We start from the raw sequence: 115,343 nt of genomic DNA on the forward strand, positions 1-115,343 counted from the left end.
GACCATGACCAGCTCCGCACTCACCTGGCGGACTTCATGGCGGCCTAAAATTTCGCGCGCCGGCTCAAGATCCTCGCCAGCCATGGTCCTCGGACCGATGGCGGACCATGGCTGGCCCTCACGCCTTCCGAATACATCTGCAGGATCTGGACATCCGAGCCAGACAGATTCATCCTGAACCCGATCCACCAGATGCCGGGACTGAACAGTTAGACACGGTCAAGGGTTTTCAAGTGATCACTATGGAAATGAGAGCAAGGAAAACCGGTCGCCCGCGTGGCTTTGATCGCGACATGGCGGTGAAGACGGCCCTGCAGCTTTTTAGGCGGTATGGTTATGAGGGGGTGTCGCTGACGATGCTGACCAATGCGATCGGGATTGCTGCTCCAAGCCTCTATTCCGCCTATGGCAGCAAGGCCGGCTTGTACCGCGAGGCGCTCGATCGTTACTCGATTGAGGCCTCGCTGACGCTGATGGAGGATCACGCATCAGACCTGACGCTCAGCGAGGCGCTGGACCGCTTGTTCGAACGCGCAATCACGCTTGTGGTTGGGCAGGGCTGCATGATCTCGACAGGACTTCTTTCCAGTCATCCAGATCACCACGAGCTGACGGGCGAACTTGCCGCGAGACCTGGCGCGATGACTGATCGCCTCGGGCAAGAACTCGAACATTGGCTCCCGCGGACCCATGCCAACACGGTCGCGCAGTTCCTCTGCACCACCCTTCAGGGAATGGCCGTCCAGGCCCGGGATGGGACCGGTGTGGGCGCTCTCTCCAGTATCGCCGCGATTGCACGCTTGGGCGTGCTATGCAGCGTAGAGCGGCTGAACGCACCGTGATGGTTTGGAAGACGACTGTGGTTCTTTTCGCTTAACCTGAACTCATTCGGGGCACTTTCTCAGGGCTTCCCTGACCGTCCACTCCGTCCCACATAGCGATCCGTCGCGCGCTTCTGCGATCCGTCTGCCATGCGGGACTCGGCAGTCGTGCATTTATCTATCGATACGGTGCGGCCGTCGAGACTTCGGTTGAACGCCGCTCTACTGAACTCTTCCGATCACTGCGCGGATGTCACAGGTTCGCCCTTGGTCCCGGACGCAGATCGCTCCGCGATCTCAGCCAGTTCGGCCGCGTGATGTGTTCCCCATTCACAAAGCTGGGTGAGCGCTTGGGAAAGGCTGCTCCCGAAGGGCGTCAGCGAATATTCGACATGGGGCGGGATCTGCCGGAAGTCACGGCGCGCCACGATCCCGTCCGCGACCAGCTCCTTCAGTTGCTGCGCGAGAACCTTGTCGCTGACCTTGCCGACCGAGCGCCGCAGCTCGCCGTAGCGAAGGGTTCGGTGGGCAAGATGGTAGACGATGAGCGGCTTCCATTTGCTGCCCATGACGAACAGGACCGCATCGAGACCGCAGGTAAAGGGGTGTGTCATCCGTCGACCGCTCACTTTCGGGGCACTTACCAAAAGGTACATACTGGAACATCGGAAGCCAAGTCGCCAGTTTCCCTGGACCAATGCAAATGAGGGACATCATGGGTAGACTTGAAGGCAAGATCGCCATCATCACGGGCGCCAACAGCGGCATCGGACTGGCCGCAGCCAAGCGCTTCGCGGCCGAAGGCGCCCATGTGTACATCACCGGCAGGCGGCAGGAGGAACTGGAAAAAGCCGCAGCGGAAATGGGTCGCGACGTGACCGCAATTCAGGGGGACGTGACGAGAGCCGCTGATCTGGACCGTCTGTTCGAAACGGTCCGCACGCGGCATGGCCGGATCGACATCCTTTTCGCCAATGCCGGGACGGGCTCCCTCGAACCGCTCGGCCAGATCACCGAGGCCGGTTTCGACCAGACCTTCGGGCTCAACGTCAGGGGCACCGTCTTCACGGTCCAGAAGGCCTTGCCGCTGATGAGGGAGGGTGGCTCGATCATCCTCACCGGTTCCACCACCGGCGTGATGGGAACGCCGGCCTTCAGCATCTACAGCGCCACCAAGGCGGCGGTGCGCAACCTGGCGCGAAGCTGGGCCTTGGACCTGAAGGGGACCGGCATCCGCGTGAACGTCCTGTCTCCGGGCGCCACGAGAACACCCGGATTGCAAAGCGTCGCAGACGCCGCTGGCGCCAGCATGATGTATGAAGCGTTGCTTGCCCAGACCCCGGCAGGACGGATCGCCGAACCGGATGATGTCGCTGCCGTCGCCCTCTTCCTCGCGTCGGACGACAGCCGCGTCATGACCGGCAGCGAGATCTTTGCCGATGGCGGTATGGCCCAGGTCTGAACTTCACAGGGCGGCGTTTCGGCAGGCTCACGCCTGTGCGCGGCGGCCTCCCCGGGCTGGTATCGATCTCGCTCAGCCGCGCCGGGACGCTCACGGCGCAGGACCTACCGGTCGTTCGGCGCATCTGGACAGTCAGCTGCGTTGGTGGCGGTGCCCGCGTTCAGGCGGGCGCCGGCACCGCAGCGGATGTCAGCCCAAACACATCCGCAGATAGGTTTCGACATCTGCGGTCTCGAGCCCAGCCCGAGCGTTGTAGCTGCTCGATTTGTCCCACCACATGCCGTCGCCCAGGGCGAACGCAGCACGGTAGCGGGCCATCAGATCCTCAGGTGCCGCTGAGTTCGATCGGTCGGAGTTTTGGTCGCGCGTCCTCCTTGATCTTTCCTCATCTGACACGCACGGGCGGGATCAGGCCTTCATCACGAGTCAGATCCCGGATTGCTCTGACGTCGAGAGAGCGGGAGGAGATCTCTTGCGGGCTTGCGGCTGATCTGTCCTTGCGTGCGATTGCGCGTGATCTGGTTCGGGCACCGTCCACCATCAGCCGGGAAGTGGACCGGAACGGCCGGCGGAAGACCTATCGCGCAGCGTGTTGCGATCAGCGGGCGTGGGACTGCGCGCAAGCTGCGCCTGAAATGGTCTCTTCAGCAGATCGCCGGTTGGCTGAGGCGCCAGCAGCCTGATGAAGAGGTGCGCCGCGTGTCGCATGAGACGATCTGCTGAAGACTCTATGTTCAGGCCCGCGGGGTTCTAAAGAAGCAGCTGCAGGATTGCCTGCGCAGCTCCCGTACCATGCGGCGCTCAAGGCATGCGACACAGGGAGGTCTTAACTGCGCAAGATCGAGGACGCCGCCCCGATCAGCGTGCGCCCGCCCGAGATCGAAGATCGCGCCATGCCGGGGCATTGGGAGGGCGACCTCATCGTCGGTGCCGACGGCAGCCACATCGCCGCATTGGGTGAACGGCAGCGGCAGACCACTGAAACCGCCAACCGGCTTCTGCGCCAGGACGTCCCACGGGGCATCGATATGTCGCCCCGCAGCCAGCCTCCGCGCCATCGCACGACAGCCGAACGAGCGATCGAGCACGACCTTGCAGGATCAGACCCCCGCAAAAACGTTCGGACAGCCTGCTACGGTCACGCGCCCTGACATTTCTTTCTGACAGCTCGGGAAGGAAACCGTCATCGGCGGCGTCTATACCTGCAAGATGACCCGAACACGCGACCCGATCCTCGATCTTCTGACGCCCCTGCGGCGCTATGCCTTCGCCCTGACCCGCAACCGGGCCGAGGCGGATGATCTGGTGCAGGACGCGTTGCTGCGGGGGCACGAACAGCGCCGCCAGCTGGCGCCGGGAAAGGCACCGGGGCCGTGGTTGCGGGCGATCCTGCGCCACCGCTTTCTGGACCGTCGCCGCCATGATCAGGCGCAGTCCCGGCGCGAGGCGCAATTCGCCGAGCTGATCCCGCAGGTCGTCGAGGCGCCGCAGGACAATGCCCTGCGCCTGTCGCAGCTTCGGCAGGCCTTTCTGGACCTGCCTGATGACCAGCGCGAAGCCCTCTCGCTGGTCGCGGTCGAGGGGCTGTCCTATGCCGAGGCGGGGACCATTCTGGGCGTGCCGCCGGGCACGGTGATGTCACGCGTGTCGCGGGCCCGCGCCAGGCTGCGCGATTTCGAGGACGGGGTGGTCGCCCCGCGCCCGCCGCTGAAACTGATCGGAGGACGCGATGCTGAAGGATGATCCGCAGATCACCGATCCGGACCTTGACGCCTATGTCGACGACCAGCTGTCCGACGCGCAGCGATCCGAGGTCGAGGCCCATCTGGCCCGCCATCCCGACGCGGCCGCCCGCGTGATGCGCGATCTGGCGCTGCGGCGCGACCTGCGCCGGGCGCTGGCCCCCCCGGCCACGCCCCGCCCGCTGCTGGGCGCGGCGCGAAAGCTGGCCGTGGCGCGCAGGCGGGATGTCCAGATGCGCCGCATGTTGCGGATCGTGCCCGCCGCGATGCTGGTGGGACTGGGCTGGCTGGCCCATGCGGGTCTGGGCCCGCTGTCGGTCAGCCAGGGTACGGCGTCGGAACCCGCACCGCCCTCGATTGCGGCGGCCGTCTCGGCGCATCAGGTCAGCCTGCTGCGCCTTGCCATGACCTCGCAGCCCGAGGTCAGCCATCTGGACCCGGTCGAGCTGCGCGCGGCCACCGGGATCGGGCTGCCAGGTTTTCCGGGCGACTGGACGGTGCGCGATGTGCAGGTCTTTCCCTCGTCTCAGGGACCGGGGATCGAGATCCTGTTCGACACCCCCGATCTGGGCCGGGTCAGCCATTTCGCGGTGCGCGCGGGCAGTTTCGACGTGACCCTGCCGCGCCTGCACGAGACGCCCGACCACGGCATCGCCTGGTTCCAGATCGGCGAGACGGCCCATGTGCTGGTGGCCGAAGACGACCATGCCGACCCGCTGCTGGACGCCTCGGTCCGGCTGTCGGGCACGCTGTACTGACCTTTCAATCCTATGGAGACCTCCATGCAACCCATCCGCCAGACCGGCCGCCCTGCCGGATTTGCCCCCGCCGCCATCCTCGACGACGGCCTGCGCGCGCATATGCTGCGCATCTACAATTATATGGGCCTTGGCCTTCTGGTCACCGGGCTGGTCGCGGTGCTGGTGGCCTCGGTCCCGGCGATCTATGTGCCGATCTTTTCCACGCCGCTCAGATGGGTGGTGATGCTGGCGCCGCTGGCCTTCGTGATGTTCCTGTCCTTCCGGATCGAGACCGTGTCGGGCGCCACCGCGCAGACCCTGTTCTGGGCCTTCTGCGCGGTCATGGGCCTGTCGCTGGCCTCGATCTTTCTGGTCTTCACCGGCGCCTCGATCGCGCGGGCCTTCTTCGGCGCGGCGGCCATGTTCGCGGGCATGAGCCTTTACGGCTATACCACCAAGCGCGACCTGTCGAAATTCGGCAGCTTCCTGATCATGGGCCTGATCGGGGTGATCATCGCCAGCATCATCAACATCTTCCTCGGCTCCAGCGCGCTGCAATTCGCGGTCTCGATCATCGGCATCCTGGTCTTCGTCGGCCTGACCGCATGGGACACCCAATCCATCAAGCTGTCCTACAGCGAACATCACGATGCCGAGACGCATCAGAAACTGGCCGTCATGGGCGCGTTGTCGCTGTATCTGAACTTCATCAACATCTTTCAGCTGCTGCTGAGCCTGACCGGCCAGCGCGAAGAGTAAAAGACCCAAGGAGACCACGACCATGGATCAGAACGATCGCCAGACCATCGAGGGCCTGTTCGGCAAGCTGGGCCAGGCCGCCCAGGCCCAGCCCCATCGCGACCCCGAGGCCGAGGCGCTGATCGCCGACCTGATGGCCCGCAATCCGGGCGCGGCCTATTACCTGTCGCAGACCGTGATCATGCAGGAACAGGCACTGAACGCCGCCGAGGCGCAGATGCAGCAGGCGCAGCGCGCGCCCGAACCCCAGGGCGGCCTGTTCGGGCGCCTGTTCGGCGGCAGCCAGCCGCAGCCTCAGCCGCGCGCGGTGGCCCCGCGCCAGATGCAGCCGCAGGCCCATGGCCAGCAGGCCCCGCAGGGGTCCGGCCCGTGGAACAGTGGACGCCCCTCGGGCGGTGGCGGCTTCATGGCCGGGGCCGCGCAGACCGCGATGGGCGTCGCGGGCGGCGTGCTGCTCGGAAATGCCATCGGCGGCATGTTCGCAGGCCCCGCCGAGGCGGGCGAGATGGAGCAGGAGCCCGCGATGGAGGACGAGGCCGGCTATGACGACGGCGGCTTCGACGATGGCGGCTTCGAGGAATAAACGTCACGCGGCGCCCCCTTTGCCGGGGCGCCGCGCGCTTTCACTCATATCTGCACGGGTCCCTTGGGACCGAAGGGCCTGAATGATTTCCGACCATATCGACCCACCCGTCCGGCGCCCGACGCTGAGCGAGGTTCTGAGCGCGCTGGCCGCAAGCTGGGACCAGCCGCGCATCTCGGTGGCGCAGCTGATGACCGCCCTGGGCGACCGCGGGCTGATCGGCCTGCTGCTGATCCTGGCCTTCGCCAATGTCATCCCCAACCCGCCGGGCACCTCGGCGGTGCTGGGCCTGCCGATGCTGTATCTGTCATGGCAGCTGATGCGCGGCGGCATGCCCTGGCTGCCCAGGTTTCTGGCCGACCGGTCCTTCGACATCGGCCATTTCCGGACGGTGATCGCCCGCGCCATGCCCTATCTGAACCGGGTCGAGCGGCTGCTGCGGCCCCGCCTGCCCAGTCTCAGCGGGCCGGGCGCGAAAAAGCTGCTGGGCGGGATCTGCCTGATCCTGTCCATCGTGCTGGTGCTGCCGATCCCCTTCGGCAACCTTCTGCCCGCCGCCGCCATCGCGATCATCGCCTTGGGCGCGCTGGAGCGGGACGGCCTCTGGATCGCGGGGGGCGTGATCTTCGGTGTGGTCTCGACCGCCTTCATGGCCAGTGCCATCGTGGTCATCACCGCCGCGCTGCTGCGGCTGCTCGGCCTTTGACCCTTCACGCTTCTGGAAAGCACCCCTCATGGAACGACTGATCGAACGCGGCCTGTTTGCCAGCCGCTGGATGATGGCCCCGATGTATCTGGGCCTGGCCCTGGCACTGGTGATCCTGGTCTGGATCTTCATGATGGAGCTGGTGCGCTTCGTCATGATCATCCCGGTCATGACGGTGAACGACGCCATTCTGGGCGTGCTGGCACTGATCGACCTCAGCCTGGCCGCGAACCTGCTGCTGATCGTGATTTTTTCCGGCTACGAGAACTTTGTCAGCCGCATGGATCTGTCCGATCATGTCGACCGCCCCGACTGGCAGGGAGAGGTCGATTTTTCGGCCCTCAAGCTGAAGCTGGTGGCGTCCATCGTGGCGATCTCGGGCATCCATCTGCTGAAGGTGTTCATGGATGTCGGCCAATATGACCCCCTGCAGATCCGCTGGATGGTCATCATCCATCTGGTCTTCGTGATCTCGGGCGTGCTGCTGGCGACGATGGACTGGATCGCCAACCACGCCAAGTCGCTGAAATACCGCAAACCGGCCTGACCGCCATCATCGGCCTCTCTCACCCAAATAAAGGCATCGCACGACCGTGGACCACAGCCCTGACCTCCTCTGCCCCCGCCCCCTGCCGGAGGCTGTCCGATGATCGAGGCACTTCTGCTGTTTCTGGTCGGCACGCTGGTGATTCTGGCGATCATCGCTGCCAATGGCTATTTCGTGGCGCAGGAATTCGCCTACATGTCCGTGGACCGGACGCGTCTGGCCGCCAGCGCGGCCAAGGGTGATGTGTCGGCGAAACGCGCGCTGGCGGTGACGCGGCGCACCAGCTTCATGCTCTCGGGTGCACAGCTGGGCATCACCGTGACCGGCCTGCTGGTGGGCTTCGTCGCCGAGCCGCTGGTCGGGCAGTCGCTTGGCGTGCTGCTGGGCGGTGTCGGCATCCCGACCGAAGTGGGCGTCGCCACCGGCACCATGCTGGCATTGGTCGCGGCGACCCTGATCCAGATGATCTTCGGCGAGCTCTATCCCAAGAACCTGGCCATCGCGAACCCCGAGCCTCTGGCCCGCGGGCTGGCGCGCTCCACCCTGATCTACCTGACCGTCTTCGGCTGGCTGATCGGCCTCTTCGACAAATCCGCCAACCTGCTGCTGCGCGCGCTGCGGATCGAGCCGGTGCATGATCTGGATGTCACCGCCTCGGCCACCGACCTGCCGCATATCATCGCGGACAGCCGCGACAGCGGCGATCTGCCCGTCGAGCTGTCGCTGATGATGGACCGCATCCTGGATTTCCCGCAACGCGATGTGGAACATGCGATGGTCCCCCATGCTCAGGTGGATTGGGTCCGCCCCGAGACGACCCTGCCCGAGCTGCGTGCCCTGATGGCCCGCGCCCATACCCGCTATCCGGTTCTCGATGACGAGGACACGCCCGTGGGCGTGGTCCATCTGGCCGATGTGCTGGCCCATGACGACCAAGGTGCGACGGTGGCCCAGGTCATGCGGCCCGTGACGGTCATGCCCACCCTGATGCTGCTGCCCGATGCCTTGGCCCTGCTGGCCGCGTCCGAGAACCAGCTGGCCTGCGTCATCGACGAATATGGCGGCTTCGCGGGCGTCCTGACGCTGGAGGATCTGGCGATGGAGATCGTGGGCGAGATCACCGACGAACATGACGCCACCCCCGGCGACGGCGTGACGCCGGACGGCGACGAGACCTGGCTGATCGACGGCGACGTCCATCTGGACGAATTGCGCCGCACCATCGGTCGCGACCTGCCGCAGCCCGATGTGGAAACCGTGGCCGGCCTGCTGATCGCCCAACTGGGCGCCCTGCCTGCCGAAGGCGACCGGGTGATGATCCCCCTGCCCATCGATCCCGCCGAGCTGGTGGACCGCGACCCGACCCGCTGGCTGCTGCAGGTGGACGTGCTGCGCGTCGACCGCCATGTGCCCACCCGGCTGCGCGTACAGCTGACCGAGACCGTAATTTCCGAGGATGACGCATCGTGACCTCCCTGACCGTCACCCTTGTGACCGTGGCCCTGATCGCGCTCAGCGCGCTGTTCGTGATCATCGAGTTCGCGCTGCTGGGCGCCCGCCGTCACCGGCTGGAGGAACTGGCGCCCACGAAACGATCCGCCCGCGCCGCGCTGCGCGGGATGAACGACCTGACCCTGATGCTGGCGGGCGCGCAGCTGGGCATCACGGTCTGCACCTTCGCCCTGGGCGCCGTGACCAAGCCCGCGCTGGACGCCTGGATGGGCCCGGTCCTGGCCGATGTCGGCCTGCCTTTGTGGCTGGCCGGGGGCATGGCCTTCGCGCTGTCGATGTTCGTGGTGACCTTCCTGCATCTGGTCGTCGGCGAGATGGCCCCGAAGTCATGGGCCATCGCCCATCCCGAAAGATCGGCGCTGGCCGTGGGTGTGATCTCGCGCGCCTATATCTGGCCGCTGCGCCCGCTGCTGTCCTGGGTCAACAACCTCGCCAACCGGCTGGTCCGCGCGAGCGGCGTGGAACCCGTCGAGAAGGCCGCCGTGGGGGGCCGCGACGCCGCCACCATTCGCCAGCTGGTCGAGCATTCCGGCAAGGCCGGCACGCTGGAACCGGGGATGCAGCGCCAGCTCTCCGGACTGATCGATCTGGGTACCATCCCCGTGGCCTCGCTGATCACCGCCGGCGCGGTGCCGACATGTGTCGGCCCTGCGGCGACCGTCGCCGAGGTCCGCGCCGCAGGTCGCGCCTCGGGCCATATGCGCATCCTGATGACGGGTGGAACCGCCGCCCCGGCCATCGTTCACATGCGCGATACGCTGATGATGTCGGATACAAGTTCGGTGAGGGAGATCGCACGACTCGCGCATGTCCTGACCCCCACGATGCCGGTCTATGAGGCGCTTGGCCGGATGCGCGCCGCCAGCGTGCAGCTGGCCGTGGTCATGGAGGAAGACCGGATGCTGGGGGTCGTCTCGCTGTCGGATATCGTCACGCGCGTGCTGCCGGCACGCGGCCCGCACATGGACCCGGCAGGGTGATCGGGCAGCGCCTGCCTTCCTTGATCTTGCCGGTCAGGTCCGGACCATGCTGATCTTACCGGCCTGTCTGACGGCGATCGCACCCCGGGAGGCGAGGGATGGGCGATCCTCGCGCCGGGGCCATCCATGAGAAGGCTGCGCAGCCTGTGGCGGGGCGATCTGCCGCTTGCCGATGCGTTCTGGACTTGGACGGTCACCATCGGCTTGTTCGTGAACGTCTCCACCACCATCCTGTTCCTGATGCTGCTGACCCTTGACCGGCCCTGGATGGCGCTGATCGCCGGCTATGCCGTCTCGGTGCCCTACAACATCGTCGCGGTTGTCGGGGTCTGGCGCTCGGCCGACCGCGATCGGGCGCCCGGCATGAACCGGGATCTGGCCCGCGTTGCCAGCGTTATTCTGATGGGCGTGTTGAGCGCATTGTAGGAGGGCAGGGGGTGGGCAGCGGCGATCCTCGACGCTGCCGCAGCAAGTCCGGACGGCTGGTTCGAGGACATTGCCCTGCGGCGCCGCGCGGCAGCTCCAGGCCGGCTCTTGTTTCGGTGTCTACGTTCGCGAAAGCCGGCGATGGCCTCCTTGCGTTGATGCGAGGTGATGTCGCCAAATGACGGATCCACGGTCGGATCGAGGCGATATCCATGAAGGCGCGGAGTGCCCGTTCGCTCCGGGCGCATGCAAAAGGGGCCGGCGCTTGCGCGACCGGCCCCGATTGGTCTGTGGGTCAGACTAGAACTTGAAGTTCGCGCCCAGCTTGATGCTGCTGTGGGCGGTGCTGGTCGCGGTTTCCAGCGTGTCGGCGCCGTCTTCGAAGCTGATCTGCTCGTTGCCCAGATCGCGATACTGATATTCGGCGAAGACCGACATGCGATCGTTCATGGCGCGCTCGACGCCCAGGCCGGCAGCCACGCCCGTGGCGGTGATGCTGTCGGTCTGCGACCCGGCCAGCGTGCTGGCGGTGTAGTCGAAATTGCCGCGCGCCACACCGAAGGTGCCATAGACCAGGGTTTGCGGATCGACCGAATAGCCGGTCTTCATGACCAGGGTCACGATGTTCTGCATCTCGGCATCCAGCGAGAAGTCGGTGCCCTCGTAGGTGCTGGACACATCCGCATCGACCGAACCGACCTCGACGCCCAGTTCGGGACCGAAGACCCAACGGTCGCGCTGCCAGCGATAGCCGACATGCACGCCGGCGGTGGCGCCGGACACGTCCAGGTCGCCCAGGTTGAAGGCGCGGCGGCCCTCGATCGGCTCGCCACCGGACAGGGGAACGAGGCCCACGACGTCATCCGCGCCGAAGATATAGCCAAGCGATCCGCCGGCATAGGCACCTTGCCAGGCGCCGGCGACGGACACCGGGGCGACCTCGATCGGGGCGACCTCGACCACGGGGGCGATGACGCCGCCGGCCGTGGCAGAGCCCGCGCCGAGCGCGAGAACAGCAGTGAAGAGGGTGAGGGAGGTCTTGATGGACATGGGGATGCTCCTGGCACGGGGGCGGAGGAGCCCCCTTCATTGAATATCAATGAAACTGTACCCCTCACGCAGACTATTCGTACATAAGAAAGGAAACGAGGGCCAAGATTTCGCGACACCTTGGGCTATTGTGCAACAATTTGTCCTCTTGCATTTGGCAAAGGCGCGTTTTTCTGACGCATCCCCGAGGGACGCGGCAGCCCCTGTGCCGGAGGCCCGCCTCGTTGCGATTTCCCCAGCCGGCGCCGTCCGCATCCGGCGGCGGTCGCTAGCGGGATCCGGACAGGTGCAGCACCTCGGCATGGGGGCGGTCCAGCCGCCCGGCCAGACCGTCGCGCATCGCCAGATCCAAAAGGCTGCGGAACAGCGCCGCATCAGAGCCGTAATCGCCCGCCTTGCGCCGCCACTTGCGCGCCAGCACCGGCACCAGCGGCCAGAACCACGGGCCCGCCGCCACGCGATAGGCCATCAGCGCGTTGCGATACATGTAGAAGACCTTCCACATCGGCCGCAGCACCACGCCCGACTGGCCCTGCTGCGCCATCGTGTCGTGGTCAAACCGCACCTGCGGCGCAAAGCCGATGCGCAGGCCCTGACGGCGCATCTGCAGGGTATAGAGCTGGTCGTCGCCATAGATGAACAGCCGGGGATCGGGCACGCCCGCCCGCAGCAGGGCGGATCGCGACAGGAACAGCCCGACAAAGCTGGTCATGTCGACCGGGCGCACCGGCGCCTCGGGCCGGTAATCGACGTCGCCCAGGTGAAAGCCCGCCCGGCCGCGCCCCAGGGGCATGCGCGCCAGCGTGCGCAGGAAGGCGCCGGGATGCCAGAAGGGATTGCGATAGGGGCGGTTCATCTCGCAGATGCGCCCGTCGGGATGAAAGACCGCCGCGCCCACGGCATCCCAGTGCGCCGGATCCATCGCCCGGAAGGCGGCCATGGCGCCGGGCTGCGGGCGTCCGTCATCGTCCATCAGCACGATCCAGTCGGCCTGGGTGCGGTCGCGCGCCAGCTCCATCGCGATCGAGAATCCGCCCGCTCCGCCCAGGTTGCGGTCGCTGCGATGCAGGATCAGCCGGGGATCGCCTTGCGCCGCCAGCCACGCGGCGGTGCCATCGGTCGAGGCATTGTCGACGACCACGACATGGTCCACCGGCTCGGCCAGCAGGCGGTCGATGGTGACGGACAGCTTGTCCAGCCGGTCATGGGTCACCACGATGGCGGCCAGGGTCGGGGCGGTCGGGGTCGAGGTGGTCGTGGCCATGGGCAGGGGCCTTGCGGTTGCGGCCGGACCAGATGCCCGGCGGATCCGTCTGCCGCTATCATGCCCCCCCGGGTGCGGGCAACCGTGCCGCCGGACCGGACATGCCCACCGCGGCATCACCTGTGGCGCAACGGACCCGGCCCCCCCCTTTTTTGCCCAAGGGCCGCGCCGCACAACCGACGATAGATGCTGACAAGTTGCGCCATTCGCCCTAGACAGCAGGCGACACATGGCATTGAGGTCCTGATGCAGATCGAACCTACCCCGCTGTCCGGCGTTTTCATCCTGACGCCTGCGCGTCATGGCGATGCGCGGGGCTTTTTCTCGGAAAGCTGGAACCGGCGCACGCTGAGCCAGGCAGGCGTGGATTTGCCGGACTTCGTGCAGGACAACCATTCCATGTCCATGCAGGTGGGCACGCTGCGCGGGCTGCATTATCAGGCGCCGCCGCATGCGCAGGGCAAGCTGGTGCGCTGCGGGCGGGGATCGCTGTTCGACGTGGCGGTCGATGCGCGTCTTGGCAGCCCGACCTATGGCCAGTGGTTCGGGGCCGAGCTGAGCTTCGAGAACGGCCGCCAGCTGTGGATTCCGGCAGGCTTCCTGCACGGCTTCGTCACCCGCGAACCGGACACCGAGATCGTCTACAAATGCACCGACCATTACGACAAGGCCTCGGACGGGGCGGTGGCCTGGGACAGCCTGGCCATCGACTGGGGCGTGAGTGATCCGCTGCTGTCGGACAAGGACCGCGCCGCGCCGGCCTTCGCCGACTGGACATCCCCCTTCACCCATGAGGCCCAAGCATGAAGATCCTGATCACCGGCGGCGCGGGCTTCATCGGCTCGGCCGTGGTCCGTCTGGCCGTCGCGCGCGGGCATGAGGTCGTGAACATCGACGCGCTGACCTATGCCGCGAACCTTGCGAACGTGGCCGAGGCGGCGCAGTCCGACCTCTATGCCTTCGAAGAGGCCGATATCCGCGACCGTGCGGCGCTGGACCGCATTTTTGCGACCCACCGCCCCGATGCGGTGATGCATCTGGCCGCCGAGAGCCATGTCGACCGCTCCATCGACGGGCCCGCCGCCTTCGTGGAAACCAACGTCATCGGCACCTTCAATATGCTGGAGGCCGCGCGGGCCTACTGGAGCGCCCAAGGCAAGTTCGAGACGTTCCGCTTTCACCATATCTCGACCGACGAGGTCTTCGGCTCCCTGGGCGAGACGGGGCAGTTCACGGAAACCACCCCCTATGACCCGCGCAGCCCCTATTCGGCCAGCAAGGCGGGGTCCGACCATTTGGTGCGGGCCTGGGCCGAGACCTATGGCCTGCCGGTGGTGCTGACCAACTGCTCGAACAATTACGGCCCCTATCACTTCCCTGAAAAGCTGGTGCCGGTGGTGATCCTCAAGGCCTTGGCGGGCCAGCCGATCCCGGTCTATGGCGACGGCGGCAACATCCGCGACTGGCTCTATGTCGAGGATCATGCCGACGCGCTGCTGCTGGTGCTCGAAAAGGGCCAGCTGAACCGCAGCTACAATATCGGCGGCGAGAACGAGGCCACGAACATCGATCTGGTCCGCACCATCTGCGCGCATATGGACGATCTGCACCCCGAGGGGGCGCCGCATGCCGATCTGATCACCTTCGTCACCGACCGTCCCGGCCATGACCGCCGCTATGCGATCGACCCCACGCGGATCCGCACCGAGCTGGGCTGGCGCCCTTCGGTCACGGTCGAGGAAGGGCTGAAGCGCACCGTCGCCTGGTATCTGGAGAACCGCGACTGGTGGGAACCGCTCTTGTCGCGCGAGGGCGTGGGCAAGCGCTTGGGGGCCGCGTGATGCGCGATCTTCTGGTCTTCGGCCGCACGGGCCAGGTCGCGCAGGATCTGGCCCTGCTGGCCCTCGAGGCGACCTATCTGGGTCGCGACCGCGCCGACCTGACCGACCCCGAGGCCTGCGCGGCGGCGATCCTGGCGGCCCGTCCGCAGGCGGTGATCAACGCCGCCGCCTATACGGCGGTGGACAAGGCCGAGGCCGACGCGGACACCGCGCGGCTGGTCAATGCTGACGCCCCCGCCGCCATGGCGCGGGCCTGTGCGGAACTGGGCATCCCCTTCCTGCACATCTCGACCGATTACGTCTTCGACGGCACGGGCGACCAGCCCCGCGCCGAAGACGCGCCGACCGGCCCCCTGGGCACCTATGGCGCGACCAAGCTGGCGGGCGAGGCGGCGGTGGCCGCAGCGGGCGGGCACTGGGCGGTGATGCGGACCTCGTGGGTCTTCTCGGCCCATGGCGCGAACTTCGTCAAGACCATGCTGCGGCTTGGGGCCGAGCGCGACCGGCTGACGGTGGTGGCCGACCAGATCGGCGGGCCGACGCCTGCCGCCGACATCGCAGGCGCCGCCCTGAGCATGATCGCCGCGATGCGGGACGACCCGGCCAAAGGCGGGCTCTATCACTTCGCGGGCGCCCCCGACACATCCTGGGCGGGCTTCGCGCGCGAGATCATGGCGCAGGCGGGCCTTGGCGCCGAGATCGCGGACATCCCGTCCAGCGACTATCCGACCCCCGCCGCCCGGCCGCTGAACTCGCGGCTGGACTGCACCCGCATCGCGCAGGATTTCGGGATCGCGCGCCCCGACTGGCGGGCCGGGCTGGCCCGCGTACTGGATCAACTGAGGGACAAGGCATGACACAGCGCAAGGGTATCATTCTGGCCGGCGGCTCGGGCACGCGGCTCTATCCGATCACCATGGGTGTGTCCAAGCAGCTGCTGCCGCTCTATGACAAGCCGATGATCTACTATCCGATCACCGTGCTGATGCTGGCCGGCATCCGCGAGATCGCCATCATCACCACCCCCGAGGATCAGGCCCAGTTCCAGCGCCTGCTGGGCGATGGCAGCCAGTGGGGGATCGAGTTCACCTGGATCATCCAGCCCTCGCCCGACGGGCTGGCGCAGGCCTATATCCTGGCCGAGGATTTTCTGGCAGGCAGCCCCTCGGCCATGGTGCTGGGCGACAACATCTTCTTCGGCCACGGGCTGCCGGAACTGCTGGCATCCGCCGACGGGCGCGACAGCGGCGGAACGGTCTTCGGCTATCGCGTCTCGGACCCCGAGCGCTATGGCGTGGTGGATTTCGACGATGAGATGCGCGCCCGCGCGATCATCGAGAAGCCCAAGGTGCCGCCCTCGGACTATGCCGTGACGGGCCTCTATTTCCTCGACGGCACCGCGCCGGAACGCGCCCGCGCCGTCCAGCCCTCGGACCGGGGCGAGCTGGAGATCACCACCCTGCTGGAAAGCTACCTGCATGACGGCAGCCTGACGGTCGAGCGCATGGGTCGCGGCTTTGCCTGGCTGGACACCGGCACCCATGCCAGCCTGCTGGATGCCGGCAACTTCGTGCGCACGCTGGAGAACCGCCAGGGCCTGCAGACCGGCTGCCCCGAGGAGATCGCCTTCGAGGCCGGATGGATCACATCCGACCAGCTGCGCGTTCAGGCCAAGCGCTATGCAAAGAACGATTACGGCGCCTATCTGCTGCGCCTGATTTCCTGACAGACGGATCCCTGCTTGATGTCCCGACCTGCCTCGTCGAAACCTGCCGACCCTGCCATGGCCGCGCATGTCCTTGCCTGCGTCGACGAGGCGCGGGGCATCTACGAACTGCTGTTCCCGACGCAGCGGCTGCAGTTCGTGCTGTCCCTGGGGTCCGATCCGCTCTGGGCGCGGCCCGAGGTGATCGAGGGCGCCTATGTCCCGCGCCCCCAGGACCTGGGGGCCGATTACCTGGGCACCGTCATCCGTCCGGGCAGCCGCCCCGACGCGCCCGAGGTGACCGTGCGGCTGGCCATCCCCCGGCCGCCTCTGCCGTCGGAGCTGAAGCAGTCCGACGCCCCCTGGCGGCCAATCCGGCGTCTTGGAGCGCTGTTCGGCGCCAGCCCGCTGGCCTATGAGGGCCTGCGCCATCAGGCCGAGATGCTGCGCAAGCGCCGCGAGGAGCGCCGCCAGACCAAGGTGGCGCTGCCCCTGGGCGACGGCTCGGACCTGATCGACCGGCCCGCGGCCCCCGCGACCCAGCATCGTCCCGCCATCCTGATCGGGATGCATTGGCTGGAGATGGGCGGGGCCGAGAAGCTGGGCTTCGACACGGTCACCTGGGCCCTGGCGGCGGGGCTGCGGGTCTTCGTCGTCGCCTCGGTGCCCGCGATCCAGCGGCTGGCGGACCGGCTGCCCGATCACCCCGACGTGGCCTTCATCCGTCTGGACCGCTACCTGCCCCACAAGCTGTGGCCGCGCTATGTCGCGCAGCTGGCGCTGACCGAGAATATCCGGGCGGTGCATATCCATCATTGCACGCCGCTGTACGAAAGCCTGCCGATGCTGCGGATGCACCTGCCCTGGCTGCAGGCGATCGACAGCACGCATATCGTCGAATACGCCAATGGCGGCTATCCGCGGATCTCGGGTGTGTGGTCCAATTTCCTTGACCTGCAGCATGTGATCAGCCGCGATCTGGTCGATTACCTGCAGGGCGGATTTCACACGCCCCCGGGCCAGGTGGTGCTGGGCCGGATGCGCGACCGGGACGCGGGCGTCGCCAGCCTGCCGCCGCTGCGGTTCCAGCCCGGCCAGACGACCCTGCATGTCAGCTTCGTCGGACGGCTCTATTACCAGAAGCGTCCGGTGGTGGTGGTCGAGATCCTGCGCGCGCTGGCGGGTTGGGCGCAGAAGAACGGCGTCGCCTTCACCGCCACGATGGTGGGCGACGGACCCTTCGACGGCACCATCACACGCCTGTTGCGTCGCTACGGGCTGACCGACACGGTCGCGCAGATGCCCGGACAGGCCGACATTCCCGCGCTTCTGGGCCGGTCTGACATCCTGCTGCTGCCCTCCAACAACGAGGGGCTGGCGCTGGTCTGCTACGAGGCCGTGGCGCAGGGCTGCATCCCCATCTCGACCCGCGTCGGATCGCAGGGCGAGTTGCTGCCCGAGGACCTGCTGGTGCCGCTGGCCCCCCGGGCTTCCGTGAAGGCGACCGTCGCCGCCGTGGATCGCATGTGGCGCGACGCCGATGTCCTTGCCCGCCACAAGGCCGGCCTGCAGGAGGCCTGGACGCGCCTCTCCGCCGATCCGACCGCGGAGGAGATCCTGATGCCGGTCTATCGCCGGATCGCCCAAGGGGATGCGGCATGAGCGTGCTCAACCGCACGGCGGCGGTGATCGTCACCTTCAACCGCTCGGCCAAGCTGATGAAGGTGCTGGACGCGCTGCAGGCGCAGACCCTGCGGCCCGACATCATCCTGGTCGTGGACAATGCCTCGACCGATGACACGGCGGCCCTGGTCGCGGCGCGGGGGACCGAGGATCCCTCGATCCGCCATTTGCGCCTGCCGAAGAACTTGGGCGGGGCCGGGGGCTTTCACGCCGGGATGAAGGCCGCCTATCAGATGGGCGCGCAGTATTTCTGGATCTCGGATGATGATGCCTATCCCGAACCGGGTGCCATCGCGGCGCTGCATGACGCGCTGACCGGGTTCCAGACGCAGCATGGCTGGCGGCCCAGCTTCGCCTGCTCGCGTGTGGACTGGATCGACGGCACCCTGTGCGAGATGAACTGTCCGCGCCCGGTCTGGGACTGGGCCCGCTTCGTGCGGGCGGACGCGCCCTGGGTGCTGGTGGACAGCTGTTCCTTCGTGTCGGTGATGATCCCGCGATGGGCCATCACCGAGCATGGCCTGCCCATCGCCGAGTATTTCATCTGGTTCGACGATGCCGAATACACCCGCCGCATCGCGCGCAGCTATCCCGGGCTGTTCGTCCCCGAAAGCGTGGTCATCCATGACACGCCCGACAATCGCGGCGTGAACTTCGGCCTGATCGACGCGAAGAGCCTGTGGAAATTCCGCTATGGCGCCCGCAACGAGGCCTCGTGGCGCCGCCGCCAGGGCGGGCTGCTGAGCGTGCTGGCCTATGCCTATGGCGTGCGCGGACAGATGAAGCGCGCGGGGATCCCCGGCAGGTTCCGACGGGACATTTACCTCGCGCTGATAAAGGGTTATGGGTTCCGACCTGAAATCGAGCGGGTGACGTCAGAATGATCAGGAAATTCGGCGCGCGGAGGCTTCTGGGACAAGGTGCCCGGGGCATCCGCAGCCTTCGGGCGACATGGTCTGACAGGGGTGGCAATGACCTTGCGTCACGGCTGGCTTTGGAGTTCGGGGCTTCGGTGCCAGTCATGGCAGCCTTCATCGACCGCTTTGCCCCGGACAGGGTGGCCCGAGGCCGGTTCCGGGACAGTGCGGACACCGTCCTCTTCGTGCATATTCCCAAGACGGCCGGCGTCTCGGTCGGCAAGGCTCTTCAGAAGGCGTTCGACCGGTTTCACGGGGTGGAATGGAACAACGTCCCGACCGCGTTTCGCAAGGCGACGCGGCAGGCGGTCTATGATCAGTCCAAGGGCAATGTCCGGCAGGTCATCATGGGTCATTTCGGCTGGCCCGAACTGCAGGTCTGGCGGCAGCACGATCTGCAGGTGAAGGCGGCGACCATCCTGCGCGATCCCGTCGACCGGGTGATCTCGAACTTCAACTACAACAGTTCGGACGCCCATCCGGCCCGGGAGGATTTCGTCAAGCGCTTCCCGACGATCGAAAGCTTCGTGAGGTCGACCGGGTACGACGTGCAACTGACACAGGCCATCGGCTTCGTGGCCTCGTTCGACGACGTTCTGGCCAAACTGACCGCCCATTACAGCTTCCTGGGCGTGACCGAGCGGTTGGGTCCGTCCCTGGCGCTTCTGTCCCGGACCCACGGGCTTCCGCCCATCACTGAATATCGCGCCAATGTCGGGACCAAGCCCGCCGATGATCTTGATCCGGCGGTGAGAACCCTGATCCTGGATCGCAATCACAACGACGTAAAGATCCACGCCCTCCTGCTGCGGCTTTACGATCTTGCGAAGGGGAACTGAAATGGACCCACGGGCTGCATCTGCCGCAAGCACCAAGCCTTTGCGCATCTTCTTTCATGCGCCCGGAATTGCCGCGCACCGGCCCGTGGCGTTGCTGCCCCGCCTCACGGGGGCGCAATCGACCACCAGCGACGTGATCTCGGGTTTGCACCCGAACCACCTGCTGACCGGCAATCGCGGCAACATCATCCATGCCGAGGCTCCGGCCAAGATCTTCGTCAAGTCCCCGAACGGGTCCGCTTACGGCAATCTGGCGGAGATCCAGACCACGATCGGCCAGGATTACGCGGCCCGCATGGAGGAATGCTTCGACCTGATCATCATCTCGATGGCCAATTTTATCCGGCCCGATCACGACGGAAGCCGGCTGCTGGGCAGCCTGAAGGCGCTGGAGGATCGCGTGCCGGTCGTCGTGCTGGGCTGCGGCCTGCAGGGCAATCACAAGTTGTCGGACATGATGCCGAGCAATGCCGGACTGATCGACTGGTTCAACCAGAATGCGGTCGTCTTCGGGGTGCGGGGCGCGAAGACCGCCACCTGGCTCGAGGATAACGGTTTCCAGAACGCCGATGTGCTGGGGTGTCCCAGCCTGTATGCCTATCCCCACAGCGTCATGGCGCAGGACGGCACGGCCGCCCGCGCCAAGGGGGCCGAGGTCGAGGTGATGACGGCAGGCTACGTTAAGATCAACAAGGGGGTGTTTGCGCAGCGCGGGATCGACCTGGCCCGCGCCTTTGCCAAGACCCGCGCCTCCTATGTCTTTCAGGACGAGCCCTGGACGTTTGCGGGCCTGTCCGACACGCCCGGCATCTACAACGAAGGCAACAACGAATTCCGCGCCGACCTTCTTGATCCTTGGTTGACCCGACAGGCGGGAAGCCCGGTCCATTTCCAGCGTTACTACTATTTCCACGAGGCCGGAGCCTGGCGGCAGGCGGCGCTCCGCCACGATGTCTATATCGGCGACCGTTTCCACGGGGGCGTGGCGGCGCTGCAAGCCGGGGTTCCGGCGATCTTCCTCTCGCATGACAACCGGGTGGCCGAACTGACCGAGCATTTCGGCCTGCCGCATCTGACGACCCGGGCCTTTGCCCGCAAGGGTCTGGCGGCGGTGCTGGACGAATATCTGGCGCCCGAGGCGATCCACCGGATGAAGACTCTGTATGCCCAACGCAGCCGCGAATTCTTTGCCGTGATGGCGCGGGCGGGCCTGTCGCCGGCCATCAGCGCGGTGCCTGTTCCCGACCCTCTGCCATCCGCGCCTCCGGCGCCCGCGCTGTCGCCGCTGCGCCGCCTGGCGCGCCGCTTGGTCAGGTAGCGCGCTTGCCGGGCTTACAACGGCTCCTGCACGAAAGCCGCCATTCGGTCGCCCGCCCGGGCGGCGGCGGCAAAATGGTCGGCCGTCTCCAGCGCCTCGCGGATGGTGACGTCCATGTCCAGATAGCGATAGGTGCCCAAGCGGCCGACGAAGGTCACGCCGGGCGTGCTGCGTGCCAGATCGACATATTGCGCCAAGAGCGCCTTCTCCTCGACCAGTCGGATCGGGTAATAGGGCGTGTCGCCGGGTTCGGCCTGCCGGGCGAACTCGCGATAGCAGACGCTGCCCTCGTGGGTCTCCCAGGGGCTGAAATGCTTGTGCTCGGTGATGCGGGTCTGGGGCACCTCGCGGTCGCCATAGTTCATCACCGCGCAGCCCTGATAGTCGCCTTGATGGGTGAAGCGCTCGAAATCCAGCGTGCGATAGCCAAGCCGGCCAAGGCGATAGTCGAAATACCCGTCCAGTGGCCCCGACCAGAAGACGTGATCGACCGCCTCGGCCATCTCGGGGGCATAGTCGGTGCCCAGATCGACGGTGATGCGGGGATGATCCAGGATCGCCGCGATCATCGGGGTGTAGCCGTCCCGGGGCATCCCCTGGAAGCGGTGGAAGAAATAGTTGTCGTCATAGGTGAAGCGCACCGGCAGGCGCTTGAGGATCGAGGCGGGCAGTTCGGTCGGCGAGCAGCCCCATTGCTTTTCGGTATAGCCCCGGAAGAACGCCTCGTAGAGTTCGGGGCCCACGAAGCGCAGGGCCTGCTCCTCGAAGGTCCGGGGCTCGGTGATGCTGGTATCGGCGCGGGACTCGATGAAGGCGCGGGCCTCGTCGGGGCGGAGCGTGGTGCCGAAGAACTGGTTGATCGTCAGCAGGTTGATGGGCAGGGAATAGACGCGACCCTGCGCGGTGGTCTTGACGCGGTTCTGGAAGGGCATGAACTGCGCAAAACGGTTCACGTAATCCCAGACACCCTCATCGTCGGTATGGAAGATGTGCGGCCCATAGACATGCATCATCACGCCCGTCTCGGCGTCGCGCTCGGTATGGCAGTTCCCGGCGATATGGGGCCGCGCGTCGATGATGCGGCAGTCATGCCCGGCCTCGGCCAGCTCGCGCCCGATCACCGCGCCGGACAATCCCGCGCCCACCAGAAGAATCTTCATCGTCCCGTCCTTACCTGCGGCGTCACGCCAGCCTGCCTGCGGCGGTGATATACGTCCGGGCTGCCAAGTCCAACCGCGCGCGCGACGCTCGGGCCGAATGTCGCGCGCCCCCGGGGGGGTGCACGCAGGGGCTCAGTCGGTGAAGCCGAAGGCGATGTAATCGCGCAGATAGGCCTGCCGGGCCGCCTGCAGCAGCGAGGCCTCGCGCAGGAACTCGGGCATCGGGGCGATCTTGAGATGCGCGAGGCCCGGATCGTCCAGCCCTGCATTCTCGGCCAGCAGGGGCAGGTCGCGGACCAGCCGGTCCTCGCGGATCAGCATGTCGGGCGAGGCCACGCGGGCAAAGCCTGCGATCACCTCGGACTGGCTGGCCCATCCGGCATGGGTGGGCAGGGTGGTCTGGCCGTTCAGGTTGCGCCGCAGGAAGCACAGGAACTGGGCGAACAGCTCCAGCTGATCCGCGTGCGACATCCCGGGCAGGTCGGCATCGGCGGGCAGGGCCACGCGATGAACGCCGCGCATCAGCTGACGCAGCTCCGCCGAGCCATTGTTCAGCAGCTGCTGGAAGGCCGTCCAGGCGCGGTGCAGCGGATGGCGCAGAACCGTGAAGCTGCGATGGCCGGGATGCTGGCGCTTCCACTGGCGCAGGCTGGTCTGGGTCAGATCGCCGGTGACCGGCCCCAACCCCGTCATCCAGTCGCGGATGGCGGGCCCGGGGCCGCAGCGCACCGGCATGTAGATCAGGCCGTGCCCCGCCGCACAGGCCGAGAAGCTGGGCACCGAGGGGCCCCGGCGCGGTTCGAAATTGGGAACGCGGCGCATCATGAACGGATCGATCTGCTGCAGGTCGGCCTGCATCTGGTCGAAGTTGCGGACCTTCTCGGCCAGCTCGCGCGGGTTCTGGGGCACCTGGTCGCTGGCGGGGTCCACGCGGGCGATATCGGTGCGGCCCAGCCAGTGGACCAGCCCGGTCATCACCTCGGCATCGCGCAGATCCTCGTAGCCCAGCCAGAAGCCGGTCTGGCCGGTCACCTGCAGCCGGTGCATCACGCGCAGCTGGAAGCGCTCCACCGCCCCGACCATGTCGCGAAACTCGGGTCCGTCATAGGCGATGGCGGCGGGGATCGGGGTCTCGGTCTCGTTCAGCTTCCACTGGTTGGTCTCCCAGGCCAGCTTGGTCGAGACATAGCTGTCCAGCGGGTTGCGGGTCAGGATGATCTTGGCACATTCGGCATCGTTGAGAATCGCGTCGAAGACGCGGGGATCGTGGTCGTGGAAATAGCGGAAGCCCGGCAGGTGGCCGGGGCGGTCGAACAGCTTGGTCAGCAGGCGCAGCGGATCCGCCTCGCGCTCGTCGCGGGTGATGCCTGCCAGTTCGTCCTTGTCGGGCCAGCCCATCATGTAGGGGTTGAAGGCCTCGCCGAAGCAGGTCACGCCCTTCAGCGCGTTCAGCGTCGCCTCCAGCAGGTTGGACCCGGTGCGCATCTCGGCGAAGATGACGAAGCGACGGAACGGAGAGGTCATTCGGCAGCAGTCCTTTCGGTCATGGGCGGCTCGGGCAGCGGCAGGGCATCGCCCGACAGGCGCGGGCGCAGACCCGAATTGCGCAACCGGCGCAGCAGGTCCGACAGGCCGTGCAGGTCGCGCATCTGCGGGACATCGGCCGGTGCGCCGGGGCGCAGCGGCAGATGCTGCAACGACTGGTACAGCATCGCCTGCGGGCGCGCCAGAAAATCGGTCAGCTCGTGGACATGGACCCGCGCCTTGACCCAGACCGAGTTCAGCACGTCCAGATGCGTCAGTTCGGCCCGCTGCAGCAGGGCGGTGACGCGGCGGATGTCGTCGAAGGGCATGCCCGATTCCAGCAAGGGCAGCATCCAGGCGCCGGCGACGACATGGATATGGGCGTTGGGATCGGTGGCGATGAACCAGTTCAGCGCCTGATTGTCGCGCGGGCTGGTCTGGAAGACCTGCATCCGGGGCGAGATCCGGATCAGTGCGGTCAGGAACCCGTGCGGATCGCGATCGCGGATCACCGTCGAGGACGAGATGGCGCCGGGCCCGATCTCGGGGCGGCCGGCGAACTCGACCATCTCGGGGCCCAGCAGGTGGCCGTGGACATCGGCATCGACATTCTCGGCAAGCCAGGTCTCGAATTCGGGGAAGATGTCGGAAAAGCCCTGGAAGATCGCATAGGGGGCCGAGGTCTTGCCGTTCTCGGAATCCTTGCGGGGAAAGCGGCTCTGCATGTAGAGGCCCGGCCGGCCCAGCAGGCGGCGGCGCACGGTGCGGTTGATCAGCCGCTCGATCCGCTGCGGCTGAGGGGGGCTGATATCGGGCTGGGGGCCGGGGGGCACGGGGAAATGCGTCATCAGGCGGCGGGCCTGAGGCCAGACCTTGCGCGCCACGAAGCAGCGCGATTCCTCCAGCATCAGGGTATGGTCGTCATAGAGCTGATAGGGCCGGCCATCATGGTCGAACTTGGCCAGCGTCAGGGAATGGCTTTCGATGCGGACCGCATGGCGCCGTGCCAGGGTCTGGAAATAGCTTTCGTCCGGGATCCAGGCGAGGCGGAAGAAGCGGTCGAACTCGTCCCGGCGCGGATCGTCCAGGATCGCCCGCAGCGTGGCCGCGGTCAGGCACCACCATTGCGAGCCCAGATGCGGGGTCAGCCCCTTGGGCAGGCGCCGGCGGACGCGCAGCTTGCGCTGCCAGGTGGTCAGCCAGTCGAACATCCGCCGATGCTGGCGCCAGTCCAGCGGGAAATACAGGGTGAAGCGTTCCTCGTTCAGCCCGCCGACGGTCCAGCCGACATCCAGCGCGCTGACGCTTTCGATATGGTCGCAATGGGGATCGCGCGCCAGATAGGCCGCCAGATCGCGCACCGGGCGCAGCGGCAGGCAGGAGCCCGAGGCCAGATAGACATGGGTCACCGCCGGGAAGGCGTCCAGCAGCGCCTGCGCCGCGTCCTGCGTGGCGCGGACCAGGTTGAACCGGCCCCAGTCGCAGCGATGGCGGCGCGAATAGACGATGCCGGGCAGGTCGGCCAGCTGGTCCTTCATCCGCGCGACCGAGCGGGCCGAGGCCTTGGCATCGACATGGATGGCCACGCGGGCGCCGCCCTCGACCCAGATGCGGGCCATCTGGGCGGCCACGTCCAGCCGCGCGTGGCACAGCAGGACGACCCCGATCTGGACATCTCGTCTCACGCCCAGTTCCCCCGAGAGATCAGCCCCAGATCCTCGATCTGGCGCCAGTCGTCATATTCGCGCGACTCGCTGCACCACAGGGTCGTGCCCCGCCGCAGGCCCGCATGATAGGCGCGATATTCCTTGCTGTTGGCATAATGCTGGCGGCGATCCAGCTCTTCGGCGGATTTCTCGGTAAAATTCGACAGGAACTTGGCATGGAGCAGGCAGCCCGAGGCCTGTTCGCCGCCATTCTCGTCATAGACATGGTTCAGAGATCGCGGCAGCAGCATGTGGGTCGAACTAACATAGGCATAGCGCCAGTGCCACTTGACCAGAGGCGTCTTGTTCAGCGCCGGTCCCGACAGCGGATCGGCGGTGAAATAGCGCCGGGTCCGGGGGCCGCCCTGGATCCACAGATTGCCGTAATAGGCGTTCTTGGTGATCGTGTAATTGGCCGGATCGAACCAGCGGGCGATCCGGAAGGGGTCGGTGCCCTCTTCATAGATCTCGTCCTCGATATTGCCGCGCGGATACATGTCCAGCAGCATCGCCGGAAAGCTGCGCCGCCCCGATGCGTCCAGCCAGTCGGTCAGGGCGGGCAGGGGGCGGGTGTCGCAATGCGGATAGATCAGGAATTCGTCGGGATCGACGGTCAGGCACCAGTGGCCCGAGCCGTATTTCATCAGCAGCCGGTTGATCCAGTCCATGCCGAAGCGCGACCGCTTGTAGCTGGCATTGGTCCACCACAGCGACACGTCGGGCTGTTCGGACAGCCAGTTGCCGCTGCCATCGTCGCTGTCATTGTTCACGAACAGGAAGTGATTCACCCCCAGGTCGCGATAATATTCCAGGAAATAGGGCAGCCGCAGCCGCTCGTTGCGCATGGTGATAAAGGCCAGGATGTCGCCCTTGCGGATCTTGCCGGTGCGGTCGACCGTCGATTTCAGCGCCCGGCGCCGGTTGAACGCCCGCGCCACGAGGTACTGACGCTCGGTCCGGCGACGCAACCGATTGGGCAGGGGAAGATCGCTCAGACGCATGATATCGACCGTACGGAGGCTACAAGGGAAAGGCGCGGCGTCATGCCCTAGCAATGTGCAGGAGGCCCGGGTTTTGGCAAGGGCTTTTGCAAGAACTGGTTATTCCGACCATGTGCCCGTGCCCATCAGATTCAGGGCCACCATCTGCTGCCAGCCGCCGTAGCGCAGCGAGTCCGGCCCCCGCAGGACCGGCCCCGCCGCGACCGCCCGGTGATAGCCGTCATAGGCGGCGGGATCGTTGAAATGCTGGCGCCGCAGCAGTTCCTCGTGCGATTTGGCGAGGATGTCGGGCAGGAACTTGCCATGCAGCAGCACGCCCGACAGGCGCGCATCGCCCGGCCCGTCATAGAGATCGTTCAGCTGCGGCGGCAGCATCGAATGGGTCGAGTTGACATAGACGTGACGCCAGGACCAGCGCATCAGCGGCAGCTTGTTCACGGTCGGGGCGCGGTCCGGATCACCGGAAAAGAACACCCGATCGCGCACGCCGCCCTGCAGCCAGAGGTTGCGTTTCGGCAACACCCGCCGTTTTCTCCATGGACCGGCATCGAACCAGGGCAACCGTTCGGTCAGCGCCGCCCCCTCGGGCGCGTCCGCCGTGCCGAGCGGTCCCGAGGGGTAGAGATCCAGCATCACTGCCCCCATCCCGCGCTGCCCGATGCGGTCCAGATGGGCCACCAGGTCGGGCAGGGGGCGGGTGTCGTGATGGGGATAGACCAGCAGTTCGTCGGCATCGACGGTCAGGCACCAGTGCCCGTGGCCATGCCGCATCAGCAGCGCGCCCGCCCAGTCCAGTCCGAAGCGCGCCTCGCGATAGCTGGCCGTGCAGCGCCACAGCGAGACATCGGGCTGATCCGCCAGATAGCGGTCCGAACCGTCGTCGCTGCCATTGTCGACGATCAGGAACTGCGCGACGCCAAGGCGGCGGTAATGGTCCAGAAAGCCCTGCAGATGGGCGATCTCGTTGCGCAGGGTGGCGACTGCCAGCACATCGCCGGGGCGGATCGCGGCGGTGCGGTCGGCCACCACCGTCAGCGCGCGGCGGGCGCGGATCGCCCGCCAGATCAGCTCACGGCGTTTCCAGCGCAGGCGATAGGCCTGCCACGCGCCGCCCAGAGTCACGTCCGGTAATCGCCCGTCTGGTGCCAGCGCCAGGCATCCGCGATCATCTGCTTCATGGTGGAGCGGTCCGGGGTCCAGCCCAGATCCGTCTTGGCGCGCCTGCTGCCGCAGACCAGCTTGACCGCATCGCCGCCGCGCCGGGGCCCGTCGACCATCGGTACCTGCCGGTTGGTGACATGGCGCGTGGCATCCACGACCTCGCGGACCGAAAACCCGTCGCCGGTGCCCAGGCAGAAGACCCGGCTGCCCTTGCCCGCCTGCAGCCATTCCAGCCCCTTCACATGGGCATCGACCAGATCCATCACATGGACATAGTCGCGGATGCAGGTGCCGTCCTCGGTCGGATAGTCGGTGCCGTGGATGGTCAGCGCCGAACGCTTGCCGTCCACCGCGTCCAGGATCAGCGGGATCAGATGCGTCTCGGGACGGTGGAACTCGCCCACCTCGCCGTCAGGATCGGCGCCCGCCACGTTGAAATAGCGGAAGATGACGTGGCGCAGCCCGTGGGCGGCCTCGAAATCGATCAGGATATCCTCGATCGCGCGCTTGGAGGCGCCATAGGCGTTCAGCGGCGCCTGCGGGGTGTCCTCGTCCAGAACCTCGCCGTCGCGGTCGCCATAGGTGGCGCAGGTCGAGCTGAAGACGAAGTCCAGACAACCCGCCGCCACCGCCGCCTCGATCAGGTTCAGCGAACCCGCGACGTTGTTGCGCCAGTATTTCCCCGGCTCGGCCATCGCCTCGCCCACCTGGCTCAGCGCCGCGAAATGCAGCACCGCCACCGGGGCGTGTTCGGCGAAGGCCGCGTCCAGCGCCGCGCGGTCCATCAGATCCGCCTCGACGACCGGGCCGAACTTGACCGCGTCGCGCCAGCCGGTCGAGAAATTGTCCAGCGTGACGGGGGTGAACCCCGCCTGCGCCAATGCCTTGCAGGCGTGCGAGCCGATATAGCCCGCACCGCCCGTCACCAATACCTTGCCCGACATGGTTTATTCGGCCGCCCGACGCATCGCCATGACCTGATGCAGGTAGTCGGCGAACTCGTCCTTCAACTCGTCCCGCTCCAGACCGAAGGCGACGGTGGCCTGCAGGAAGCCCGCCTTGGATCCGCAATCGAAGCGCTGGCCGCGGAAGCGCAGGCCGAAGACGTCGCGCCCCGCCTGGATTTCCTCGGCGATGGCATCGGTCAGCTGGATCTCTCCGCCGGCGCCCTGCTTCAGCTTGTTGAGGTTCTTCATGACCGTCGGCGCCAGGATATAGCGCCCGATCACGGCCAGGTTCGACGGCTGCGTGCCGGCCTTCGGCTTTTCGACCATGCCCTTGGCGCGGACGATGGCGCCCATGTCCTCGGCCACGTCCAGCACGCCATAGGACGAGGCCTTGTCCGCCGCGACCTCCATCGTGGCGACCATGCTGCCGCCGGTCTCGCCATAGGCCTCGATCATCTGCTGCAGGCAGGGCGGCTCGCCTTGGATGACGTCATCGGTCAGCACGACGGCGAAGGGCTCGTCATCCGACAGCAGGCGGCGCGCGCACCAGACCGCATGGCCCAGGCCAAGGGCCTTGTGCTGGCGGATATAGGCGATGGCGCCCGATTCCATATTGGTGGCCCGCAGGATTTCCAGCAATTCTTCCTTGCCGGCCTTCTTGAGGCTTGATTCAAGCTCGTGGGCATGGTCGAAATAATCCTCGAGCGATCCCTTGCCGCGCGAGGTAACGAAGATGAATTCCTTGATGCCGGCGGCGCGGGCCTCGTCGATGGCATATTGGATCAACGGTTTGTCGACCAGGGACAGCATTTCTTTCGGAATGCTCTTGGTGGTGGGAAGAAAACGTGTCCCCAAGCCAGCAACTGGAAAAATGGCTTTTGTGACCTTGCGACCCATGTCGGATACCTCTGATGGTTCAGCGGGGATTTTTCCGCCAGCAATGGTACCGATACTCGCGCATCGGCAATGATTTCAGCGCCAGATTATGCCTTAGGCTGTATGACGCCAAGAGTTTCTGATCATTTATACAAATATTTCATGATGGGACAGATGTGGTGACCTTTTCGGATCAATCCATTCCCATTTCCGCCATCATGCTTTCCAGCCGGGCGACATCCTCGGGATTGTTCAATTCCCAGAACTGCCGCCCGCGGGCCTCGACCTCGACGCAGAGCACATGGCGACCGCGCTCCAGAAAGCGCAATTGCTCCAACCCCTCCAGCCGCTCCAGCACGCCCTCGGGCCAAGTCGCGTATTCGGCCAGCGCCCCGGGGCGATAGGCATAGACGCCGACATGGTGAAAGACCGGGCTGGGCGCATCGTCCGCGACCGGGCCGGGCACGAAGGGCACCACCTCCTTGGAGAAATAGAGCGCCCGCCCGTCATGGCCGAAGACCGCCGTCGTGCCGCCGACCCGCCCCGCATGCCGATCGGCAATCAGATCGGCACGCATCCGCCCCGTGCAGCGCAGGACCGGCGTGGCCACCTGCGCATCGGGCGCGGCGCGCAGACCGGCGACCAGATCCGCGACGAACCAGGCGGGGGTCAGCGGCGCATCGCCCTGCAGGTTGACGACGATCTCGGGCGGGGTAGTCAGGGCGGCCACGGCCTCGGCGCAACGCTCGGTGCCGTTGCGGCAGTCGGGGCTGGTCATGGCGACCTCGGCGCCGAAGCCTGCCGCATGATCGCCGATGCGGGCGTCATCGGTGGCGACGATCACCCGGTCGATGCCCGGCACCGACATGGCCGCGTCCCAGCTGCGCCGAATCAGGCTGCGGGCCTGCCCGCCTGTGCCGCGCAGCTCGACCAGCGGCTTGCCGGGATAGCGGGTCGAGGCATGGCGGGCGGGGATCACGATGACGACCGACACGGGCTCAGCCTTTCTTCAGCAGGACGCCGGGCGCATAGGCGATGAAGAACGGGTTCTCGAAGCCGGGCTTGCCATAGGTCAGCGGGCTGTGGTCGTCAAAGCGCACGACCTCTCCGCCGGCGCCGCGCAGGACCGCATCGCCTGCCGCCGTGTCCCATTCCATCGTGCGGCCCAAGCGGGGATACAGATCCGCCTCGCCGGTCGCCACCAGGCAGAATTTCAGCGAGCTGCCGGCGCTGGTCATGTCGCGCACGCCGTAGCGGTCGATATAGGCGTCCGTCGCCGCGTCGCGATGCGATTTCGAGGCCACCACCATCAGCCCGCGATTGTCGGGCGTGGCATTGACGCCGATGGGCGCCGTCTCGCCGGGCTCGTCGCCGAAGGGGCCCTGCTCCTCGACCGAGCGGCCGTCGGCGGTGGTGTAGAACAGCCGGTTCTTGGCAGGGGCATAGACGACGCCGCGTAGTGGGATGCCATCCTCGACATAGGCGATGTTCACGGTGAAATCGCCCCGCCGCTGCACGAATTCCTTGGTGCCGTCCAGCGGGTCCACGATCAGGAAGGTGCGCAGGGTCTGGGTGTGGGTGTCGGCCTGCTCCTCGGTCACCAGCGGGATATCGGGAAATGCCGCGCGCAGCCCGGCCGAGATCAGCGCATCGGCGGCCTCGTCGGCGGCGGTGACCGGCGAATCATCGGATTTCAGGCGGGTTTCGAAATCCTCGGCGTCATAGATCTGCATGATCCTGTCGCCCGCCTGCAGGGCCAGGCGCCGCATTTCGGGGATCATTCGGTCAAATTGCATCGGTTTTCCTTTCCCGGCCGGCGGGCTGCGGCCTGCTGGCGGATTGTGCGAAGGTTCGACACCCCTTATGATAGGACGACAAGGCTTGGGCAAGCGCCGGGCGACCACCTGCCCCGATCCCGGGCAGCAATCTGTCACCTGAAGCGGAGCGTCGGGAATTTGTTCAAGCAGCGCCATAACCGGAACCTGTTTCAGGCCGCCTTCACCACCTTTGCTCTGATCTATCATCAGACCGTCTACAATCTGCGGACCGAACATCGGAACGCAGTCGTCGGACTGATCATCACTGTCGTGCAAAGCCTGCTGATGGTCATTGTCTTCCTTGCCGTCTTTCAGTTGATAGGCATGAGATCCTCTCCGATCCGGGGGGATTTCATGCTGTACATCATGTCGGGCATCTTCCTGTTCATCACCCATGTCCAAGCAGTAGGCGCCGTGGCCGGCAGCAGTTCGGTCTCGACCGGCATCCTCAAGCACGAGCCGTTGAATGCGGCAATCCTGATTTCCGGGGCAGCGCTAGCGGTTCTCTACCGGCAATGCATCGCCTGCCTTGCCATTCTCGCCGTCTACTATCTTGCCTTTCAGCCCTTCACCATTTTTGACCCCCTTGGGGCAGGATTGCTGTTTTTGCTGGTTTGGTTCCTCGGGTGCTGCATCGGGTTGGTTTTTCTTGGAATCCGCCCTTGGTCGCCCCAGGTCAGCGGGGTTTTGACGGCCCTGTACCAGCGGGTGAACATGATTTTTTCGGGAAAGATGTTCGTTGCCAATGCAATGCCCAGTTTCATTCTGCCCTGGTTCTCATGGAACCCATTGTTCCATCTGATCGACCAGGAACGCGGCTATCTGTTCATCAACTATTCGCCGCACCGCACCTCGCTGCTCTATCCGATGTATTACGCCATCGCGCTTCTGATGATCGGTCTTCTGATCAACTTCACCACCCGGAAATACGAATCCCTCAGCTGGAGCGCCGCGCAATAGCGGCGGTGCGCGATCAGGGGCTTTTCAGGGCGCAGATCGGCTGATTTTGCACATCGGCAGTGCTTGCGGGGCCGAATTGCATCCCTATATACACCCCCGAAGCGGTCCGAAGCCCTCGGACCGGTTTCCACCCAGGGATCGGGCTGCGGGGGCCGCAACGGACCCGACGCCTCAAATATCGCCGCAAGAAAGGTTATACTCACATGTCCAAAGTCATCGGCATCGACCTCGGCACCACCAACAGCTGCGTCGCGATCATGGACGGCAGCCAGCCGAAGGTCATCGAGAACAGCGAAGGCGCACGCACCACCCCGTCCATCGTGGGCTTCAAGGATGGCGAGCGTCTGGTCGGCCAGCCCGCCAAGCGTCAGGCCGTGACCAACCCGACCAATACCGTCTTTGCCGTCAAGCGCCTGATCGGGCGCCGCATGGGCGATGATGCCGTCGAGAAGGACCGCAAGATGGTCCCCTTCACCATAGCGGATGGCGGCAACGGCGATGCCTGGGTCGAGGTCCAGGGCGAGAAATATTCCCCCGCGCAGGTCAGCGCGATGATCCTTCAGAAGATGAAGGAGACCGCCGAATCCTATCTGGGCGAGACCGTGACCCAGGCCGTGATCACCGTTCCGGCCTATTTCAACGACGCTCAGCGCCAGGCCACCAAGGATGCGGGCAAGATCGCCGGCCTCGAGGTCCTGCGCATCATCAACGAGCCGACCGCGGCCGCGCTGGCCTATGGTCTGGACAAGAAGGAAACCAAAACGATTGCGGTCTATGACCTCGGCGGCGGGACCTTCGACATCACCATTCTGGAAATCGACGACGGGTTGTTCGAGGTGAAGTCCACGAATGGCGACACCTTCCTGGGTGGCGAAGATTTCGACATGCGGATCGTGAACTATCTGGCCGACGAGTTCAAAAAGGAACACGGCGTCGATCTGTCCAAGGACAAGATGGCCCTGCAGCGCCTGAAAGAGGCCGCCGAAAAGGCCAAGATCGAGCTGTCCTCCTCGAGCCAGACCGAGATCAACCAGCCCTTCATCAGCATGGACAAGAACAGCGGCACGCCGCTGCACCTGGTCGTCAAGCTGACCCGCTCCAAGCTGGAAAGCCTGGTGGCCGACCTGATCAAGCGCACCATGAAGCCCGTCCAGGAAGCGCTGAAGGATGCCGGCTGCTCCAAGGGCGACATCGACGAAGTCGTTCTGGTCGGCGGCATGACCCGCATGCCCAAGGTCGTGGCCGAGGTGACCGAGTTCTTCGGCAAGGAACCCCACAAGGGCGTGAACCCCGACGAGGTCGTGGCACTTGGTGCCGCGATCCAGGCCGGCGTGCTGCAGGGTGACGTCAAGGACGTGGTGCTGCTGGACGTGACGCCCCTGTCCTTGGGGATCGAGACCTTGGGCGGCGTCTTCACCCGCCTGATCGACCGCAACACCACCATCCCGACCAAAAAGAGCCAGATCTTCTCGACCGCCGAGGACAATCAGGGCGCGGTGACCATCCGCGTCTTCCAGGGCGAACGCGAGATGGCGGCCGACAACAAGATGCTGGGCCAGTTCAACCTCGAGGACATCCCGCCGGCGCCGCGTGGTCTGCCGCAGATCGAGGTGACCTTCGACATCGATGCCAACGGCATCGTGTCCGTCAGCGCCAAGGACAAGGGCACCGGCAAGGAGCAGAACATCACCATCCAGGCCTCGGGCGGTCTGACCGACGAGGATATCGACCGGATGGTGAAGGATGCCGAGGCGAACGCCGAGTCCGACAAGGGCCGTCGCGAACTGGTCGAGGCCCGGAACCAGGCCGAAAGCCTGATCCACTCGACCAAGAAGTCCTTGGCCGATCATGGCGACAAGGTCGACAGCTCTACCGTCGAGGTGATCGAACTGGCCGTCGGCGCGCTGGAGGAGGCGGTGAAGTCCGAGGATTCGGGCAAGATCCGCTCTGGCATCCAGAACGTCATGGACGCCTCGATGCGTCTGGGCGAGGCGATCTACAAGGCGCAGGCCTCGGGTGAAGAGACCGGCCGTGACGAGGGCGACGCCCCGCGCGATGTCGACGACGACATCGTGGACGCCGATTTCGAGGATCTGGGCGACGACAAGAAGCGCGGCTGATCGGGGCCGCTTTCCGGAAAGGGGCCGGTCCGTCACGGGCCGGCCTGTTTCGTGGGACAGCTGAACAGGACGACACATGAGCAAGCGGTGCTATTACGAAGTGCTCGGGGTCACGCGCGGCGCCGGAGCGGACGAGATCAAGAAGGCCTATCGGGTCAAGGCCAAGGAGCTTCACCCCGATCGCAACCAGGATGACGCGACCGCCGAGTCGCGCTTCAAGGAAGTGAACGAGGCCTATGACTGCCTCAAGGACGACCAGAAGAAATCGGCCTATGACCGCTTCGGCCACGCGGCCTTCGAGGGCGGCATGGGCGGCGGCGGCGGTGCGCGCGGGGGCCATCCCGGCGATTTCGGCGCGGCCTTCGCGGATGTCTTCGAGGATCTGTTCGGCGACATGATGGGCCGCCGCGGCGCGGCCGGGGGTGGCGGACGGGCCCGCGCGCAGCGCGGGCAGGACCTGCGCTACAACCTGCAGGTCTCGCTGGAAGAGGCCTATGCGGGCGTGCAGAAGCCGATCACCGTGCGCGGCTCGGTCGCCTGCGACTCCTGCAGCGGCACCGGCGCCGAGGGCGCGACCCAGCAGCCCGCCGCCTGTCCGACCTGCGCCGGCATGGGCAAGGTGCGCGCGCAGCAGGGCTTCTTCACCGTCGAGCGGACCTGTCCGACCTGCGGCGGCGCCGGCCAGATCGTCAAGAACCCCTGCAAGGTCTGCCATGGTGCAGGCCGCACCGAGCATGACCGCGCGCTGTCCGTGAACATCCCCGCCGGGGTCGAGACCGGCACCCGCATCCGTCTGGCCGGCGAGGGCGAGGCGGGCCTGCGCGGCGGCCCGACCGGCGATCTCTACATCTTCGTCGAGGTCCGCGAGCACGCCATCTTCCTGCGCGACGGCAAGATGCTGGCCTGTCAGGTGCCGGTCAGCATGGCCACCGCGGCCCTTGGCGGCGAGGTCGAGGTGCCGACGATCGATGGCGGGCGGGCGCGGGTCAAGGTGCCGGTCGGCAGCCAGACCGGCCGGCAGATGCGCCTGCGCAACAAGGGCATGCCGCCCCTGCGCCACGGCCCCGGCGCGGGCGGCGATTTTGGCGACATGCTGATCGAGCTGACGGTTGAGACGCCGGTCAACCTCACCCCCCGCCAGCGCGAGCTGCTGCGCGAATTCGAAGCGGTCAAGGCCGACAACAGCCCGCAATCGGACAGCTTCTTCGACAAGGTGAAAAACTTCTGGGACGGGATGACCCGCTAGGCGGTTAAGACTTTCTTCAGGGATTCGGGATCATGCTGCGGGCATGGACCCGAATCGTTCCTTTGGCGAAATGCCCCTGCCCCTGTTCGCCCCGGCCTCCGATGACGTGGCCATGGCGCCTCCCGCCCCGGCGGGCAAGGCCGCGCCCTCCTATCTGGCCGATCACCGGGCCCGCCTGCGGGACCGGTTCCTGCAGGGCGGCCCGGAGGCCATGCCCGATTACGAGGTGCTGGAACTGCTGTTGTTCCGCGCCATCCCGCGCCAGGACGTCAAGCCTCTGGCCCGCCGCCTGATCGAGATCTTCGGCGATTTCAACCGCGTGGTCACCGCCCCGCCCGTCCGTTTGCAGGCGGTGGACGGCGTCGGGCAAGCCGTCATCACCGAACTGAAGATCGTCGAGGCGGCGGCCCGGCGGCTGGCCCGCGCCCGGATCATGCACCGGCCCATCCTGTCCAGCTAGCAGTCGCTGCTGGATTACTGCCACACCGAGATGGCCCATCGCGAGATCGAGCAGTTCCGCGTGCTGTATCTGGACCGCAAGAACGTCCTGATCGCGGATGAGGAACTGGGCCGCGGCACGGTCGATCATGTGCCGGTCTATCCACGCGAGATCATCCGCCGCGCGCTGGAGGTGAACGCCTCGGCGCTGATCCTGGTCCACAACCACCCCTCGGGCGATCCCACGCCCTCGGACAGCGACATCTCGATGACCGCGCGCATCGCCCAGGCCGCCGACAGCATGGGAATCACCATCCACGACCACCTGATCATCGGCAAATCCCGCGAACTCAGCTTCCGCGCAGAGGGTCTGCTGTGATCCCTGCCCGTTCCCGCCCGGGGGGACGCGGCGCCATGCAGCCCTTGCATGGCGGGGCGGGGGGCCCTGCGTTGCCGGAATCAGACAGATGGGGCAAGACGCACCGGCCTGCGGCAGCTTATCATCTGGACTGACGGGGAATTGAGGGCTAGAACCGCCTCCGCGAAGGCTGCGTTCGGACGTGGCCCGGAATGTCGTATCGGCCTGCAGTTTTCGGCCCGAATTGGAGTATGACCCGTGTCCCACGCAGATGACCACGTAGGCACCCGGAGGGATTTCCTCTATTATGCCGCGGCGGGCGCAGGCACGGTGGCCGCAGGGGCCGCCGCCTGGACGCTTGTGAACCAGATGAACCCCTCGGCCGACGTCCAGGCCCTGGCCTCGATCCAGGTCGACGTCAGCGGCGTGGGCCCGGGATCGCAGATCACCGTGCTGTTCCTGGGCAAGCCCGTGTTCATCCGCCGCCGCACGCCTGAGGAAATCGAGGCCGGCCGCGCGGTCGAGCTGAACGAATTGCCCGACCAGAACGCCCAGAACCCCAACCTGCCCGATGTCGCGGCGCCCGCCACCGATGCGAACCGCGCGCTGGACGAGACCGGCGAATGGCTGGTCCAGATCGGCGTCTGCACCCATCTGGGCTGCGTGCCCATCGGAGACGGCGCCGGCGACTTCGGCGGCTGGTTCTGCCCCTGCCACGGCAGCCATTACGACACCGCAGGCCGGATCCGCCGGGGCCCCGCGCCCCAGAACATGCACATTCCGCTGGCGTCGTTCATCAACGACACCACCATCCAGCTGGGTTAAGGAGGGTTATCATGGCCGGAATTCCGCACGACCATTACGAGCCCAAGTCCGGGTTCGAGCGCTGGCTGCACCGCCGCCTGCCCGTGGCTGGGATCATGTACGACACGCTGATGATCCCCACGCCCAAGAACCTGAACTGGATGTGGATCTGGGGCATCGTCCTGGTCTTCTGCCTGGCGCTGCAGATCATCACCGGCATCGTCCTGGTGATGCATTACACGCCGCATGTGGACATGGCCTTCGCCAGCGTCGAACATATCATGCGCAACGTCAACGGCGGCTACATGCTGCGCTACATCCACATGAACGGCGCCTCGCTGTTCTTCGTGGCCGTCTATCTGCACATCTTCCGCAGCCTCTATTACGGCAGCTACAAGGCGCCGCGCGAGGTCACGTGGATCATCGGCATGCTGATCTACATCCTGATGATGGCCACCGCCTTCATGGGCTACGTGCTGCCCTGGGGCCAGATGTCCTTCTGGGGCGCGACCGTGATCACCGGCCTCTTCGGCGCGGTGCCGGGCGTGGGTGAGACGCTGCAGGCCTGGCTCTTGGGCGGACCGGCGGTCGGCAATGCGACGCTGAACCGCTTCTTCTCGCTGCACTACCTGCTGCCCTTCATCATCGCGGGCCTGGTGATCGTCCATATCTGGGCCTTCCACTCGACCGGCAACAACAACCCGACCGGCATCGAGGTGCGTCGCACCTCGAAGGAAGAGGCCGCCAAGGACACGCTGCCCTTCTGGCCCTATTTCGTCATGAAGGACCTGTTCGCACTGGCGCTGATCCTGGCGGTGTTCTTCGCCGTCGTCGGCTTCATGCCGAACTATCTCGGCCACCCCGACAACTATATCGAGGCGAACGCCCTGGCGACGCCCGCGCATATCGTGCCGGAATGGTACTTCCTGCCCTTCTACGCGATCCTGCGGGCCTTCGACGCCGAGGTGTGGCTGGTGCAGCTGGTCGACTTCGTGACCTTCGGCATCGTCGACGCCAAGTTCTTCGGCGTGCTGGCGATGTTCGGCGCGATCGTCGTGATGGCGCTGGCCCCTTGGCTGGACACCAGCCGCGTGCGCTCGGGTCGCTATCGCCCGCAGTTCAAGTGGTGGTTCTGGCTGCTGGCCGCCGATTTCGTGATCCTGACCTGGGTGGGCGCCATGCCGACCGAAGGCCCGTATCCCTATATCGCGCTGGCGGCCTCGGCCTACTGGTTCGGTTACTTCCTGATCATCCTGCCGCTGCTGGGTGTCATCGAGAAGCCGGATCCGATGCCCGCGACCATCGAGGAGGATTACAACGCACATTACTCGCCGAATACTGGTGGTACCAGTCTGACGCAGCCGGCCGAATGAGAGGACCCAAGATCATGCTGAAAGCTTTTGCGATCGCTGCCGTCACGGCACTTGGCCTGTCGGGTGCCGCGATGGCCGCAGGCGAGGGAGGCCATATCGAGGATGTGGACTTCTCGTTCGAGGGACCGTTCGGATCGTTCGACCAGTTCCAGCTGCAGCGCGGGCTGCAGGTCTATACCGAGGTCTGCTCGGCCTGCCACGGTCTGCGCTATGTGCCGATCCGCACGCTGAGCGATGACGGCGGCCCCGGCCTGCCCGAGGATCAGGTCCGCGCCTATGCCACCAGCCTGCTGCCCGTCTTCGACGAGAGCATCGGCGAGGAACGCGACCGCGAACTGACCGACCATTTCCCGACCGTGTCGGGCATGGGCATGGGTCCCGACCTGTCGCTGATGGCCAAGGCACGCGCCGGCTTCCATGGCCCCTACGGCCTGGGCATCAACCAGCTCGTGCGCGGCATGGGCGGCCCGGAATACATCCATGCCCTGCTGACCGGCTATACCGGCGTAGATCAGGAACAGGCGGGCACGCTGCTGCACGAGAACACCGCCTTCCCGGGCGGCTGGATCAGCATGGCGGCGCCCCTGTCGGACGATCAGGTCACCTTCGAGGACGGCACGCCCGCCACCGTGGACCAGATGTCGATGGACGTGGCCGCCTTCCTGATGTGGACGGCCGAACCCAAGCTGATGGACCGCAAGTCCGTGGGTCTGGTCGCCGTGCTGTTCCTGCTTGTGCTGACCGTGCTTCTGTATCTGGTCAACAAGCGCCTCTGGGCACCGCACAAGGGCAAGCCCCTGCACCGCTGATCGCCTCCGCGATCACATCTCACGCCTGACAGGACGCGCCCCGCACCGGGCGCGTCCTTTCGCATCTGGACAAGCCCGCCCGCCCCCGGTCACATGGCGCCCGGCATTGTGGAGGCGGATATGGCGATCTGGAACCTGGGCTCGATCAACATCGACCACGTCTATCACCTGGACAGCCTGCCCCGGCCCGGAGAGACGCTGGCCGCCCGCGCCTATGCGCAGGGTCTGGGCGGCAAGGGCGCGAACCAGTCGATTGCCGCCGCGCAAGCGGGGGCGGTGACGCATCACCTGGGGGCAGTGGGGATGGGTGACCCTTGGGTCACCGACCGGCTGGTGGCGGCGGGCGTCGATGTCTCGGGCATCGCGCGCCTGCCGGACGCGGCCACCGGCCATGCCGTGATCCTGCTGGACCGCGACGCCGAGAATGCCATCGTCATCCATCCCGGCGCGAATCGCGCCTTGGACGAGGGCACGCTGGTCCGCAGCCTGTCCGCGATGGCGCCTTCGGACACGCTGCTGATCCAGAACGAGACGAACGGTCAGGTCGTCGCCGCGCAGGCCGCGCAGGCGCGCGGCGCGCGGGTCGTCTATTCCGCCGCGCCCTTCGATCTGCCGGCAGTGCGCGCGGTGCTGCCGCATGTCACCATCCTGGCGATGAATGCGGGCGAGGCCGAACAGCTGTTCGCCGGCGTGCCGGGCGATCTGCCGGTGCAGGGCCTGCTGATCACGCGCGGCTCAGCGGGTGCCGAGTATCGCGACCTCGCGACGGGTCAGGTCCATCATCAGCCTGCGTTCCGGGTCGTCCCGGTCGATACCACCGCGGCGGGGGACACCTTTGCGGGCTATTTCGCGGCCGGGCTGGATGGTGGTGCCGACATTCCGGCGGCGCTGCGCCTGGCCTCGGCCGCCGCCGCGCTGAAGGTCACGCGGGCCGGCGCGGGCGATGCGATCCCGACCCGGGCCGAGGTCGAAGCCTTCCTGGCCGCTCAGCCCGCCTGATCCGGCCCGATCCGGCCCCGCACGCCGCCGGTCTGGGCGCGGTCCATCAGCAGGTGGTCCAGGATCACGCAGGCCGCCATCGCCTCGGCCACCGGCACGGCGCGGATGCCCACGCAGGGGTCGTGGCGGCCCTTGGTGATGACCTCGATCTCGTCGCCGCGCGTGGTGATCGACCGGCGCGGGGTGGTGATCGAGCTGGTGGGCTTGATCGAGAACCGCACCACGATGTCCTGCCCGGTCGAGATCCCGCCCAGGATGCCGCCCGCATGGTTCGACAGGAACTCGGGCCCGTCGGGCCCCATGCGGATCTCGTCGGCATTGGCCACGCCGGTCAGGGCGGCGGCCCCCATACCCTCGCCGATCTCGACACCCTTGACGGCGTTGATCGACATCATCGCGGCGGCCAGATCGGTGTCCAGCTTGGCATAGACCGGCGCGCCGAGGCCCGGCGGGCAGCCCTGCACCAGCACCTCGATCGCGGCGCCGACGCTGTTCTGATCCTTGCGGACGCCGTCCAGATAGTCCGACCAGGCCTGAACCGCGCCCGCATCGGGCAGGAAGAACGGGTTGCCGTCGATGGCCGACAGGTCGGTTCGCGCCCGGTCCAGATGCAGCGCGCCCATCTGCACCATGTAGCCGGTGATCGCCAGATCGGGGACCAGAGCGCCCAGCACCGCCTGCGCCACCGCGCCCGCCGCGACCCGCGCCGCCGTCTCGCGCGCGCTTGACCGGCCCCCGCCGCGCGGATCGCGCAGCCCGTATTTCAGGTGATAGGTGATGTCGGCATGGCCGGGGCGGAAGCTGGCGGCGATGTCGCCGTAATCCTTGGACCGCTGGTCGGTATTCTCGATCATCAGCTGGATGGGGGTGCCGGTGGTCATCCCCTCGTAGGTGCCGGACAGGATGCGGACCCGGTCCTCCTCGCGCCGCTGCGTCGTGTGCTTGGAGGTGCCGGGGCGGCGGCGGTCCATGAAGCGCTGGATGAACTCCTCGGACAGGGGCACGCCGGGGGGCACGCCGTCGACGGTCGCGCCAAGCGCGGGTCCGTGGCTTTCGCCCCAGGTGGTGAAGCGGAACGTGCGACCGAAGGTGTTGTGGCTCATCGGGAGGTCTCCTCGGTCAGGGATTTCAGCTCGTAGATCAGGTCCAGCGCCTCGCGGGGCGTCAGGGCATCGGGATGCACCGCTTTCATCCGCGCGTCCAGCGCCGAGGCTTTCGGCGCGGGTGGCGGCGGGGCGGTGCGAAACAGCGGCAGGTCGTCGATCAGCGCGGCGGGGCGGCTGGCGCCCTGCCGCTCGCCCTTTTCCAGCGCGTCCAGTACGGTGCGGGCGCGATCCACCACGCTGGCGGGCAGACCCGCCAGCCGTGCGACCTGCACGCCATAGCTGCGATCGGCGGCACCCTTGATGACCTCGTGCAGAAAGATCACCTCGCCCTCCCATTCGCGGACGGCGACGGTGGCGTTCTCGACCCCGTCCAGCTTGGCCGTCAGGGCGGTCATCTCGTGGTAATGGGTGGCGAAGAGGGCGCGGCAGCGGTTGGCCGCATGCAGATGCTCCATCACCGCCCAGGCAATCGACAGCCCGTCCCAGGTCGAGGTGCCGCGCCCGATCTCGTCCAGGATCACCAGCGCCCGGTCGTCGGCCTGATTGAGGATCGCGGCGGTTTCCACCATCTCGACCATGAAGGTCGACCGGCCCCGCGCCAGATCGTCTGCCGCGCCGACGCGGGAAAACAACTGGCTGACCAGACCGACATGGGCCGCGCGGGCGGGCACGAAGGCCCCGGCCTGCGCCAGCACCGCGATCAGCGCGTTCTGGCGCAGGAAGGTCGATTTGCCCGCCATGTTGGGACCGGTCAGCAGCCAGATCGCGGGCGTCGTGCCCGTCGTCAGGTCGCAGTCATTGGCCACGAAGCTGTCCGCCTTGCGCTTGAGCGCGCGTTCCACGACCGGATGCCGCCCGCCGGTGATCATGAACGCCCGGCTGTCATCGAGGCGCGGCCGCACCCAGCCCTCGCCCGAGGCCAGATCGGCGAAAGCGGCGGCCAGATCGATTTCGGCCAGCGCGCGGGCGGCCTGCCCGATGGGACCGGCGCCCTCCAGTACGGCGGCGCGCAGGCGGTCGAAGACGGCGCGCTCGATCTCCAGCACGCGGTCGCGGGCGTTCAGGATGCGGGTCTCCAGTTCGGACAGCTCGACCGTGGTGAAGCGGATCTGGTTCGCGGTGGTCTGGCGGTGGATGAAGGTCCGGCTCAACGGCTCGGTCCGCATGCGCTCGGCATGGGTGGCGGTCGTCTCGATGAAATAGCCCAGCACGTTGTTGTGCTTGATCTTGAGGCTGGGCACCCCGGCCAGCGCCGCATATTCGGCCTGCATCCCGGCGATGACGCCGCGCCCCTCGTCGCGCAGCCGCCGGGTCTGGTCGAGATCCTCGTCATGGCCCTCGGCCACGAAGCCGCCATCGCGGGCCAGCAAGGGCGGTTCGGCCACCAGCGCGGCGTCCAGCAGGTCGATCAGGTCCTCGTGGCCGGTCAGATCGGCGGCGGCCGCGCGCAGGATGTCAGGCGCGTCGTCGGGAAGGCGGGCGGCGATGGTCGCGCCTTGGGTCAGCCCGGCGCGGATCGCGGCCAGATCGCGCGGCCCGCCCCGGTCCAGGGCCAGCCGCGACAGGGCGCGGTCCATGTCGGGCACGCGGGCCAGGGCTGCGCGCAGGTCGGCCATCAGGCGCGGATCCCCGGCCAGCCCCGCCACCGCATCATGGCGCGCCTGGATCAGCGCCAGATCGCGGCTTGGCGCGCTGATGCGGCGTTCCAGCAGCCGCGCGCCCGGCGCGGTCACGGTGCGGTCGATGGCGGCCAGCAGCGACCCCTCGCGCCCGCCCGACAGCGCCTGCGTCAGTTCCAGATTGCGCCGGGTGGCCGCGTCGATCTGCATCGTGCCCCCGGCCTTTTCGCGGACCGGAGGGCGCAGCAGCGGCAGCTTGCCCTTTTGCGTCATGTCCAGATAATCGACGATGGCGCCCATGGCCGCCAGCTCGGGGCGGGAGAACTGGCCGAACCCGTCCAGCGTCTCGACGCCGTAGAGGGCGCAGAGCCGCCGCGTGCCCGCGCCGCTGTCGAAGGCGCCGGCATGCAGGTCGGTCAACGCGGCGCCCGCGTCAGTCACCAGCTCGTCCAGGCCCCTGTCGCAGGCCAGAACCTCGCGCGGGGCCAGACGCGCCAGTTCGGGCGCCAGCCGGGGCAGGGGGCAGTCCATGACCTGAAACGCCCCGGTCGAGATGTCGACCCAGGCCAAGGCGCCCTCGTCGCGGACCTGCGCGAAGGCGGCCAGATAGTTGTGGCGCCGCGCTTCCAGCAGGGATTCCTCGGTCAGGGTGCCGGGCGTCACAAGCCGCACCACATCGCGGGCGACCACGGACTTGGACCCGCGCTTGCGGGCCTCGGCGGGGTCCTCCATCTGCTCGGCGATGGCCACGCGGAACCCCTTGCGGATCAGCGTCAGCAGATAGCCCTCGGACGCATGGACCGGCACGCCGCACATGGGGATGGGCTGGCCCTCATGCGTGCCGCGCTTGGTCAGGGCGATGTCCAGTGCGCTGGCTGCGGCGACCGCGTCGTCGAAGAACATCTCGTAGAAATCGCCCATGCGATAGAACAGCAACGCGCCGGGATTGGCCGCGCGGATCGCCAGATATTGCGCCATCATGGGCGTCGGCGGGTCGTGGGGGTCCTGTGTCATGCCCGCCGTTCTAGCCGCTTGCGCGGGTCGGTGAAATGCCTACATTCAAGGGCACCTCGGGGCGCCCATACGGGCTGAGACGCGACAGCGGACCCGTTGAACCTGATCCGGCTAAGTCCGGCGGAGGGAAGGTGCGGCATGTCCCTTCTTTCACTGATGAAACAAGGAGGCAACATGAGGCTTTTCCTGATCCCCGCGCTGCTGCTGGCCGGTCCCGTGCTGGCGAATCCCGCCATCGCGCAGGACCGCGTGCTGACCGTCTATGCCAGCGATTACGTGGCCAGCGAATGGGGCCCCGGCCCGGCCATCGAAGAGGGCTTCGAGGCGATCTGTGATTGCGATCTGCAATTCGTGACCGGCGACATCCTGCCCCGCATCCTGATGGAGGGCGAGGGCACGCAGGCCGATATCGTCTTTGGCCTGAACACCGACATGACCGCGCGCGCCCGCGCATCCGGCCTCTTCGCGCCGCATGGGCAGGACACCTCGGACATGTCGCTGCCGGTGGCCTGGGAGGATGACGTCTTTCTGCCCTACAACTGGGGCGAGACGGCCTTCGTCTATGACACGACGCGGCTGGACAGCCCGCCCGCCAGCTTCGCCGAGCTGCTGGACGCGCCCGACGACCTGCGGATCGTGATCCAGGACCCGCGCAGCTCGGTCTCGGGGCTGGCGCTGCTGTTATGGGTCAAGCAGGTCTATGGCGAGGACGCCCCCGAAGCCTGGGCCAAGCTGGCGCCCAAGATCCTGACGGTGACGCGCGGCTGGTCGGAAAGCTATGGCATGTTCACCGATGGCGAGGCCGACATGGTGCTGTCCTACACCACCTCGCCCGCCTATCACATTGCCGCCGAGGACGACCTGACCAAGGTCGCGGCGATCTTTCCCGAAGGCCATTACTTCATGGCCGAGCTGGCAGCCCAGCTGGCCGGGACCGACCAGCCCGAACTGGCGCAGGCCTTCATGGACTGGATCCTGACGCCCGAGTTCCAGGCCACGATCCCGCTGGCCAACTGGTCGCTGCCCGCGAAACTGCCGCAGGCCGACTGGCCGCAGGTCATGCGCGATCTGCCGCGCCCCGCCACGACCCTGTTCTATGACGAGGATCAGGCCGAGGCGCTGCGCCAGCCGGCGCTGGACGAATGGCAGCGCGCGCTGCGCTAGGCGCGGGCCACGCCGTCGCGGCGGCGCTGGCCGCGCTGACCCTGGGGACGCTGGCCGCCGTGGCCTGGGGCGCGGGCGGGCTGTCGGCACTGACCGGATGGGACTGGCGTGCGGTCTGGTTCACCTGCTGGCAGGCGCTGCTGTCGGCCACCCTGTCCGCCGCCCTGGCCGTCCCGGTGGCCCGGGCACTGGCGCGGCGGCGCTTTGCCGGGCGCGGGCTGCTGGTCACGCTGCTGGGGGCGCCCTTCCTGCTGCCGGTGATCGTGGCGATCATGGGGCTGATCGCGGTCTTTGGTCGCAATGGCGCGCTGAACGGGGGGCTGGAGGCGGTGGGCCTGCCCCCGGTCGGCATCTATGGCTGGCAGGGCGTGATCCTGGCGCATGTGTTCTTCAACCTGCCGCTGTCGGTGCGGCTGATCCTGCAGGGCTGGCAGGCCATCCCGTCCGAGCGGTTCCGTCTGGCCGCCAGCCTGGATATCGCCCCCCGCGACATCTTCCGGCATCTGGAACGCCCGATGCTGCGCGCGGTCCTGCCGGGCGTCTGGCTGGCGGTGTTCCTGGTCTGCCTGACCTCGTTCACCGTCGCGCTGGCGCTTGGCGGCGGGCCGGGCGCCACCACGGTCGAGTTGGCCATCTATCAGGCGTTCCGCTTCGATTTCGACCTGGGCCGGGCGGCGGCGTTGGGGCTGGTGCAGATCGCGCTGTGCGTGGCGGCGCTGGCGCTGGCGCGGCGGATCGTCGTGCCGGCGGCCTTCGGTGCGGGCATGGATGCGGGGCCGGGCGTGACCGGACCGCCAGGCTGGCGCAGGGGCGCGGATGCGCTTGTGATCACGGGCGCGGCGGGGTTCCTGCTGTGGCCGCTGGTGGCGGTGATCGCCACCGGGCTGCCGCGCATCCCGGCGCTGCCGGGGGATGTCTGGGATGCAGTCTGGCGCTCGGTCTGGATGGCAGTGGTCTCGGCGCTGCTCTCGGCCTCGGCCTGTCTGGCGCTGGCGCTGGCCATCGCGCGGGGGGCGGGGCGATGGGTCGAGGGGGCGGGGATGCTGCCGCTGATCGCCTCGCCGCTGGTGCTGGGCACGGGGCTGTTCATTCTGCTGCGCGACGTGGCCAGCCCGCAGCAGATGGCCCTGCCGGTGACGGTGGCGATCAACGCGGCCATGGCGCTGCCCTTTGGGCTGCGGGCGCTGATCCCGGCGGCGCAGGCGCTGCAGGCGGATTACGGGCGGCTGGCGGCCGCGCTGGACCTGCGGGGCTGGGCACGGCTACGCTATCTGGTGCTGCCCCGGCTGGCCCGGCCCTTGGGTTTCGGGGCGGGGCTGGCGGCGGCGCTGGCGATGGGCGATCTGGGCGTGATCACCCTCTTTGCCGGCGACCAGCCGACCCTGCCCTTGAAGCTGTACCAACTGATGAACAGCTATCGGATGGAGGATGCCGCCGCCTGCGCCGTGCTGCTGATGGGCATCAGCTTTGCGCTGTTCTGGCTGTTCGACCGGGGAGGGCGCCTTGACGCTTGAGTTTCGCGACATCGTCCTGCGGCAGGACGACTTCACCCTGAGCGCCGATCTGACGGTGCCGCCGGGGCGCCATGCGGTGATCGGCGCCTCGGGGTCCGGCAAATCGACGCTGCTGTCGCTGATCGCGGGGTTTCTGGCGCCGTCGCAGGGGCGGCTGCTGTGGCAGGGGCAGGACATCACCGACATGGCGCCGGGGCGGCGTCCGGTCTCGATCCTGTTCCAGACCCACAACCTGTTTCCGCATCTGAGCGTGCGGCAGAATTTGGGGATGGGACTGCGCCCCGATCTGCGGCTGGACCGGGCGCAATGGCAGCGGGTCGCGCAGGCGCTGGATCAGGTCGGGCTGGAGGGCCTGCAGGACCGCCGCCCCGGCGCGCTGTCGGGCGGCCAGCAGGGCCGCGTCGCACTGGCCCGGGTGCTGCTGCGCGCCCGGCCCCTGCTGCTGCTGGACGAGCCCTTCGCGGCGCTCGGCCCCGCGCTGAAGGCCGAGATGCTGGCCCTGCTGGCGCAGATCGCCCACGGCACGACGGTGCTGATGGTGACGCATGATCCCGCGGATGCCCGGGTCTTCGCCCCCGACACGCTGCTGGTCGATGACGGCCGCGTGCATCCGCCCCAACCCACCGGCGCGCTGCTGGACGATCCGCCGCCCGGCCTGCGCGCCTATCTGGGCTGAGGCCGGGCCGTTCGCTCGGGCTGGCGCCCGAGCCCCAGACGATTCCTCAGACGATCCACAGCCGGATCAGCCAGGCCACCGTGCCGATGACGGCGACACTGGCCAGCCAGATGGCCACGAACCAGGCCATCCGGGACAGGCCGCGCGGCATCAGTGATACCCCTCGTTCGGGTCCATCTTGCCGCGGAACACCCAGTAGGAATAGGCCGTATAGGCCAGGATGGTCGGCACCAGCACCGCCGCGCCCACCAGCATGAAGATCTGGCTGTTGCGCGGGGCGGCGGCCTCCCAGATCGTGATCTGGGTGGGCACGATATAGGGGAACATCGAATAGCCGAGGCCCGCGAAGGCCAGGATGAACATGCCCAGGGCGAAGAGGAACGGCCAGTAGTCGTGATGCTTGACCATCAGCGTGCGGAACATGCCGAAGGCCAGGGCCAGCACCGCCGCGCCGACGCCTGCCGCCAGGACGATGTTCCAGCCTCCGAACCAGCGGCTGTAATAGCCGTCCTGCAGGAACGGCGTCCACAGGCTGACCAGACCCATGAAGCCCACGGTCACCACGCCCAGCATCCAGGCCCGGCGGCGCATGCGCGCCTGCAGCGGGCCTTCGGTCTTCATCACCAGCCAGGTCGCGCCCAGCAGCATGTAGCCGACCATGACCGCCGCGCCCACGGTCAGCGAGAACGGCGTCAGCCAGTCCCACCAGCCGCCGGCATAGCTGCGCGCGGGCTTGTCGATGGTGATGCCCTGCAGCAGGGCGCCAAGCGCGATCCCCTGCGTCAGCGCCGCCATCGCCGAGCCGCCGATGAAGGCCAGATCCCAGACCCGCCGCCAGCGCTTGGTGCGCCAGCGGAACTCGAAGGCGACGCCGCGAAAGATCAGGGCCAGCAGCATGGCCATGATCGGCGCATAGATCGCCGGCAGGATCAGCGCATAGGCCAGCGGAAAGGCCGCGAACAGCCCGCCGCCGCCCAGCACCAGCCAGGTCTCGTTGCCGTCCCAGACCGGCGCGACCGAGTTCATCATCAGGTCGCGGTCATCGCTTTCGGGCTCGGCGGCGAAGAGCATGCCTAGGCCGAGGTCGAACCCGTCCAGCACCACATAGACCAGCACCGCGAAGGCGATGACAAAGGCCCAGATGACCGTGAGGTCGAAGGAAACGCCGTCTGCGATGGGCATGTTTACTCTCCGGGGTGGGGGTTGCGGGTGGGGTGCTGCTGGGCGGGCGTGGTGCCCGCCGTGCGCGTCGGGCTGTTGGTGACGTCCTTGAGGCTGGCCTCGCCGCTGGCGGGGGCACGGTTCATCAGACGCATGATGTAGTAGGTGCCCGCCCCGAAGACCGCGAAATAGACGATGATGAAGGCGATCAGGGATGTTCCGACCGCGGCCGCATCCAGGGGCGCCGCGCTGTCGGCGGTGCGCAGATAGCCGTAGACGGTGAAGGGCTGGCGCCCGACCTCGGTGGTGATCCACCCGGCCAGCACCGCGATCAGCCCCGAGGGTGCCATGGCCAGCGCGGCGCGGTGCAGCATCGGGCTGTCGAACAGAGTGCCCCGGAACCGCGCCCAGGACGACCACAGCCCGATCGCCAGCATCGCGAAGCCAAGCGCGACCATGACCCGGAAGGACCAGAAGACGATCGCCACGGGCGGCTGATCCTCGCGCGGGATGGTGTCGAGCCCCGCCAGCGGCGCGTTCAGGTCGTGCTTGAGGATCAGCGAGGACAGCTTGGGGATGCCGATGGCATAGTCCAGACGCTGCTCCTCCTGATTGGGGATGCCGAACAGATAGAGCGGCGCGCCGGCCTCGTGGCTTTCGAAATGCCCCTCCATCGCCATGACCTTGGCGGGCTGGTGTTCCAGCGTGTTGATGCCGTGGAAATCGCCCAGCACGATCTGGACGGGGGCAAAGATCGCCGCCATCCACATCGCCATCGAGAACATCGTGCGCGTGGCCGGGCTGACCTTGTCGCGGCGGTGGCGGTGGCGCAGCAGGTGCAGCGCCGCCACGCCGCCGACGATGAAGGCGGTGGTCAGATAGGCCGCCGTGACCGTGTGCATCAGGCGATAGGGGAAGGACGGGTTGAAGATCACCTGCCAGAAGTCGGTGGGCAGGAACTGACCGGTGACGGCGTCGATCTCGAACCCTGCGGGGGTGTGCATCCAGCTGTTCACCGACAGGATCCAGAAGGCCGACATGGCCGTGCCGCCCGCGACCGCCAGGCAGGCGATCATGTGCAGGGTCGGGCCGACGCGGTCGCGCCCGAACAGCATGATCCCCAGGAACCCCGCCTCGAGGAAGAAGGCCGACAGCACCTCATAGGCCATGGGCGCGCCGATGACCGGGCCCGCCTTGTCGGAAAAGACCGACCAGTTGGTGCCGAACTGATAGGACATGACGATGCCCGAGACGACGCCCATGGCGAAGGCCAGGGCGAAGATCTTGACCCAATAGCGGAACAGATCCAGGTACTTGTGATCCTTGGTCCACAGCCACAGCCCGTTCAGCACGGCCAGGAAGCTGGCCAGGCCGATGGTGAAGGCCGGGAACAGGAAATGGAAGCTGACGGTGAAGGCGAATTGGATGCGGGCCAGAAGAATGGCGTCTGCGTTGTCGAACATCTCGGACCTTTCGCGGCGCGGTCTGCCCGCCCGGGCAGAAGACCGGCACGGGCAGAAGAGCCCTCCTGCGCGGCGACAGGACCGGCAGGACACGTTTTGCAATTGCGACGAATGTCGCGTGTGGGGGCAGCCTTTGCAAGTGCGCCAACGTCGCATGTCGGGCGGGCGGCAGAGTCCTGCAGCGGGGGTGCGGGCCGGATCGGATCGGGATCGCAGCCGCTCTCGCGGGAAACCAGCCGAGACGGGGGGCGCATCATGCCCGCTGGTCAGAACGCGGCGGCCGGGATATCCTGCCTGTGCGGGACGGACCCGTGCCTGCCGCAGACCGGGACCGCCGCCATGAGCCAGACCCTCGCTTGCCCTGTCCCGCCCATGCCCTTGGCAGGTGCCTGAACCTCCATGACGCCCGCTCCGGCTGAGTCCCACGGCATCGTCTCTGGCCCGGTGCGACGGATGCTGGCCATCGTCGCGGTGCTGGCGCTGGTGCTGATGTCGGCCTGGCTGCCGTCGCGGCCCATGGCGCTGCCGGGCAGCCTTTTGCCCAGCCATGATCAGCTGAGCGACACCGCCCTCCTGACCGGTCTGGCCGTGCTGGAGCGTCCGGCCGCACCCTCGCTGCCCAAGAGCGCCGCGCCGGACTTTGGCGATTCGCGGGCCGTGCCGGGGGGCGGGGTGCCTCGCGCCGCACATCCTGTGCAGTCATCCGCCACGGCGCCCCTGTCGGGAACGCCCCGCCCGGCGACACAGTCCCGGGCACCCCCGACACCTGCAGGATGACGGCCACCGGACAGCGCACCGCGTCTGTCCGCCAGGACATCTTCTGCAAGGACATCGATATGGACAATGACCAACGGGACCTCGGGTCCCCTCCCGCGCCGATGGGCAGCGGCCTGACCACCCTGCTGCATTGGGCGATCTTCTTGGGGCTGATGACCGCCCTGATCGGCGGCGCGGCCATCCTGTTCTAGGATCGCAGGAACTCCGGGCAGCGCCGATGTGGCGCCGCCCGGGACCGGGGCGTCAGCCCTTCAGGATCGCGGCAAGCTCGGCCTGCTTGGCCTTCACCAGCGCGGCGTCGCCATCGGCCTCGACGTTCAGGCGGACGACCGGCTCGGTGTTCGACTTGCGCAGGTTGAAGCGCCAGCTGCCGAAATCCAGCGATACGCCATCCAGATCGTCGCGGCTGTCCGATTGCGGCTCATAGGTCTCGATCAGGCGGGCGATGGCGGCGTCAGGATCCTCGATCGTGTAGTTCGTCTCGCCCGAGGACGGGTACAGCCGCATCCGCTCCTCCAGCAGCTCGGCCAGGGTCTTGCCCTTGCGCGAGAGCAGCTCGATCATCAGCAGCCACGGGATCATGCCGCTGTCGCAATAGTAGAAGTCGCGGAAATAGTGATGCGCCGACATCTCGCCGCCATAGATCGCGCTGACATCGCGCATCTTGCGCTTGATGAAGGCGTGGCCGGTCTTGCTGACCACGGCCTCGCCGCCCGCTTCCGCGATCATCGCGCGGGTGTTCATGATGACGCGGGGGTCATGCACGACCTTCTCGCCCGGCGACTTCTCCAGGAAGGCCGCGCCCAGCAGGCCGACGATGTATTCGCCGGGAATGAAGCGGCCATTCTCGTCGAAGAAGAAGCAGCGGTCGAAATCGCCGTCCCAGGCCACGCCCAGATCGGCCTTTTCCTCGACCATCTTCGCGACGGTGGGGGGCTGGTTCTCGTCCAGCAGCGGGTTGGGTATGCCGTTCGGAAAGCTTGAATCGACATCATGGTGCATGCGCACGAAGGTCAGCGGCGCGCCGCGACGCTGAAGCTCGGCGGCGATGGCGTCGAAGGTCGGGCCCGCGGTGCCGTTCCCGGCATTCACCACGATCTTCATCGGCTTCAGCGCGGCCACGTCGACGAAATCGGCCATGCGGCTGGCATATTCGGCCCGGGCATGGCTGAAATCGCTGACGCTGCCCTTGGTGGTCGGGGAGAACGCGCCCGAGGTCGCCAGTTCGATGATCGGCGGCAGTTCCGTCGCCGGATCCAGCGGGGCGGAACCGCGGCCCACGATCTTCATGCCATTGTAGTTGATCGGGTTGTGCGAGGCCGTGACCTCGATCCCGCCATCGGTGTCCTGGTTCCCGGTATGGAAATACACCTCCTCGGTGCCGGCAAGGCCCAGATCCAGCACGTCGGCGCCGCCATCGGTCAGCCCCTCGATCAGGGCCGCCGCCAGCTCGGGCGAGGATTCGCGGCTGTCGCGGCCCACGACCACGCGCTTGGCCGACCGGGCCTGCGCGAAGGCGCGGCCGATGCGATAGGCCACGTCGGGGTCAAGGTTCTTGCCCAGCTCGCCCCGCACGTCATAGGCTTTGAAGCAGGTGATCTCGCGCCTGCCCAGCTGATCTGGTCCGTTCATCCGGTATTCTCCGAGGTTGACTTGCCAAATCGCTAACAGGTTCGGTTCAGAATTCAAGGGATACCCCGGCCCTGCACCCTTGGACCGGGGTGACGCCCCCCACAAGACCCGGTATGCCAAGGCGCATTCCGGCAAGGAGACCGACATGGATGCCAAGGCCCTGATCACCGCCTATTACGATGCCTTCAACGCGGGCGAGACCGAGCGCATGCTGGACATGCTGCACCCGCATGTCGAGCATCACGTCAACGAGGGGCAGGTCCGCAAGGGCCGCGACCAGTTCGCCGCCTTCACCGAGCACATGACCGTCAGCTATCGCGAGACGCTGACCGACATCGTCGTCATGGCCACCGAGGCGGGCGACCGCGCGGCGGCGGAATTCGTGGTGAACGGCACCTATCTGAAGACCGACGAGGGCCTGCCCGAGGCCAATGGCCAGGCCTATCGCCTGCCGGCGGGGGCCTTCTTCACGATCGAGGACGGGCTGATCTCGCGCGTGACGACCTATTACAACCTGGCCGACTGGACGCGACAGGTCGGCGGATGACCGTCACCACCCGCGTCCTGACCGGAGACGACCTGGCCGCAGCCCTGCCCGATGTGGCGCGGCTGCGCATCGACGTGTTCCGCGACTGGCCCTATCTCTATGACGGGGACGCGGATTACGAACGCGACTACCTGCGGGCCTATCAGTCGCCGGGCGCGGTGGTGGTCGCGGCGCTGGATGGCGACCGGATCGTGGGGGCCGCCACGGGCGCCCCCATGACCGACCACGCCGCCGATTTCGGCGATGCCTTCGCGGATCGCCCCGAGGCCCTGTCCGACATCTTCTACTGCGCCGAATCGGTGCTGCTGCGGGCCTATCGGGGCCACGGGCTGGGCCATGCCTTCTTCGACGCGCGCGAGGATCACGCCCGCGCCCTGGGCGCCCGGTTCAGCGCCTTCTGCAGCGTGATCCGGCCCCAGACCCATCCGATGCGGCCCGCCGAATACTGGCCCCTGGATGCGTTCTGGCAAAGGCGGGGCTATGCGCCGCTGCCCGGCGTCACGGCCTCCTTCGCGTGGAAGGATCTGGGCGAGGCCGCTGAGACCGAGAAATCGCTGCAATTCTGGATGAAGCCGCTGTGAGGATCGCCGCCGCCGCCTATCCGATCGACTGGTTCGACGATTTCGCCGCCTACGCGGCCAAGCTGACCCGATGGGTCGAGACGGCCGAGGCCGACCTGCTGGTCTTTCCCGAATATGGCGCGATGGAGCTGGCCTCGCTTGGCGGCCGCGCCATCGCCGCCGATCTGGAGGCCGGGCTGCACGAGGTCGCCCGCCACGGACCCGCCGTCGAGGCGCTGCATCTGCGGTTGGCGGCGGCGCAGGGATGCCACATCCTGGGCGCCTCGGGGCCGGTCTTCGACGGCCCGCGCCCGGTGAACCGCGCGGTGCTGTATGGCCCGGAGGGACGGATCGGGCATCAGGACAAGCAGATCATGACACGCTTCGAGCGCGAGCACTGGGACGTGACCGGCGCGCCGGGGCTGCGGATCTTCGACACCGCGCTTGGGCGGATGGGCGTGCTGATCTGCTATGACAGCGAATTTCCCCTGCTGGGCCGCGTGCTGGCCGAGGCCGGGGCCCAGATCTTGCTGGTGCCCAGTTGCACCGACACGGTGGCGGGGTTCAATCGGGTGCGGATCGGCGCCATGGCCCGGGCGCTGGAAAGCCAATGCGTCGTGGTCCACGCCCCCACGGTGGGCGCCTGCGACTGGCTGCCCGCGCTGGACGAGAACCGGGGCCGCGCCGCGATCTATGGCCCGCCCGACGGCTTCTGGCCGGAAACCGGCATCATCGCCCAAGGCGAGATGGACGCGCCGGGCTGGGTCCGGGCCCAAGTTGACCTGTCGCGGGTCCGCGACAGCCGCCGCGACGGGGCCGTTCTGCCCTATGCGCACTGGCCCGAACAGGAAAACTGCCGTCTGGTGTGACATTCGCGCACGAACTGGCGTCAAGCGAACCGAATCCATCTTTCAATGACGATGAAATGCACCATATCCTCCGATATGCTGTACGTCACCGACGCCATCGCCATTGAGGAATGGGAACTGTCCGAGCAGTTCACCCGGTCGCAGGGACCGGGCGGACAGAACGTGAACAAGGTCGAGACGGCGGTCGAGCTGCGTTTCGAGGCGGCGCGGTCTCCCAGCCTCTCCGATCCGGTCAAGCGGCGGCTGCAGCGGCTGGCCGGGCGGCGCTGGACGTCCGAGGGGGCGCTGCTGATCCTGTCGCAGGAAACCCGCAGCCAGGCGCGCAACCGCGAGCTGGCCCGCGAGCGTCTGGCCGACCTGATCCGGCAGGCCTTGGCCGCGCCCAAACGGCGCATCGCCACCCGCCCGACCCTGGGCAGCCAGCGCCGCCGCCTGAAGGCCAAGACGGTGCGCGGCGAGGTCAAGACCCTGCGCGGCAAGGTGGATGACGGCGAATGAAGACCTGGCGCCGGACCTTCGACATGCTGCTGGGCCGGCGCCCCGACCCGATCCAGGTCGGCGCCGTCTGCCGCGATCCCGCGACGGGGCAGATCCTGCTGATCACCAGCCGGGGCACCGGACGATGGGTCATCCCCAAGGGCTGGCCGATGAAGGGGCGGACCCTGTCGGGCGCCGCCGCGCAGGAGGCCTGGGAAGAGGCCGGGGTGCGCGGCCGCATCCGCCCGGGCGAGCTGGGCCGGTACCGCTATGACAAGGCGCAGGACGAGGGCTTTGCCGTGCCCATCGACATGCGGGTCTTTCTGCTGGACGTGGACAGCATGACCGGGGATTTCCCCGAACGCCGCCAGCGCAAGCGCCGCTGGTTCGCGCCGCAGGATGCCGCGCGCATGGTGGTCGAGCCCGGGCTGCAGCAGATCCTGGCGGGGCTGCCCGACATCGCCCTGCCGTCCAAACCCGGGAAGATCCGCAAGACATGAGCCGCCGTCCCGGCTTTCGCGCGCTGGACAAGGATCTGGGCCGTCTGGCCCGCACCGAGATTGCGCAGATGCATGCGATCCGCCCGATCCTGCGCCTTGGGCTGGGGATTCTGGCGCTGGTGGGCGCGTTGATGGTCGCGATGGCGCTGTCGGGCGCCGCGCCCGGCGTGCTGGCCCTGGGGGCGGGGCTGGTCGTCGCCGCCTGGCTGGGCATCGCGATCGGAGCCAACGACGTGGCGAACTCGCTTGGCCCCGCCTTCGGCGCCGGGGCGATCCGGCTGCTGCCGGGCCTGGCGCTGGTCGCGATGGCGGGAATCACCGGGGCGGTGCTGGCGGGCGGGGCGGTCTCGGCCCGGCTGGCGCAGGGCATCGTCGAGCTGGGCGACGTGGCGCAGGGCGTGCGGGCGCCGATGGTGATGGTGGCGGCCCTGATCGGGGCGGCAAGCTGGATCACCCTGGCCACCGCCGGCAGCCTACCGGTCAGCACCTCGCATTCCATCGTGGGCGGCATCGTCGGCGCGGGTGCCGTGGCCTTCGGCCCGGGCAGCGTGGCCTGGGGCACGGTGGCGATGATCGCCTCGGTCTGGGTGGCCACGCCGATCCTGTCGGGCGCGCTGGCAGGCGCGCTGCTGATCCTTCTGCGCCTGAAGGTGGTCGGGGTCGCCGATCGCGCTCAGGGCGCGCTGCGCTGGCTGCCACCTCTGGTCGGGCTGATGTCGGGCACCTTCGCGGCCTATGTCATGATCCTGCTGCAGGGCGGCCCGGGACCCGAGCTGGCGGTGGCACTGGCCCTGGGGCTGGCGGGGCTGCTGGCCACCCGCCGGGGCGTGCGGCAGGAACTGGCCCGCGACCCGCACAAGCCCGCCACCCGGCGCCTGCTGCGCCCGGCGGTGCTGCTGGCCGTGTCGATCCTGGGCTTTGCGCATGGCGCCAACGATGTCGGCAATATCGCCGGCCCGCTGTCGGTGATCCTGCAGGGCCAGGCGGTCGCACCGGGCCTGAGGCTGGGGCCCGGCGTGGTCCCGGTGCTGGTCCTGGTCTGCGGCGGGCTGGCCATCGCCACGGGGACGCTGCTGTTCGGACGCCGCGTGGTCCACATGGTCGGCAGCGGCATCACCCGGCTGAACGCGGGGCGGGCCTTCTGCGTCTCGCTGGCGACCGCAATCGTGGTGATGAGCGCCTCGGGGCTGGGACTGCCGGTCTCGACCACGCATGTGGCGGTGGGCGGGGTCTTCGGCGTGGGCTTCGCGCGCGAATTTCTGGACCGCCGCCGCGACAGCCGGGCCGATGCCCTGCCCGCCGAGGAGACCCGCCGCCGAATCCTGGTCCGCCGCAGCCATGTCGTCACCATCACCGCCGCCTGGCTGGTGACGCTGCCGATCACCGCCCTGCTGGGTGCGCTGGCCTGCCTGCTGCTGCTTTGGGCGACGGGCGTCTAGGCCCGCGTCAAGACCCTCAGACCGAGACCGCCAGCGCCTGCTGCGCACCCACCCCGAAGACCCGCTTGTAGCGCGCGATCTCGGAGGCAGGGCCGGTGGCCTTGGCGGGGTTGTCCGACAGCTTGACCGTGGGGCGTCCGTCCGCCGCCACGGCCTTGCAGACCAGGCTGAAGGGCGCCAGCCCGTCGCCGGGCACCAGCCCCCGGAAATCGTTGGTCATCAGCGTGCCCCAGCCGAAGCTGACCTTGACCCGGCCATGAAACTGCCGGTGCAGGGCGATGATCCGGTCCACGTCCAGCCCGTCGGAAAAGATGATCAGCTTGCCGCGTGGATCCTCGCCCCGGTCCCGCCACCAGCGGATCGCGTTTTCCGCCCCGGTCGCCGGATCGCCGCTGTCGATGCGGATGCCGGTCCAGCCCGCCAGCCAGTCGGGCGCCCCGGCCAGGAACCCCTCGGTGCCGTAGGTGTCGGGCAGGATGATGCGCAGGTTGCCCTCGTGCTCCTCGTGCCAGTCGGCCAGCACCTCGTAGGGCGCGGCCCGCAGGCCTGCGTCGCTGTCGGCCAGCGCGGCATGGACCATCGGCAGCTCATGCGCGTTGGTGCCGATCGCCTCGATTTCGCGGCGCATGGCGATGGCGCAGTTCGAGGTGCCGGTGAAGCGGTCGCCCAGGCCCTCCATCATCGCCTGCACGGTCCAGTCCTGCCACAGGAAGCTGTGGCGGCGCCGGGTGCCGAAATCGGCGATGCGCAGGTCGGGCAGATCGCGCAGCGCCTCGATCTTTTCCCACAGCCGGGTCATGGCGCGGGCATAGAGGACCTGCAGCTCGAACCGGCCCAGATCCTTCAGCACGGCGCGGGACCGCAGCTCCATCAGGATGGCCAGGGCGGGGATCTCCCACAGCATGACCTGGGGCCAGGGGCCCTCGAAGGTCAGCTCGAACTGACCGTCGCGCTTGTCCAGCTGATAGGGGGGCAGGCGCAGCCCTTCCAGGAACTCCATGAAGTCGGGGCGGAACATCTGGCGCTTGCCATAGAAGGTGTTGCCGCGCAGCCAGGTGCTTTCGCCGCGCGTCAGCGACAGGGTGCGGACATGGTCCAGCTGCTCGCGCAGCTCGCCCTCGTCGATCAGCTCGGCCAGGCGCACGTCGGTGCTGCGGTTGATCAGGCTGAAGGTCACCCGCGTGTCGGGGCTGTTGCGATGAACCGACTGGCACATCAGCAGCTTGTAGAAATCGGTGTCGATCAGCGACCGCACGATCGGGTCGATCTTCCATTTGTGGTTGTAGACGCGCGTGGCGATATCGACCATCGGTGCTGATCCCTCAAGATTTGGCCCTTGGTGCCCAAAAGCGGGCGGGCGCGCAAGCCTCAGGCCAGATGGACGCCCGCCCGCCGCATCCCGTCCTGCGCCGCCTGCAGGCTGCCCCCGGTGTCGATGGCGCGGCAGGCGTCCTGGATCACCTGCACTTGAAAGCCGAGGCGTGCGGCGTCCATCGCGCTCCAGCCGACGCAGAAATCCAGGGCCAGACCCGCAAGGGTCAGCTGGTCGATGCCCCGCTCGCGCAGGTATCCGGCCAGCCCGGTGGGCGTGGTGCGGTCGTTCTCGAAGAAGGCCGAATAGCTGTCGATGCCGCGCCGGAACCCCTTGCGCAGGATCAGGTCGGCGCGGTCCGTCGCCAGCCCCGGATGGAACGCCGCGCCCTTCGAGCCGATGACGCAATGCGCGGGCCACAGGACCTGCGGGCCATAGGGCATCTGCACCTGGGAAAAGGGCGCGGCCCCGGGATGGGTATCGGCGAAGCTGGCGTGATCCGCCGGATGCCAGTCCTGCGTCAGGATCACCGCATCGACCCCGTCCATCAGGGCGTTCACCGGCGCGACGATCTCGTCGCCCCCCTGCACGGCCAGCGCGCCGCCGGGACAGAAGTCGATCTGCAGGTCGATGACGATCAGGGCGCGGGGCATGGCGGTCCTTTCCGGGCGGGGGCGATCCCCCATCGGACCGCGCCGGCGGGCCAGGGTCAAGACCCGCGACCGGCACTGGCGGCGATTCCGCGATTGCGTTAGGCGGGCGTCAGCATAGGCTGAGCCAAACCAGGGAGGACCCGATGGGCATCAAGGACGATCTGCACCATCCCGCCACATATGACGAGAACGAGACGCCGACGCGCTCTGCCCGGATGATCTGGGGCCTGCGGGCCGTGGGTCTGGCCATGGCCGCGCTGGTTTGGATCCTGCTGGGCGGGCAGGAGGGCCTGTCGGCGGATGCGCGCATCGTCGCCGCCGTCGGCACGCTGATGGCCGTGTGGTGGATGACAGAGGCGATCCCGCTGTCGGCCACCGCCCTTCTGCCCATCGTGCTGATCCCCGCCCTGACCGAGACGACCGTGGCGCAGGCGACCCAGCCCTATGCCAGCTCGATCGTGTTCCTGTTCCTGGGCGGCTTCCTGATCGCCATCGCGATGGAGAAATGGCACCTGCACACCCGCGTGGCCCTGCTGACCCTGCGCAAGGTGGGCACCGCGCCGCGCCAGATCGTGCTGGGCATGATGCTGGCCACGGGCTTTCTGTCGATGTGGGTGTCCAACACCGCCACCACGCTGATGATGCTGCCCATCGGCCTGTCGGTCCTGTCGCTGGTCGTCGACCGCAGCTCGCGCCAGGACGGCGCGGCGGCCGAGGATGCGCTGAAGGGCGGCGCGACGATCACCGATGTCGTCAAGGACCCCAATATCAGCGCCTTCGGGGTCTGTCTGGTGCTGTCGATTGCCTGGGCGGCCTCGATGGGGGGCCTGGGCACGCTCTTGGGCAGCCCGCCCAATGCCATCGTCGCGGGCTATGCCTCGGACGAGCTGGGCCGCGAGATCGGCTTTCTGGAATGGATGATCCTCGGCACGCCGCTGGCCTTCATCTTCATCATCATCGCGTGGTTCCTGATGACCCGGGTCCTCTACCGCTTCGATCTGCCCGAGATCCCCGGCGGGCGCGAGATGATCGAAGAGCAGGTCCGTGGTCTGGGCCCCCTCAGCCAGGGCGAACGGATGGTGCTGGGCGTGTTCCTGGGCGCCGCCTTCCTGTGGATCGTGCCGGGTCTGCTGGCCACCATCCCCGCCATCGGCGCCGCCGCCCCCTGGCTGGACAGCCTGGACGACACCGCCATCGCCATCGGCGCCGGTCTGGTGATGTTCCTGCTGCCCGGCAAGGGCCGCGACCAGATGGTGCTGGAATGGAAGGATGCCGAGGCCGGCCTGCCCTGGGGTGTGCTGCTGCTGTTCGGGGGCGGCCTCAGCCTGGCCTCGGCCGTGGCCTCCTCGGGGCTGGACGGCTGGTTCGGCCAGCAGGTCACGGGGCTGGGCTCGCTGCCCACGATCCTGCTGGTGGCGTCCGTCGTCACGATCATCCTGTTCCTGACCGAGATCACCTCGAACACCGCCACCGCCGCGACCTTCATCCCGATCCTGGGCGGCGTCGCCCTGGGCATCGGGGCGGATGCGATGACACTGCTGATCCCGGCGGCGCTGGCCGCGACCTGCGCCTTCATGCTGCCGGTGGGCACCCCGCCCAATGCCATCGTCTTCGGCACCGGCACCGTGACCATCGCGCAGATGGCCAAGGGGGGCTTCGTGCTGAACATCGTCGGCATCCTGCTGATCACCGGGCTGACCTATCTGCTGGGCGGCCTGGCCCTGGGCCTGACCTTCTAGGACCTTGCCTTGGCGGGCGCGGCTGTCTAAAGCCGCGCCCATGCCCACAGTCGCCGCGCTCTATCATTTCGCCAGGCTTCCCGACGCTGCCGCGCGGCAGGCGCCGCTGCTGGCCCTGTGCCGGGCGCAGGGCCTGTGCGGCACGCTGCTGCTGGCGCCCGAGGGCATCAACGGCACCATCGCCGGCCCGCGCGATGGCATCCTGACGGTGCTGGACCATCTCCGCGCCTGGCCCGGCTTCGCCGCGCTGACCTGGAAGGAAAGCGCTGCCGACACTCCGCCCTTCGCCCGCATGAAGGTCCGCCTCAAGCGCGAGATCGTCACGATGGGCCAGCCCGACGTGGACCCGGTGGCGGGGGTGGGCCGCTATGTCGCCCCGGCCGACTGGAACGCGCTGATCGCCGCCCCCGACGTGGCGGTCATCGACACCCGGAATGACTACGAGGTGCAGATAGGCACCTTCCGGGGCGCCGTCGATCCGGGCACGAAAAGCTTCCGCGACTTCCCCGCCTGGTGGGCCGCCAATGCCCACCGCTTCCAGGGCAAGCGCATCGCGATGTTCTGCACCGGCGGAATCCGCTGCGAGAAGTCGACGAACTACCTGCTGTCGCAGGGGGTCCCCGAGGTCCATCACCTGCAGGGCGGCATCCTGAAATATCTCGAGGAGATCCCCGAACAGGACAGCACCTGGCAGGGCGACTGCTTCGTCTTCGACCAGCGCGTCAGCCTGACCCATGGCCTGGCCCCGGGCCGCCACGGCCTCTGCCATGCCTGCCGCCGTCCGCTGGCCCCCGAGGACCGCGCCCGCCCCGAATACGAGGAAGGCGCCTGCTGCCACCGCTGCGCCGACGAATATACCGAGGCCGACCGCGCCCGCTTTCGCGAGCGCCAGAGACAGGTCGACCGCCTCCCCTGACCTGCTTGGGTCTTTAAATATCCTCGGGGGGAGGCGCCGTCAGGCGACGGGGGGCGGACAGCCCCCCTTGCGAGCTCAGCCCTGCGCGCCCACGCCGCCGGCCGCGATGGCCGCCATGTTCAGGATGTCGCTGACCGTCGAGTTGGTCGAGCAGATCTGGATGGGCCGCGCCACCCCGGTCAGGATCGGCCCGATCACTGTCGCCCCCGCCATCTCCTGCAGCAGCTTGACCGAGATCGAGGCCGAATGCCGCGCCGGCACCACCAGCACGTTGGCGGGCGCGGTCAGGCGGCTGAAGGGATAGCGGGCGGCCGCCTCCATGTTCAGCGCCACATCGACGGTCATCTCGCCCTCGTATTCGAAGTCCGCCCCGCGCGCGTCCAGCACATGGGCGGCCTCGGACATCTTGGTGGCGCGCTCGCTGACCGGATAGCCGAAATTCGAGAAGGACAGGAAGGCCACGCGCGGCTCCAGCCCAAGGGTGCGGGCCACGGCGGCGCCGCGGGTGGCGATCTCGGCCAGATCCTCGGCCTCGGGCCATTCATGGACCAGCGTGTCGCCGATCAGCACGATCCGGCCCCGGTGCAGCACGGCGGTGATGCCCACCGCCCCGTCCTGCGGGCGCACGTCGAAGACCTGCCCGATCTGCGCCAGCACGGGGGCGTTCTTGCGCGTCACCCCGGTCACCAGCCCGTCGCCATGCCCATGCGCCAGCATCAGGGCCGCAAAGACATGGCGGTCGCGATTGGCCAGCTTGAAGGCATCCTCGCGGTCCACGCCCTTCCGTTGCAGGCGCTGGTACAGGAACTCGTGATAGCTGTCCAAGTGGCGGGTATTGGCGGCGTTGACGACGCTGATCTCGCGGAAGGCATCGCCCATGCCCAGGGCCTCCAGCTCGGCCTTGACCTCGGCCTCGCGGCCTACGACCAGCGACTGGCCCATGCCACCCCGCTGCCAGGCGACGGCGGCGCGCAGCACGCGCGGATCGTCGCCCTCGGCGAAGATCATCCGGGCCTGCTTGGACCGGGCGCGGGCATGAAGCCCCTGCAGGATCGCCGCCGTCGGGTCCATGCGGTTCTTCAGCGTCTGGACATAGCCCTCCATGTCGATGATCGGGCGGCGGGCCACGCCGGTGTCCATGCCCGCCTTGGCGACGGCTGGCGGGATGACATGGATCAGGCGCGGGTCGAAGGGGGTCGGGATGATGTAGTCGCGCCCGAATTGCAGCTTGCGGCCATAGGCGATGGCGACCTCGTCGGGGACATCCTCGCGCGCCAGCGCGGCCAGGGCCTCGGCGCAGGCGATCTTCATCTCGTCGTTGATGGCGCGGGCATGGATGTCCAGTGCGCCCCGGAAGAGATAGGGAAAGCCCAGGACGTTGTTGACCTGGTTGGGATAGTCGCTGCGCCCGGTGGCCACGATCGCGTCGGGGCGGACCTCATGGGCCTCTTCGGGGGTGATCTCGGGATCGGGATTGGCCATCGCGAAGATCACCGGGTTGTCGGCCATGCTGGCAACCATGTCCTGCGTGACGGCGCCCTTGGCCGAGACGCCCAGGAACACGTCGGCGCCCTTCATGGCGTCGGTCAGGCTGCGGGCGTCGGTCACCACCGCATGGGCCGATTTCCACTGGTTCATGCCCTCGGTCCGGCCCTGCCAGATCACGCCCTTGGTGTCGCACATGATGCAGTTGTCATGCCGCGCGCCCATGGATTTCAGCAGTTCCAGACAGGCGATGCCGGCAGCGCCCGCACCATTGAGGACGATGCGCACGTCCTCGATCTTTTTCCCCGACAACTCCAGCGCGTTCAGCAGGCCCGCCGCGCAGATGACGGCCGTGCCGTGCTGGTCGTCATGGAAGACCGGAATGTCCATCAGCTCCTTCAGGCGCTGTTCGATGATGAAGCATTCGGGCGCCTTGATGTCCTCCAGGTTGATGCCCCCGAAGGTCGGGCCCATCAGCTTGACGGCATTGATGAACTCGTCCGCATCCTCGGTGTCCAGCTCGATGTCGATGGCGTTCACGTCGGCGAAGCGCTTGAAGAGCACCGCCTTGCCCTCCATCACCGGCTTGGAGGCCAGCGCGCCCAGATTGCCCATCCCCAGGATCGCGGTGCCGTTCGAGATGACGGCGACCATGTTGCCCTTGGTCGTGTAATCATAGGCGGTCTCGGGCCGGTCGGCGATGGCCTGCACGGGCACCGCGACGCCGGGCGAATAGGCCAGCGACAGGTCGCGCTGCGTGGTCATGGGGGTCGAGGGGACGATGTCGTATTTCCCCGGGCGCGGCTCCATGTGATAGGCCAGCGCCTCTTCGGGGGTGATGCGGGTGCGGCTGATCTTGTCGGTCATGGGGTCCCCCCTTGGGCATTACGTCGCGTCTGCTTAGCGCGTCATCCCTGCCGCATCAACGCGCATGCCCGGCGGGGGCGCTGACGGAGGGGCAGAGGGGGCGCTGCCCCCGTCCTTCGGACTCCCCCGGGATATTTCCGCCAAGATGAAATCGGAGGTGGCCCCGGGGCTCAGAGGGTGACCTTGACGAAGCTGTCGCGCAGGGCGGCGGACCAGGCGGCGCTCATCTGCGCGAAGTCGGGGTCGCCGTCGAGGATGCGGCGGCGGGTGGTCACGGCGCAGGCGCCCTGTTCGATCACCGCCATGTCCAGCGGCATGCCGACCGAGAGGTTCGAGCGCAGGGTCGAATCCATCGACAGCAGCACCGCCTTCTGCGCATCCGCCAGGCTGGTGGCGGGGGTCACGACGCGGTCGAGGATCGGCTTGCCGTATTTGTGTTCGCCGATCTGCAGGAAGGGGGTGTCCTCGGTCGCCTCGATGAAATTGCCCTCGGGATAGATGAGGAACAGGCGCATGTCGCCGCCGGCGCGCTGCCCGCCCACGATCATGCTGGCCGAGGCCTGCTGCTTCAGGTCGCGGCACTGTTCGGCGATCTCGCGCCGGGTGCGGGTCAGCGTGTCGCCGATGATCGTGGCGACGCGCAGCATGGTGGGGGCCTTGAGGATCGAGGTCGTCTCGTCGGCCAGCTCGTCCTCGATCGCCTCGTCGAGGCGCGCGATGGTGGTCTGGGTGACCGAGAGCGAGCCCGCGGTCATGATCGTGATGATGCGTTCGCCTGGGTTCTCGAAGAAGAACATCTTGCGATAGCACGAGATGTTGTCCAGCCCCGCATTGGTGCGGGTGTCCGACAGCAGCACCAGCCCGGCATCCAGTTTCAGCCCGACGCAATAGGTCATCGGCATGTCTTTCCGTTTCTCGATCCGGCGAAGACTAGGACCGGGGCACGGGGGGCGCAATCGCTCGTTTCGGGGGAGGGGCGGCAGGAGGGCGCCTGTCGTCAAACTGTGGGTCGCCTCGGCCTTGGAAATCGCCCATCCTGCCGCTGCCATCACCAAGGAAGGACAACCATGACCCAGATCTTTGCCCTGTCGCGCCGCGGGTTCCTGTCATCGGGGGCCGCCGGGCTGTCGCTGATGGTGCTGCATCCCTATTCCGCCCGGGCCGAGGCGGGGCAGGCGCATCTGCGGATCATGGAGACGACCGACCTGCACGTCCATGTCTGGCCCTACGACTATTATGCCGACCGGCCGATCGACACGGTGGGCCTGTCCCGGACGGCGGCGCTGGTCCGTGCCGTGCGGGCCGAGGCGACGAACAGCCTGCTGCTGGACAATGGCGATTTCCTGCAGGGCAACCCGATGGGCGATTACATCGCCTATGAGCGGGGCATGCCCGAGGGGGCGTCCCATCCGGTCATCCAGGCGATGGACGCCCTGGGCTATGACGGCGGCACGCTTGGCAATCACGAGTTCAACTATGGGCTGGAGTTCCTGGAGCGCAGCCTGGCGGGGGCCGGCTGGCCGGTGGTCTGTGCCAATGTCGAGACCGTGGACGGTGGCGGCGCGACCCTGGTGCCGCCCTATGCCGTGCTGGAGCGCGAGCTGGTCGACGGGGCGGGCGAGGCCCATCCGATCCGGATCGGCATCATCGGCTTTGTGCCGCCGCAGATCATGCAATGGGACCGCGCCCATCTGGAGAGGCGCGTGACCGCCCGCGACATCGTCGAGGCGGCCGGGGAATGGGTGCCCCGGCTGCGCGCCGAGGGTGTCGATCTGGTCATCGCGTTGTGCCATTCGGGGATCGGCGCGGCCACGCACGAACCGGGGATGGAGAATGCGGCCATCCCGCTGGCCGGGGTCGAGGGGATCGACGTCATCCTGACCGGGCATTCGCATCTGGTGTTCCCCGGCCCGGATTACGAGGAGGCCGAGGGCGTGGACGTGGCCGCCGGCACCATCGGCGGCACGCCCGGGGTGATGGCGGGGTTCTGGGGCTCGCATATGGGGCTGGTCGATCTGCTGCTGCAGCGGCAGGGCGACGGGTGGGTGGTGGCCAGCCACGAGGTCGAGGCGCGGCCGATTTCCGAGCGCGATGCCGAGAACGAGGTCGTGGCCCTGGTCGAGAGCGTGGCGGCCATCGAGGCGGCGACGGCGACCGAGCATCAGGAGACGCTGGATTACGTGCGCCGCCCGGTCGGGCAGACCAGCGCGCCCCTGTACAGCTATTTCGCGATGGTGGCGGATGATCCCTCGGTACAGATCGTCTCGAATGCGCAGAGCTGGTACATCGCGCAGATGCTGGCAGGGACCGCGCATGAGGGGCTGCCGATCCTGTCGGCGGCGGCGCCCTTCAAGGCGGGCGGGCGCGGGGGCCCGGACTATTATACCGACGTGCCGGCGGGCGACATCGCGATCCGCAACGTGGCCGACCTCTATCTGTATCCCAACACCATCCGCGCGGTGCGCGTCACCGGCGCGCAGGTCAAGGATTGGCTGGAGCGCAGCGCCGGGGCCTTCAACCGGATCGTTCCGGGCGAGGCGGACCAGCCGCTGCTGAACCCCGACTTTCCCAGCTTCAATTTCGACGTGATCGACGGGGTGACCTATCGGATCGATCTGTCGCAGCCCGCGCGCTTCGACGGCGAGGGGGCGGTCGTGGAGCCGGAGGCCAGCCGCATCACCGACCTGGCCTTCGACGGGCAGCCGGTCGATCCAGAAGCAGAGTTCATCATCGCCACCAACAACTACCGTGCCTCGGGTGGCGGGGCGTTCCCGGGGGCGGACGGGTCGACCATCGTCTTCGAGGGTCCGGACACGAACCGCGACGTGATCGTGCGCCATATCGTCGAGCAGGGGGTCATCGATCCGGCGGCGGACGGGAACTGGTCATTCGCGCCGATCGAGGGGGCCTCGGTCCTGTTCGAGACGGGGCCGGGGGCGGCGGCCTATCTGGACGATGTCACTGCGCTGCAAATCGAGGCCGCGGGCAAGACGGCCGAGGGGTTCGTGCGCTATCGCATCACCTTGTGACGGAGGCCGGACGGGGGGACGGTGGCCGGTCCGGGGGCTTCGCGCCCCCGGACCCCCGCGGGATATTTTCGCCAAGATGAAGGGGAAGGCCGGTCTACTGCGGCATTTCCTCGACGCGGACGCTGACATCGAGCTCCTCGGCGCCGGTGCCCATGGCGATGCCGCGAATCGGGGCGGCGTCGGCGGAATCGAGGCCCGAGCCGAGCCGGACATAGCGTTCGTCCGGGCAGCAGCGGTTGGCCGCGTCGAAGCCGATCCAGCCCAGCCCCTCGACCTGGATCTCGGCCCAGGCATGGGCGGCGTCATGGGCCTGCCCGTCGATGGTCGAATGCAGATAGCCCGAGACGTAGCGGGCGGGCAGGCCGCGCAGGCGCGCCAGCGCCGTCAGTGCATGGGTGTGGTCCTGACAGACGCCCTCGCCCAGGGCCAGGGCCTGGGCGGCGGTAGTGCCGGTCTGGGTGACGCCGGGGCGGAAGGCGATGCGGTCGCTGACCGCCGCCGACAGCTTGTGCGCCAAGTCCAGCTGGTCGGTCGTGCCGGTGATGCCGAAGGCCAGGTCGCGCAGCGCCGGGTCGGGGCGGGTGACCGAGGTGTCGCGCAGATAGGTCAGCGGATTGATCATCTCGCGATGGCCGCGCAGCACGCCCGCCATGTCGCGCGTGTCGATGCGCCCGTCGATGCGGATGGTCACGTGATCGACCGGGCCGCGCACGGTCCAGCCCTCGATCCAGTCGCCGGCGCCGTCGCGAAATCCCGGGCCCCGGATGCCGCCCGACACGTCGATCGTCCAGGAGTGCACCTTCTGCCCTTCGAAGACCGAGGGGGTCAGGCGCAGGCTTTGCACCAGATTGCGGATCGGCTGGTCGTAGCGATAGACGGTTTCGTGCGAAATGCGCAGCTTCATGGCTCACGCCCCTCCCAGCAGGTAATCCTGGTGCACCAGGTTCGAGATCTCGCCCAGTTCGCGGATGAACCAGCTGAGGAATTCGTGCAGCCCCTCGTCGAAGATCATCTCGATGTCGCGGGCCTGCAGCGCGGTCAGCACCTCGCGCGCCTTGTCGCGGGCCGAGACCGGCACCCCGTCGCCATAGCGCCGTGCCAGCCCCTCGAGATGCCAGACCGTCTCGTAGAGCGAGGTGATCAGCGCGCGGGGGGATTCGCCGTTCAGGATCAGGAAATCGGCCACCTGTCCCGCGGTGATGTCGCCGCCATAGGCCCAGTGATAGGCCCGGTGCGCGGACAGCGCGCGCAGGATCACCTGCCATTGATAGGTGTCGAGGCCCGAGCCCACGAATTCGATGCGCGGCAGCAGGACGAAGTATTTCACGTCCAGGAGGCGGGCCGTGGCATCCGCCCGTTCCAGACCATAGCCCAGGTTCATGAAATGCCAGCCGTCGTTGCGAAGCTGCGTCGCATTGATCGCACCGCGCACGGTCGAGGTGTGGCCGGTGGTGAAATCGGTCAGCGAGGCCGTGTCCAGCTTGGAGCGGGGCAGGCGCTCGATCTTGCGCAACTCCTGATAGGACACGTTCAGCGCGTCCCAGACCTGGCTGGTCAGGGCGGTGCGCACGATGCGTCCCGATTCGCGGGCCTTTTCCAGGCAGCTGGCCACCGAGGAGGGGTTGGCGCGGTCGAAGAAGATGAACTCCTCGATGTTCTCCTGGGTGATGTCGCCGTATTTCTCGCGGAACAGGTCCGAACTGCCCGAGGCCTGCAGCAGCGAGTTCCATTCGTTCTGATAGCCCAGCTCGGTATTGGGCAGCAGCGTGATCCGCTGGCCCACGTCCAGCAGGCGGGCGGCGGTCTCGGCCCGTTCCAGGTTGCGGCCCATCCAGAACAGGTTCGACGCGGTGCGGCTGAGCATTGTGGCTCCCCCTCTCATTCGGACAGGACCCAGGTGTCCTTGACGCCCCCGCCCTGCGAGGAATTCACGACCAGGCTGCCGTCGCGCAGCGCCACGCGGGTCAGCCCGCCCGGCACCAGCTCGATCCGGTCGCCGCAGAGGCAATAGGGTCGCAGGTCGACATGGCGGGGCGCGATCCCCTCCTCGACGAAGGTGGGGCAGGTGGACAGGGCCAGCGTGGGCTGGGCGATGTAGTTCGACGGGTTGGCCTGGATCTTGAGGCGGAAGGTCTCGATTTCCTCGGTGGTGGATTTCGGACCGACCAGCATGCCGTAGCCGCCCGATCCATGGACCTCCTTCACCACCAGCTCGGGCAGATGTTCCATGACATAGCGATAGTCGTCGTCCTTCCACAGCGTCCAGGTCTGGACGTTGTTCAGGATCGGTTCCTCGCCCAGGTAGAAGCGGATCATTTCGGGGACGAAGGTGTAGATGGCCTTGTCGTCGGCCACGCCCGCGCCCGGCGCCGAACAGATCGACACCCCGCCCGAGCGATAGACATCCATCAGCCCCGGGATGCCCAGCATCGAATCGGGGCGGAAGCACAGCGGGTCCAGATAGGGGTCGTCGATCCGGCGATAGATCACGTCGACGCGCTTGGGCCCGGTGGTGGTGCGCATGTAGACGAACTCGCCGTCGACGAACAGATCCTGCCCCTCGACCAGTTCGACGCCCATCAGGTTGGCCAGGAAGCTGTGCTCGTAATAGGCGCTGTTGTAATGGCCCGGCGTCAGGATCACGCAGGTGGGGCGGTCGCTGCACTTGGCGGGCGCCACCGATTCCAGCGTGCGGCGCAGCAGGTCGGGATACTGGTCCACCGGCTCGATCCGGTTGTTGCGGAACAGCTGCGGGAACATGCGCATCATGATCTCGCGGTTTTCCAGCATGTAGCTGACGCCGGACGGCGTGCGGCAGTTGTCCTCCAGCACGTAGAACTCGTCCTTGGCGGTGCGCACGAGGTCGATGCCGATGATGTGGGAATAGATGCCGCGCGGCGGGACGACGCCCACGACCGACTTCTCGTAGGCCTCGTTCTGATAGACGAGGCGTGCGGGGATGCGGCCGGCGCGGATGATCTCGCCGCGGCCATAGACGTCGCGCAGGAAGGCGTTCAAGGCCCGGGCGCGCTGCTTGATGCCGCGCTCCAGCCGCCGCCATTCGGCCTGCTCGAAGACGCGGGGCATCATGTCGAAGGGGATCAGGCGGTCCGGATCGCCGCCCTCGCCATAGACGGCGAAGGTGATGCCGATGCGCCGGAACAGCGCCTCGGCCTCGGCCTGCTTCATCTGGCGGAAATCGTCGGGCATCGTCTCGACCCAGTCCCGCAGCCGGGCATAGGGATCGCGCACGCGGTCGCCTTCGAACATCTCGTTGTAATAACTCATCATCCCCCCATTCTGTGGCACATCGTCCGTCCGGGCTGTTCTGTGACCTTGATGATCCGCGCCCGGTTCCGCGATGTCCACAGAAGAACCGGAGCCGTTGCCTGTTAGTTCCGCATCCTTGGGCAGGGGGTGCGGGCGATCTCGCGCTGTCCCGGGGGCGCTGCTGAAAGATTGTGCAACTTTTGTTAGCTCCACGCCCGCGACCGGGGACCGGGGCAGGATCCGAGATGCAGGGTTCTTCGCCGGTTTCTGCCCGGTTGGTCCTGAGCGCTAACCGGATCGCAACCTTTCGCCGCTAGCGGTGAGGGACACGCGCAAGGAAGGACCCCGCATGCAGTTCATCGTCGAGGATGCCGACACCCATCTGCACATCAAGGTGCTGGACACACGCATCGACGCGGCGATCGCCACGCCGTTCAAGGACAAGCTGCGGGAAATCGTGGCCCCCTGCCGCAAGCCCGTGCGGCTGGACATGGCGGCGGTCGATTTCATGGACAGCTCGGGGCTGGGGGCGATGATCGCCGTCCGCAAGAGCCTGCCCGAGCATCTGGCGATGGTCCTGTCGGCGCTGACCCCCAATGTCGAACGCGTCTTCCGGCTGACCCGGATGGATAGCGTCTTCGACCTGCAGCCCCCGCCCCCTCAGAAGGAGCCCGATGCATGATCCCCACCGGACGGTCCAACCCCGACATCGGCTGCTTCGGCAGATGCCGGGCGCAGCCGATGTTCCACCGCGTTCTGGATGCCAACCCCGCCACGGTGCGCGCCGCGCTGCAGGACGTGCGCCAGCGCTTCCTGCCCGAGGTCTGCGAAGACACGCTCGGCCGGCTGGAACTGGTGCTGGCCGAGGTGATGAACAATGTCACCGAACATGCCCCCCACGAGGTCCCGGACCCGACCCCGGATCCGGGCCGATCGCCGGTGATCCATCTGTGCATCGTGCGCCATGATGGCGGGCTGGCCTGCGCGCTGACCGATGACGGCATCTCGCTGCCCGAGGGCTGCATCCTGCCGCGCAGCCTGCCCGCGCTGGTCCCGGGCGATCTGCCCGAGGGCGGCTTCGGCTGGTTCCTGATCCAGGATCTGACGCAGGCGCTGTGCTATTACCGCGAGGACAGCCGGAACTACCTGGCCTTCAGCCTGCCTTTTGCCCTGCCCGAGGCAGAGTGACCGGCCATGCTGCGGCCTTCCGCCGTCCTCAGTTCACCGGACCGGAGGGGAAATAGCGCCCATCCTCGAAGGCGCCGAACCGGTCGGCCAGTTCCGGATGGTCCAGCGGCTCGCCCGACGCATCGGGCTCCAGGTTCTGCTCGGACACATAGGCCACATAATAGGTCGCCTCGGTCTCGGCCAGCAGGTGATAGAAGGGCTGGTCCCTGGAGGGGCGCGACTCCTCGGGGATCGAGGCGTACCATTCCTCGGTATTGGCAAATTCGGGATCGACGTCGAAGATCACCCCGCGAAAGGGCCGCGAGCGATGGCGCACGACCTGTCCCAGGCTGTACTTCGCTTGGCGGCTCTGGCTCTGCATCCGGGGGCTTCCTTTTCTCGCGATCCGCGATCCTGCGCGCAACAGCGCGGTGTCTAGCGCGCCACATCGATTCTGTCCACAACGGGGGCCGGATCCCTGCGCGCCACACCCTCCTGCCGGCGCGGCAAACGGGGATCAGGTCATTCGACGGGCAGGGGGTGGCGGCCGTGATCGGTCAGCAGATGCACGGCGCCGGGCTCGATCACCGCGGCGGACAGCGGCCGGCCATAGGCGGCCCCGCCATCCAGGTTCAGCCGGTTGGCGTGGCGCGTCGGCCGGTCCAGCGCGGTATGGCCATGCACCACCAGCACCCCGAAATCGGCGGGACAGTCCAGGAATCCCTCGCGGATCCAGACCAGATCGTCCTCGGCCTGATGCTGCAGGTCGATGCCGGGCCGGATCCCCGCATGCACCACCAGCGCCAGCGGATGCAGGTACCACAGCGGCAGGGCGGCCAGGAACTGCGCGTGATCGGCGGGCACCGCGCGGCGCGCCGCCTTCAGCACCGCCGCGCGCGGCTGGTCGGGATCGACACCATAGGAGCGCAGCGTGGCCCCGGCCCCCAGGCCCGGATGATCCACCCAATGCTGCCCCGAGGACAGGCCGGGATCGATCCAGTCGGGCGTTCTCAGGAAGGCGGGCAGGAAGCGGTCGTGATTGCCCCGCGTCACGATCCAGGGACGCCCCGCGCGCTGCCCGCGCAGCAGATGCTCGACCACGCCGCGCGAATCGGGACCGCGGTCGATCAGGTCGCCGACATGGGCGATGACCGCATCGCGCCCGCCATCGTCGAAGATCCGCTCATGCGCCGCCTTCAGCAGGTCCAGCTGTCCGTGAATGTCGCCGATCGCGTAAAGTCGCATCTGTCACCTGGCCGTGGCATGCGTCGAAAGGGTCCGCACGCCCCTTGGGTAGGGGCGTGCGGCGCCGAGGTCAAACCTCGAATTGCAGCCGGCGCGCCTGCAGGAACTTGCCGGTCGCCTCCAGCGCGGACAGGGCGTCGTCGCCGATCGCCTCGTCCAGATAGAGGATGGCGATGGCATCCGTGCCATTGGCCGCGCGGCCCAGGGTGAAGTTCGCGATGTTCACGCCCAGATCGCCCAAGGTCATCCCCAGGGCGCCGATCACGCCGGGCACGTCCTTGTTGCGGGTGTACAGCATGTGGCTTCCCACTTCGGCATCGACATTGATGCCGCGGATCTGGATGAAGCGCGGCTTGCCGTCGCTGAACACCGTGCCCGCGATGGACCGCTCGCGCGTCTCGGTCACGCAGGTCAGCTTGATATAGCCCTCGTAGACGCCGGCCTTGTCCTGCCGCGTGGTCGAGACCTGCACGCCCCGCTCCTTCGCCATGACCGGGGCCGAGACCATGTTCACGTCCGGATTGCTGGCCTTCATCACGCCCGCGATGACGGCGGCGTTCAGCGCGTTGAGGTTCATCTCGGACACGACGCCGTCATAGAGGACGTTGATCGCCTTGATCGGCTCGTCGGTCATCTGGCCCACGAAGGCGCCCAGATGCGCGGCCAGCTTGATCCACGGGCCCATCACGGACGCCTCCTCGGCGGTGACCGAAGGCATGTTCAGCGCGTTCTGCACCGCGCCCGTCAGCAGATAGTCCGACATCTGCTCGGCCACCTGCAGGGCGACATTCTCCTGCGCCTCGGTGGTGGCGGCGCCCAGATGCGGGGTCACGACGACATTGGGCAGGTTGAACAGCGGGCTGTCCGTGGCGGGCTCGACCGCGAACACGTCGAAGGCGGCGCCGGCCACGCGCCCGTCCTTCAAAGCCTCGGCCAGGGCCTCCTCGTCGACCAGTCCGCCGCGTGCGCAGTTGATGATCCGCACGCCCGGCTTCAGCTTGGCGATCGCCTCGCGCGACAGGATGTTGCGGGTCTTGTCGGTCAGGGGCACGTGGAAGGTGATGAAATCGGCCCGGCCCAGCAGGTCGTCCAGCTCGACCTTGGTCACGCCCAACTCGCGCGCCCGGTCTTCGGACAGGAAGGGATCATAGGCCAGCACCTTCATGTGCAGCCCCAGGGCGCGGTCGATGACGATCCCGCCGATATTGCCCGCGCCGATCACGCCAAGCGTCTTGTTGAACAGCTCGACCCCCATGAAGCGGTTCTTCTCCCACTTGCCGGCATGGGTGCTGACGCTGGCCTCGGGCAGCTGCCGCGCCACCGCGAACATCATCGCGATGGCATGTTCGGCGGTGGTGACGCTGTTACCGAAAGGCGTGTTCATCACGATGACGCCCTTCTTGCTGGCCGCCGGGATGTCGACATTGTCGACCCCGATGCCGGCGCGCCCGATCACCTTCAGGTTGGTCGCGGCCTCCAGCAGCTTCTCGGTGACCTTGGTGGCCGAGCGGATCGCCAGCCCGTCATACTGCCCGATCACCTCGGCCAGCTTCTCCTTGTCCTTGCCCAGATCGGGCAGGTAATCCACCTCGACGCCCCGATCGCGAAAGATCTGGACGGCGGTTTCCGACAGCTTGTCGGACACGAGAACCTTCGGCATGTCAGTCATCCTTTGCACGGCGCCGGGCACACATGGCCTCGCAGCGCTTTCATCTTGGGAAAAATATCCTGCAGGGGGTCCGGGGGACGCAAAGTCCCCCGGCCATCGCGGGACGCAAAATTACTGCGCGGCCAGTTCGCTGCGATAGGCCCATTCGATCCAGGGCATCAGCGCCGCGACATCCGCCGTCTCGACGGTCGAGCCGCACCAGATCCGCAGTCCCGCCGGCGCGTCACGATAGGCGCCCGCATCCAGCGCGACCCCCTGGGCCTCCAGACGCTTGGCCACCGCCTTGGCGAAACCCGCGCCGTCCCGGATCGCCGGGTCGGTGAACTTCAGACAGACCGAGGTGGTCGAGCCCGTCGCCGGATCCTCGGCCAGATCGGCGATCCAGTCCTTGTCGGCGATGAAGTCCCGCACGGCGCCCGCATTGGCATTTGCCCGCGCGATCAGCGCCGGCAGCCCGCCCAGGCCCTGCGCCCAGGTCAGCGCCACCAGGTAATCCTCGACCGCCAGCATCGAGGGCGTGTTGATCGTCTCGCCCTTGAAGATGCCCTCGATCAGCTTGCCGCCCTTGGTCATGCGGAAGATCTTGGGCAGCGGCCAGGCGGGGGTATAGCTCTCCAGCCGTTCGACGGCGCGGGGGGACAGGATCAGCACGCCATGCGCGCCCTCTCCGCCCAGCACCTTCTGCCAGCTGAAGGTCACCACATCCAGCTTGTCCCAAGGCAGGTCCATGGCAAAGGCCGCGCTGGTCGCGTCGCAGATGGTCAGGCCCGCGCGGTCGGCGGGGATCGCATCGCCATTGGGCACCCGCACGCCCGAGGTCGTGCCGTTCCAGGTGAAGACGACATCCTTGTCGAAATCCACCTCGGCCAGATCGACGATCTTTCCGTAATCGGCGGTACGCACGGTGGCGTCCAGCTTCAGCTGCTTGACCGCGTCGGTCACCCAGCCCTCGCCGAAGCTCTCCCAGGCCAGCATCTCGACCGGGCGCTGGCCCAGCATCGTCCACATCGCCATCTCGACCGCGCCGGTATCCGAGCCGGGCACGATGCCGATGCGGTAATCCTCGGGCACGCCCAGGACCTCGCGGGTCTGGTCGATGGCCAAGGCCAGCTTGGCCTTGCCGACAGCGGCGCGATGCGAGCGGCCAAGCGGCGCGTCCGACAGCATGTCCAGCGAGTAATGGGGGATCTTGGCACAGGGGCCCGAGGAAAAACGCGGATTTTCCGGCCGCGCGGCCGGGATCGGAAGATCGGTCATATGGCTAGCCTTCCAGCTATTAGCCCCTCGTTGGGGAGGGGTGTCCCATCCCGGGACATACGCCCTTGCAAGATATCCCGCAAGCCCCGTCGCGCCGGGCCGCGATGGTTCGCACCTTGTCGTTCGGAACGGGGCTTTCCCCCAACGCAAACTCCCCGGCGCGCGGAGGCGACCGGGGAGCAGGCACAGGCTTTGGACCGAAACGCCCGCCCCTCCCCCGGGCGGGGAGGGGCGAGGGGTCAGCCCGACACGCCGCGCAGGCGGATGATGCCGTCGGCATAGGGCTCGAAGCCTTCGATCCCCTGCCGCATCGTGTAGAAATACTTGATGTGGTACAGATAGACCAAGGGTAGGTCCGCCTTCAGGATCTCGCGTGTCTGGTCGTACAGCGCCTTGCGGGCCGCGGGGTCGGGCTCGGACCGGGCCTGGGCCAGCAGGGCGTCGATCTCGACATTGCGGTAATGCTGGTCGTTGTTGGCGCCGTCGCTGCCCACGAAGGGAGTGATGTTGGCATCCGGGTCGATCCGGCCCGACCAGCCCTGCAGCGACATGTCGAAATTGCCCGCGACATTCTCGGCCAGCAGCGTGGCGAACTCGGTCGCGCGCAGCGAGATCTCGAAGCCGGTTTCCGAGGCCATGGCCTGGATCACCTGGCCCACCTGCTGGGCGATGGGGTTGTTGCCGATCTGCATCTCGACGCGCACGGGGGTCTCGACGCCGGCCTCGGTCAGCAACGCGCGGGCGGCCTCGGGATCGCGGGCCGGGATCGGATCGGTTTCGTCGTAATAGAACGAGCCCGGCGCGGCCCATTGGTTGCCCGGCACATACTGGCCCTCGAAGACGACCTGGTTCAGCGCCTCGCGGTCGATGGACAGCGACAGGGCCTGACGCACCCGCGCATCCGATCCAAGCGGCCCTTCGGCACGCGCGCCGTTGCCCACGTTGATGGTGATGCCCTGATAGCCGATATTGGCCACCTCGAACAGTTGCAGGCGGCTGTCCTCGCGGATCGAGGGCACGTCGGCGGGCGCGGTGCGTTCGATGATGTCCATGTCGCCCGAGCGGACATTGGCCAGACGCACGGTCGTGTCGGGGATCGGCAGATAGATCACGCGGTCATAGTGGTATTCGTCGGCCTCCCAGTGATCGGCGAACTTCTCCAGCACGATGCGGTCGCCCTCGACCCGCTCGACGAAGGAATAGGGGCCGGAACAGACCAGATTGCGGCCGAAATCCGCGCCCGCCGCGTCGGCGGCATCGGGGGAATACATGCGGCCCGCGTGATGGGCCAGCTGCGCCAGCAGGGTCACATCGGCGGTGTTCAGGGTAATCGTCAGCTCGTGATCGCCCGTGGCCTCGACCGAGGCGATCGAGGACAGCTCGCCCCGGCGGCGGCTTTCGGGCAGGGTCATGTTGCGCTCCAGCACGCGCCGGGCCGAGTCCGCGTTGAAGGGCGTGCCGTCGTGATGGGTCACCCCCTCGCGCAGCATGATCGTCAGCGACATCCCATCCTCGGCCCACTCCCATTCGGTGGCCAGTTCGGGGATGATCTCCATGTCGGCATTGGTGTTGAACAGCCGGTCGCAGAGCTGTTCATAGACCAGCGAGGACACGAAGGTGCGCGACTGCGCCGGATCCAGCGAATCCGGGTCCTCGTTCAGGCCGATGCGCAGGTCGGTGGCGGCGGCCATGCTGCCGAAGGCGACGGTGCCCAGGGCGGTGGCCATGAAGGTGGTGAGTTTCATCAGGGTCTCCCAGTTGGTTTCTTGTCCTTGATCGGTATCCCCATCGCAACGGGCTGCGCGGCGGAACCACTTGTCATTGGTTCACCCTAGGATCTGCACGGCGTCTCTGGCAACCTTGCCCTGCGGGCCAGAGGCCATCGCGCCGAGTTCATGGGGGAATGCGGGTCGCTTCAGGGCATGGTATCCGCACATTGCCTGTCCTGTGGGCAATCCGTTCGATCGCGCGGCAGGAGACAAACCATTTTGTTGAAATGGTTCATTTTCTGAGGTGCGGCTGGACGGGGCTGTTCGGCCAACGCACCCCGCGAAGTCGCCGAAATCCGGCCCCGGGGACCATGCCCCGGCAGAAGCCTTGCAATGTCACGAATCTGTGGCACTTTGAACCAAATCAAGATTGGTTCGGGCATGATGGCTTTTTCGGATGACGAGGCGATCCAGGCCGAGGGCAGCGCGACCTCGACCTATGCGCTGGCGCAGCTGCGCAGCTATATCGAGGCGCAGGGCGCCCAGCAGGGCAGCCGCCTGCCCACCGAACGCCAGCTGGCTGAGGAAATGGGCGTCGGGCGCCGCGCCGTCCGCCGCGCGCTGGAGATGCTGGAGAACGAGGGCCGGATCACCCGCCGGCAGGGCGCGGGCACCTTCATCGGCAGCGCGCCCGCCCAGCCCGTGACCCGCGACGCGCTGATCGGCGCCACCGATTTCTTCGAGATCATGGAGGTCCGGCTGCGGCTGGAACCGCAGCTGGCCGCGCTGGCCGCCCTGCGCGGCAAGCCCGGCCAGATCGCCCGCATGTTCGAGCTGTCGGACCGCATCGCGCAATGCCGGGACGCCGACGAGGGCGAGCTGTGGGACGGCGCGCTGCACCGCCAGATCGCCGAGGCCGCAGGCAATGCGCTGTTCCTGTCGCTGTTCGACATCGTGAACCAGGTGCGCCAGGACGCCGCCTGGCAGGCGGTGCGCGAACGGGCGCGGGGCGGGCTGGCGGGCCATGCGCTGCCCGTGGCCCAGCATCGCGCCATCGTCGAGGCCATCGCCGCCCGCGACCCGCAGGGTGCCGCCGAGCAGATGCGGGTGCATCTGTTCAGCATCCAGGAAAAGCTGATCCGCCTCGGTTCCGCCGATGCCGATGCCGCCCCCTTCGCAATCCCAGAGCCGGGACAACCGGCCAACGCCTGACCCCCCAAGGCCCCACCCCACAGGAAGACATCATGACCCGATTTCTGTTGACCGCCACCGCGCTGAGCGCGCTTCTGACCGCCCTGCCCGCCGCCGCGCAAGAGATGCGCATCGGGCTGCAGGACGATGCCGACATCCTCGATCCCGACCAGTCGCGCACCTTCGTGGGCCGCATCGTCTATGCGGGCCTCTGCGACAAGCTGGTCGATCTGGACGGCGAGGCGAACATCATTCCCATGCTGGCCACGGACTGGGCCTATTCCGACGACGGGCTGGAGCTGGTGATGAACCTGCGCGACGGCGTGGTCTTCCATGACGGCACCGCCTTCGACGCCGAGGCGGTGGTGGCCAACATCACCCGCTCGATGACGCTGGAGGAATCGCGCCGCAAGTCCGAGCTGTCCTCGGTCGACAGCATCGCGGCGACGGGACCGATGCAGGTCACCTTCACGCTGACCGCGCCCGATGCCTCGCTGGTGGCGCAGCTGTCGGACCGGGCGGGGATGATGATGTCCCCCACCGCGGCCGAGGAGGCCGGCGCCGATTTCGGCCAGAACCCGGTCTGTTCGGGCCCCTTCCGCTTTGTCGAGCGCATCCAGCAGGACCGCATCGTGCTGGAGAAGTTCGAGGATTATTACGACGCCGACCGCATCCATCTCGACCGCGTCACCTATCTGCCGATCCCCGACACGACCGTGCGCCTGGCCAACCTGCGCTCGGGCGAGCTGGACATGATCGAGCGGCTGGCCGCCCCCGACGTGGCCTCGGTCAGTCAGAACAGCGGGCTGACCATGCAGGAGACGGTGGGCCTGGGCTACATGGCCATCTATCTCAACCTCGGCAATGGCGAGCGGTCCGAGACGCCGATGGGGCAGGACCCCCGCGTGCGGCAGGCCTTTTCCATGGCCATCGACCGTGAGGCGCTGAACCAGGTCGTCTTCGAGGGCACCGCGCGGGCCGGCAACCAGCCCTTCGCGCCGACCTCGCCCTGGTTCAACACCGACCTGCCGGTGCCCGCCCGCGATGTCGAAGGCGCCCGCGCGCTTCTGGCCGAGGCGGGCATCGACCGCATGCCGGTCGAGATCCAGCACGCCAACAACCCTGTCGTCACCCAGATGATGCAGGTCGTTCAGGCGATGGTGGCCGAGGCCGGGTTCGACGTGACCCTGCGCGCCACCGAATTCGCCACGCTGCTGTCGGAACAGACGGCGGGCAACTTCCAGCTGTCGCGCTCGGACTGGTCGGGGCGTCCCGATCCTGACGGCAACCTGCACCAGTTCGTCACCTGCGAGGGCGGGATCAACGATCCGCGCTATTGCAACCCCGAGGTCGACCGCCTGCTGAACGAGGCCCGCGCCTCGACCGACACCGAGGTCCGCAAGGCCGCCTATGACGCGGCGGGGGTGATCCTGAACGAGGATCTTCCGGTCATCTATCTGGGCCACCAGACCTACATCTTCGCGCTGGACGACAGCGTCCAAGGCTTCGAGGCGCTGCCCGACGGGATGATCCGCCTGCAGGACGTCACCATCGCCGAGTGATCCCGGCGCGACCTTGGCGGGGGGCGCGTCCGCGTGCCCCCCGTCCGACCGGTGAAAGGACCCCCCCCATGCTGATCTATATCGCCAAGCGCCTGCTGATCGCGCTGCCCACGCTGCTGATCGTGTCGATGCTGGTCTTCGGCCTGCAGCACCTGCTGCCGGGCGACCCCGTGCTGGCCATGGCCGGAGAGGAACGCGACCCCGAGACGCTGGCCCGCATCCGCGCCAGCCTGAACCTGGACCAGCCGATCCCGATCCAGTACCTGCGCTGGCTGGGGGGCGTGGTCACCGGCGATTTCGGCACCTCGCTGCGCACCGGAGAGCCGGTCTCGGCACTGATCGCGCAGAAGCTGCCGGTGACGATCCAGCTGGCGGTGATGGCGATGATCTTCGCCGCCCTGATCGGCATCCCGACGGGCATCATCGCCGCCGTGAACAAGGGATCCCCCGTGGACTGGGCCGCGAACCTCGTCGCGTTGTCGGGCCTGTCGATCCCGAACTTCTGGCTGGGGATCATGCTGATCCTGCTGGTCTCGGTCAATCTGGGCTGGCTGCCGGCCTCGGGCTATGAATCGCCCTTCGTCGATCCGTGGCGGTCGCTGCAGACGATGATCATGCCCGCCTTCGTGCTGGGCACCGGGCTGGCCGCGACGCTGATGCGCCACACCCGGTCGGCGATGCTGGGCGTGATGAGCGCGGATTACATCCGCACCGCCCGCGCCAAGGGCCTGACCCGGCGCGAGGTGATCCTGAAGCACGGGTTCCGCAACGCGCTGCTGCCCGTCATCACCCTGACCGCGCTCTTGTTCGGGGAATTGCTGGCCGGGGCGGTGCTGACCGAACAGATCTTCACCATCCCGGGCTTCGGCAAGCTGATCGTCGATGCGGTCTTCAACCGCGACTATGCCGTCGTGCAGGGCGTGGTCCTGTGCACCGCCGTGGGCTTCCTGCTGATGAACCTGATCGCGGATGTCCTCAGCGTCCTTCTGAACCCCCGGATGAGGGCTGCATTATGAGCGCCGTCGACACCCAACTGGCCCCCGCCGCCCCGCGCGCCAAAAGCCGCTTCTGGACCAAGTTCCGCCGCAACCGCGCGGCCATGGTGGGGGGCGTCATCGTGGCCTTCTTCGTCCTGCTGGCCATCGCCGCCCCGATCCTGCCCATCGCCGATCCGCTGGCGACCAGCTGGACGGCGATCCGGCTGGCGCCCTCGGCCGACTACCCGATGGGCTCGGACGAGATCGGGCGGGACATCCTGTCGCGGATGATCTGGGGGGCGCAGGCGTCCCTGATGGCCGGGGTGGTCTCGGTCGTCATCGCGGTGGCCTCGGGCGTGCCCATCGGGCTGATCGCGGGCTATTTCGGCGGCTGGACCGACACGATCATCTCGCGCTTCACCGATGCTCTGCTGGCGATGCCCTTCCTGATCATGGCCATCGCGCTGGCCGCCTTCCTGGGCCCCAGCCTGACCAATGCCATGATCGCCATCGGCCTGTCGGCCATGCCGATCTTCATCCGCCTGACCCGCGCACAGGTCATGTCCGTCAAGACCGAGGATTACGTCGAGGGCGCCCGCGCCATCGGGCTGGGCCACATGGCGATCATGCGCCGCTATATCCTGCCCAACATCATCCCGCCGATCATCGTGCAGGCCACGCTGACCGTCGCCACCGCCATCATCGCCGAGGCCTCGCTGTCCTTCCTGGGACTGGGCCAGCAGGCCCCGGCGCCCAGCTGGGGGTCGATGCTGAACGTCGCCAAGAACTTCCTGACGCAGGCGCCGTGGATGGCCTGGTGGCCGGGGGCGGCGATCTTTCTGGTCGTGATCGGCTTCAACCTGATCGGCGACGGGCTGCGCGATGCGCTGGACCCGCGCGAGCACTGATTTTTCGAAGGAGCCATCATGGCACAATTCACCACCCGCCCCGAGATCGCCGGCACCTTCGGCGTCGTCACCTCGACCCACTGGATCGCCACCGCCGTGGGCATGAGCATGCTGGAAAAGGGCGGCAACGCCTTTGACGCCGCCGTCGCCACCGGCTTCGTGCTGCAGATCGTCGAGCCACATCTGAACGGCCCGGCAGGCGACCTGCCCGCGATCATCCATTCGGCGGCGACCGGCAAGACGCAGGTGATCTGCGCCCAAGGCCCGGCCCCCGCCGGCGCTACGATCGAGCATTACCGCGCCGAGGGGCTGGACCTGATCCCCGGCAACGGGCTGCTGGCCACCGTCATCCCCGGCGCCTTCGACGGCTGGATGCTGATGCTGCGCGACCATGGCACGATGAGCGTGGCCGAGGTGCTGGCCCCCGCCATCCACTATGCCCGTGCCGGCCATCCGATGCTGCCCCGCGTGGCCGACAGCATCACTGGGCTGGCCGAGTTCTTCGCAGCCGAATGGCCGACCTCGCATGCCACCTGGCTGCCGGGCGGACAGGCGCCCCAGGCCCATGCGCTGTTCAAAAACCCCGTGCTCGCCGATACCTATGACCGCATCGTCCAGGCGGCGGAGGCCGCGCCCACCCGTGAGGCCGGGATCGAGGCCGCCCGCGACGCCTTCTATCGCGGCTTCGTGGCCGAGGCGATCGACCGCTTCTGCAAGACGACCGAGGTGATGGATGGCAGCGGCCGCAAGCATCGCGGCGTGCTGACGGCCGAGGACATGGCGGGCTACAGCGCCACGACCGAGGAACCGACCTGGGCCAGCTATCACGACTGGACCATCGCCAAGACCGGCCCCTGGGGGCAGGGGCCGGTGCTGCTGCAGGGCCTCAAGATCCTTGAGGGGCTCGACATCGCCGCGATGGACCCCAACGGCCCCGATTTCGTCCACACCGTCATCGAGACGATGAAGCTGTCCTATGCCGACCGCGAGGTCTATTACGGCGACCCCGACCGCCATGAGGTGCCGATGCAGGCGCTGCTGTCGGACGCCTATGCTGCCGAGCGTCGCGCTCTGATCGGTGACACGGCCTCGCTGGAGCTGCGCCCCGGCACGGTCCCGGGGTTCGAGGATCAGCGCGCCCGCACGCTGGCCCTGCTGGCGGGCATGGGCAAGGGCGCGGTCTACGAGCCGACCATGGCGCATCTGTCGGAAAAGCGCGGCGACACGGTCCATATCGACGTGATCGACCAATGGGGGAACATGGTCTCGACCACCCCCTCGGGCGGCTGGCTGCAATCCTCGCCCATCATCCCGGATCTGGGCTTCTGCCTGAACAGCCGGGCGCAGATGTTCTGGCTGGAGCCGGGCCTGCCCACCTCGCTGGAACCGGGGCGGCGTCCGCGCACGACCCTGACGCCCTCGCTGGCGCTGCGCGACGGCGTGCCGCATCTGGCCTTCGGCACGCCGGGCGGCGATCAGCAGGACCAGTGGCAGCTGGTCTTCTTCCTGCGCCACGTCCATTTCGAGCCGAACCTGCAGGCGGCCATCGACGCGCCGCTGTTCCATTCGACGCATTTCCCCGCCTCGTTCCATCCGCGCACGGCGGCGCCGGGCGGCATGCTGATCGAGGATCGCGTGGGCAAGGCGACCATCGCCGAGCTGCGCCGGCGCGGCCATGACGTGACCGTCACCGGCCCATGGGACATCGGCCGGCTGACGGCGGCCAGTCGCGATGCGGACGGCCTGCTGCGCGCGGCGGCGACCCCGCGCCTGATGCAAGCCTATGCGGTGGGGAGGTGACATGACCCAACCGATCCTGTCCCTGCGCGGGCTGACCACCGCCTTCAAGACCGAGGATGGCTGGAAGGAGGTCATCCGCGACATCAGCTTCGACGTCCAGCCCGGAGAGACCGTCGCCATCGTCGGTGAAAGCGGGTCGGGCAAAAGCGTCACCTCGCTGTCGATCATGGGCCTTCTGGACAGCCGCGCCCGCGTCTCGGGGCAGGTGCTGCTGGACGGGCGCGATCTGCTGGCCCTGACCGAGGCCGAGATGCGCTCGGTGCGCGGCAACGACATCGCGATGATCTTCCAGGAGCCCATGACCTCGCTGAACCCGGTCTTCACCGTAGGCCGCCAGATCGCGGAACTGCTGATCCGCCACGGCAAGGTCGCCCGCGACCAGGTCCGGGCCGAGGTGCTGCGCCTGATGGACCGGGTGCGCATCCCCAATGCGGCCGCGCGGATGGAGGAATACCCGCACCAGTTCTCGGGCGGGATGCGCCAGCGGGTGATGATCGCCATGGCGCTGGCCGCGCGCCCGCGCCTTCTGATCGCGGACGAGCCCACGACCGCGCTGGACGTGACCATCCAGGGCCAGATCCTGGACCTGATCAAGGAGATCCAGGAGGAGCAGGGCATGGCCGTCCTGTTCATCACCCATGACATGGGCGTGGTGGCCGAGATCGCCGACCGCACCGTGGTGATGTATCGCGGCGACCGGGTCGAGACGGGCGCCACCGCCGATCTGTTCACCGATGCCCGCCATCCCTATACCCGCGCGCTGCTGGCCGCCGTGCCGCGCTTGGGCGACATGACGGATCAGGACTGGCCGCTGCGCTTTCCCTCGGTGGACATGGACAGCGGGACGATCACCGCCCAGGCCGCCGTGTCCAACCCGATCAACCGCAGCGCGACTCCGGTCCTGTCGGTCAAGAACCTCGTCACGCGATTCGGCAGCGGCTCGGACCTGTTGGGCCGGCCCACGGGCAAGGTTCATGCGGTCGAGAACGTGTCCTTCGATCTGTGGCAGGGCGAGACGCTGTCGCTGGTGGGCGAATCGGGCTGCGGGAAATCCACCACGGGCCGGTCGATCCTGCGACTGGTGCAGCCGGAAGCGGGCCATGTGCAGCTGGACGGGTTCGACGTGCTGACCGCCGGCGCCCGCGATCTGCGCCGGATGCGCCGGTCAGGGCAGATGATCTTTCAGGATCCCTTCTCCAGCCTCAACCCGCGCATGACGGTGGGCCAGACGGTGATCGAGCCGATCCTGACCCACAAGCTGGCGGGTCGGGCCGAGGCCCGCGACCGTGCCGCCGAACTGCTGCGCCAGGTCGGTCTGGACGGGTCGATGATGGACCGCTATCCGCACGAGTTCAGCGGCGGGCAGCGCCAGCGCATCGCCATCGCGCGCGTCCTGGGGCTGAATCCCAAGGTGATCGTGGCCGATGAAAGCGTGTCCGCGCTGGACGTGTCGATCAAGGCGCAGGTCTGCAACCTGTTGATGGACCTGCAGGATCGCCTGGGGCTCGCCTATCTGTTCATCAGCCACGACATGGCGGTGGTCGAACGCGTCAGCCACCGCGTCGCGGTCATGTATCTGGGCGAGATCGTCGAGATCGGCCCGCGCGAGGCGATCTTTGCCGATCCGCAACACCCCTATACCCGCCGCCTGATCGCGGCCGTGCCCATCCCCGATCCCGCCCGCCGGGGCCTGCGCCGGGGCGGCGAGATCGACGAGCTGAAAAGCCCGGTCCGCCCCCTGGGCTTCCAGCCGCCGCAACGCCAGTGGCGCCAGGTCTCGGACCGGCATTTCGTGATGGCCGGCTGAGGCCGTGTGGCCGGTGCGGGACATCCGCGCCGGCCTCCCTGTCAGGAACCTGGTTCCCGGACATCCCCGCCCGCCGGTCGACGATCGTCCCGGCCCCTCCATTCCCAACCGACGCTGAAGATGGGCCCTGTTCGCCGCATTGCAGCCTGCCTGCAATTTGGGCTAAACCGGTCCTCCGGCTCGCTTTTGCGGCACCGGCATTGCGGACGGTCCCTGCCGTCCTGCCCGACACGACCTTTCTGAAAGCCAGATCATGCAGGACCAGCCCTCGATCCTCCGACCGACCGACCCCGCCGCGCCCGTATTTGGGCTGGTCCTGCATCCGGTCCTGGCCAGCCGGGTCAACTTTGCCTCGGCCCAGAACGGGGTGGCGGTGGTCAAGGCGCTTGGCATCGAGAATCCCGGCCCCGACGCGCAGTGCGATGTCCGCCTGACCCTGTCCGCCCACCCGGGGATCCTGCGCGAGAAGACCTGGGTGATCGACCGCATCGCGCCGGGCACGACCGTGCAGCTGGCCGATTTGGACACCGCGCCGGACAGCGCCCTGCTGGCCGGGCTGGACGAGGCCGAGTTCGGCCAGCTGCAGTTCCGCCTGACCGCCCGCGATCTGCCCGAATGCGTCTCGACCCACCCGGTCGAGATGCTGGCGCGGGACGAATGGGGCGGGCTGGGCCAGATGGACCGGGTCCTCGCGGCCTTCGTCTCGCCCAACCAGCCCGCCGTCGCCCGGCTGCTGAAGGAGGCCGGGCGTCTGCTGGAGGCGGCGGGCCTGTCGGGCGCGATGGATGGATACCAGTCCGGCGATCCGCTGCGGGTCTGGATGCTGGCCGGGGCGATCTGGTCAGCGGCCACCGGGCTTGGGCTGACCTATGCCGTGCCCCCCGCCTCGTTCGAGCAGGCGGGCCAGAAGATCCGCGATCCCGACCGCATCGCCCGCGAGGGGCTGGCCACCTGCCTCGACAGCAGCCTGCTGCTGGCCGCGGCCTTTGAGGCGGCGGGGCTGAACACGGCGGTGCTGTTCGCCGAAGGCCATGCCTGGATGGGCGTCTGGCTGGTTCCCCAGGATTTCGGCCAGATGGTCGAGCCCGACGTGGTCGCGGTCCGCAAGGCGCTGGTCGCGCGCGAATTCGTGGCGATCGAGACGACGCTGCTGACCCACCGCCCGGCCATCGGCTTCGAGGAGGCCACGGTCCGGGGTCGTGACCGCCTGTCCGAGGCGCGCGAGGCCGAGTTCCTGCAGGCGGTCGACATCAACCGCGCCCGCGCCGCCCATATCCGGCCCCTGGCCAGCCACCGCCCCCAGGACGGCAGCGCCCCGGACGAGGGCGCCGCCCAGCCCGCCGCCCTGCCGCGCCCGCTGGATCTGGGCCTGCTGCCGGGCGAGCTGTCGGTCGAGGCTCCCTCGACCCCGATGGGCCGCATCGCGCGCTGGCAGCGCCGGTTGCTGGACCTGTCGCTTGGCAACCGGCTGTTGAACTTCCGGGAGACGCGGGGCGCGGTGCCGCTGCTCTGCGTCGACATATCGGGGACCGAGGACCGGCTGGCGCATGGCGAGGTCTTCCGCCTGCTGGCGCTGAAGGACGAGAATGCCGTCTCGGGGCGCGACATCGCCCCTGACGAGGCGCGCCGGATCGACCGGGATCTGGCGCGCGACGCCCTGACCCGGGGCCAGATCGCCGTGCCGCTGTCGGCGCGCGACATGACCGACCGGTTGACCGAGCTTTACCGCAAGTCCCGCAGCGACCTGTCCGAGGGCGGCACCAACACGCTGTTCCTGGCGGTGGGCTTTCTGCGCTGGAAGCGCAGCGGCGACGACGCCCGCAGCTATCGCGCGCCGCTGCTGCTGCTGCCCGCCCGGCTGGAGCGCCGCTCGGCTCAGTCCGAGTTCCGGCTTGGCCAGCTGGAGGACGAGGTCCGCATCAACGCCACCCTGCTGGAGATGCTCAAGCGCGATTTCGAGCTGCGCATCCCCGAGCTGGAGGGCGACCTGCCGCGCGACGAGAGCGGCCTGGACATCGCCCGGATCATCGAGATCCTGCGCGCGCGGGTCCGCGACGTGGCCGGCTTCGAGGTGGTCGAGGATGTGGCGCTGTCGACATTCTCCTTTGCCAAATACCTGATGTGGAAGGATCTGGTCGACCGCACCGACAGCCTGCGCGAAAGCCGACTGGTCGCGCATCTGGTCGACACCCCCTCCGAGGCCTTCGCGGGGGCCGCAACGCCTCTGCCGCGCCCGGCCGAGATCGACCGCCGCCACGGGCCGGGCGATCTGCTGGCGCCGCTGGCTGCCGACAGCTCGCAGCTGTCGGCGGTGCTGGCGGCGGCCCAGGGGCGCGATTTCGTGCTGATCGGTCCGCCCGGCACCGGAAAAAGCCAGACCATCGCCAATATCATCGCCGACCAGCTGGGCCGGGGCCGCACCGTCCTGTTCGTGGCCGAGAAATCCGCCGCCCTCGACGTGGTGCATCGCCGCCTGACCCGCAGCGGCCTGGGCGAGGCGGTGCTGGAGCTGCATTCCACCAAGGCCGACCGCAAGTCCGTCCTGACCCAGCTGGGCCGGTCCTGGGACCGCGCCAGCGCCGGGGCCGCGCAGGACTGGGTGCGCGTGGCCGAGGATCTGCGGCAGGCCCGCGACGGGCTGAACGCCTATGTCGATGCCCTGCACCGCCCCGGCAGCCAGGGGTTCAGCGTGTTCCAGGCCATCGGCCGGGTGGCGGGGGGCAGCCCGGGCTTTGCGCTGCGCTTCGACAACAAGGACAGCCATGACGCCGAGGGCTGGGCCCGCCTGCGGGATCTGGCGGTCGACCTGGGCACGCGCCACAGCAGCATCCGCGATCTGGACCCGGCAGGACCATTGTCGCTGCTGGATCGGGGCGAATGGTCCTTTGCCTGGCAGGACCGCTTTCTGGAGATCGCCCGCGCCCTGCGGATGGCGCGCCATGCCGCCGGCGAAGCGCGCCGGGCGCTGGCCCTGCGCCTTGGCCTGCCTCCGGCGGGGGCGGACAGCCCCGACATCGCCACCGCGCTGGACCTGCTGGCCCGGCAACGGTTGGACCGGCCCGGCATCGCGGCCGGTGCCCTGGGCGATCCGCAGCAGGCGCGCGGCCAACTGGACCGCCTGACCGATGCCATCGCCCGCGCGGCCCAGGCCCGGGCCGGGTTGTCGGCCCGCTATCCCGACGCGACCCTGCCCGACATGCCGCTGGAGGCGCTGGAGCTGCAATGGCGCGAGGCGCTGGCCCGGTCCTGGCCCTTCGGCGGCATGGCGCAGGGCAGGCTGCGCCGGATGCTGCAGGGCTATGCCGTCTCGGGCAAGGCCGATCCGGCGCGCGACATCCCGGCGCTGCGGCTGCTGGCCCGCGCACAGGCCGAGATTGCGGGATCGGAGCTGCACGCGCTGCCCGGATTTGCGGGCGAAGCGTCGGACATCGCCCGCATCGGCGCCGAACTGGACGCGGCGGCGGGCTATCTGGATCTGGAACGCCAGCTCTATGCCGCAGGCTTTCCCGCAGCCGCGCTGAAGGACCAGCGGTCCCAGCTGTCGCAGCCCTCGGGCGGCGATCTGGCGCCTCTGCTGCGGGCCCTGCGCGAGGCGGGGGCCGAGGCCGCGCGGGCCGGGGCCGAGTTCGCGGATCTGGGCGGCACGCTGCCGCCCGGCGGTGCCGCGCTGCTGGCCGGGCTGGAGGATCTGCAGGACCGCTTCGGCGACTGGCTGAAATGGCGCGCCACCCGCGAGGCCGCGACCCGCGCCGGGCTGGCCCCGCTGGTCCGCGCGCTGGAGGAGGGGGCCGATCTTCCTGACACCGGCCGCGCCTTCGAGCAGGCCTACATGGCCTGGTGGCTGCGCCCGGCAATGGATGCCGATCCCTGCCTGCGGGGCTTTGCGCATTGGGAACATGACGCGCTGATCGCCCGGTTCCGGGACCTGGACGACACGCTGTCGGGGCTGGCCGCGCCCGAGGTCATGCGGCGCTTGGGCAACGACCTGCCGGCCCGCGACGCGGTGCCGCGCAATTCGGAACTGGGCGGTCTGCGCCACCAGCTGGGGCTGCAGCGCCCGACGCGGGCGATCCGCAGCCTGATCGCGGACATGCCGACCAGCTTTGCCCGGCTGGCCCCCTGCGTGTTGATGTCGCCGCTGTCGGTGGCGCAATACCTGCCCGCGGGGCAGGCGCAGTTCGATCTGGTGATCTTTGACGAGGCCTCGCAGATCTCGACCTGGGATGCGATCGGGGCCATCGCGCGGGGGCGGCAGGCGATCATCGTGGGCGATCCCAAGCAGCTTCCGCCCACCAATTTCTTCGGCCGCACCGAGGACGACGACGAGGATGCGGATCTGGCCGATTTCGAGAAGGACATGCCCTCGATCCTGGACGAGGTGGCGGCGGCGGGCATCCCGACCTTGCGGCTGACCTGGCACTACCGCAGCCGCGACGAGGCGCTGATCGCCTTTTCCAACCATTTCTACTACGATGGCGGCCTCGTGACCTTCCCCTCGCCCGACGCCACCCGCGATGCGGTGCGGCTGCACCGGGTCGCGGGTACCTATCAGCGCGGCACGGGGGCGACCAACCCGGTCGAGGCCCGGGCCATCGTGGCCTTCATCCGCCAGCGCCTGACCGGCTGGCTGCGCCTGCCCGAGGGCGAGCGGCCGACCCTGGGGGTCATTACCTTCAACGCCCAGCAGCAGGGACTGATCCTCGACCTGCTGGACGCCGCGCGCAAGGCCGATCCCCGGCTGGAATGGTTCTTCGCCGATGCGCGCGACGAGCCGGTGATCGTCAAGAACGTCGAGAACATCCAGGGCGACGAGCGCGACGTGATGCTGTTCTCGATCACCTTCGGTCCGGATCTGGCGGGCCGGGTGACGATGAACTTCGGGGCGATGAACAAGGATGGCGGCGAACGGCGCCTGAACGTCGCGGTGACGCGGGCGCGGGCCGAGCTGCATGTCTTCGCCTCGATCGGCGCCGAGCAGATCGACACGACCCGGACGCGCGCGCGCGGGGTTGCCGACCTCAAGGCGTTCCTCGATTTCGCGGACCGGGGCGCGGTGGCGCTGGCGGCACGGGACAGCGGCTCGCTCGGCCCCGTCGAATCGCCCTTCGAGGAGGCGGTTCTTGAGGCGCTGGCCGGCCGGGGCTGGCAGGTCCACAGCCAGATCGGCGTGTCGGGGTTCCGCATCGATCTGGGCGTGCGCCATCCCGACCATGCGGGGGTCTGGCTGGCGGGGGTGGAATGCGACGGCGCGCGCTATCATTCCTCGGCCACGGCGCGGGACCGCGACCGCATCCGGCAGGCGGTGCTGGAGGGCTTGGGCTGGTCGATCCTGCGCATCTGGTCGACCGACTGGTTCCGCAGCCCCGCAGCGGTGCTGCAGCGCATCGACGACCGCCTGCAGGCGCTGCTGGCCGAAGACTGCGCCCGCCGGGCCGAGGCCGCCGAGCGCGCCCGCGATGAGCCGCCCCCGCCCGAGGATCTGCCGGAGCCGCCCGCGCCTGCCGCCGAGGATCCGCCCGACGCGGAGGCCTTCGGGATCCGCCACGACCCCGCGCGCTTCTTCGACGAGAGCTATACCCCGGAGCTGCGCCGGCTGATGCAGAAGGTCGTGGAGGCCCACGGGCCACTGCCCGAGGCCTCTCTCGCGCGGCGGATCTCGCAGCTGCATGGCTGGCAGCGCACAGGGGCCCGCATCCAGAGCCGCATCACCGCGTTGCAGGACCGCTTCGACATCCGGGCCGAGGACGGCGTGCGCTTCCTGTGGACCAAGGGCGCCGCGGACGGTCCTGTCCGCTTCCGGGGCATGGACGACCGCCCCCTGCGCGACATTTCCCGGGTCGAGATCGCGGATGTCATCGACGGCCATGCCGACCGGATCGGGACCGCCGAGGACCCGGTGCTGGAACTGGCCCGGCTGATGGGGATCGCCCGTCTCAGCCGGGATGCCCGCGATTATCTGTCGGCCTGTCTGGACTGGTGGCGGGGGGCGGGGACGAGCTGATCATGGGCGGGGCTGTGGCGCGCGGATCACGGGCGTCGCGCGCGCATCAAGGGGGCTTGCAATGCGCGGGATTTGGCGCCAAATGCCACCTGCGGGACCGGGCCCCTCTGGCAAAACGATCATCAGATCCTTTGCGATGTCGGACCGCATCGAGCGTGCTCGGTGCATCGGCGGCCCTGCATTCCCCCGATCCGGGCGCGATGGCAATCGTGCGAGGGCATCGTGGATCTTTTCCTGTTGGACTTTCTGGGCAAGCCGCTGTGGATGTGGCTGCTGTTCCTGTCGCTTGTGGTGGCGCTTCTGGTCTTCGACCTGGGCGTGCTGAACAAGGACGATCATGAAATCGGCATCGCGGAGAGCCTCAAGCTGTCCGCCATGTACATCACCCTGGGCATCGCCTTCTCGGGCTTCATCTACTGGTCGATGGGCGGCGAGCCCATGGCGCAGTACCTGACCGCCTTCATCGTCGAGAAGACGCTGGCGATGGACAACATCTTCGTCATCGCGCTGATCTTCAGCTTCTTCGCGATCCCGCGCGAATACCAGCACCGGGTGCTGTTCTGGGGCATCCTGGGCGTGATCGTGCTGCGCGGCATCATGATCGGTCTGGGCGCCACCATCGTCGAGAACTATCACTGGGTGCTGTACCTGTTCGCGGCCTTCCTGATCTTCACCGGCGTCAAGATGCTGTTCGCCAGCGACCAGCCCCACGACATGGCCGACAACAAGATGCTGGCCTGGCTGCGCCGCCGCATGCGCGTCACCGACGAGTTGCACGGCCATGCCTTCATGGTGAAGAAGCCCGACCCCAGGACCGGCAAGCTGGTCCGGTGGGCGACGCCCCTGCTGCTGGCGCTGATCGTGATCGAGGTGGCGGATCTGGTCTTCGCGGTCGATTCGGTCCCGGCGGTCTTCACCATCACGACCGACCCCTATCTGGTCTATACCTCGAACATCTTCGCGATCCTGGGCCTGCGGGCACTATATTTCGCGCTGGCGGCGATCCTGCACCGCTTCGCCTATCTGAAATACGCGCTGTCGATCCTGCTGATCTTCATCGGCTCCAAGATCTTCATCGCGGACCTGATGGGATGGGAGAAGTTCCCCCCCGCCTGGTCGCTTGGCATCACCTTCGTGATCCTGACGATCGGCGTCGTCGTGTCGCTGGCCAAGACGCGCGGCCAGCAGCCCGAGCCGCTGGAATTCGGCGAGCCGAGGCACTGAGGGCGGGGGAGCCTGCTCCCCCGCACCCCCACGTCCAAGGGGCCCAGGGGCCCCTTGGAGAACCCCGCTGCCCGGTCGCGGGCCTCAGTCTTCCAGATGCGCGAGCACGGCCTTGGTGATGGCGTCGGTGCTGTCGCGGCCCTGTAGTGTGCCGATGCCTTGGGCGGTCGTGGCCTCCAAAGCGGCCATGATGCGGGCGCCGGCCTCGGTCTGGCCCAGATGGTCCAGCATCATCGCCGCCGACCAGATCGCGGCCATCGGGTTGGCGATGCCTTGCTCCGCGATGTCGGGGGCGGAGCCGTGCACCGGCTCGAACATCGACGGGCCTTGGCGCGTCGGGTCGATATTGGCCGAGGCCGCAAAGCCCAGGCCCCCCTGGATCGCCGCGCCCAGATCCGTCAGGATGTCGCCGAAAAGGTTCGAGGCCACCACCACGTCCAGCGTCTCGGGCGCCATGACCATCCGCGCGCACATGGCGTCGATGTGATAGCGCGTCACCTGAACGTCCGGATACTGGGCGGCCAGTTCCTCGGTCACCTCGTCCCAGAAGACCATGCTGTGCCGCTGCGCGTTGGACTTCGTGACCGAGGCCAGATGCCCGCGCCGCGCCTGCGCCTGCTCGAACCCGAAGCGCAGGATGCGCTCGACGCCGGTGCGGGTGAAGACCGAGGTCTCGACCGCGACCTCGTCGGGGGTGCCGACATGGACGCGGCCCCCGGCGCCGGAATATTCGCCCTCGGTGTTCTCGCGGATGCAGAGGATGTCGAACTCGCGGGTCTTCAGCGGCCCCTCGACGCCGGGCAGCAGGCGATGCGGGCGGATGTTGGCGTATTGCACGAAGGCCTTGCGGATCGGCAGCAGCAACCCGTGCAGCGAGACGCTGTCGGGCACGCGCGCGGGCCAGCCGACCGCGCCCAGAAAGATCGCGTCGAAGCCGCGCAGGGTGGCGATGCCATCCTCGGGCATCATCGCGCCGGTGGTCAGGTAGTGGTCGCAGGACCAGGGGAAGGTGACGGTCTCGACCGCGGCGCCGCTGGCGGCCACGATCTGCAGGGCGGCCTCGGTGACAGGGGTGCCGATGCCGTCTCCGGGGATCAGGGCGATGCGATGGGGGGTGTCGGAGGTCATGGGGGGCCTTTCTCTGGGTCGGTCGGTCGGCACGGTCCTGGACGGCGGTGGCGCGGGCTTCGGCGCGCGTTCCAAGGGGGCGCCCGAACCCGCCGCCCCGCAGGCATCGCCCGGGACAGGCCGGGTGTAAAGATGCCCAAGACGCGCCGGAGGCGCCTGTGCGGTCGTTCCCTGAGGCGGTCCACAGGGCCGGAGCCGGGCCGGGACTGCCCGTGCCTCAGGCAGCCGTGCCGGTCCGGCCTGCCGGAATTCGGGGCCTTGAAGGGCAAGATCGGCGGGCTGCCGCCAGTCGGCAAGGGGCAAACCTTTCGCAATCTGGTCGCGGGGCGCAGGTTCGGCTATGCTGACCTTACGTCATCTGGCGACTGCGGGTCGCGGGCGGGCAATGTTCGGCGCCTGACTTAATAAATAACAATTGTTACGCGCGCCCACTTGCCATTGCGGAAATTCCTACTATTATAGTCAACTATTCCCCTCGGCCGGATCGGTGGAGGCTGCTTTCCGCGACCCGAGGCCCATATGATCCATCCCAACCCTGCGCGCCGGGATGCGCTGAAGCGCCAGGCAGTGCTGCGCCATCATGATGTCGCAGCCGAGATGGGCCTTCCCGAGGCGGCGCTGGTCGAGGCCGGTTTGGGCCAGGGCGCGCAGCGCATCGATGCCCGCCCCGGTCGGCTGATCCCGGCGGTGGGCCGCTTGGGCACGGTCATGGCGGTGACGCGCAACCGGGCCTGCGTGATCGAGACGATCGGCAGTTATCAGGGTTTTCACGACGGCGCCGAGGTTGCGGCGGTGCGGAATGCGCAGATCGACCTGCATATCGATCCCCGCCATTGGGTCTACGCCTTCGCCGTCGATCTGGAGGGGCACCGCTCGGTCCAGATCTTCGATGCGGCGGGAGATGCGGTCCACAAGATGCATCTGCGCGAGCGCAGCGATCACGGCGCCTGGCAGGATCTGTGCCGCGATCTGGCACTGCCCGACGCGCGGGCTGCCGTCGCTTTCACGCCGCGCGCCGCGCCCGAAGGCGCCCGGATGGACGCAGCGCAGACCGAGGCCCTGCGCGAGGGGTGGGCGGCGCTGACGGGTCCCGATCAGCTGGACCCCTTGGCCCTGCGATTGGGGATGAACCGGCTTGGCGCCTGCCGGCAGGCCGCGCCACCCTTTGCGCGACGCCTGCCCGCCGAGGCCGGGACGGCGCTGCTTCGCGCGATCCGGGTGCAGGGACTGCAGGTCAGGCTGCAGGTCGGCAATCCGGGCTGCCGCCAGATCCATGCGGGCCCGATCCGCAGCCTGCGGCCGATGGGGCCCTTGCTGAACGTCGTGGATGCGCGCTTCAGCCTGCATCTTCGCACCGATCATCTGGCCGAACTCTGGCGGCTCGAGATCCCGACGCCGCGCGGCCCGGTCGTGTCGGTCGAGGCCTTCGATGCCGAAGGGGCGTCGGTCTATCGGTGCTGGGGGATGGCCGAGGACGAGGGCGGCGATCCTGCCGCCTGGCTAAGCCTGGTCGAGGGGCTGGGCGATGCAGTCGACGATCCGGGCGACGACCGCTGAGCGTCTGCCGGTCCTGAGGCATGTCGCCCGCCGGGGGCACCCGATCCGCCCCGGATCCCCCAGACCCCGGCCCATACCGGCTGCCCGATCGGCAATCGGCCCGGGCCACGGAACCCTCCGGGCCCGGTGCGGCTTGCTGTGACGTCCCTGCAGGTCCTTGATATGGCAGCTTCTTGTCGGTCATGTGACAGGTCCGTGCGGCGTGGCGTGCGGATGGCAGAACGGGGCAGGGCATGGAGTCGATCGTCGTCTTTCTTCAACTGGCGGGGGCGGTGGCGCTGCTGCTCTTCGGGCTGGGCCTCGTGCGCGACGGCATGGTCGAGGCCTTCGGGCTGAAGATGAAGATGATCCTGGGGGCCGGGACGCGGACCGGGCCGCGCGCCTTCGTGTCGGGCGTCGTGGCCACGCTTGGGCTGCAATCCTCGACCGCGACGGCGCTGCTGACCGCCTCGTTCGTGCATCGCGAGATGATTGGCATCCGCAGGGCGCAGATCGTGCTGCTGGGCGCCAATGTCGGCACGGCGCTGACGGCGGTGATCGTGTCGGCCGACATCGCGGCGGCGGTGCCGCTGCTGGTGCTGGCGGGCTATGTCCTGCGGCGCCGGGGCGGCACGGTCGGCACCGGGATCGGCGCGGGGCTGATCGGCGTGGGGCTGATGCTGCTGTCGCTGACGCTGCTGGATCAGGCGACCGAGCCCCTGCGCAGCTCTCCGCAGCTGGCGGCCTTCCTGCCGATGCTGGACGGTGCCCGCCCCGTGGCGCTGGTCTTTGCCGCCGTCATCGCGCTGCTGTGCTCGTCCTCGCTGGCGGCGGTGCTGCTGATCGGATCGCTGGTCCTGCCGCCCGAGCTGGCGGTGGTGATGATGCTGGGCGCCAATCTGGGCGGGGCGATGGCGCCGGTGCTGGCCACGGGTGGGCTGGACGTCTCGGCCCGGCGGGTGACTCTGGGCAATCTGGCGGTCCGCGCCATCGGCTGCCTGATCGCGCTGCCCTTCGCGGGGCCCGCCGCGGCGGCGCTGGCGGACCTGCCGCTGGATCCGGCGGGCATGGCGGTGACCTCGCATCTGGCCTTCAACCTGGTGCTGGCGGCGCTGATCTGGCCCTTCAACGGGCTGGTCTGCGCCCTGACCCTGCGGCTGATCCCCGATCAGGCGGGGCTAGCCGAAACCGGCCCGCGCTGGCTGGACGATGCGGTCCTGGACACGCCGCCTCTGGCGCTTGCCGGGGCGAGCCGCGAGGTGCTGGACATCGGCGACACGGTCGAGCGGATGATGGTCCGCACCCGCGCCGCCTTCCGCAGCGACGACCCGGCGCCTCTGGCCGAGGTCATGGCGCTGGAGGATCAGGTCGACCGCCGCCAGCACGAGGTCAAGAACTATCTCTCGCGCCTGACCGGGGCCGCCACCCAGACCGAGCGGCGCCAGTCCATCGCCGTGCTGGATTACGTGATCAACCTGGAACATATCGGCGACATCATCGCCAAGGGGCTGGCCGCCGAGGTCCAGAAGAAGATCGGCCAGGGGCTGCGCTTCTCGGACGAGGGCTATGCGGAACTGGATGGTCTGTTCCTGATGACGCAGGAAAACCTGCGCATGGCGCAGACGGTCTTCATGACCCGCGACCGCGAGATGGCCCGGCGCCTGATGGAGCAGAAGGTCGAGATCCGCAATCTGGAACGCCAGTCCGCGCAGCACCACCTGATCCGCCTGCGCGAGGACCAGAGCGACAGCCGCGAGACCTCGTCGCTGCATCTGGACCTGCTGCGCGACCTCAAGAGGATCAACGCCCATGCCGTCTCGGTCGCCCATCCGATCCTGGACGAGGAAGGGCTGCTGATCGAAAGCCGGTTGAGGACGCGCTGACCGACGGCGACGCGGGGGTGGTTTTCGGCGCATGTTCATGCAATGTTCGCGGTGAAAGGATGTGCGATGGACGCCCCCGATCCCGATCCGCCAAGCCTTGCCCCCGCCCGCATCCACGAGGCCGAGGGGCCGGGCCGTCATGTCTTCGCGCTGTTCCAGGCGATGCGCCATCCCGGCCCGGTCTTCTGGATCCGCCGGGCGCGCTGTCCCTGGACCCCGTTCCCCGGGGGCTTGCCGCCGGGCCTGACCGACCGCCTGCGGATGATCCGCCCGAATTCGGACACGGATCTTCTCTGGGCCACCGAAGAGGCGTTGCGGGCCCGCGTCACGGGCATCGTGCTGGCCGAGCCGCAGCGCCCGCTGTCCCTGACCGCCGGGCGCCGCCTGCAGCTGGCCGCCGAGGCGGGGCGCACGACCGGGCTGATGCTGATCCGGCAGGGCGCGGGGTCGAATGCCACCGAAAGCCGCTGGCACTGCGCGCCGCTGCCCGCGACCCGTCCCGGCATGGCGCGGCAGAGATGGGCGCGCATCAAGAACAAGCGCGGGCTGCTGGGGGAATGGCTGCCGGAATGGCACGCGCCGGACCTGGGGGACCCTGTGCCGGCCTTGGCCCAGGACGGTTCTGCGCCTCCGGCATAGGGCGGACCGCCTGCGTCGGACATGCAAAAACCCCCGGAAACAATTGTTTCCGGGGGTTTTTATGGTGGTGCCCAGGAGAGGACTCGAACCTCCACACCTTGCGGCACACGGACCTGAACCGTGCGCGTCTACCAATTCCGCCACCTGGGCAACGTGGTATGAGCGGCTGATTAAAGCCCGCACCGGGGGGCGTCAATGGGGGACGTGCAAGTTTTTTGACAGTTTGTGCAAGGCATCCTGCCGGCAGCGGGCGGGGCAGGGGCCGCGACCCCGCTGTGGCTTGCCGCAGGGCCCGTGCTTGGGTAAGGATCACCCGATATTTCGGCACATGAGTAGGAGGCGCGACGCCCATGGCGAAACTGGTCACGATCTTCGGCGGATCGGGCTTTGTCGGCCGGCAGGTGGCCCGGCTGATGGCCAAGGAAGGCTGGCGCGTGCGCATCGCCGTCCGCCGCCCCGACGAGGCGCTGTTCACCCGCAGCTTTGGTGCCGTGGGCCAGGTCATGCCCGTCATGTGCAACATCCGCGACGAGCTGTCGGTCCGCGCCGCCCTGTCGGATGCGGATGCCGCCGTCAACTGCGTCAACATCCTGACCCCGCAGGGCAAGAGCACCTTCCAGACGGTGTTCGAGACCGGCGCCGAACATATCGCCTGCCTTTCGGCCGAGATGGGCGTCGCGCGGATGGTCCATATCTCGGGCCTGGGCATCGACGTGGACTCGGACAGCGCCTATATCGCCTCGAAGTCGCGCGGCGAGGCGGCGGTGCTGAAGCATCGCCCCGACGCGGTCGTGCTGCGCCCCTCGGTGATCTTCGGGGCGGATGACAATTTCTACAACCGCTTTGCCGGGATGACCCGGATGGGCCCGGTGATGCCCATCGTGGGCGGCCGGACGCGCATGCAGCCCGTTCATGTCGAGGACGTGGCCCAGGCCGCCGTCATGGGCGCCACGGGCGCCGCCGAACCCGGCATCTACGAGCTGGGCGGCCCCGAGATCCTGACGACCCGGCAGATCGTGGATCAGGTGCTGGCCTCGGTCCATCGCCGCCGCGCGGTGGTCAACCTGCCCTTCCCGGTGGCGCGCATCGCCGCGACCGCGATGGACATGACGCAGAAGCTGACCGGCGGCCTGTTCACCAGCCCGCTGAGCCGCGACCAGCTGGCGCTGCTGCGCACCGACAACGTCGTGTCGCCGGGCGCCAAGGGCTTCCGCGAGCTGGGCATCCAGCCCTCGGCCGCCAGCGCCATCCTGGACAGCTATCTGGTGCGGTTCCGGCCGTCGGGACAATACGACGCGATCAAGCGCTCGGCCAAGAACCTGCGTAAAGACTGATGGAATCCAATACGATCGTTGCCGCCGTCCTGGGGATCCTCGAGGGCCTGACCGAATTCATCCCCGTGTCCTCCACCGGCCACCTGCTGCTGGCGGGGCATTTCCTGGGCTTCGACTCGCCCGGGCGCAGCTTCGAGGTGCTGATCCAGCTGGGCGCGCTGCTGGCGATCCTGGGCGCCTATGCGACCCGGATCGTGCAGATCCTGCGCGATGCGCCGCATGACCCGGCGGCCCGGCGTTTCGTCGCGGCGGTGCTGGTGGCCTTCGCGCCCGCCGTCGTGATCGGCGTGCTGGCCCACGAGTTCATCAAGACGGTGCTGTTCGAGACGCCCATGCTCATCGCCGTGATGCTGATCCTGGGCGGCTTCGTGCTGCTGTGGGTGGACCGCCGCGCCGTCGCCCCGCGCTATCACCGGGCCGAGGATTTCCCGCTGTCCATGGCGCTCAAGATCGGGTTCATCCAGTGCCTTGCGATGATCCCCGGGGTGTCGCGATCGGGGGCGACCATCGTGGGGGCACTGCTCTTGGGATCGGACAAGCGCTCGGCGGCGGAATTCTCGTTCTTCCTGGCGATGCCGACGATGCTGGGGGCATTCACCTACGACCTGTGGCAAAATCGCGATATCCTGGACGCGGCGGCCCTGGGTGACATCGCCGTCGGCTTCGTGACTGCCCTGCTGGCCGGGATCCTGGTCGTGCGCTGGCTGCTGGGCTATGTGTCCCAGCACGGATACGCCCTGTTCGCGTGGTGGCGCATCGGGGTCGGAAGCGTGGCATTACTGGCACTTATGGCGGGTATGTAAGCCATGCTGACCTAATAGTCGCGCGGAGGCGGCTATTTTCTGCCCCGCAGCGCGAAAAACTCGCCAATAGGTCAGCCTTGCTGACTTTTCATCACAATTGCCTTGGTTTATTGGGATTGCGGAAGACCTTTCAGGGAGGGTGCGCAGCCATGGCCACGCAGAAGATGCTCACATTCGTCTCGACCCCGCGCGAGATGCCGGAAAAACGGGCCGCTGCCGAACGCAGCGAGGATTTCCACGAGATCTATCGCGAGTTCGCCGCCGCCAAGGCGGCCGAGCAGTCGGGGCGCTGCAGCCAGTGCGGCGTGCCGTACTGCCAAAGCCATTGCCCGCTGCACAACAACATCCCAGACTGGCTGCGCCTGACCGCCGAGGGGCGCCTGCAGGAGGCCTATCAGGTCAGCCAGGCCACCAATACCTTCCCCGAGATCTGCGGCCGCATCTGCCCGCAGGACCGGCTGTGCGAGGGCAATTGCGTGATCGAGCAGTCCGGCCACGGCACCGTGACCATCGGCGCGGTCGAGAAATACATCACCGATACCGCCTGGGACAACGGCTGGGTCCAGCCCTTCGCGCCTGCGCAGGAGCGCGCCGAATCGGTGGGCATCATCGGGGCGGGCCCCGGCGGGCTGGCGGCGGCGGACATGCTGCGCAAGCAGGGCTTCCAGGTCACCGTCTATGACCGCTACGACCGCGCGGGCGGGCTGATGACCTATGGCATTCCCGGCTTCAAGCTGGAGAAGGACATCGTCCTGCGCCGCAACAAGTGGCTGGCCGACAGCGGCGTGGAGTTCGTGCTGAACTGCAATGTGGGCGAGGATATCAGCTTCGACGCGATCCGCGGCAAGCATGACGCGGTGCTGATCGCCACGGGCGTCTACAAGACCCGCGATCTGGATCTGGACAATGCCGATCATGGCGGGATCGTGCGCGCCATCGACTATCTGACCGCCAGCAACAAGGTCGATTTCGGCGACGAGGTCCCCGATTACGAGGATGGCGAGCTGAACGCCAAGGGCAAGCGCGTCATCGTCATCGGCGGCGGCGACACGGCCATGGACTGCGTGCGCACCGCCATCCGGCAGGGCGCGCAATCGGTCAAGTGCCTCTATCGCCGCGACCGCGCCAACATGCCGGGCAGCCAGCGCGAGGTCCAGAATGCCGAGGAAGAAGGCGTTGAATTCGTGTGGCTTTCCGGCCCCGGCAGTTTTGTCGGCCATGTGACGGGCGATTTCGCGGCCGCGCAGGAGGCCGATGTGGACGGACCGGTGCGCACGGTCCGCCAGATCGCCTCGGTCAGCATCCAGAAGATGCGTCTGGGCCAGCCCGACGTGACCGGCCGCCAGAGCCCCGAACTGATCGAGGGCGCCGATTATGACGAGCCCGCCGATCTGGTCATCAAGGCCCTGGGCTTCGAGCCCGAGGACCTGCCCAAGCTGTGGGGCGTGGATGGGCTGGAGGTGACGCGCTGGGGCACCATCAAGGCCAGCTTCCAGACGCACATGACCTCGATCCCCGGGGTCTATGCGGTGGGCGACATCGTGCGGGGCGCTAGCCTTGTGGTCTGGGCGATCCGCGACGGGCGCGAGGCGGCCGATTCGATCGCCACCTTCCTGACGGGCGATGCCCGGATCGCCGCCGAATGAGGGGCGCACCGATGGGCCACCGGACAGTCACCGGACGTGCACAGGGCGTACACAGGCAACGCGCGGTGGCTGTTGCCGCCGCCCAACCGAACCGTTCGGGCTTGCAGATCGGGTCAGCCCTGCTGACGCTTCTGGTGCTGGCGGGGGCATGGGCGATCTCGGCCCCCCGCGCCGGGGCGGCGAATTTCACCCCTCCGGCGGGGTGCCAGATGACCATGACGGTGCAGAACCGCAGCTGCACGGTCAGCCAGTATTACACCTGCAGTGCCGATCCCGAGGGCTACCAGCGCAGCGCGCATTTCGGGCAGGACGGGCTGTTCCATATGTCGACCATCGACGCCGAGACGCGCTGGATCGAAAGCCAGAGCACAAATTCGGGCCTGATCGACCGGCTGGTCGAGGGGGCCGAGGACGATGCCAGCTTTTCCGAGCTGATCGAGACGGGCCGCGACGAATTCGACTTCGAGACCGAGACGGATGACGGCCAGCGCCTGCGCCATCAGGGCTTCGACATCCTGACCGGCGAGACGGTGACCATCGACGGGCAGGATCTGGAACGCACCGAATTCCAGCTGACCACCCGCATCGCCGATGGCGAGGTGCTGATCGAACGCAGCGGCAGCCAGTATGTCAGCCGCGACTTCGGTCGCTTTTTCGGCGGGGTCGAGACCAGCAGCGACTGGACCGGCGCCCGCACGCAGACGGATGACAGCCCCGTGCTGTTCATCTTTCCGGGGGAGGCCGGCTTCGGCTCCACCACCCCACAATTCGACTGCGATCAGCTGATGACGCAGATCCCGCAGGAAAGGGCCACCTCATGACCATGGATTGGAAAGCCTCGGAAGAAACCCGCCGCGAGTGGATGGACAAGAACAGCCTGTACCGGACCGAGGACGAGCATTCGTCCTGCGGCGTGGGCTTCGTCGTCAATATCGAGGGCAAGGCCAGCCGCACGGTCGTGCAGAACGGCATCGACGCGCTGAAGGCGATCTGGCATCGCGGTGCGGTGGATGCGGACGGCAAGACCGGCGACGGCGCGGGCATCCATGTGCAGATCCCGGTGCGGTTCTTCTATGACCAGGTGCGCCGCACCGGCCACGAACCCGACCAGAACAAGTTGATCGCGGTGGGGCAGGTCTTCCTGCCGCGCACGAACTTTGCCGCCCAGGAAGCCTGCCGGACCATCGTGGAATCCGAGGTCCTGCGGATGGGCCATTACATCTATGGCTGGCGCCATGTGCCGGTGAACACCGCCGTGCTGGGCGACAAGGCCAATGCCACCCGCCCCGAGATCGAGCAGATCCTGATCCGCTGCGAGAAGGACATCGACCAGGTCCGATTCGAGCGCGAGCTGTACATCATCCGCCGCCGGATCGAGAAGGCCGCCATCGCGGCCCAGGTGCGCGATCTGTATTTCTGCTCGCTGTCCTGCCGGTCGATCATCTACAAGGGCATGATGCTGGCCGAGCAGGTCGCGGAATTCTATCCCGACCTCAAGGACGAGCGGTTTGAATCGGCCTTCGCGATCTATCACCAGCGCTATTCGACCAACACCTTCCCGCAATGGTGGCTGGCCCAGCCCTTCCGGATGCTGGCCCATAACGGCGAGATCAACACGCTGAAGGGCAACCTGAACTGGTTGCGCAGCCACGAGATCCGCATGGCCTCCAGCGCCTTCGGCGAGGCGGCCGAGGACATCAAGCCGATCGTGCCCGCCGGATCGTCGGATTCGGCGGCTCTGGATGCGGTCTTCGAGGTGCTGGTGCGGTCGGGGCGGTCGGCGCCGATGACCAAGACGATGCTGGTCCCGGAAAGCTGGTCCAAGGCCACGACCGACATGCCGAAGGCCTGGGCCGACATGTATGCCTATTGCAACGCGGTGATGGAGCCGTGGGACGGTCCCGCAGCCCTGGCGATGACCGACGGGCGGTGGGTCTGCGGCGGTCTGGACCGCAACGGGCTGCGGCCCATGCGCTATGTCGTGACGGGCGACAACCTGCTGATCGCGGGCTCCGAGGTGGGCATGGTGCCGGTGGACGAGACCCTCGTGCGCGAGAAGGGCGCCTTGGGCCCGGGCCAGATGATCGCCGTCGACATGTGGGAGGGCAAGCTCTACCACGACACCGACCTCAAGGACCGGCTGTCGGGCAGCCAGCCCTTTGGCGAGTGGATCGAGAAGGTCACCGAGCTGAACGACATCATGCGCGACCTGCCCGAGGTCGTGCAGTTCTCGGGCGAGGGGCTGCGGCGCCGTCAGACCGCCGCCGGCCTGACCATGGAAGAGCTGGAGCATGTTCTGGCCCCCATGGCCGAGGACGGCAAGGAGGCCATCGCGTCGATGGGCGACGACACGCCGCCGGCGGTGCTGTCCAACCAGTATCGCCCGATGAGCCATTTTTTCCGCCAGAACTTCAGCCAGGTGACGAACCCGCCCATCGATTCGCTTCGCGAGACGCGGGTGATGTCGCTGAAGACGCGGTTCGGCAACCTCAAGAACGTGCTGGACGAAAGCAGCAGCCAGACCGAGATCGTGGTGCTGGAAAGCCCCTTCCTGGCCACCGGCGAGTTTGCCGAGATGGTCAAGATGTTCGGCGAGACGGTGACGATCATCGACGCGACCTTCCCCGACGATGCGGGCCCGGACGCCTTGGGCGAGGGGCTGGCGCGCATCCGGGCCGAGGCCGAGGATGCCGTGCGATCGGGTGCGGGCCATCTGGTCCTGACCGACGAGGCGCAGGGGCCGAACCGCGTCGCCATGCCGATGATCCTGGCGACCAGCGCGGTGCATTCCTGGCTGACCCGCAAGGGGCTGCGGACCTTCTGTTCTGTCAACGTGCGGGCCGCCGAATGCATCGACCCGCATTACTTCGCGGTGCTGATCGGCTGCGGGGCCACGACCGTGAACCCCTATCTGGCGCAGGACAGCATCAACGACCGGATCGAGCGCGGGCTGCTGACGGGCAGCCTGGTGGACTGCATGCGCCGCTATCGCGCCTCGATCGATGCGGGTCTGCTGAAGATCATGGCGAAGATGGGGATCTCGGTCCTGTCCTCCTATCGCGGCGGGCTGAACTTCGAGGCGGTAGGGCTGTCCCGCGCCATGGTCGCGGAATATTTCCCCGGCATGCAGTCGCGCATCTCGGGCATCGGCCTGCACGGCTTGCAGGGCAAGCTGGAGGGGCTGCATCAGGTGGCCTTCCACACCGACAACGTGGACATGCTGCCGGTCGGCGGCTTCTACAAGCTGCGGCGCTCGGGCGAGAAGCATGCCTGGGAAGCCAACACGATGAAGCTGCTGCAGGTGGCCTGCGAGAAGGCCAGCTATGACATCTGGAAGCAGTTCAGCGCCACGATGCGGGCCAATCCGCCGATCCACATCCGCGATCTGCTGGACATCAAGCCCTTCGGCAAGCCGGTGCCGATCGAGGAGGTCGAGAGCATCACCTCGATCCGGAAGCGCTTCGTCACGCCGGGGATGAGCCTGGGTGCGCTGTCGCCCGAGGCGCATATGACGCTGAACATCGCCATGAACCGGATCGGCGCCAAGTCCGATTCGGGCGAGGGCGGCGAGGATCCGGCGCACAGCCATCCGCTGCCCAATGGCGACAACCCCTGTGCCAAGATCAAGCAGGTGGCGTCGGGCCGTTTCGGCGTCACCGCCGAATACCTCAACGCCTGCGAGGAGCTGGAGATCAAGGTCGCGCAGGGCGCCAAGCCCGGCGAGGGCGGGCAGCTGCCCGGCATGAAGGTCACCAAGCTGATCGCCAAGCTGCGCCATTCGACGCCGGGCGTGATGCTGATCTCGCCTCCGCCGCATCACGACATCTATTCGATCGAGGATCTGGCGCAGCTGATCTATGACCTCAAGCAGATCAACCCGCGCGCCAAGATCACCGTGAAGCTGGTGGCCAGCAGTGGCGTGGGCACGATTGCGGCGGGCGTGGCCAAGGCCAAGGCCGACGTGATCCTGATCTCGGGGCACAATGGTGGCACGGGCGCGTCGCCCGCGACCTCGATCAAGTTCGCGGGCCTGCCGTGGGAGATGGGGCTGACCGAGGCGCATCAGGTTCTGGCCATGAACCGGCTGCGCGAGCGCGTCACCCTGCGCACCGACGGGGGCCTTCGCACGGGTCGCGACATCGTCATGGCGGCGATGATGGGGGCCGAGGAATACGGCATCGGCACCGCCGCCCTGATCGCGATGGGCTGCATCATGGTGCGCCAGTGCCAGTCGAACACCTGCCCGGTGGGCGTCTGCACCCAGGACGAGAAGCTGCGCGCCATGTTCACCGGATCGGCGGACAAGGTGGTGAACCTGATCACCTTCTATGCCCAGGAGGTGCGCGAGATCCTGGCCTCGATCGGGGCGCGGTCCCTGGACGAGGTGATCGGGCGGGCCGACCTGCTGACGCAGGTCAGCCGGGGCGCGGCGAACCTGGACGATCTGGACCTGAACCCGCTCTTGATCACCGTCGATGGCGCGGACAAGATCGTCTATGACCGCACCAAGCCGCGCAATGCGGTCCTCGAGACGCTGGACAGCGAGATCGTCAAGGATGCCGCCCGCTTCTTCGAGGATGGCGAAAAGATGCAGCTGTCCTATGCGGTCAGGAACACCCACCGCACCATCGGCACCCGCACCTCGTCGCTGATCGTGTCCAAGTTCGGGATGCGCAACGACCTGCAGCCCGACCACCTGACGGTGCGCCTGACCGGCAGCGCGGGCCAGTCGCTTGGGGCCTTCGCGGCGCCGGGGCTGAAGATCGAGGTCTCGGGCGACGCCAACGACTATGTGGGCAAGGGCCTGTCGGGCGGCACCATCACGGTGCGCCCGCCGATGTCCAGCCCGCTGGTCGCGGCCGAGAACACGATCATCGGCAACACGGTCCTCTATGGCGCGACGAACGGCTATCTGTTCGCGGCGGGCCGGGCCGGCGAGCGATTCGCGGTGCGCAACTCGGGCGCTTCGGTGGTGATCGAGGGCTGCGGGTCGAACGGCTGCGAATACATGACCGGCGGCGTGGCGGTGATCCTGGGCCGGATCGGCGCGAACTTCGGCGCGGGCATGACCGGGGGGATGGCCTATCTGTATGATCCCGAGGGGCTGGCGCGCGACTATATCAACGCCGAGACGCTTGTCTTGTGCCCGGTGACGCAGGCGCATTGGGAGGATCAGCTGAAGACGCTGATCGCCCGGCACATGAAGGAGACCGGATCGCGCCGCGCCGACGAGATCCTGTCGAACTGGGACCGCGAGAAGGGCAATTTCCTGCAGGTCTGCCCCAAGGAGATGCTGGTGCATCTGCCCCATCCGATCGCCGCGGTCGAGGAGCCGAGCGCGGTGCCTGCCGAATAGGGCCTTGGCCTTGAGCGAACTGATCCTGACGCGGCCCCCTTGCGGGGCCGTGTCGCATTCCGGGCGGCGGCGGTCGCGCTTGACGCAGCCGCGCGGGGCATGAGACATGCGGCCATGGCCCTGAAGCTTCCGTTCCGCCACCGTGCCGCGCCGCTTCCCGCCGCGTCCGCCGCGCCGCCCGCCCGGCGCCGGTCCCTGAAGGGGCGGGTGCTGTTCTGGCTGCGCTTTCTGGCGCTGCGGGCCTTTCTGGTCATGGCGGGATCGGTCACGATCTATGCCTTCGTGAACCCGCCCCTGACCTGGACCATGCTGGGGGCGTCTCGTGCGGATGATCTGGTGGCGCGGGACTGGGTGGCGCTGGACGACATCGCGCCGGTCATGCGCCGGTCGGTGGTGGCCGCCGAGGACGCGAATTTCTGCCTGCACTGGGGCTTCGACATGACCGAGATCCGCAAGGTCGTGGCCTCGGGCTCGTCGCGCGGGGCCTCGACCCTGACGCAGCAGACGGCCAAGAACGCCTATCTGTGGCAGACCCGCAGCTGGGCCCGCAAGGCGGTCGAGACGGCGCTGACGCCGATGATCGAGGCGCTGTGGTCCAAGCGGCGGATCCTGGAGGTCTATCTGAACCTGGCCGAGTTCGGGCCGGGCATCTTCGGCGTGGATGCGGCGGCGCGGGTGCATTTCGACACCACGCCCGACCAGCTGACCCCGGTGCAGGCGGCGCGGCTGGCCGCCGTGCTGCCCGCGCCCCGGACGCGGCGGCTGGAGGCCTCGGCCCGGTCGCGGGGAATCGCCGACGGGGCGGCGACGATCGCCCACGACGGGCGCGCGGCCTGCTTCGAATGACGCGGCGCGGTTGAAAGCCGGGGGAGCGGGGCGTATCAAGGCGCCATCGCACCCCCTCCAGTCAGGTTCTCACCCCTCCATGACCACCAATGCCCAGACCACGCGCCTCTATCACACCGCCCTGTCGCCCTATTGCCGCAAGGTGCGGCTGGTGCTGGCCGAGAAGAAGATCGAGGTCGAGCTGGTCGAGGAGCGCTATTGGGAGGGTCCGCCCGACCTGAAGCGCCGCAACCCGGCCGGCAAGCTGCCGGTGCTGCGGTTCCGGGGCAACCTGCTGGCCGAGAGCCAGGCGATCGTCGAATATCTGGACGAGGCGGTGCCCGCGCCGTCGCTGATGCCGCAGCAGCCGCTGGAGCGGCACGAGGTGCGGCGGCTGTGTGCCTGGTTCGACGACAAGTTCCATGCCGAGGTGACGCGGCCGATCCTGAACGAGCGCGTGTGGAAGAAGATCACCCGCACCGGCTATCCCGACAGCCGGGTGGTCAAGGACGGGCTGCGCGCCATCAAGGAGCATATGGATTACCTGGCAAGCTTGCTGGAGACGCGGCGCTGGCTGGCGGGCAACACGCTGAGCCTGGCTGATTTCACGGCGGCGGCGCATTTCTCGTGCCTGGATTACATCTCGGACGTGGATTGGGACCGGTCCGAGGCGCTGCGCGACTGGTATGCGACGATCAAGTCGCGCCCGGCCTTCCGGTCGGTGCTGGCCGATCAGGTGCCGGGCATCCATCCGGCGGCGCATTATGCCGAGCTGGATTTCGGCTGAGCCGGGGGCAGGGGGGGCCAGCCCCCCCTCGCCTGACGGCGATCCCCCCCGGGATATTTGGACCAAGATGAAAGACGATATCGCGGCCGAGGCGGTCGCGGTGGGATTCGCGCGGATGGGGGTGACGCGGCCGGACGGCGCGCCCGAGACGGCGGCGCGGCTGGACGCCTTTCTGGCCGAGGGGCATCACGGGCAGATGGCCTGGATGGCCGAGCGGGTGGCCTGGCGGGGCAATGCCGCCGCGCTCTGGCCCGAGGCGCGGTCGGTGATCATGCTGGCCGAGCTGTACACGCCCGAGGGCGATCCGCTGGCGGTGCTGGAACAGCGCGACCGGGCGGCGGTCAGCGTCTATGCGCAGGGGCGCGATTATCATGATCTGGTCAAGAAGCGGCTGAAGCGGCTGGGCCGCTGGATGCTGGAGGCGGCGCCCGAGCCGGGGCATCAGATCAAGGTCTTCGTCGATACCGCGCCGGTCATGGAAAAGCCCCTGGCGCAGGCGGCGGGGCTGGGCTGGCAGGGCAAGCACACCAACCTTCTGTCGCGCGATCTGGGCAGCTGGTTCTTTCTGGGCGCGATCTTTTCCACCATGCCCCTGCCGGCCGATGCGCCTGAGGGCGGGCATTGCGGGTCCTGCCGGGCCTGTCTGGATGTCTGTCCGACCGGGGCCTTTCCCGCGCCCTACCGGCTGGATGCGCGGCGCTGCATTTCCTATCTGACCATCGAGCACAAGGGGCCTGTGGATCCCGATCTGCGGGCGCTGATGGGCAACCGGATCTATGGCTGCGACGACTGCCTGGCGGTCTGTCCGTGGAACAAGTTCGCCCAAGTCGGGTCCGAGATGCGCTATCGCGGGATCATCGACGCGCCGCCGCTGGCGGAGCTGGCGGGTCTGGATGATGCGGGGTTCCGGGCGCGATTCTCGGGCTCGCCGATCAAGCGGATCGGGCGGGACCGCTTCGTCAGGAACGTGCTCTATGCGATCGGGAATTCCGGCGATGCGGCGCTGGTCGAGGTGGCACGGGGGCTGTGCGGGGATGCCGATCCGGTGGTGGCCGAGGCGGCGGCCTGGGCGGTGGGGCGGCTGGAGGGGCGGCCGGACGGCTTGCAGGGCTAGATCAGGAAGTCGTCGCCGTCGAGGCCGAGCCGTCCCGCAAGGCGGATCATCAGATCGGCCCGGCCATCGCCCGTCACATCCGCATAGACATGGGTCTGCGTGCCGACATGGTCCCATCGCAGCGAGCGGGCGCCGGAATGCCCGCCGCGCCCCTCATAGCTGAGGTTCAGGGCGCGCATGTCCAGAAGATCCTCTCCGGGCCGGAAATCGGTGATCAGGTCGGCCTGGGCCGGGCGGCTGTCGAGCGCCGCGAGATAGCGGAAGACATCCCGCCCCGCGCCCCCCTGCATCACGTCGCGCCCCGCCCCGCCTACCAGCGTGTCATTGCCCGCGCTTCCCAGAAGGCGGTCGGCGCCCAGGCCGCCCAGCAGCACGTCATGGCCCAGCCCGCCGACAAGCGTATCGTTTCCGGCGGCGCCCAGCAGGCGGTCGTTGCCCGCGCCGCCGAACAGCTTGTCATGGCCCGACCCACCGTTCAGCCTGTCCTTGCCGGCATCGCCGCGCAGCATGTCATTGCCGGCTCCTCCGACCAGCAGGTCGTTGCCCGCGCCGCCGAACATGCGGTCCCTGCCGGCGCCCCCGAACATGCGGTCATGGCCGGCCTCGCCGAACAGGCGGTCGTTGCCGTTGCCCGCGCGCATCGTGTCGTTGCCCCCACCGCCCCGCATCGCGTTATTGCCGCGATAGCTGGTCATCAGGTCGTTGCCGTCCCTGCCGAAGAGGCGGTCGTTTCCCGGGCCCCCCAGCAGGGTGTCGTTGCCCGCGCCGCCGTCCAGCATATCGTTGCCAAGCCCGCCGTTCAGGCGGTCGTCGCCCGCGCCGCCGAACAGCCGGTCGTTCCCGGCCTCGCCCAGCAGCGTGTCGTTGCCGTCATCGCCGTAAAGCTGGTCATCCTCGGTCCCGCCGAAGATCCGGTCGGCGCCGAGGCCGCCGAAGATCAGGTCGAACCCGTCATCCCCGAACAGCAGATCGTTGCCCGCATCGCCATAGAGCGTGTCCTGGCCCGCGCCGCCCCGCAGCGTGTCGTTGCCGTCGCCGCCCAGAAGCATGTCGTTGCCAAGATTGCCCAGCAGGCTGTCATCCCCCGGCCCGCCCAGCAGACGGTCGTTGCCGGCCCCGCCATCCAGCGTGTCATTGCCCTCGCCGCCTGACAGGACGTCGTTATCCTCCTGGCCGAACATCAGGTCCTGGCCGGCGCCCCCCTGCAGCGTGTCGCGGCCAAACCCGCCCAGAAGGGTGTCGTTGCCGGTCCCGCCGTCCAGAAGGTCGTCGCCGGTGCCGCCCTCCAGCCAGTCGTTGCCGTCCTCGCCCCGCAACGTGTCGTTGCCGGTCCCACCAAAAAGCCGGTCGGCGCCCGCCCCCCCGGACAGGCTGTCATTGCCGCCGCCGCCGTCCAGGTGATCCGCCCCCGCCCCCGCCACCAGCGTGTCGTTGCCCTCGCCGCCCAGAAGGACATTGCTGCCCTCGAGCGCCTCCAGCCAGTCGTTGCCGTCATCGCCGGACAGGGTGTCGTTGCCCGGGCCGCCGATCAGCCGGTCCTGCCCGGTCCCGCCATAGATCCGGTCGTTGCCGAGGCCGCCCTCCAGCGTGTCGTTGCCGTCATTGCCATAGATCAGGTCGTCGCCATCCTCGCCGCGGATCAGGTCCTGGCCCGCATCGCCGAACAGCGTGTCGCGGCCCGGACCGCCCAGGATCCGGTCGTCGCCGTCGCCCCCGCGGATCAGGTCGTCGCCCAGCTGGCCCCGCAGCGTGTCCTTGCCGCCGCCGCCCGAGATCGTGTCGTTGCCGGTGCCGCCCGCGATGTCCTCGGGCAGGGCGGTGCCCATCAGGCGGTCGGGGCCGGCGGTGCCGAACAGCCAGACGGGGCGGGTCGAGGGCGGCGGCGGGGTGGTGACCGGGTCGATCTCGGGCGGCAGGTAGTGCGAGATGGGGAACATCATGTTCGAGAAGTCGGCCAGGGTCAGGCCGCGCCCGCTGCGGCTGGTGATCTCCAGGATGGTGTCGCCATAGATGATCGTCATGCCGCTGGCGGTGGGCACGAAGCGCAGCTGCCAGATGCTGCGGACGCTGCCCAGCATGGACATGTCCAGCCGGTCCACCGCCGGGTCGTAATCCATGATCGAGATGCGGCCCTTTGCGCGCGAGGGGATGAAGATGTCCGATCCCGTGCCGCCGACCAGCGTGATCGGGCGGGGGCCCGCAACCAGGATGTCGTTGCCGTCCCCGCCCTCCAGCCGGGTGGTGGCCGCGCCCGCGACCAGCAGATCGCCCCAGATCCCGCCGCGCACGAGGCCCGCGCCGGCCACCAGAGTGGTGCCGATGCGGCCGGGGTCGAAGATGAACTGGGTGATGCCGGTTTCCGTCGACGAGCCGACGAACAGCGTGATGCGCCCGTCGGCGGCCTGACCCCGGATGGCGCTGACATCGGCCAGGGTCAGGGCGGCGGTGTCGGCGATGGTGGTCAGGTGGACCAGCCGCCCGTCGGGCAGCAGGGTGAAGACGCTGATGCCGTCATCGGCGCCGCCCACGAAGACGAAGACCCGCCCGTCGAGCGTCACCGTCTCCAGCGCGGTGACCGAGCGGAAGCGGGTCGCCCTCTCGTCGATGACATGGTCGACGGTGGTCAGCTGGCCCTCGGCGCCGAGGCGGAAGACGGTCAGCGAGCTGGAGGCCGCCGCCCCCATGATGACGAAGGTCCGGTCGCCCATCCGCACCGTGTCCAGCTGCGAGGGGATGTCATAGCCGGTGCCGCGCCCGGCCACATGGACGCTGCCCGGCCTCAGGCTGCCATTGGCCTGCATCAGGTGGGTCGAGACGAAATTGCCGTTCCCCGAGGCCGCGACCAGGATGTGCTGGCCCCCGACCGTGGCGTGGGCCACCCGGTCCAGCGTCGCATCGGTGCTGCCCGCCGGCACCGGCAGCACGGCCCGGCCCGCCGCCGCCAGCGATCCGTCCGCGCCCATGCGATAGGTGGTCAGCCCCAGATCCCCGTCGCGGGCGGCATAGAGGATCCGCGCGGCGCCGGTATCGACCTGCCCCAGAGCCGTCAGATCCGCCCCCGGGCCGGTCGCGAAGAGCCGGTTGAACCGCCCCAGGGCGCCGGTGTCCAGCCGCAGCGAGGCGGCCAGATCGGCGGCGCCGCCCATCTGGTGGACATGCATCAGGGTGCGGTCCCCCAGATCCAGCGCGGTCAGCCGGGGCGCGCCCTGATAGGTGAAGCCGCCGAAGCTGCGGCTGTGCAGCATCCGGATCGGGTCGTCGGGGTCGTTCATCGCGTAGCTGCTGATCCCGCCCGCCTGGTTCGCGGCGACCAGCACGCTGCGGCCATCTGCCTCGACGATGTCGAGATCGGTGATCCGGGACAGCCAGCGGGGTTGCGTGACCCCATGGGTGGTCACGTGGTCGTACACGATCATGGCGGCTTTCGGGGTTGCACGCGGGGGAGGCCGGGCAGTTCGATCAGGTCTTAAGATGGTCTTAAGACCCCCGCCTGGCCAGCGATGGTTGAGGTGCATTTTAGGCAAAAGCCCCGGGCGCGGGGGATGCGGGGCGGGCCGGGGAAGGGCTCAGCCCGTCTCGGCCGGGAAGGCCAGCGGACCGTAGAGGATCAGCCCCGGCTGGCTGGCCGGGCCCTGATCCTGCAGCAGGCGGGCTAGATCCGCGACCGTGCTGCGCAGCAGGCGCTGGCCGGGATGGCCCACGGCCTCGGCGAACATCGCGGGGGTGTCGCTCGGCAGGCCGTGGGCTATCAGCCCCTGCGCCAGCAGGGGAAAGCTGCGCTGACCCATGAAGACGACGGTGGTGACCGAGGGATCGGCCAGCGCCGCCCAGTTGATGTCGCCGGGCAGCTGGCCGGTCACGTCGGCGCCGGTGATGAACTGCACCCGCCGCGCGGTCAGGCGCCGGGTCAGGGGGATGCCCATCGCCGCCGCCGCCGCGCTGGCCGAGGTGACGCCCGGCACGATCTCGAAGGGGATGCCCGCTTGGGTCAGGGCGGTCAGTTCCTCCTCCAGCCGGCCGAAGATGCCCGCATCGCCGGATTTCAGCCGCACCACGCGGCGGCCCGCCTGCGCATGGCTGACGATCAGCGCGTTCACCGCCTCCTGCCGGGCCGAGGGGCGGCCGGCGCGCTTGCCCACCGCGATCAGCTCGGCCTGCGGGCCGGCATGGTCCAGCACCGGCCCCGAGGCCAGGTCGTCAAACAGCACCACATCGGCCTGCGACAGGCGCCGCGCGGCCTTGAGCGTCAACAGCTCGGGATCGCCGGGACCGGCCGAGACGAGCGAGACGAAGCCGGGCGGGAAGTCGGGATCGGACATGGGGCAGGGAGGGCTTTCGAAGGCGGGCAGTTCGCGCGGATGTCCTGCTATAGCACCCGCATCCGGTGTGACAATGCCACGCATCCCGTTTGCGCGGGTCGCGGGCGATGAAACTTTCGGCGCGGTCGCGCGTGGTGTGCGGCAACACACAGGAGAATGCGATGACGGTCATCTGCTGGTTCAGACGGGTTCTGCGGCTGGACGACCACCCCGCGCTGGTGGCGGCGGCCGAGGACGGGGCGGTCATTCCGCTGGTGATCCTGGACCCCGCCGAGGCCCGCGCCCATCCGGCCAGCGCCGAGCGTCAGGCCCTGTCGCTGCCCCCCCTGGCGGCGGCGCTGGAGCGGTTGGGCAGCCGCCTGATCGTGCGGCGCGGCGATCCCGCCGAGGTGCTGGAGGCCCTGGCCCGGCAGACCGGCGCCTCGGTCATCCATGCGACGACCGGCTTCCCCTTCGCCTCCGATGACGGGCTGGAGGCGGCGGCCGAGCACGGCGGCGCGCGATTGCAGCTGCATCCGCTGGCCGATCTGGTCCCGCGCGGATCGGTGCTGACCGGGTCGGGCGGGGTCTACAAGGTCTTCTCGCCCTTCTGGAAGGCCGTGCGGCAGGTCCAGATCGCGCCGCCGCTTGCGGTTCCCAAGCTGACCGCGCCCGAGGACTGGCCCGACAGCGACGGGACCGATTGGCCCGAGGCCCGCGCCGCGATGGTGCGGGGCTGGGACGTGCTGGCCCGCCACACCCGCCCCGGCGAGGACGAGGCCCATGCCCGGCTGGAGGAATTCCTGGAGGGCCCGCTGCCCGACTACAAGGCGGATCGCGACCTGCCGTGGCGGCCCCGCGCGACCTCGGGGCTGGCCGATGCGCTGGCCTGCGGAGAGATCAGCGCGCGGCGCATCTGGGCGCGGGTGCAGCCCGATTACCAGCAGGGCGCGGCGGGCTCCGAGCATTTCCTGTCCGAGCTGTGCTGGCGCGAGTTCGCGCGCGAGCTGATGGCCGAATCGCCCGATCTGGACCGGACCCCGTGGCGCGAGGAATGGACCCGCTTTCCCTGGCGGGGCGACAATGACGATGCCGAGGCCTGGCGGCGCGGCCGGACCGGCGTGCCGATGGTGGATGCGGGCATGCGCGAGATGTTCGTGACCGGCCAGATGCACAACCGGGTGCGGATGATCACCGGCAGCTACCTGACCAAGCATCTGCTGACCGACTGGAAGGTGGGCCTGGACTGGTTCGGCCATTGCCTGAGCGATTGGGACGCGGCCTCGAACGCGATGAACTGGCAATGGGTGGCGGGCTGCGGCCCCGATGCCGCGCCCTATTTCCGGGTCTTCAACCCCGAGACGCAGGCCGAGAAGTTCGATGCCGAGGCGCAGTATCGCCGCTATTGGCTGGACCCGGATGCCGAGGGCGCGCAGGCCTTTGCCGAGGCCGCGCCGAGGGCGTGGAAGATCGACCTGCAGGACCGCCCCAAGC

Annotated in this window: 96 protein-coding genes, 1 tRNA gene, 3 pseudogenes and 1 riboswitch (1 of these 101 running past the window's edge); of the genes and pseudogenes, 65 read left to right on the forward strand and 35 right to left on the reverse strand. The window is 68.0% G+C overall.

The genetic code is table 11. The features are described from left to right. Both FA743_RS20550 and FA743_RS03085 read left to right on the forward strand, forming a co-directional pair. A pseudogene (locus FA743_RS20550) lies at nt 1–213 on the forward strand (hypothetical protein); the annotation flags it as partial. Nucleotides 214–293: 80 nt separating this feature from the next. Then, nucleotides 294–842 carry a TetR/AcrR family transcriptional regulator gene (locus FA743_RS03085; RefSeq protein WP_281281762.1) on the forward strand — a complete coding sequence of 183 codons (549 nt, stop codon included), beginning with the start codon at nt 294–296 and terminating at the stop codon, nt 840–842. 218 nt (nt 843–1,060) lie between these two features. On the opposite strand, the gene FA743_RS03090 is transcribed toward FA743_RS03085, so the two are convergent. Further along, on the reverse strand, nt 1,061–1,435 hold the full coding sequence (locus FA743_RS03090; protein WP_136884428.1) for a winged helix-turn-helix transcriptional regulator: 375 nt from the start codon (nt 1,433–1,435) through the stop codon (nt 1,061–1,063). 101 nt (nt 1,436–1,536) lie between these two features. Between FA743_RS03090 and FA743_RS03095 the strand changes: the two genes are divergently transcribed. Continuing rightward, a complete protein-coding gene (locus FA743_RS03095) occupies nt 1,537–2,283 on the forward strand; it encodes an SDR family NAD(P)-dependent oxidoreductase (RefSeq protein ID WP_136884429.1) in 747 nt (248 codons plus the stop codon). A gap of 189 nt (nt 2,284–2,472) precedes the next feature. Here FA743_RS03095 and FA743_RS20770 read toward each other — a convergent pair whose 3' ends face one another. Then, nucleotides 2,473–2,601 (reverse strand): hypothetical protein, encoded by a 129-nt coding sequence (locus FA743_RS20770; RefSeq protein ID WP_281281758.1) that lies wholly within the window; start codon nt 2,599–2,601, stop codon nt 2,473–2,475. Between the two features lie 17 nt (nt 2,602–2,618). On the opposite strand from FA743_RS20770, the pseudogene FA743_RS20885 reads away from it, so the two are divergent. The 10 genes and pseudogenes from FA743_RS20885 to FA743_RS03145 form a co-directional block, all read left to right on the forward strand. Continuing rightward, nucleotides 2,619–3,447: pseudogene (locus tag FA743_RS20885) on the forward strand (transposase); the annotation flags it as partial. 45 nt (nt 3,448–3,492) lie between these two features. After that, nucleotides 3,493–4,026 (forward strand): sigma-70 family RNA polymerase sigma factor, encoded by a 534-nt coding sequence (locus FA743_RS03105; protein WP_136884430.1) that lies wholly within the window; start codon nt 3,493–3,495, stop codon nt 4,024–4,026. Beyond that, nucleotides 4,013–4,783 carry an anti-sigma factor family protein gene (locus FA743_RS03110; RefSeq protein WP_136884431.1) on the forward strand — a complete coding sequence of 257 codons (771 nt, stop codon included), beginning with the start codon at nt 4,013–4,015 and terminating at the stop codon, nt 4,781–4,783. Before FA743_RS03105 ends, FA743_RS03110 begins: the two co-directional genes overlap by 14 nt. Before the next feature lie 24 nt (nt 4,784–4,807). Continuing rightward, entirely contained in the window at nt 4,808–5,524 is a 717-nt protein-coding gene (locus FA743_RS03115) for a Bax inhibitor-1/YccA family protein (protein ID WP_136884432.1), read from the forward strand. 22 nt (nt 5,525–5,546) lie between these two features. After that, nucleotides 5,547–6,107 carry a DUF2076 domain-containing protein gene (locus FA743_RS03120; protein WP_136884433.1) on the forward strand — a complete coding sequence of 187 codons (561 nt, stop codon included), beginning with the start codon at nt 5,547–5,549 and terminating at the stop codon, nt 6,105–6,107. Between the two features lie 82 nt (nt 6,108–6,189). Further along, the gene (locus FA743_RS03125) at nt 6,190–6,813 is read left to right on the forward strand and encodes an exopolysaccharide biosynthesis protein (RefSeq protein ID WP_136884434.1); all 624 of its coding nucleotides are present in this window, start codon (nt 6,190–6,192) and stop codon (nt 6,811–6,813) included. A gap of 28 nt (nt 6,814–6,841) precedes the next feature. Next, entirely contained in the window at nt 6,842–7,360 is a 519-nt protein-coding gene (locus FA743_RS03130; protein WP_136884435.1) for a TIGR00645 family protein, read from the forward strand. A 99-nt stretch (nt 7,361–7,459) separates the two neighbouring features. Next, entirely contained in the window at nt 7,460–8,830 is a 1,371-nt protein-coding gene (locus FA743_RS03135) for a hemolysin family protein (protein WP_136884436.1), read from the forward strand. Beyond that, entirely contained in the window at nt 8,827–9,852 is a 1,026-nt protein-coding gene (locus FA743_RS03140) for a CNNM domain-containing protein (protein ID WP_246054814.1), read from the forward strand. Before FA743_RS03135 ends, FA743_RS03140 begins: the two co-directional genes overlap by 4 nt. A 126-nt stretch (nt 9,853–9,978) precedes the next feature. Further along, nucleotides 9,979–10,278 (forward strand): hypothetical protein, encoded by a 300-nt coding sequence (locus FA743_RS03145; RefSeq protein WP_136884438.1) that lies wholly within the window; start codon nt 9,979–9,981, stop codon nt 10,276–10,278. Between the two features lie 300 nt (nt 10,279–10,578). Here the strand turns inward: FA743_RS03145 and FA743_RS03150 are convergent, their stop codons facing one another. Together FA743_RS03150 and FA743_RS03155 are read right to left on the reverse strand one after the other, a co-directional pair. Then, the gene (locus FA743_RS03150) at nt 10,579–11,328 is read right to left on the reverse strand and encodes an outer membrane protein (protein ID WP_136884439.1); all 750 of its coding nucleotides are present in this window, start codon (nt 11,326–11,328) and stop codon (nt 10,579–10,581) included. Between the two features lie 268 nt (nt 11,329–11,596). Further along, nucleotides 11,597–12,592, reverse strand: a complete 996-nt coding sequence (locus FA743_RS03155; RefSeq protein WP_136884440.1) for a glycosyltransferase — start codon at nt 12,590–12,592, stop codon at nt 11,597–11,599. Nucleotides 12,593–12,838: 246 nt separating this feature from the next. Between FA743_RS03155 and rfbC the strand changes: the two genes are divergently transcribed. From rfbC to FA743_RS03195, 8 genes are all read left to right on the forward strand, one after another. Continuing rightward, nucleotides 12,839–13,399 (forward strand): dTDP-4-dehydrorhamnose 3,5-epimerase, encoded by a 561-nt coding sequence (gene rfbC, locus FA743_RS03160; protein ID WP_136884441.1) that lies wholly within the window; start codon nt 12,839–12,841, stop codon nt 13,397–13,399. Continuing rightward, nucleotides 13,396–14,433, forward strand: a complete 1,038-nt coding sequence (gene rfbB, locus FA743_RS03165) for a dTDP-glucose 4,6-dehydratase (RefSeq protein ID WP_136884442.1) — start codon at nt 13,396–13,398, stop codon at nt 14,431–14,433. The genes rfbC and rfbB overlap by 4 nt, the downstream gene beginning before the upstream one ends. Next, nucleotides 14,433–15,290, forward strand: coding sequence for a dTDP-4-dehydrorhamnose reductase (rfbD, locus tag FA743_RS03170; RefSeq protein WP_136884443.1), 858 nt, complete (start codon nt 14,433–14,435; stop codon nt 15,288–15,290). The genes rfbB and rfbD overlap by 1 nt, the downstream gene beginning before the upstream one ends. Continuing rightward, nucleotides 15,287–16,159 (forward strand): glucose-1-phosphate thymidylyltransferase RfbA, encoded by an 873-nt coding sequence (rfbA, locus tag FA743_RS03175; RefSeq protein WP_136884444.1) that lies wholly within the window; start codon nt 15,287–15,289, stop codon nt 16,157–16,159. The genes rfbD and rfbA overlap by 4 nt, the downstream gene beginning before the upstream one ends. 18 nt (nt 16,160–16,177) lie before the next feature. Further along, entirely contained in the window at nt 16,178–17,800 is a 1,623-nt protein-coding gene (locus FA743_RS03180; RefSeq protein WP_136884445.1) for a glycosyltransferase, read from the forward strand. Then, the gene (locus tag FA743_RS03185) at nt 17,797–18,705 is read left to right on the forward strand and encodes a glycosyltransferase family 2 protein (RefSeq protein WP_136884446.1); all 909 of its coding nucleotides are present in this window, start codon (nt 17,797–17,799) and stop codon (nt 18,703–18,705) included. Before FA743_RS03180 ends, FA743_RS03185 begins: the two co-directional genes overlap by 4 nt. A gap of 137 nt (nt 18,706–18,842) precedes the next feature. Continuing rightward, nucleotides 18,843–19,577, forward strand: a complete 735-nt coding sequence (locus FA743_RS03190) for a sulfotransferase family 2 domain-containing protein (protein WP_169308751.1) — start codon at nt 18,843–18,845, stop codon at nt 19,575–19,577. 91 nt (nt 19,578–19,668) lie between these two features. Then, complete coding sequence (locus FA743_RS03195; protein WP_169308752.1) at nt 19,669–20,895, forward strand: polysaccharide pyruvyl transferase family protein; 1,227 nt, start codon at nt 19,669–19,671, stop codon at nt 20,893–20,895. Nucleotides 20,896–20,909: 14 nt separating this feature from the next. Here the strand turns inward: FA743_RS03195 and glf are convergent, their stop codons facing one another. The 9 genes from glf to cysQ form a co-directional block, all read right to left on the reverse strand. After that, nucleotides 20,910–22,055, reverse strand: a complete 1,146-nt coding sequence (gene glf, locus FA743_RS03200) for a UDP-galactopyranose mutase (RefSeq protein ID WP_136884449.1) — start codon at nt 22,053–22,055, stop codon at nt 20,910–20,912. Between the two features lie 132 nt (nt 22,056–22,187). Next, nucleotides 22,188–23,579, reverse strand: coding sequence for a hypothetical protein (locus FA743_RS03205; RefSeq protein WP_136884450.1), 1,392 nt, complete (start codon nt 23,577–23,579; stop codon nt 22,188–22,190). Then, complete coding sequence (locus tag FA743_RS03210) at nt 23,576–25,264, reverse strand: DUF5927 domain-containing protein (protein WP_246054815.1); 1,689 nt, start codon at nt 25,262–25,264, stop codon at nt 23,576–23,578. The genes FA743_RS03205 and FA743_RS03210 overlap by 4 nt, the downstream gene beginning before the upstream one ends. Then, nucleotides 25,261–26,286: a glycosyltransferase family 2 protein gene (locus FA743_RS03215; RefSeq protein WP_136884451.1), complete on the reverse strand. Its 1,026-nt coding sequence runs from the start codon at nt 26,284–26,286 to the stop codon at nt 25,261–25,263. The genes FA743_RS03210 and FA743_RS03215 overlap by 4 nt, the downstream gene beginning before the upstream one ends. A 99-nt stretch (nt 26,287–26,385) precedes the next feature. Continuing rightward, nucleotides 26,386–27,408 carry a glycosyltransferase family 2 protein gene (locus tag FA743_RS03220; protein WP_136884452.1) on the reverse strand — a complete coding sequence of 341 codons (1,023 nt, stop codon included), beginning with the start codon at nt 27,406–27,408 and terminating at the stop codon, nt 26,386–26,388. Beyond that, the gene (galE, locus tag FA743_RS03225) at nt 27,405–28,391 is read right to left on the reverse strand and encodes a UDP-glucose 4-epimerase GalE (protein ID WP_136884453.1); all 987 of its coding nucleotides are present in this window, start codon (nt 28,389–28,391) and stop codon (nt 27,405–27,407) included. Before galE ends, FA743_RS03220 begins: the two co-directional genes overlap by 4 nt. 3 nt (nt 28,392–28,394) lie before the next feature. Next, the gene (locus tag FA743_RS03230; protein ID WP_136884454.1) at nt 28,395–29,291 is read right to left on the reverse strand and encodes a UTP--glucose-1-phosphate uridylyltransferase; all 897 of its coding nucleotides are present in this window, start codon (nt 29,289–29,291) and stop codon (nt 28,395–28,397) included. Between the two features lie 172 nt (nt 29,292–29,463). Further along, entirely contained in the window at nt 29,464–30,264 is an 801-nt protein-coding gene (locus FA743_RS03235; RefSeq protein WP_136884455.1) for a 3-deoxy-manno-octulosonate cytidylyltransferase, read from the reverse strand. 4 nt (nt 30,265–30,268) lie between these two features. Continuing rightward, a complete protein-coding gene (gene cysQ, locus FA743_RS03240) occupies nt 30,269–31,066 on the reverse strand; it encodes a 3'(2'),5'-bisphosphate nucleotidase CysQ (protein ID WP_136884456.1) in 798 nt (265 codons plus the stop codon). 159 nt (nt 31,067–31,225) lie between these two features. Between cysQ and FA743_RS03245 the strand changes: the two genes are divergently transcribed. The 8 genes and pseudogenes from FA743_RS03245 (at nt 31,226) to FA743_RS03280 (ending at nt 40,194) form a co-directional block, all read left to right on the forward strand. Next, a complete protein-coding gene (locus tag FA743_RS03245; RefSeq protein ID WP_136884457.1) occupies nt 31,226–32,047 on the forward strand; it encodes an ABC transporter permease in 822 nt (273 codons plus the stop codon). Nucleotides 32,048–32,250: 203 nt separating this feature from the next. Further along, a complete protein-coding gene (dnaK, locus tag FA743_RS03250; RefSeq protein ID WP_136884458.1) occupies nt 32,251–34,167 on the forward strand; it encodes a molecular chaperone DnaK in 1,917 nt (638 codons plus the stop codon). Nucleotides 34,168–34,243: 76 nt separating this feature from the next. After that, complete coding sequence (gene dnaJ, locus FA743_RS03255) at nt 34,244–35,413, forward strand: molecular chaperone DnaJ (protein WP_136884459.1); 1,170 nt, start codon at nt 34,244–34,246, stop codon at nt 35,411–35,413. 43 nt (nt 35,414–35,456) lie between these two features. Next, nucleotides 35,457–36,230 (forward strand): annotated as a pseudogene (gene radC, locus FA743_RS03260) (RadC family protein). A 237-nt stretch (nt 36,231–36,467) separates the two neighbouring features. Then, complete coding sequence (petA, locus tag FA743_RS03265) at nt 36,468–37,034, forward strand: ubiquinol-cytochrome c reductase iron-sulfur subunit (protein WP_136884460.1); 567 nt, start codon at nt 36,468–36,470, stop codon at nt 37,032–37,034. Between the two features lie 11 nt (nt 37,035–37,045). Continuing rightward, nucleotides 37,046–38,386: a cytochrome b gene (gene petB / locus FA743_RS03270; protein WP_136884461.1), complete on the forward strand. Its 1,341-nt coding sequence runs from the start codon at nt 37,046–37,048 to the stop codon at nt 38,384–38,386. A 14-nt stretch (nt 38,387–38,400) separates the two neighbouring features. Beyond that, complete coding sequence (locus FA743_RS03275) at nt 38,401–39,195, forward strand: cytochrome c1 (RefSeq protein ID WP_136884462.1); 795 nt, start codon at nt 38,401–38,403, stop codon at nt 39,193–39,195. A gap of 120 nt (nt 39,196–39,315) precedes the next feature. Next, nucleotides 39,316–40,194 (forward strand): ribokinase, encoded by an 879-nt coding sequence (locus tag FA743_RS03280; RefSeq protein WP_136884709.1) that lies wholly within the window; start codon nt 39,316–39,318, stop codon nt 40,192–40,194. Here the strand turns inward: FA743_RS03280 and aroC are convergent. Together aroC and mutS are read right to left on the reverse strand one after the other, a co-directional pair. Continuing rightward, complete coding sequence (gene aroC, locus FA743_RS03285) at nt 40,182–41,297, reverse strand: chorismate synthase (RefSeq protein ID WP_136884463.1); 1,116 nt, start codon at nt 41,295–41,297, stop codon at nt 40,182–40,184. The two genes, FA743_RS03280 and aroC, sit on opposite strands and share 13 nt — an antisense overlap. Further along, on the reverse strand, nt 41,294–43,933 hold the full coding sequence (gene mutS, locus FA743_RS03290; protein WP_169308753.1) for a DNA mismatch repair protein MutS: 2,640 nt from the start codon (nt 43,931–43,933) through the stop codon (nt 41,294–41,296). The genes aroC and mutS overlap by 4 nt, the downstream gene beginning before the upstream one ends. 47 nt (nt 43,934–43,980) lie before the next feature. Beyond that, a riboswitch (TPP riboswitch) is annotated at nt 43,981–44,079 on the forward strand. Between the two features lie 28 nt (nt 44,080–44,107). Here mutS and FA743_RS03295 point away from each other — a divergent pair. From FA743_RS03295 to FA743_RS03305, 3 genes are read left to right on the forward strand one after another with little or no spacing between them, the layout of a single operon-like run. After that, a complete protein-coding gene (locus FA743_RS03295; RefSeq protein WP_136884464.1) occupies nt 44,108–45,097 on the forward strand; it encodes a thiamine ABC transporter substrate-binding protein in 990 nt (329 codons plus the stop codon). Beyond that, entirely contained in the window at nt 45,076–46,611 is a 1,536-nt protein-coding gene (locus tag FA743_RS03300) for an ABC transporter permease family protein (protein ID WP_136884465.1), read from the forward strand. The genes FA743_RS03295 and FA743_RS03300 overlap by 22 nt, the downstream gene beginning before the upstream one ends. Beyond that, nucleotides 46,601–47,287, forward strand: coding sequence for a thiamine ABC transporter ATP-binding protein (locus FA743_RS03305; protein ID WP_246054816.1), 687 nt, complete (start codon nt 46,601–46,603; stop codon nt 47,285–47,287). The genes FA743_RS03300 and FA743_RS03305 overlap by 11 nt, the downstream gene beginning before the upstream one ends. 46 nt (nt 47,288–47,333) lie before the next feature. On the opposite strand, the gene FA743_RS03310 is transcribed toward FA743_RS03305, so the two are convergent. From FA743_RS03310 to FA743_RS03320, 3 genes are read right to left on the reverse strand one after another with little or no spacing between them, the layout of a single operon-like run. Beyond that, entirely contained in the window at nt 47,334–47,438 is a 105-nt protein-coding gene (locus FA743_RS03310; RefSeq protein WP_136884467.1) for a DUF2474 family protein, read from the reverse strand. Continuing rightward, entirely contained in the window at nt 47,438–48,469 is a 1,032-nt protein-coding gene (gene cydB / locus FA743_RS03315) for a cytochrome d ubiquinol oxidase subunit II (protein ID WP_136884468.1), read from the reverse strand. Before cydB ends, FA743_RS03310 begins: the two co-directional genes overlap by 1 nt. Nucleotides 48,470–48,471: 2 nt before the next feature. Then, nucleotides 48,472–49,911 (reverse strand): cytochrome ubiquinol oxidase subunit I, encoded by a 1,440-nt coding sequence (locus FA743_RS03320; RefSeq protein ID WP_136884469.1) that lies wholly within the window; start codon nt 49,909–49,911, stop codon nt 48,472–48,474. A gap of 399 nt (nt 49,912–50,310) precedes the next feature. Between FA743_RS03320 and FA743_RS03325 the strand changes: the two genes are divergently transcribed. Both FA743_RS03325 and FA743_RS20775 read left to right on the forward strand, forming a co-directional pair. Further along, nucleotides 50,311–50,688, forward strand: coding sequence for a hypothetical protein (locus FA743_RS03325; protein ID WP_136884470.1), 378 nt, complete (start codon nt 50,311–50,313; stop codon nt 50,686–50,688). A 59-nt stretch (nt 50,689–50,747) separates the two neighbouring features. After that, on the forward strand, nt 50,748–50,879 hold the full coding sequence (locus tag FA743_RS20775; RefSeq protein WP_281281760.1) for a hypothetical protein: 132 nt from the start codon (nt 50,748–50,750) through the stop codon (nt 50,877–50,879). Between the two features lie 52 nt (nt 50,880–50,931). Here FA743_RS20775 and FA743_RS03330 read toward each other — a convergent pair whose 3' ends face one another. Beyond that, on the reverse strand, nt 50,932–52,320 hold the full coding sequence (locus FA743_RS03330; RefSeq protein ID WP_136884471.1) for a phosphohexomutase domain-containing protein: 1,389 nt from the start codon (nt 52,318–52,320) through the stop codon (nt 50,932–50,934). Between the two features lie 145 nt (nt 52,321–52,465). Between FA743_RS03330 and FA743_RS03335 the strand changes: the two genes are divergently transcribed. The 6 genes from FA743_RS03335 (at nt 52,466) to FA743_RS03360 (ending at nt 56,712) form a co-directional block, all read left to right on the forward strand. Then, nucleotides 52,466–52,867 carry a ketosteroid isomerase-related protein gene (locus FA743_RS03335; RefSeq protein WP_136884472.1) on the forward strand — a complete coding sequence of 134 codons (402 nt, stop codon included), beginning with the start codon at nt 52,466–52,468 and terminating at the stop codon, nt 52,865–52,867. Further along, nucleotides 52,864–53,448, forward strand: coding sequence for a GNAT family N-acetyltransferase (locus FA743_RS03340; protein ID WP_136884473.1), 585 nt, complete (start codon nt 52,864–52,866; stop codon nt 53,446–53,448). The genes FA743_RS03335 and FA743_RS03340 overlap by 4 nt, the downstream gene beginning before the upstream one ends. Further along, complete coding sequence (locus FA743_RS03345) at nt 53,445–54,296, forward strand: carbon-nitrogen hydrolase family protein (RefSeq protein ID WP_136884474.1); 852 nt, start codon at nt 53,445–53,447, stop codon at nt 54,294–54,296. The genes FA743_RS03340 and FA743_RS03345 overlap by 4 nt, the downstream gene beginning before the upstream one ends. Nucleotides 54,297–54,371: 75 nt before the next feature. Further along, a complete protein-coding gene (gene arfB, locus FA743_RS03350) occupies nt 54,372–54,794 on the forward strand; it encodes an alternative ribosome rescue aminoacyl-tRNA hydrolase ArfB (RefSeq protein ID WP_136884475.1) in 423 nt (140 codons plus the stop codon). Beyond that, entirely contained in the window at nt 54,791–55,273 is a 483-nt protein-coding gene (locus FA743_RS03355; protein WP_136884476.1) for an NUDIX hydrolase, read from the forward strand. Before arfB ends, FA743_RS03355 begins: the two co-directional genes overlap by 4 nt. Beyond that, a complete protein-coding gene (locus tag FA743_RS03360; protein WP_136884477.1) occupies nt 55,270–56,712 on the forward strand; it encodes an inorganic phosphate transporter in 1,443 nt (480 codons plus the stop codon). The genes FA743_RS03355 and FA743_RS03360 overlap by 4 nt, the downstream gene beginning before the upstream one ends. Nucleotides 56,713–56,728: 16 nt before the next feature. Here FA743_RS03360 and pncB read toward each other — a convergent pair whose 3' ends face one another. Both pncB and pncA read right to left on the reverse strand, forming a co-directional pair. Continuing rightward, nucleotides 56,729–58,021, reverse strand: a complete 1,293-nt coding sequence (gene pncB / locus FA743_RS03365; RefSeq protein ID WP_136884478.1) for a nicotinate phosphoribosyltransferase — start codon at nt 58,019–58,021, stop codon at nt 56,729–56,731. A 59-nt stretch (nt 58,022–58,080) separates the two neighbouring features. Further along, nucleotides 58,081–58,677, reverse strand: coding sequence for a bifunctional nicotinamidase/pyrazinamidase (gene pncA / locus FA743_RS03370; RefSeq protein ID WP_136884479.1), 597 nt, complete (start codon nt 58,675–58,677; stop codon nt 58,081–58,083). Between the two features lie 143 nt (nt 58,678–58,820). Here pncA and FA743_RS03375 point away from each other — a divergent pair, with 143 nt between their 5' ends. Continuing rightward, on the forward strand, nt 58,821–60,416 hold the full coding sequence (locus FA743_RS03375; protein ID WP_211242186.1) for an SLC13 family permease: 1,596 nt from the start codon (nt 58,821–58,823) through the stop codon (nt 60,414–60,416). 40 nt (nt 60,417–60,456) lie between these two features. After that, complete coding sequence (gene trhO / locus FA743_RS03380) at nt 60,457–61,332, forward strand: oxygen-dependent tRNA uridine(34) hydroxylase TrhO (RefSeq protein WP_136884480.1); 876 nt, start codon at nt 60,457–60,459, stop codon at nt 61,330–61,332. A 75-nt stretch (nt 61,333–61,407) separates the two neighbouring features. Here the strand turns inward: trhO and FA743_RS03385 are convergent, their stop codons facing one another. Beyond that, nucleotides 61,408–63,672 carry an NADP-dependent malic enzyme gene (locus tag FA743_RS03385; RefSeq protein ID WP_136884712.1) on the reverse strand — a complete coding sequence of 755 codons (2,265 nt, stop codon included), beginning with the start codon at nt 63,670–63,672 and terminating at the stop codon, nt 61,408–61,410. Between the two features lie 182 nt (nt 63,673–63,854). After that, entirely contained in the window at nt 63,855–64,580 is a 726-nt protein-coding gene (locus FA743_RS03390) for a proteasome-type protease (protein WP_136884713.1), read from the reverse strand. A 171-nt stretch (nt 64,581–64,751) separates the two neighbouring features. Here FA743_RS03390 and FA743_RS03395 point away from each other — a divergent pair, with 171 nt between their 5' ends. Beyond that, a complete protein-coding gene (locus FA743_RS03395) occupies nt 64,752–66,713 on the forward strand; it encodes a bifunctional 2',3'-cyclic-nucleotide 2'-phosphodiesterase/3'-nucleotidase (RefSeq protein WP_136884481.1) in 1,962 nt (653 codons plus the stop codon). Between the two features lie 94 nt (nt 66,714–66,807). Here the strand turns inward: FA743_RS03395 and FA743_RS03400 are convergent, their stop codons facing one another. The 3 genes from FA743_RS03400 to FA743_RS03410 are packed head-to-tail and all read right to left on the reverse strand — an operon-like array spanning nt 66,808 to nt 70,004. Beyond that, a complete protein-coding gene (locus FA743_RS03400; RefSeq protein ID WP_136884482.1) occupies nt 66,808–67,617 on the reverse strand; it encodes a transglutaminase family protein in 810 nt (269 codons plus the stop codon). 3 nt (nt 67,618–67,620) lie between these two features. Then, nucleotides 67,621–68,577, reverse strand: coding sequence for an alpha-E domain-containing protein (locus FA743_RS03405; RefSeq protein WP_136884483.1), 957 nt, complete (start codon nt 68,575–68,577; stop codon nt 67,621–67,623). A 14-nt stretch (nt 68,578–68,591) separates the two neighbouring features. Next, the gene (locus FA743_RS03410) at nt 68,592–70,004 is read right to left on the reverse strand and encodes a circularly permuted type 2 ATP-grasp protein (protein WP_136884484.1); all 1,413 of its coding nucleotides are present in this window, start codon (nt 70,002–70,004) and stop codon (nt 68,592–68,594) included. 328 nt (nt 70,005–70,332) lie between these two features. Here FA743_RS03410 and FA743_RS03415 point away from each other — a divergent pair, with 328 nt between their 5' ends. Both FA743_RS03415 and FA743_RS03420 read left to right on the forward strand, forming a co-directional pair. After that, on the forward strand, nt 70,333–70,665 hold the full coding sequence (locus FA743_RS03415; RefSeq protein WP_136884485.1) for an STAS domain-containing protein: 333 nt from the start codon (nt 70,333–70,335) through the stop codon (nt 70,663–70,665). Continuing rightward, nucleotides 70,662–71,171, forward strand: a complete 510-nt coding sequence (locus FA743_RS03420) for an ATP-binding protein (RefSeq protein WP_136884486.1) — start codon at nt 70,662–70,664, stop codon at nt 71,169–71,171. Before FA743_RS03415 ends, FA743_RS03420 begins: the two co-directional genes overlap by 4 nt. 28 nt (nt 71,172–71,199) lie before the next feature. Here FA743_RS03420 and hspQ read toward each other — a convergent pair whose 3' ends face one another. From hspQ to FA743_RS03445, 5 genes are all read right to left on the reverse strand, one after another. Further along, entirely contained in the window at nt 71,200–71,532 is a 333-nt protein-coding gene (hspQ, locus tag FA743_RS03425; RefSeq protein ID WP_136884487.1) for a heat shock protein HspQ, read from the reverse strand. 140 nt (nt 71,533–71,672) lie between these two features. Next, nucleotides 71,673–72,395: a metallophosphoesterase gene (locus tag FA743_RS03430; protein WP_136884488.1), complete on the reverse strand. Its 723-nt coding sequence runs from the start codon at nt 72,393–72,395 to the stop codon at nt 71,673–71,675. 70 nt (nt 72,396–72,465) lie between these two features. Continuing rightward, a complete protein-coding gene (gene serA / locus FA743_RS03435; RefSeq protein ID WP_169308755.1) occupies nt 72,466–74,055 on the reverse strand; it encodes a phosphoglycerate dehydrogenase in 1,590 nt (529 codons plus the stop codon). Between the two features lie 120 nt (nt 74,056–74,175). After that, the gene (locus FA743_RS03440) at nt 74,176–75,321 is read right to left on the reverse strand and encodes a phosphoserine transaminase (RefSeq protein ID WP_136884490.1); all 1,146 of its coding nucleotides are present in this window, start codon (nt 75,319–75,321) and stop codon (nt 74,176–74,178) included. Nucleotides 75,322–75,560: 239 nt separating this feature from the next. Beyond that, nucleotides 75,561–77,066, reverse strand: a complete 1,506-nt coding sequence (locus tag FA743_RS03445; RefSeq protein WP_136884491.1) for an ABC transporter substrate-binding protein — start codon at nt 77,064–77,066, stop codon at nt 75,561–75,563. 405 nt (nt 77,067–77,471) lie between these two features. Between FA743_RS03445 and FA743_RS03450 the strand changes: the two genes are divergently transcribed. The 8 genes from FA743_RS03450 (at nt 77,472) to FA743_RS03485 (ending at nt 92,500) form a co-directional block, all read left to right on the forward strand. Beyond that, nucleotides 77,472–78,242 carry a FadR/GntR family transcriptional regulator gene (locus FA743_RS03450; RefSeq protein ID WP_211242187.1) on the forward strand — a complete coding sequence of 257 codons (771 nt, stop codon included), beginning with the start codon at nt 77,472–77,474 and terminating at the stop codon, nt 78,240–78,242. Between the two features lie 32 nt (nt 78,243–78,274). Further along, nucleotides 78,275–79,783, forward strand: coding sequence for an ABC transporter substrate-binding protein (locus FA743_RS03455; RefSeq protein ID WP_136884492.1), 1,509 nt, complete (start codon nt 78,275–78,277; stop codon nt 79,781–79,783). Nucleotides 79,784–79,851: 68 nt separating this feature from the next. Then, the gene (locus tag FA743_RS03460) at nt 79,852–80,799 is read left to right on the forward strand and encodes an ABC transporter permease (protein ID WP_136884493.1); all 948 of its coding nucleotides are present in this window, start codon (nt 79,852–79,854) and stop codon (nt 80,797–80,799) included. Further along, nucleotides 80,796–81,668 carry an ABC transporter permease gene (locus FA743_RS03465; RefSeq protein ID WP_136884494.1) on the forward strand — a complete coding sequence of 291 codons (873 nt, stop codon included), beginning with the start codon at nt 80,796–80,798 and terminating at the stop codon, nt 81,666–81,668. Before FA743_RS03460 ends, FA743_RS03465 begins: the two co-directional genes overlap by 4 nt. A gap of 18 nt (nt 81,669–81,686) precedes the next feature. Continuing rightward, nucleotides 81,687–83,468: a gamma-glutamyltransferase family protein gene (locus tag FA743_RS03470; RefSeq protein ID WP_136884495.1), complete on the forward strand. Its 1,782-nt coding sequence runs from the start codon at nt 81,687–81,689 to the stop codon at nt 83,466–83,468. A 1-nt stretch (nt 83,469) separates the two neighbouring features. After that, complete coding sequence (locus tag FA743_RS03475) at nt 83,470–85,275, forward strand: ABC transporter ATP-binding protein (protein WP_211242188.1); 1,806 nt, start codon at nt 83,470–83,472, stop codon at nt 85,273–85,275. 253 nt (nt 85,276–85,528) lie between these two features. Further along, the gene (locus FA743_RS03480) at nt 85,529–91,276 is read left to right on the forward strand and encodes a DUF3320 domain-containing protein (protein ID WP_136884497.1); all 5,748 of its coding nucleotides are present in this window, start codon (nt 85,529–85,531) and stop codon (nt 91,274–91,276) included. Nucleotides 91,277–91,498: 222 nt separating this feature from the next. Then, entirely contained in the window at nt 91,499–92,500 is a 1,002-nt protein-coding gene (locus FA743_RS03485) for a TerC family protein (RefSeq protein WP_136884498.1), read from the forward strand. Nucleotides 92,501–92,584: 84 nt separating this feature from the next. On the opposite strand, the gene FA743_RS03490 is transcribed toward FA743_RS03485, so the two are convergent. Further along, nucleotides 92,585–93,628, reverse strand: coding sequence for a tartrate dehydrogenase (locus FA743_RS03490; RefSeq protein WP_136884499.1), 1,044 nt, complete (start codon nt 93,626–93,628; stop codon nt 92,585–92,587). 519 nt (nt 93,629–94,147) lie between these two features. Here FA743_RS03490 and FA743_RS03495 point away from each other — a divergent pair. The 3 genes from FA743_RS03495 (at nt 94,148) to FA743_RS03505 (ending at nt 97,686) form a co-directional block, all read left to right on the forward strand. Next, the gene (locus FA743_RS03495) at nt 94,148–95,185 is read left to right on the forward strand and encodes a ChuX/HutX family heme-like substrate-binding protein (protein WP_136884500.1); all 1,038 of its coding nucleotides are present in this window, start codon (nt 94,148–94,150) and stop codon (nt 95,183–95,185) included. A gap of 233 nt (nt 95,186–95,418) precedes the next feature. Continuing rightward, nucleotides 95,419–97,047: a Na/Pi cotransporter family protein gene (locus FA743_RS03500; protein ID WP_136884501.1), complete on the forward strand. Its 1,629-nt coding sequence runs from the start codon at nt 95,419–95,421 to the stop codon at nt 97,045–97,047. Between the two features lie 66 nt (nt 97,048–97,113). After that, complete coding sequence (locus FA743_RS03505) at nt 97,114–97,686, forward strand: ImuA family protein (protein ID WP_136884502.1); 573 nt, start codon at nt 97,114–97,116, stop codon at nt 97,684–97,686. Between the two features lie 65 nt (nt 97,687–97,751). Here the strand turns inward: FA743_RS03505 and FA743_RS03510 are convergent. Beyond that, a tRNA-Leu gene (locus tag FA743_RS03510) sits at nt 97,752–97,836 on the reverse strand. Between the two features lie 200 nt (nt 97,837–98,036). Here FA743_RS03510 and FA743_RS03515 point away from each other — a divergent pair. The 8 genes from FA743_RS03515 to queG all read left to right on the forward strand — a co-directional run bounded on the left by FA743_RS03515 (nt 98,037) and on the right by queG (nt 109,551). Next, nucleotides 98,037–99,020 (forward strand): complex I NDUFA9 subunit family protein, encoded by a 984-nt coding sequence (locus tag FA743_RS03515; protein WP_136884503.1) that lies wholly within the window; start codon nt 98,037–98,039, stop codon nt 99,018–99,020. After that, nucleotides 99,020–99,823: an undecaprenyl-diphosphate phosphatase gene (locus FA743_RS03520; RefSeq protein ID WP_136884504.1), complete on the forward strand. Its 804-nt coding sequence runs from the start codon at nt 99,020–99,022 to the stop codon at nt 99,821–99,823. The genes FA743_RS03515 and FA743_RS03520 overlap by 1 nt, the downstream gene beginning before the upstream one ends. Before the next feature lie 149 nt (nt 99,824–99,972). Next, nucleotides 99,973–101,469, forward strand: a complete 1,497-nt coding sequence (locus tag FA743_RS03525; protein WP_136884505.1) for an NAD(P)-dependent oxidoreductase — start codon at nt 99,973–99,975, stop codon at nt 101,467–101,469. Nucleotides 101,470–101,534: 65 nt separating this feature from the next. After that, nucleotides 101,535–102,290: a hypothetical protein gene (locus FA743_RS03530; protein ID WP_136884506.1), complete on the forward strand. Its 756-nt coding sequence runs from the start codon at nt 101,535–101,537 to the stop codon at nt 102,288–102,290. Next, nucleotides 102,287–106,825: a glutamate synthase large subunit gene (gene gltB / locus FA743_RS03535; protein ID WP_136884507.1), complete on the forward strand. Its 4,539-nt coding sequence runs from the start codon at nt 102,287–102,289 to the stop codon at nt 106,823–106,825. Before FA743_RS03530 ends, gltB begins: the two co-directional genes overlap by 4 nt. A gap of 114 nt (nt 106,826–106,939) precedes the next feature. Further along, a complete protein-coding gene (gene mtgA, locus FA743_RS03540; RefSeq protein ID WP_136884508.1) occupies nt 106,940–107,671 on the forward strand; it encodes a monofunctional biosynthetic peptidoglycan transglycosylase in 732 nt (243 codons plus the stop codon). A gap of 79 nt (nt 107,672–107,750) precedes the next feature. Beyond that, nucleotides 107,751–108,437 (forward strand): FtsZ-binding protein FzlA, encoded by a 687-nt coding sequence (gene fzlA / locus FA743_RS03545; protein ID WP_136884509.1) that lies wholly within the window; start codon nt 107,751–107,753, stop codon nt 108,435–108,437. Nucleotides 108,438–108,504: 67 nt separating this feature from the next. Then, nucleotides 108,505–109,551, forward strand: coding sequence for a tRNA epoxyqueuosine(34) reductase QueG (gene queG / locus FA743_RS03550; protein ID WP_136884510.1), 1,047 nt, complete (start codon nt 108,505–108,507; stop codon nt 109,549–109,551). On the opposite strand, the gene FA743_RS03555 is transcribed toward queG, so the two are convergent. Both FA743_RS03555 and cobA read right to left on the reverse strand, forming a co-directional pair. Continuing rightward, a complete protein-coding gene (locus tag FA743_RS03555) occupies nt 109,548–112,967 on the reverse strand; it encodes a calcium-binding protein (protein ID WP_246054817.1) in 3,420 nt (1,139 codons plus the stop codon). The genes queG and FA743_RS03555 overlap by 4 nt on opposite strands. Before the next feature lie 150 nt (nt 112,968–113,117). Then, nucleotides 113,118–113,870, reverse strand: a complete 753-nt coding sequence (gene cobA / locus FA743_RS03560; RefSeq protein ID WP_136884511.1) for a uroporphyrinogen-III C-methyltransferase — start codon at nt 113,868–113,870, stop codon at nt 113,118–113,120. A gap of 161 nt (nt 113,871–114,031) precedes the next feature. Here cobA and FA743_RS20430 point away from each other — a divergent pair, with 161 nt between their 5' ends. After that, nucleotides 114,032–115,343, forward strand: partial view of a cryptochrome/photolyase family protein gene (locus FA743_RS20430; RefSeq protein WP_211242189.1) — the 5' portion only. The gene runs 65 nt beyond the window's last position; the window shows 1,312 of its 1,377 coding nt (coding positions 1–1,312); it begins with the start codon at nt 114,032–114,034; the stop codon falls past the right edge of the window.

The organism is Paracoccus gahaiensis (assembly GCF_005048225.1).
In the GTDB taxonomy this organism is placed as follows: Bacteria; Pseudomonadota; Alphaproteobacteria; order Rhodobacterales; family Rhodobacteraceae; genus Paracoccus; species Paracoccus gahaiensis.

Excerpts from the sequence above, each read along its gene's own strand:
- FA743_RS03085 (WP_281281762.1), top strand. The coding sequence starts at position 294 with ATGGCGGTGAAGACGGCCCTGCAGCTTTTTAGGCGGTATGGTTATGAG.
- FA743_RS03090 (WP_136884428.1), bottom strand. The coding sequence starts at position 1,435 with ATGACACACCCCTTTACCTGCGGTCTCGATGCGGTCCTGTTCGTCATG.
- FA743_RS03095 (WP_136884429.1), top strand. The coding sequence starts at position 1,537 with ATGGGTAGACTTGAAGGCAAGATCGCCATCATCACGGGCGCCAACAGC.
- FA743_RS20770 (WP_281281758.1), bottom strand. The coding sequence starts at position 2,601 with ATGGCCCGCTACCGTGCTGCGTTCGCCCTGGGCGACGGCATGTGGTGG.
- FA743_RS03105 (WP_136884430.1), top strand. The coding sequence starts at position 3,493 with ATGACCCGAACACGCGACCCGATCCTCGATCTTCTGACGCCCCTGCGG.
- FA743_RS03110 (WP_136884431.1), top strand. The coding sequence starts at position 4,013 with ATGCTGAAGGATGATCCGCAGATCACCGATCCGGACCTTGACGCCTAT.
- FA743_RS03115 (WP_136884432.1), top strand. The coding sequence starts at position 4,808 with ATGCAACCCATCCGCCAGACCGGCCGCCCTGCCGGATTTGCCCCCGCC.
- FA743_RS03120 (WP_136884433.1), top strand. The coding sequence starts at position 5,547 with ATGGATCAGAACGATCGCCAGACCATCGAGGGCCTGTTCGGCAAGCTG.
- FA743_RS03125 (WP_136884434.1), top strand. The coding sequence starts at position 6,190 with ATGATTTCCGACCATATCGACCCACCCGTCCGGCGCCCGACGCTGAGC.
- FA743_RS03130 (WP_136884435.1), top strand. The coding sequence starts at position 6,842 with ATGGAACGACTGATCGAACGCGGCCTGTTTGCCAGCCGCTGGATGATG.
- FA743_RS03135 (WP_136884436.1), top strand. The coding sequence starts at position 7,460 with ATGATCGAGGCACTTCTGCTGTTTCTGGTCGGCACGCTGGTGATTCTG.
- FA743_RS03145 (WP_136884438.1), top strand. The coding sequence starts at position 9,979 with ATGAGAAGGCTGCGCAGCCTGTGGCGGGGCGATCTGCCGCTTGCCGAT.
- FA743_RS03150 (WP_136884439.1), bottom strand. The coding sequence starts at position 11,328 with ATGTCCATCAAGACCTCCCTCACCCTCTTCACTGCTGTTCTCGCGCTC.
- FA743_RS03155 (WP_136884440.1), bottom strand. The coding sequence starts at position 12,592 with ATGGCCACGACCACCTCGACCCCGACCGCCCCGACCCTGGCCGCCATC.
- rfbC (WP_136884441.1), top strand. The coding sequence starts at position 12,839 with ATGCAGATCGAACCTACCCCGCTGTCCGGCGTTTTCATCCTGACGCCT.
- rfbB (WP_136884442.1), top strand. The coding sequence starts at position 13,396 with ATGAAGATCCTGATCACCGGCGGCGCGGGCTTCATCGGCTCGGCCGTG.
- rfbD (WP_136884443.1), top strand. The coding sequence starts at position 14,433 with ATGCGCGATCTTCTGGTCTTCGGCCGCACGGGCCAGGTCGCGCAGGAT.
- rfbA (WP_136884444.1), top strand. The coding sequence starts at position 15,287 with ATGACACAGCGCAAGGGTATCATTCTGGCCGGCGGCTCGGGCACGCGG.
- FA743_RS03180 (WP_136884445.1), top strand. The coding sequence starts at position 16,178 with ATGTCCCGACCTGCCTCGTCGAAACCTGCCGACCCTGCCATGGCCGCG.
- FA743_RS03185 (WP_136884446.1), top strand. The coding sequence starts at position 17,797 with ATGAGCGTGCTCAACCGCACGGCGGCGGTGATCGTCACCTTCAACCGC.
- FA743_RS03190 (WP_169308751.1), top strand. The coding sequence starts at position 18,843 with ATGGCAGCCTTCATCGACCGCTTTGCCCCGGACAGGGTGGCCCGAGGC.
- glf (WP_136884449.1), bottom strand. The coding sequence starts at position 22,055 with ATGAAGATTCTTCTGGTGGGCGCGGGATTGTCCGGCGCGGTGATCGGG.
- FA743_RS03205 (WP_136884450.1), bottom strand. The coding sequence starts at position 23,579 with ATGACCTCTCCGTTCCGTCGCTTCGTCATCTTCGCCGAGATGCGCACC.
- FA743_RS03215 (WP_136884451.1), bottom strand. The coding sequence starts at position 26,286 with ATGCGTCTGAGCGATCTTCCCCTGCCCAATCGGTTGCGTCGCCGGACC.
- galE (WP_136884453.1), bottom strand. The coding sequence starts at position 28,391 with ATGTCGGGCAAGGTATTGGTGACGGGCGGTGCGGGCTATATCGGCTCG.
- FA743_RS03230 (WP_136884454.1), bottom strand. The coding sequence starts at position 29,291 with ATGGGTCGCAAGGTCACAAAAGCCATTTTTCCAGTTGCTGGCTTGGGG.
- cysQ (WP_136884456.1), bottom strand. The coding sequence starts at position 31,066 with ATGCAATTTGACCGAATGATCCCCGAAATGCGGCGCCTGGCCCTGCAG.
- dnaK (WP_136884458.1), top strand. The coding sequence starts at position 32,251 with ATGTCCAAAGTCATCGGCATCGACCTCGGCACCACCAACAGCTGCGTC.
- dnaJ (WP_136884459.1), top strand. The coding sequence starts at position 34,244 with ATGAGCAAGCGGTGCTATTACGAAGTGCTCGGGGTCACGCGCGGCGCC.
- petB (WP_136884461.1), top strand. The coding sequence starts at position 37,046 with ATGGCCGGAATTCCGCACGACCATTACGAGCCCAAGTCCGGGTTCGAG.
- FA743_RS03275 (WP_136884462.1), top strand. The coding sequence starts at position 38,401 with ATGCTGAAAGCTTTTGCGATCGCTGCCGTCACGGCACTTGGCCTGTCG.
- FA743_RS03280 (WP_136884709.1), top strand. The coding sequence starts at position 39,316 with ATGGCGATCTGGAACCTGGGCTCGATCAACATCGACCACGTCTATCAC.
- aroC (WP_136884463.1), bottom strand. The coding sequence starts at position 41,297 with ATGAGCCACAACACCTTCGGTCGCACGTTCCGCTTCACCACCTGGGGC.
- mutS (WP_169308753.1), bottom strand. The coding sequence starts at position 43,933 with ATGACACAGGACCCCCACGACCCGCCGACGCCCATGATGGCGCAATAT.
- FA743_RS03295 (WP_136884464.1), top strand. The coding sequence starts at position 44,108 with ATGAGGCTTTTCCTGATCCCCGCGCTGCTGCTGGCCGGTCCCGTGCTG.
- FA743_RS03300 (WP_136884465.1), top strand. The coding sequence starts at position 45,076 with ATGGCAGCGCGCGCTGCGCTAGGCGCGGGCCACGCCGTCGCGGCGGCG.
- FA743_RS03310 (WP_136884467.1), bottom strand. The coding sequence starts at position 47,438 with ATGCCGCGCGGCCTGTCCCGGATGGCCTGGTTCGTGGCCATCTGGCTG.
- cydB (WP_136884468.1), bottom strand. The coding sequence starts at position 48,469 with ATGCCCATCGCAGACGGCGTTTCCTTCGACCTCACGGTCATCTGGGCC.
- FA743_RS03320 (WP_136884469.1), bottom strand. The coding sequence starts at position 49,911 with ATGTTCGACAACGCAGACGCCATTCTTCTGGCCCGCATCCAATTCGCC.
- FA743_RS03325 (WP_136884470.1), top strand. The coding sequence starts at position 50,311 with ATGACGCCCGCTCCGGCTGAGTCCCACGGCATCGTCTCTGGCCCGGTG.
- FA743_RS20775 (WP_281281760.1), top strand. The coding sequence starts at position 50,748 with ATGGACAATGACCAACGGGACCTCGGGTCCCCTCCCGCGCCGATGGGC.
- FA743_RS03330 (WP_136884471.1), bottom strand. The coding sequence starts at position 52,320 with ATGAACGGACCAGATCAGCTGGGCAGGCGCGAGATCACCTGCTTCAAA.
- FA743_RS03335 (WP_136884472.1), top strand. The coding sequence starts at position 52,466 with ATGGATGCCAAGGCCCTGATCACCGCCTATTACGATGCCTTCAACGCG.
- FA743_RS03340 (WP_136884473.1), top strand. The coding sequence starts at position 52,864 with ATGACCGTCACCACCCGCGTCCTGACCGGAGACGACCTGGCCGCAGCC.
- arfB (WP_136884475.1), top strand. The coding sequence starts at position 54,372 with ATGCTGTACGTCACCGACGCCATCGCCATTGAGGAATGGGAACTGTCC.
- FA743_RS03355 (WP_136884476.1), top strand. The coding sequence starts at position 54,791 with ATGAAGACCTGGCGCCGGACCTTCGACATGCTGCTGGGCCGGCGCCCC.
- FA743_RS03360 (WP_136884477.1), top strand. The coding sequence starts at position 55,270 with ATGAGCCGCCGTCCCGGCTTTCGCGCGCTGGACAAGGATCTGGGCCGT.
- pncB (WP_136884478.1), bottom strand. The coding sequence starts at position 58,021 with ATGGTCGATATCGCCACGCGCGTCTACAACCACAAATGGAAGATCGAC.
- pncA (WP_136884479.1), bottom strand. The coding sequence starts at position 58,677 with ATGCCCCGCGCCCTGATCGTCATCGACCTGCAGATCGACTTCTGTCCC.
- FA743_RS03375 (WP_211242186.1), top strand. The coding sequence starts at position 58,821 with ATGGGCATCAAGGACGATCTGCACCATCCCGCCACATATGACGAGAAC.
- trhO (WP_136884480.1), top strand. The coding sequence starts at position 60,457 with ATGCCCACAGTCGCCGCGCTCTATCATTTCGCCAGGCTTCCCGACGCT.
- FA743_RS03390 (WP_136884713.1), bottom strand. The coding sequence starts at position 64,580 with ATGACCTATTGCGTCGGGCTGAAACTGGATGCCGGGCTGGTGCTGCTG.
- FA743_RS03395 (WP_136884481.1), top strand. The coding sequence starts at position 64,752 with ATGACCCAGATCTTTGCCCTGTCGCGCCGCGGGTTCCTGTCATCGGGG.
- FA743_RS03400 (WP_136884482.1), bottom strand. The coding sequence starts at position 67,617 with ATGAAGCTGCGCATTTCGCACGAAACCGTCTATCGCTACGACCAGCCG.
- FA743_RS03405 (WP_136884483.1), bottom strand. The coding sequence starts at position 68,577 with ATGCTCAGCCGCACCGCGTCGAACCTGTTCTGGATGGGCCGCAACCTG.
- FA743_RS03410 (WP_136884484.1), bottom strand. The coding sequence starts at position 70,004 with ATGATGAGTTATTACAACGAGATGTTCGAAGGCGACCGCGTGCGCGAT.
- FA743_RS03415 (WP_136884485.1), top strand. The coding sequence starts at position 70,333 with ATGCAGTTCATCGTCGAGGATGCCGACACCCATCTGCACATCAAGGTG.
- FA743_RS03420 (WP_136884486.1), top strand. The coding sequence starts at position 70,662 with ATGATCCCCACCGGACGGTCCAACCCCGACATCGGCTGCTTCGGCAGA.
- hspQ (WP_136884487.1), bottom strand. The coding sequence starts at position 71,532 with ATGCAGAGCCAGAGCCGCCAAGCGAAGTACAGCCTGGGACAGGTCGTG.
- FA743_RS03430 (WP_136884488.1), bottom strand. The coding sequence starts at position 72,395 with ATGCGACTTTACGCGATCGGCGACATTCACGGACAGCTGGACCTGCTG.
- serA (WP_169308755.1), bottom strand. The coding sequence starts at position 74,055 with ATGCCGAAGGTTCTCGTGTCCGACAAGCTGTCGGAAACCGCCGTCCAG.
- FA743_RS03440 (WP_136884490.1), bottom strand. The coding sequence starts at position 75,321 with ATGACCGATCTTCCGATCCCGGCCGCGCGGCCGGAAAATCCGCGTTTT.
- FA743_RS03445 (WP_136884491.1), bottom strand. The coding sequence starts at position 77,066 with ATGAAACTCACCACCTTCATGGCCACCGCCCTGGGCACCGTCGCCTTC.
- FA743_RS03450 (WP_211242187.1), top strand. The coding sequence starts at position 77,472 with ATGATGGCTTTTTCGGATGACGAGGCGATCCAGGCCGAGGGCAGCGCG.
- FA743_RS03455 (WP_136884492.1), top strand. The coding sequence starts at position 78,275 with ATGACCCGATTTCTGTTGACCGCCACCGCGCTGAGCGCGCTTCTGACC.
- FA743_RS03460 (WP_136884493.1), top strand. The coding sequence starts at position 79,852 with ATGCTGATCTATATCGCCAAGCGCCTGCTGATCGCGCTGCCCACGCTG.
- FA743_RS03465 (WP_136884494.1), top strand. The coding sequence starts at position 80,796 with ATGAGCGCCGTCGACACCCAACTGGCCCCCGCCGCCCCGCGCGCCAAA.
- FA743_RS03470 (WP_136884495.1), top strand. The coding sequence starts at position 81,687 with ATGGCACAATTCACCACCCGCCCCGAGATCGCCGGCACCTTCGGCGTC.
- FA743_RS03475 (WP_211242188.1), top strand. The coding sequence starts at position 83,470 with ATGACCCAACCGATCCTGTCCCTGCGCGGGCTGACCACCGCCTTCAAG.
- FA743_RS03480 (WP_136884497.1), top strand. The coding sequence starts at position 85,529 with ATGCAGGACCAGCCCTCGATCCTCCGACCGACCGACCCCGCCGCGCCC.
- FA743_RS03490 (WP_136884499.1), bottom strand. The coding sequence starts at position 93,628 with ATGACCTCCGACACCCCCCATCGCATCGCCCTGATCCCCGGAGACGGC.
- FA743_RS03495 (WP_136884500.1), top strand. The coding sequence starts at position 94,148 with ATGATCCATCCCAACCCTGCGCGCCGGGATGCGCTGAAGCGCCAGGCA.
- FA743_RS03500 (WP_136884501.1), top strand. The coding sequence starts at position 95,419 with ATGGAGTCGATCGTCGTCTTTCTTCAACTGGCGGGGGCGGTGGCGCTG.
- FA743_RS03505 (WP_136884502.1), top strand. The coding sequence starts at position 97,114 with ATGGACGCCCCCGATCCCGATCCGCCAAGCCTTGCCCCCGCCCGCATC.
- FA743_RS03515 (WP_136884503.1), top strand. The coding sequence starts at position 98,037 with ATGGCGAAACTGGTCACGATCTTCGGCGGATCGGGCTTTGTCGGCCGG.
- FA743_RS03520 (WP_136884504.1), top strand. The coding sequence starts at position 99,020 with ATGGAATCCAATACGATCGTTGCCGCCGTCCTGGGGATCCTCGAGGGC.
- FA743_RS03525 (WP_136884505.1), top strand. The coding sequence starts at position 99,973 with ATGGCCACGCAGAAGATGCTCACATTCGTCTCGACCCCGCGCGAGATG.
- gltB (WP_136884507.1), top strand. The coding sequence starts at position 102,287 with ATGACCATGGATTGGAAAGCCTCGGAAGAAACCCGCCGCGAGTGGATG.
- mtgA (WP_136884508.1), top strand. The coding sequence starts at position 106,940 with ATGGCCCTGAAGCTTCCGTTCCGCCACCGTGCCGCGCCGCTTCCCGCC.
- fzlA (WP_136884509.1), top strand. The coding sequence starts at position 107,751 with ATGACCACCAATGCCCAGACCACGCGCCTCTATCACACCGCCCTGTCG.
- queG (WP_136884510.1), top strand. The coding sequence starts at position 108,505 with ATGAAAGACGATATCGCGGCCGAGGCGGTCGCGGTGGGATTCGCGCGG.
- FA743_RS03555 (WP_246054817.1), bottom strand. The coding sequence starts at position 112,967 with ATGATCGTGTACGACCACGTGACCACCCATGGGGTCACGCAACCCCGC.
- cobA (WP_136884511.1), bottom strand. The coding sequence starts at position 113,870 with ATGTCCGATCCCGACTTCCCGCCCGGCTTCGTCTCGCTCGTCTCGGCC.